Below are 112504 nucleotides of genomic sequence, written 5' to 3' on the forward strand. Positions count from 1 at the left end.
AGCGGCATCGAGGTGGTGACGGCGATGAACGGGGCCACGACGACGGCGCAGACCACGCGCGATGCGTTCCGCCTGGCCGGCGGCCATGTGGATGCGGGGGCCTACGAGTACCGGCTGCATGCGGCCGATGCCTCGGGGGCGGGGGAGAATTGGTATTTGCGGTCCGGCATCATCATTGCGCCGCCGCCACCGCCACCGCCCCCTCCGCCTCCTCCTGCGCCTCCTGCGCCTCCTGCTCCCCCTGCGCCTCCGGGACCACCAGCGCCTGCGCCTGCGCCTGCACCTGCACCTGCACCTGCACCTGCACCTGCACCTGCACCTGCACCTGCACCTGCGCCGGCACCGGCACCAGCACCGGACGACGGCAACCCGCTGAGCGGCGACGGCGGCTCTCCCAACGCGCCGGCGGGCATCACGGTGCCCACCTACCGCGCCGAAGTGCCGCTCTACGCCGCGCTGCCCGAGCAGTTCCGCCAGTCCAACCTGGCCATGGTGGGCAACCTCCACCAGCGCGTCGGCGACGAGAACGCGGGCGGGGTCGGCATTGCCACGCCCAACCAGAGCCTGCGCCAGGGCTGGGCCCGCATCATCAGCATGGACCGCACCATCAGCCAAGGCGGCACCGTCAGCCCCACCAGCGAAGGGCGCCTCACGGGCTTCCAGGCCGGCAACGACCTGTGGGCCGATCCGAACTGGCGCGTCGGCATCTACATCGGCCAGCTCGAGGGCGACGTGCGCGTGAGGGGCTTTGCACGCGGCGTGCAGGGCTACGCGGCCGGCTCCAACGACCTGCGCAGCCAGTACCTGGGCGCCTATGCCACCTGGAAGAACGACAGCGGCCTGTACCTGGACGGCGTGCTGCAAGCGGGCCGCCACCGCTACACCGCGGCAACGGACCTGGGCGCCGCCAGTTCGGGCAAGGGCCGCAGCCTGCTGGCTTCGATCGAGGTGGGCCAGGCCTTCCGCATTTCACCGGAGTGGATCGTCGAGCCGCAGCTGCAACTGGTGCACCAGCGCGTGAGCCTGGACGACACCGGCATCGTCGGCGCCGTGGTGCAGCAGGACAGCCACAGCGGCTGGCTGGTGCGCGCCGGCGTGCGCATCAAGGGCGAGCTGACCACCGCCGCAGGGCCGCTGCAACCTTATGCGCGGCTCAACGTTTACCGCAGCAGCAGCGGCACCGACGTGACGCGCTTCACAGGGCCCGCGGCCTACACCGACATTGCCAGCCGCACGGGCGGCACGAGCACCGAACTCGCGGCCGGCGCCACGCTGCGGCTGACCCAGAACATGAGCCTGTACGGAGAGCTGGGCAAGTACTGGGCGTCAGGCGGCGGGGCGCGCACGAAGAGCGGCGTGAACGGCAGCGTGGGCGTGAAGATCCGCTGGTAGGGCTTGCCGACGCTCCTTGGGCCGTTATCGGGGAGAGACCACCACCGCAGCAGGCGCGTCGGGCATCGCCAACGGGTTGAGTCCCGGCTCCGCCACCCGCGTGAGCGTGTTGCGGTCGGTGTGATGGAAAGGCTCGGCCCGCCCCTGGATCTGCATCACGGTGTCCTGGTCGTAGGACCATGTGCCGTCGGGGTTGATGGTGACCGTGATGTTCCACGCCAGCGTGGTGAAGGCTTCTTCGATGAACGGGTTGGACACGATGCCGTTCACCAGGCTGCCGCGCTCGGCGCTGAGCGTGAAGCGCGTGTCGCCGGCCTTGGCATGGCCGCTTGCCATGGCCACCTGGCCGCGCGGAATGGCCAGCGTGTGCATCACCGTGCCGGTGGCCGGCTCCCAGAGCCAGTAGCCCACCTGGTCGTGGTACATCTTGGTGAGGCCGGGCTTGTGGATGTAGGTGTGGTAGCGCAGGCCGTACAGCAGCTGCGGGCCGTTGGTCTGCGGATCGATGGGCTGCAGCTCGTAGCGCTCGACATAGACCTGCGTCTTGGGGCCTTCGCGCTTGGGCTTCACGTCCACGCCGCGGCTGCCCTCCCAGATGCCTGCCATGGCGCGCAGCGGCCCCAGGTTGGCAAGGGTGTCGGGGTCGGCATTCGGCTCGGTGTAGATGTCTTCGGTCATGGTGGGGCTGGCGATCAATGCGATCGCTTGGTGGGTCTTCTTGAAATTCTGATGGAGCGGGCAGACGCTAGTCGCCGTGCGCCGCCGACTTGTCGGGCGCGGCCAGCACGCGGTCGATGCGGCGGCCCTCGAGCGCCGCGATTTCGAAATGCCAGCCCGCGCATTCGATCACTTCGCCCGCCTTGGGCAGATGGCCCGAAACGGCCATCAGCAAACCTGCCACGGTGTTGTAGCGCCCGCGCTCTTCGTCGGGCAGCTCGCGAATGCCGAGCCGCGCGCGCAGTTCCGAAACCGGCATCAGCCCGTCGAGCTCCCACACGCCATCGGGCCGCTCGCGGGCCCAGGCGTCGGTAAGGGTGCCGGGCTGCAGCTCGCCGGTGATGGCCTCGAGCATGTCGCGCGGCGTCATGAGGCCCTGCACCACGCCGTATTCGTCGACCACGAACACCAGCCGGCCGCCGCGTTCGCGGAACTGCTCGAGCAGTTCCATGCCGGTAAGGGTTTCGGGCACGAACACGGCCGGAGCGGCCTCTTGCCCCAGCACGCCGGCGTGCTCGGTGCCCAGCCGCAGCAGATGCGCCACGCTGATCACGCCGACCACGTCGTCGAGCGAATTGCGGCACACCGGGTACCACGAATGCACGATGTTGAGCGCGCCCGCATCGGCCACCTTCTTCAGCGCCTGCGCCACGGTGTCCGAGGCGTCGAGCCATTCGATGTCGGCGCGCGGGATCATCAGCGACGACAGGCGCCGGTCGTCCAGGTGGAATACGTTGCGCACCATCTGGTGCTCGTGCTGCTCGATCACGCCGGCATCCACGCCCTCTTCCAGGCTGGCCGAAATTTCTTCCTCGGTCATGGAGCGGGCGGCGTTGGCGTCGATGCGCAGCAGCTTCAGCACGGTGGCCGTGGCGCCCGCCAGCAGCCACACGAACGGCTTGGCGCCCTTGGCCAGCCCGCGCATGGGGCGCGACACCCAGCGCGCCACGGGCTCGGGGTAGAGCTGGCCGATGCGCTTGGGCACCAGCTCGCCGAAGATGATGGTGAAGAAAGTGATGCCGGTCACCACCACGGCGGTCGAAACCACGCTGGCCGTGCCGCGGCCCATGCCCAGGTTTTCCATCCAGAGCGCGAGCGGCGCGGCAAAGGCCGCCTCGCCCACGATACCGCTGAGCATGCCGATCGACGTGATGCCGATCTGCACGGTCGAGAGGAAGTGGGTGGGTTCCTCCATCAACCGGAGCGCGGCTTCCGCGCCGGTATCTCCCGTCTCGGCCAGCGCGGCAAGGCGCGCGCGCCGGCTGGTTGAAAGGGCCATTTCGGACATTGCGAACAACGCATTCAGCGAAGTCAGCAAGGCCAGCAGGAGAACATCCATGAACAGGGGGTGAAAATAAGGAAATGGCACTTTACTTGATCGGCGACATCCAGGGCTGCGACGCCGCCCTCCAGAAACTGCTCGACAAGATCGGTTTTTCTCCCAGCCGCGACACCGTCGTGCTGCTCGGCGACCTGGTCAACCGCGGCCCGGATTCAGCGGCGGTGCTGCGCCGCGTGCAGGGCTACGGCGCGTCCGCGCTCAGCCTTCTCGGCAACCACGACCTGCACCTGCTGGGCGTGGCGCACGGTGCACGCAAACCCAGCCGCAAGGACACCCTGGCCGGCCTGCTCGAGGCGCCCGACAGCGAAGCCCTGCTCGAATGGGTGCGCCAGCAGCACATGGCGCTGCACATGCAGATCGACGGCGGCGACCTGCTCATGGTGCACGCGGGCGTGCTGCCGCAGTGGACGGTGGGCGACACGCTGGTGCTGGCGGCCGAGGTCGAATCGGTGCTGCGCGGCCCGGCGCTGGGCGAGTTCCTGCTCACCATGTACGGCAACGAGCCCGCGCAGTGGAGCGATTCGCTCACCGGCAGCGCGCGGCTGCGCGTCATCGTGAACGCGCTCACGCGCATGCGCTTCTGCTCGGCCGATGGGGTGATGGAGTTCGAGAGCAAGGACGGCGCCGCCACCGCACCCGAGGGCTTCATGCCCTGGTTCGACGTGCCCGGCCGCAAGACCGCGAACGCCACGGTCGCGTTCGGCCACTGGTCCACGCTGGGCTGGCTTTCGCGGCCCGACCTGCTTTCGACGGACACCGGCTGCGTCTGGGGCGGCTGCCTGAGCGCGGTGCGCATCGGCGCCACGCTGGAGGAGCGCGAGCTGATCCAGGTGAAGTGCGAGCAGGCGCAAAAGCCGGGCTGATCGATCCGCGCGGCTAGGCGCCCGCGGCGGTCGCCACGCCAAAGCCCGTATCGAACGTGCCCTTCACATCGAGCGGCTGCTTGATGAGCCCCACCTGCCGGTAGAAATCCGCCGTGCCCTGCTGGTCGGCAATCACCTGCGCATCGATCGGTATCCACTTCTGCCGGCGGCGCTCGAACTGCAGCTTGGCCGCCTCGGGCGGAATGCCGATGATGCGTGCGAGCGCGGCCGAGTAGGCATCGACGTTGCGGTATGACCAGAGCTGCGCCTTCACCACGCGCTGCAAGAAGTCTTGCAGCACCGGGCGCTTGGCGGCAATGGCCGCATCGGTGGCCGCCAGGTAGCTCAGGCCCGGCAGCAGCCCGCGCCCGCTGACCAGCACGCGCGCATGCTGGCTCACCTCCGCCATGGCCGTGTAAGGCTCCCAGGTGGCCCATGCATCGACCGAGCCCTGCGTGAGCGCGAGCTTGGCATCGGCAGGCGCAAGAAAGCGGATGTTCACCTCTTCGGGCTTGAGCCCTGCCGCGGTGATTGCCTTGAGAGTGACGTAGTGGCCAATGGAGCCGCGGTTGGTTGCGATGCTCTTGCCCTTGAGATCGGCCGCGGTCTTGAGCGGCGAGTCGGGCCGCACCAGCACTGCGGTGCCGTATGAGTCCGAACGGTTGGCGCCGATGGCCTTGACGCGCGTGCCCGCGGCCAGCGCAAAGATGAGCGGCGCATCGCCGATGGGTCCCGAATCGACCGCGGCCGCGTTGAGCGCTTCAGCCAGCGGTGCGGCCGCGGGAAACTCGGACCACTGGATGTCGTAGCCGAGGCCTTCGAGGCCGTTGGCCGCTTCGAGCAATGCACGCAGGCCGCCCTTCTGGTCGCCGGCCTTGAGCACTTGGCGGCCCTGTGCACGGGCCTGCAAAGTGAAGGCGGGCAAGGCGATGGCGGAGGCTGTTGCGAGGCCTTGCGCAAGGAGCCGCCGGCGCGATCGGTCGAGGTGTGGTGAGTTCATGGGTTCTCCGTGTGTATTGCGGGTAAAAAACGGTCAGTGGATGAAGCCGCCCTTGATGAAGCGCACCGGCTCCGCGTCCATGCGGGCGATCAGCGCACCCAGTCCATCGGCGGGTGATGCGGCGCCCTGCCCTGGCGCCGCCGGTGTGCGTTCGCTGCGGCAGACCAGGTCGTCGTCGGACCAGCCCGCGTTGCCGGGCTCGCCGCGCACGCGCAGCCAACCGTCGCGGTCGGCGATGAGCTGCGTGCCCGCGAGGCGGTCGGTCCCGGTGATCAAGGCTAGCGCCTCCCATGCGGCGGCGGACTGCACGACGCAATCGGCGCTGGCGCCCGATGCCATTGGCGACGGCGGCACCAGCAGCACCGTCACGAGCCGCGGGTCTTCAGCCGGCGCTGCATTGCCGGCGACGATGCGCACGCGCTGCCCGCGCCAGCTTGCGAGCGACCGCGCAGGCTGCGAGCCGCAACGCACCGCCATGTCGGGCAGGCCGATGGGCTGCGGCCAGTTGCCGAGCGCGCGCAGGCTCTGGCCCGCGCCCAGCGCCTTCATGTAGTCGATGAGCGCCCAGGCATCGGACTCGTCGATGTTCGCGCCGAAGCCCGGCATCGTGGCCCTGCCATGCTGCGCATCGCGCGTGCCGTGAAGAATGCGCCAGAGCAGGTCGCCGTCGGCACGCCGCCACAGCAAGGGGCCGCTCAGGTTCGGCGGCCACACCGCCAGCGAGGCCGCGAGCGGGCCTTCGCCCCTGCCATCCACGCCGTGGCACGCGACGCAGTTCTGTTCGTAGAGTACGCGGCCCTTGGCGATGGAGGCGGCCGTGAAACCGGTCGGCGATGCCTGGAAACTTGTGGGCGTTGCCGGCACCAGCACCACATGCGCCGCCGGCCATGGCGCGGCGATCAGCAGCATCGGCACCACGGCCAGAAGGTAGAAGCGCGGGCGCCGCCACAGCAGCGCGAGGAGTAGCGCAAGCAGCGCTGCGGCAACAAAGACCAGCGTCCACGCGAGGCTGCGCGCCTGGCCCAGGTCGATCAGCAGGTTCTCGCCAGAGAGGCGCTGCGACCAAGGCCAGGCCGGCTGGCCGTGCACCTGCCGTGCGAGCCCGAGCGCATCGAGCACGCGCAGCAGCTGCAGCTGGGCGCCTTGCAGCAGGCCGATCAGCAGGTTGAGCCAATCGGCCTCGGGCGTGCTGTTCATGTCACCAGGTGGCGTCGAGCCCCAGGTGCCTGAGCGCCTCGTGCCGAAGTTCGGCCAGCCGGGCATGGCCTCGATGCCGCGGATACGGCAGGTCGACCACGATCTCGGCCGCAACGCGCGCCGGCCGGTCGCTGAGCACGATCACGCGGTTGGCAAGAAACAGCGCCTCTTCCACGTCGTGCGTCACCAGCAGTGCCGAAAAGCCCGCGCGCTGCCACAGGTTGACGAGCTCGCTCTGCATTGCGATGCGCGTGAGCGAATCGAGCTTGCCGAGCGGCTCGTCGAGCACCAGCAATTGCGGGTCGTTCACCAGCGCGCGTGCCAATGCCACGCGCTGCGCCATGCCGCCCGAAAGCTGGTGCGGAAAGACCTTTGCAAAGTCGCTGAGGCCCACGAGCTTGAGCGCCTCGTCGACGCGCCCGCGCTGCGCCTTGAGCACGCCGCGCGCCTGCAGACCGAGCGCGACGTTGTCCCACACACTGCGCCACGGATAGAGCGTCGGGTCCTGGAACACGACGATGCGCGACGGGTCGGGCCGGGTGATCGGCGCATCGTCCTGCGTGATGCGGCCGGCTGTGGCGGGTTCGAGCCCGGCCACCAGCCGCAGCAAGGTCGACTTGCCGCAACCGCTCGGACCCAGCAGCGCGACAAATTCGCCGGGCTTCACGGTAAGGTCTATGTCGTCGAGCACCTGCAGCGGCCCCGCCGGCACATCGAACCAGTGGCTTACGCCGCGAATGTCGATGTGCGCGCCGGCCTGGCGCACACCGGGTTCTGCAACAACGGTGGCTACCATTTGACGGTTCCCTTCTGCCAAGACAGCACGCGGTCGCGCACCTTGAACAGCAGCGTGATCAGGCCCGAGCACAGCACGGCCATCACGATCAGCGCGGCATACATGTTTGAGTACGAAGCCCAGCCTTGAGCCCACGAGAGGTAGAAGCCCAGGCCGGCCTTCACACCCATCATCTCGGCCGTGACGAGCACCGAGAACGCGGCACCCAGCCCCATGAAAAGGCCCACGAACACCTGCGGGAGCGCAGCGGGTATCGCCACGCGCAGCACCAGGAAGCGCTCACTCGCGCCCATGGTGCGCGCCACGTCGTAGTAGTTGCGGTTGACGCCCGCCACGCCGGACCAGGTGAGCACCGCCACCGGAAAACCCGTCGCCAGCGCAATCAGGAAGACCGCCGCCGCATAGCTCGACGGAAAAAAGAAGAACGCGAGCGGCAGCAGCGCGGAGGCCGGCACCGGCCCCAGGAAGCGCAGCACCGGATGCACCCAGTAGCCCGCAATGCGCGACCAGCCGATGGTCACGCCCGTGAGAAAGCCCGCGAGCGCACCCAGCACAAAGCCGTGCGCCAGCAGCCGCGCCGAGTGCAGCAGGCTTTCGCCGAGGCGGCGCCAGTCGTCGATGTAGGTTTCGACCAGGCTTTGCGGCGGTGCGAAGAACGGCGTGGGGAGCAGCGCGAGCTTGGCCGTGGCGATCTCCCAGATGGCGAAGAGCACGGGCAGCGCGACTAGCCACGGGCCGGCGGGCCGGAGCGAGCGGGCGACGCGGCCGGCGCGCGGGCCGAGCAATGCGACGATCGACAGCAGCGCGCCCACCACGATGGCAGCGATGCCAAACTCGTCCGTGTAGGCCCAGTCGCTGAAGCCCACGGCTTGGTTCGGCCAGTAGATGGTGAGCAGGCCGAGCGCGAGCCATGTCGCAGCGGCGGCTAAGCCGATGCGCCATGTGGGCAGGGCCGCTTGGATACGGGGCGATGTCTTTGCGGGAGCAGGTGTGCGTTCGAGCGCCGCGCCCCCCACCCTGGCCCTCCCCCGGAAGGGGAGGGAATCGAAGCCCAATGCGGGGTCTGGGGTGCTCATGCGAGTGGATCGAAAGAGACGTGCTCGGCAAAGCGCACCGGGTCGGTGGTCTTCTTGAGTACGCCGACGCCGCGGAAATCGCGTGCATAGAACTCCACCTCGTCGCGCAGGTTCTTGCCCAGCGGATGATGGTTGTGCGTGAGCGTGCCCAGCAGCGCGCGCAGGTCTTCCACCGGCACCTTGGGCGAATACTTGGCGAAGAGCTTGGCCGATTCGTTCGGGTTCTCGGCCACGTAGTCCGACGCCTGCGCAATGGCGCGCACGAGCGCCGCGACGGTCGGCTTGTCCTTGCGCACCAGCTCGCCGCGGGCGCCCACGATGCAGCAGACCTTGTCCTTGTATTCACCGGAGAGATTGCTTGCAATCTCCACGAAGGCGCCCTTGTTGCGCTTCTCGATCAGGTAGACGTTCGGGTCGCCGTCGGCAATGGCGTGGATCTCGCCTTTCTGAACGGCAATATCGAGCAGGTCGGCCGGGTACTGGCGCCAGGTCACGTCCTTCTCGGCATCGATGCCGTTCTTCGCAAGCAATATGGAGAAGAAGTTCTTGCCCGGGCTCGCAATGTCCGAGACGCCGATGATCTTGCCCTTGAGGCTTGCAAGGCTGGTGGCGCCCGCGCTCTTTGCACCCACCAGCCGCACGCAGCCGCCGTGCGAGCTGCCGACGATCTTCACGTCGAAGCCCGACTCCAGCGGCTTGAGCCAGCGGTGGATCATGCCCACCGCCGCATCGGCCTTGGCCGTTGCCAGTGATTCCAGCAACTGGTCGGTGGAGCCGGTGTAGTTAATCAGGTCCACCTGCAGGCCGTTGCGCTCGAAGTAGCCGCGCTCCTGCGCCACCACCACGGGCGAAAGGCAGAACGCGGCGGCGTTCCAGGCAAAGGTGAGCTTGCGCGCCTGCTGCGAGAAAGCCTGCGAGGCGATCAGCCCGCCCGAGGCGACCACGGCGGCGGCACCGCCGGCGCGCAAGACGCTGCGGCGTGAAAGGGATGCGGTCATCGAGAACTCCGTTGGTTTTTTATCTTCAGTCCAGCAGTTCGGGTTCCGCTTCGACGAGGCCTTGGTAAAGGCTGTCGAAGGAATGGATGGCCCCCTCCGGGCCGCCGATCTGGCTGTGGGTGTGGCGTGCCGTCGCCTCGTCGATGGGCTGCGGCTTGCCGGCGGCTTCGGCCAGCAGTTGCGTGTGGCAGGCGTTGTCGAGCGCGATGTACCACCACGCGGCAGCCTCCACCGTGGGCCCCGCGGTAAGGATGCCGTGGTTCTTGAGAATGGCGCCCTTCTTGTCGCCCAGCGCCTGTGCAATGCGATCACCCTCGCTGGTGTCGACCACCATGCCGGTGAAGTCGTCGAACAGCGCCACGTCTTCATGGAACACGCAGCTGTCCTGCGTGATGGTGTCGAGCTTGCGGCCCAGCGTGGACCAGGCCTTGCCGTAGGTCGAATGCGTGTGGGCCGCGGCAACGATCTTCGGGTTGTGCTCGTGGATGGCGGCGTGAATGGCAAAGGCGGCCTTGTTGAGCGGCTTGTCGCCGATCACGGTCTCGCCTTTCGAATTGACCAGCAGCAGGTCGGACACCTTGATGCGCGAGAAGTGGATGCCTAGCGGGTTGACCCAGAAGTGATCCGTAAGCTCCGGGTCGCGCGCGGTGATGTGGCCGGCCAGCCCCTGCGCAAAGCCGAAGCGTGCGAACAGGCGGAAGGCGCCGGCCAGGCGCTCCTGCCGGTGGCGGCGCTCGGCCTGCACGCTGGTGCGCGGTGGGATGGGGTCGAACCAGTATTTTTGCTGCGGGTTCGGGTTGCGCCGAAGCGCGAAGCCGGCATCCCAGTCGATCGACAGAACTGCACTCATGAAGATTTCCTCGTGTTGGGTATTGCTCCTTCCCCCTCTGGGGGAAGGCTGGGATGGGGGCGGGCGGCGCTTGAAGCGCCGCGGCGTGTTGAACGCCGCTTGCCCCCACCCCTGCCCTCCCCCAGAGGGGGAGGGAGAAAAGCGGGGTCAGGCGGCTTTGCGAACCGAGGCTGCGCGCTGGGCCACCAACTCACGCGTACGCGGAATCAACTCGCGCCCATAGTCCGTCGCGTCCTCCAGCGGATCGAAGCCGCGGATCAAGAAGGTGGTCACGCCCAGGTCGTAGTAGTCGAGCAGCGCATCGGCCACCTGCTCGGGCGTGCCAACCAGCGCCGTGCTGTTGGAGCGGCCGCCAATTTCTTGCGCCACCGCGGTCCACAGCCGCTTGTCGAGTCGCGTGCCCTTCTCGGCCGCGGCCAGCAGGCGCTTGGCGCCTTCGCTCTGCTGCGGGCCGCCGCGGTTGTAGCCCTGCACCACGCGAAGCCGCTTGGTCTCGGCCAGGATGTTGTCCGCACGCGCCCACGCAGCCTCTTCGGTCTCCGCGAGAATCGGCCGGAACGACACCGAGAAGCGCACGCTGCGCCCGTGCTTCGCCGCCTCGGCGCGCACGCGGGTGGTGAGCTCGCGCGCCTGGTCGAGCGATTCACCCCACAGCGCGTACACGTCGGCGTACTTGCCTGCGACGGGAATCGCAGCCTCCGATGCACCGCCGAAGTACACCGGCACATGCGGCTTGCCGTTGCGCGTCTGCACCGGCTTCACTTCCGAGAACGCATTCTGGAAGCGGTAGTGCGCACCCTCGTGGTCGAAGGGCTTCTCGCTGGTCCACACCTTGTGCAGCACTTCCAGGTACTCATCGGTGCGGGCATAACGCTGGTCGTGATCGAGCCAGTCGCCGTCGCGGCGCTGTTCCTCGTCGGAGCCGCCCGAGATGTAGTGCACGCCGAGCCGGCCGCCGCTGAACTGGTCGAGCGAGGCGAACTGTCGCGCAGCCAGCGTGGGCGCTACGAAGCCCGGGCGGTGCGCCAGCATGAAGTGGATGCGCTCGGTGACCGACGCGGCGTAGGCCACCGTCAGCGTTGCGTCGGGGCTGGTGGAATGGTGCGGCACCAGCACGCGGTCGAAGCCCGCGTTCTCGTGCGCCTGCGCAAAGGCGCGCACATAGTCGCGGTCGATGGCGGGGCCCTTGGCTGCATGGATCTCCGAGACCTTCTGGCCCTGGATCATGCCGATGAATTCAACGTCGTTCTGGCTCATGGTGTCCTCGTGTTTTCAGGTGGATGCGTGGTTGTTCAGGCGGCGGGCAGGCGCAGCACGCTTTCGAAGCTGCGATCCCACAGGGGCTTCACGTCGGCCGGGCCATCGAGCACGCCAATCTTCAGGAAGGTGTCGGCCACCTGCTGGTGGCTGCGCACCACGGCATCGGTGACGGGGCCCAGGCTGTAGTCGCCGCTGCGGCCGTTGAAGAGCTCGACCAGGTCGCCGATGGGCACGCGCGTCTCGGCCGACTGCGCACGCGCATAGGCCAGGAAGTTGCCGTTGATCCATGCGAACGAGCGCTGCAGGCGCTGCAGCAGGTCGCTCAATGCCGCGCGGCGCAGCGCATCGTCCAGCGCGCGCGGGTTGGCATAGATGGGAAAGTTTCCCGACAGATAACCCACGCCGGTCTTGATGGTGCGCGCGCCGTACTGCGTGCGCGCCAGCTGGCCGTTGTAGCCGTAGATGGCCCATGCATCGAGATCGCCGCGCGCAAAGGCTGAAAGGCCGTCCGACGGCGTGAGGCTCACGGCCTGGATGTCGCTGAACGAGAGCCCCGCCTCGGCCAGTTGCCTGGCCAGGTAGTAGTGCGAAGTGGTGGCGCGCACATAGCCCACGCGCTTGCCCTTGAAGTCCGCAATGCTGCGGATCGGTGAATCCTTGCGTGCGAGCGTCGCCTGGTTGTTCAGGTCTTCATGCGTCACAGCCACCAGCTTCACGCTGGACTTCTGGCGCGCGGCGAACACCGGCGGAATCTCGCTGCCCGAGCCCAGGTCCAGCGCGTCGCCGTTGATGGCCTCGATATGCAGCACGCCGTTGTTGAGCTCCCGCCAATCGATCTTGTACGGCGTGTCGGCCTGGCCCGAGGCCGTGAGCAGCGGTCGCCAAAGCCCCTTGTAGGTGCCCACGCGCAGGGTCACGCCGGACAAGTCGCGCGCCGGCGCCGCGGCCCGCGCTGCGCCGGTTGCAGCCATGGCGCTCCAGGCTGCGCCGGCCTGCAGTAGGCGGCGCCGATCGAGTGGGAATTCAGGTTTCATGCACCGGACCGTACCGGCGCACACGGCAAAAGCGAACGCAGAAAAACGAGTTTGCATATGCAGGATGCGTCGTTTCCGGCGCGGCACGGGGCCGGTACTGTGCGCAACCATGAGTGCACTCCCCTTGCGCCGCCTGCCGGCCACCAATGAATTCCCCACAGCAAGCGCCGCTCCGCCCGCAGTCGACGGCGCCCTTCTCGCGCGCCTGTCGGCCCAGTTCGCGGCGACAGCGGCCGACCACGACCGGAGCGGCGCCTTTCCGCGCCAGAACTTCGAAGCACTGCAATCGCACGGCCTCATCGGCCTGGTGGCGCCCACAGCGTATGGCGGCGGCGGTGCCACACTGGCGACGGCGCGGCGCGTGATTGCGGCGGTGGCGCGCGGCGAGCCCGCCACCGCGTTGATCCTGACGATGACCTACCTGCAGCACCATGGCCTTGCGCGCAGCGACAGCCGCTGGCCGCTGCACCTGCGCGAACGCGTGCTGCGCGACGCAGTGGAGCACGGCGCGCTCATCAATGCGCTGCGCGTGGAGCCCGCGCTCGGCTCCCCGGCGCGCGGCGGCCTGCCCGCAACCGTGGCTCGCCGCGAAGGCAGCGGCTGGAAGATCGACGGCCACAAGCTCTACACGACCGGCATCGAAGGGCTCTCCTGGCTTGCCGTATGGGCGCGCACCGACGAAGCCGCGCCGCGCACTGGCATCTTCCTGGTGCCGCGCCATGCGCCCGGCGTGCGCGTGATCGCAAGCTGGGACCACCTGGGCCTCCGGGCCTCGGGCAGCCATGAAGTGGTGTTCGAGAACGTCGCGATCGACCTCGACCATGCGGTGGACCTGCGCGCCCCGGCCGACTGGGCACCCGATGCGGGCAGCCAGACGGACATCGACGCACACGCCACGCAGCAGGCCTGGATGACCGTGCTGCTCGGCAGCCTGTACGACGCGGTGGCGCAGGCCGCGATCGGTTGGTTGACCGGCTTCCTGAACCACCGCGCACCCGGCAGCCTGGGCGCGCCGCTTGCAAGCCTGCCGCGCGTGCAGGAGCACGTGGGAGAAATCGCCGCGCTGCTGCGCACCAACCGCGTGCTGCTCGACGATGCGGCCCGCGCGGTCGACGAAGGGCGCGCGCAGCCGGCCACCGAGAGTGGATTGCTGAAGTACACCGTGACGGGCAACGCAGTGCGCGCCGTCGAAATCGCGCTGCAACTGAGCGGCAACCACGGCCTCGCACGGCAGAACCCGCTGGAGCGGCACCACCGTGACGTGCTGTGCAGCCGCATCCACACGCCGCAGAACGACGCCATCCTGGTTGCGGCGGGCGCTCGCGCATTGCAGTCTTCGGGAGCCGCCGCATGACCGACCTTCTCTTCTCCAGGGCTTCGCGCCGCAGCTGGCTCAAGAAGGGCACCGCACTCGCCCTCGCGGCTGCCGGCCCCATGCGTGCATGGGCGCAGCAACCGCAGACCACGCTGGTGCTCGGCGACCAGGCCGGAGGCTTGCGCGCCCTCTTCGAGGCATCGAAGGCGCTCGACGATGCGCCCTTCGCTTACCGCTGGGCCAACTTCCAGGGTGCCGCGCCGCTGTTCGAAGCGCAGCGCAGCGCGGCGGTCGACACCGCGGTGGCTGGCGACCTGCCGGTGCTGGCCGCGGCCGTCGGCCGCACGCCGCTGAAGATCGTCGCCACGCGTGTGGGCAAGGCCGATGCGCTGGGCATCGTGGTGCAGCCCGATTCACCCCTGCGCACTGTGGCCGACCTGCGCGGCAAGACGGTCATCGTTTCGTCGGCGCGCGGCAGCATTTCGCAGTACCAGCTGTATGGCGCGCTCGAAGAAGCCGGCGTACCGCGCAGCGAGGTCACGGTGAAGTTCGTGCTGCCGACGGATGCAGCCGCGGCCTTTGCTTCGAAGCAGATCGATGCGTGGGCCGTGTTCGACCCCTACTACACCATTGCGCTGCAGCAGGGCGGGCGCATCTTGCGCGACGGGCGCGGCATCAACACGGCCCTGGGCTTCATCACCGCCAGCGAGCCTTCGCTGGCCGATCCGGCCAAGCGCATTGCCATCGTGCAGTTTCTCGACCGGCTGGCGCGCGCGGGCGAATGGGCGCTGGCCAACCCCGAGGCGTATGCGCAGGCCTACAGCAAGCTCACGCGGTTGCCGATCGAATCGGCGCGCATCATCACCGCGCGTGCCTCGGTCACGGGCCGGCCGGTGGCCGAAGCCGACATCGTTGCACTGCAGGCGGTGGCCGATCGCTCGGCGCGCGACGGCATCCTGCCGGTGCGCGTGGACGTGCGCGCCATCACCGATGCGCAACTCTGGAAACGGCCCGCATGACGGCACCCGAAGTTGCCGCCATCGCACCGCTGCGTGAATTCGTCGGCGCATTCGGCCGGCTGCTCGACAGCGCACCCGACGAGCCGCGCATTCTTCTTGAAGGCCGCGCGCTGCTTCGCACGCTGGTCGCGCGAGACGACTGGCTGCCCGACGCGTTCGCGCAGCCCGACCCGGTGCACTACCGCCAGTTCCTGCTGCATGCCGACAGCACCGAGCGCTTTTCGGTCGTGAGCTTTGTGTGGGGGCCGGGGCAAGCCACGCCGGTACACGACCACACGGTGTGGGGCCTGATCGGCATGCTGCGCGGTGCCGAATACAGCCAGGGCTATGCGGTCGGCAGCGACGGCCGGGCACGGGCGCAAGGCGATGCCGTGCGGCTCGACGCCGGCGACGTGGAGGCCGTGTCGCCCACCGTGGGCGACCTGCACCGCGTGCACAACGCGCATGCGGACCGCGTCTCCATCAGCATCCACGTGTATGGCGCCAACATCGGCGCCGTGCGGCGGCATACTTACCCGGCCGAGGGCGGACGCAAGCCCTTCGTTTCGGGTTACTCCAACACGCTTCTTCCCAACCTCTGGGACCGCTCCGCCGAACTCCGATCGACATCCGCATGACGACCACCGCCTTTCCCCTGCTGCCCTTTGCCGCCGTGCGTGCGCGCCTGCTCGCACGCGAAGAAACCGCGCTGCTCGACGTGCGCGAAGAAGATCCCTTCGCGCAGGAGCATCCGCTGTGGGCCGCCAATCTGCCGCTCTCGCGCATCGAGATCGAGGCCTGGCGGCGCATCCCGCGGCGCAGCACCTTCATCGTGCTCTACGGCACGCACGACGGCATCGACCTGGCGCCGCTCGCCGCGCAAACACTGGCCGCGCTCGGCTACACCAACGTGTATCTGCTCGAAGGCGGACTCGAAGGCTGGCGCGCGGCCGGCGGCGAGCTGTTCCGCGACGTGAACGTGCCCAGCAAGTCGTTCGGCGAACTGGTCGAGCATGAGCGTCACACGCCCTCGCTCTCGGCTCCCGAAGTGAAGGCACTGGTCGAGGGCAAGGCGAACGTGATGGTGCTCGATGCGCGCCGCTTCGACGAATACCAGACCATGAGCATTCCCTCGGCCACCAGCGTGCCCGGCGCGGAGCTCGTGCTGCGCGTGCGGGAGCTCGCGCCCGACCCGGCCACGCAAGTGATCGTCAACTGCGCGGGCCGCACGCGCAGCATCATCGGCACGCAATCGCTGGTGAACGCGGGCATTCCGAATCCGGTGGCTGCCCTGCGCAACGGCACCATCGGCTGGAAGCTCGCGGGGCAGGTACTCGACCATGGCGCGAGCCGCCGCGCGCCCGGGGCCGTGTCCGATGCGACCCGCGCACAGGCACAGGCCGATGCGCGCCGCGTGGCCGACGAGGCCGGCGTGCAGCGCATCGCGCTCGATGCGCTGCATACGCTCGAAGCACCGGAGCGCACGCTCTACCGCTTCGATGTGCGCACACCCGAGGAGTACGAGGCCGGCCACCTGCCCGGCTTTGCAAGCGCGCCCGGCGGGCAGCTGGTGCAGGAAACCGACCATCAGGTGCCGGTGCGCGGCGCACGCATCGTGCTGGCGGACGACGACGGCGTGCGCGCATCGATGAGCGCGTCATGGCTCGCGCAGATGGGCTGGGAGGTGTATGTGCCCGATGCGGTGCCCGCGGCCTCGGCGTTCACCGAGACAGGGTCGCCTGCGCCTGTCTATCCGCTCATCGCCGCCGCCGTCGCGGAGGTCGAGCCCAAGGCGCTGGCAGCGCTGCTGGCACAGCCCGGCACGGCGGTGATCGACGTGACCACCAGCGCCAACTACGTGAAGCGGCACATTCCCGGCGCCTGGTACGCCATTCGCGCGCAACTGGCACAGGCCATCGGCACTGCAATTCCGCCATCGCAGCGCTATGTGCTCACCTGCGGCAGCAGCCTGCTCGCGCGCTATGCCGCGGCCGACTTGCGCACCTTGCTCGATGCGCGCGGCCAAGGCGATGCGGAAGTGCTGGTGCTGGCGGGCGGCAACGCGGCGTGGTTTGCCGCGGGCCTGGAGGCCGAATCGGGCGAGACGCGGCTGGCGACGCCGCGCACCGACCGCTACCGCCGCCCTTACGAAGGCACCGATGCGCCCGCCGAAGCGATGCAGGCGTACCTGGATTGGGAATTCGGGCTGGTGGCACAACTGGCGCGCGACGGAACGCATCACTTTCACGTGATCTGAGCGTTTGCGCTCGGGCCGATGGGCCCAAAGAAAAAGCCGGCATTGCCGGCTTTTTTGTGGACGGGAGGCCTTGCCGAAGCAAGCCCCTGTGCTTTGTCAGCTCGTCTCGGCGCTCTTGAACAGCGCCGCAACCTTGCGCTTGGTCTTGATGTTGCTCGAGATGCCGCGCGCGGGCGCAGCCTTGGCGGCGGCTTCCCAGTCTGGAGCGGCTTCGCGCTCGCCCGGCTCATAGGGCTTGTCGAAGAACGGATCGCGCGGGGCGGAGGGTGCCCGATGCGGGCGTCCGCCGCCGCGGCGCGCATCGGCGCCGATGCTGCTGCGTTCGCGCGGCTGGTCGAGCACATCGCGTGCGTCGCCGGCCTCGCCCTCTTCGCGCCAGTGGCGGCGTCCGTCGTTGATGCGGCCGCGCGGCTTGTCTTCTTCGAACTCGACCGGTTCGAGCTCGATCTTCTTCTTGATCAGCTTCTCGATGTCGGCCACCAGGCGCGCATCGTTGCCGCCGCTGGCAAAGCTCACGGCCAGGCCCGAGGCGCCGGCACGGCCCGTGCGGCCGATGCGGTGAACGTAGTCTTCGGCGTTGAACGGAATGTCGAAATTGAAGACCGCCGGCACGTCCTTGATGTCGAGGCCGCGGGCCGCGACGTCGGTGCACACCAGGAGGTCGACCTCGCCCGCCTTGAACGAGGCAAGCGCCTTCAGGCGTTCGTCCTGGCTCTTGTCGCCATGCAGCGCCGTGGTGCGAAGACCGTCGCGCTCCAGCGAGCGCGCGAGGCGTGCGCAGCCGAGCTTGCTGTTGACGAAGACAAAGGCCTGCGTGATGCCGCGCTGCTTGACGATCTGCTTGAGCGCGCGGCGCTTGTCGTCGTCGCTCACGCTGTAGAAGTGCTGCTCGACGGTCGACGCCGTTTCGTTCGGCCGCGCCACCTCGATGGTGACGGGGTTCTGCAGGTAGCTGCTGGCCAGCCGCTTGATTTCAGGCGAGAAGGTGGCCGAGAAGAGGAGCGTGGTGCGCTGCTTGGGCAAGTAGCTCAGGATGCGCTGCAGGTCGGGCAGAAAGCCGATGTCCAGCATGCGGTCGGCCTCGTCGAGCACCACGTACTCCACCTGGTTGAGCACCGCGTTCTTGGCTTCGATGTGGTCGAGCAACCGGCCCGGCGTAGCCACCAGCACTTCGACGCCCTTCTTGAGCTCGAGCGTCTGCGGCTTCATGTCGATGCCGCCGAACACCACCGTGCTGCGCAGGTTGGTGTACTTGGCGTACAGCTTGACCTGCTGGGCCACCTGGTCGGCCAGTTCGCGCGTGGGCAGCAGCACCAGCGCACGCACCGGGTGCCGCGCGGGCGAGGTGGACGCGTTCTCGTGCTTGAGCATGCGCTGCAGCAGCGGCAGCGAAAACGCCGCGGTCTTGCCGGTGCCGGTCTGCGCGGCCCCCATCACGTCCTGCCCCGAAAGCACGACCGGAATGGCCTGCTCCTGGATGGGAGTCATGGTCTCGTAGCCCATTTCGGCTACGGCGCGCGCCAGCGGTTCCGCCAGCGATAGATTGGAGAAGGAGCTTGTCATTAAGCCTTCTATTGTCGCATTGCCGCAAAAAATGGCAGTGACGGCGCCGTGACAACGTCCGCGCCGGCCGTATTGCTATTTATTTCATAGCGCCGAATGCAACAACCATGCACCCTGCGGCGCGACAAGGCTCAAAGAGTGCGCGCATTGAAGGTGTCGCAAGACTTGATATCGCCGCTCTGATAGCCCGCGCCGAACCAGCGTTGGCGCTGTGCGCTGGAGCCGTGGGTGAAGCTGTCGGGCACCACCGCACGGCCTGCGGAACGCTGCAAGGCGTCGTCGCCGATCTTCTGCGCAGCGTTCATGGCGGCCTCGATGTCGCCCGGCTCGAGCCACTTCTTCGACTCTTGCGAATGGTGCGCCCAGATGCCGGCAAAACAGTCGGCCTGCAGTTCGACGCGAACGCTCAGCGCGTTGTTCTGCGACTGGCTCAGCCGTCCGCGCATGCCGTCTACCTTGGCGGTCACGCCGAGTTCGTCCTGCACATGGTGGCCTACCTCGTGCGCAATGACATAGGCCTGCGCAAACTCGCCCGGCGCGCCGAGCTGGTTCTTGAGCGTGTCGTAGAAGCTCAGGTCGATGTACACCTTCTTGTCGCCCGGGCAGTAGAACGGCCCCATGGCCGATTGCCCGGTGCCGCAGGCCGTAGGCGTGGCGCCGCGAAACAGCACGAGCCGGGGCGGCTGGTAGGTACCGCCGTTCTGCCGGAAGATGTTGGTCCAGACCACTTCGGTGTTCTTGAGCACCGTCGAGACGAAGGCCGCCTCGCGGTCGCCCGATGGCGGCTTGGGTGCCGGCCCTTGTTGCTGCTGCACCTGGACGGGATCGCCACCGCCGCTCAGGAGGCTGAGCACCGTGAGCGGGTTGATGCCGAAGATCCAGCCGGCAATCAGCGCGACCGCGATGGTGCCGATGCCGATGCTGCGGCCGCCGATGAAGCCGCCGCCTCCGCCGCCCCCACTGCGCCTGTCTTCGACGTTGTCCGATTGTTCGTTGCCTTCCCATCTCATCGCAGTCTCCTTGCCGGGCAGTTGTGCCGGAGCGTCGCTGGATGGTACTTTGTCCGCGCCGGTGCCTTGTAAGCAAAACAGGCATTTGCATGCCTGTGGTGACGCCGTCGGAAGCGGAGGAACGCGAGGGGTACCCCCCGCGAGACCTCTCAGGTCTTGGGAAGCGTAACGCCGCGCTGGCCCTGGTATTTGCCGCCGCGATCCTTGTAGCTGGTTTCGCAGACTTCGTCGCTCTCGAAGAACAGCACCTGCGCGCAGCCCTCGCCCGCGTAGATCTTGGCGGGCAGCGGGGTGGTGTTGCTGAACTCGAGCGTCACGTAGCCTTCCCATTCGGGCTCGAAGGGGGTCACGTTGACGATGATGCCGCAGCGCGCATAGGTGCTCTTGCCCAGGCAGATGGTGAGCACGTTGCGCGGGATGCGAAAGTATTCGACCGTGCGCGCCAGCGCAAAGCTGTTGGGCGGAATGATGCAGTAGTCGCCGTGCATGTCGACGAAGCTCTTCTCGTCGAAGTTCTTCGGGTCGACCACGGTGCTGTGGATGTTGGTGAAAACCTTGAATTCAGGCGCGCAACGGATGTCGTAGCCGTAACTCGAAGTGCCGTAGCTGATGATCTTGTGGCCGGCGGCCTCGCGCACCTGGCCGGGCTCGAAGGGGTCGATCATGCCGGTCTGCTCGGCCATGCGCCGGATCCATTTGTCGCTCTTGATGCTCATATGCGGTCGCTGATGCTGCTGCGGGGGGAGGAATGGCACGAATTGTGGCATGTGCCACCCAGCCATCCCTATCCCGCATCTATCCCGCCTGCGAGATCACCGTCCGCTCGATCAGCCGGTCATCGCCCAGCACGATCATCGAGAACAGCAGCTCCTCCAGGTTGTTCGCGCGGGCGGCCTTGCGCGCCATCAGAGGCGTGGCCTGGGGGTTGAGCACCAGAAAGTCGGCTTCGCAACCGGGCTGCAGGTTGCCGATCACGCCATCGAGCCCCAGCGCGCGCGCCGCGCCGCCGGTGTGGCGCCACCACAGCTGCGAAGGCGCAATGCTCAGGCCGGTCTTGGTTTGCCCCTCGCGACCCACGTAGTAGGCTGCCATCATGGTGTGGAAGGGGCTGAAGCTGGTGCCGCCGCCCACGTCGCTGGCCAGGCCGTAGGGGTAGCCGACACGGTCGGCCGCGCCGAAGTCGAAGAAGCCGCTGCCCAGGAACAGGTTGCTGGTCGGGCTTACCGCGGCAGCCGTTTTGGTGTCGCGCAGCAGCTCGCGGTCGGTGTCGTCCAGGTAGATGCAGTGCGCGTATACGGCGCGTTCGCGCATCAGCCCGAAGCCGGCATACACATCGAGGTAAGAGCGCGCCTGCGGGTACAGCTCGCGCACCCACGCCACCTCGTCGCGATTTTCGGCCACGTGCGACTGGATCCATGTGTCGGCGTACTTCGCGGCCAGCTCGCCGGCGCCGCGCATCTGCGCGTCGGTGCTCGCGGGCGCAAAGCGCGGTGTGATGGCGTAGCCCAGGCGGCCGGTGTTGTGCCACTTGCGGATCAGCGCTTCCGAGTCGATGAGGCTCTGCTCGGTCTCGTCGCGCACGCCGTCGGGCGAATGCCGGTCCTGCAGCACCTTGCCGCTGATCATGCGCAAGCCCCGGCGCTGGGCGCCTTCAAAAAAGGCATCGACCGACGCCACGTGCGACGTGGCAAAGGTCAGCGCCGTGGTGACGCCGTTGCGCAGCAGCTCGTCGAAGAACACGTCGGCCACTTCGTTCGAATGCGACGGGTCGATGAACTTGGCTTCCGCCGGGAATGTGTAGTTCTCCAGCCAGGGCAGGAGCCCTGGCGAGGGCGAACCGATGATGTCCGTTTGCGGAAAGTGGATGTGCATGTCCACGAAGCCCGGCGCGAGGATGCGGCCCGGCAGGTGGGTCAGCTCGGCATCGGGGTGGCGCGGCGACACGGCGGCGTGGCTGCCGGCGTCGAGCACGCGCTGGCAGCCGGTGCTGTCGGGGGCGACGACCAGAAGGCCGTCTTCATCGAAAACGGGCAGTCCGGCATCGTCGAATCGCAGGAGGGAGGCGCGGTAGGCTTTTTTCATCGTTGCTGCGGAGGGTAAACCAGCCCGGCAGCGCCGCAATTTCCATGCGCGTATGAGTGCTATATGGCGAACGTACTCCCCTCCGACGCGTTGACGAGCGCGAGCAGCGCGCCGGCCCATCGCGTGCGCGTGCTCATTGCCACACCCGAAACACGCGCCCCGTCAGCGGACCTTCAATGCTGCGCACATAAGCCAGAGCCACACGTGCGGCCGGTACGGTTTCGACGCCCGGAAAGAGCGCGCCATATGCCGCCAACGATTCGGTCAGCAGCGTCGGACTGACCGCATTGATGCGCAGGCCGCGGCCCAGCTCGATGGCTGCGCCTTTCACGAAACCCTCGACCGCGGCATTCACGGCAGCCGCATTGGCTCCGCCGAGAACCGGATCGTCGGCCGCCACGCCCGTGGTCAGTGTGATCGAGCCGCCATCTCTCAGCATGTGCTGGCCCAGCAACGCGAGGCGCACCTGGCCGAGCAGCTTGTCCTGCAGGCCGAGGTTGAAATCGGCCGGCCGCATTTCAGCGAGCGGCCCGAAAAACAGCCCGCCAGCCGCCGAGACGATCGCATCGACGCGCCCTACTGCGGCATATAGCGCCTCGACGCTCGCGTCGCTCGTGATGTCGACCTGCCGGTCGCCGCGCGTGCGGCTCGCACGCACCACTTCATGCCCGCGCCCGGCCAGCGCCTGCGCCACCGCGCTGCCCACGGCGCCCGTCGCGCCCACAACTAGAACCTTCATGAAAACCTCGCCAAATGAATCAGGAAGGTTCCATTGTTTTGCGAATCGATAGTTTGATAAATTGCCATCCGGTTAGGCAATTCGAAACTCTGAGTTCTCAATATGGACAAGCTGCGCGCGATGGAAGTCTTCGTCGCCACGGTGGATGCGGGCAGCTTTGCCGCGGCCGCCGAGGCGCTCGATCTCTCGGCTGTGATGGTCGGCAAGCACATCCGCGCACTTGAGGATCAGCTCGGCGCTCGCCTGCTCGAGCGCACCACGCGGCGCCACGCACTCACGGAAATCGGCGCGGCCTACCTGGAGCGTTGCCGCGACGTGCTCGCGAGCGTGCACACGGCCGACGGCGTGGCCGAGTCGCTGCGCGCCATGCCGCAGGGCGTGCTGCGCGTGACAGCGCCCGTCGCCTATGGCGCTCACCGGCTCACACCTGTCATTGCCGAGTACATCGCGGCCTATCCGCAGGTGAAGGTGGACCTGAACCTGAACGACCGCGTGGTCGATCTGGCCGAAGAGGGCTTCGACTGCGGCATCCGCTCGGGTGCCGCGGTCGATGAACGCCTCATTGCGCGGCCGCTCGCATTGGCACGCATGTTCGCGGTTGCGAGCCCCGCCTGGGTTGCGCGCCACGGGCTTCCGAAGCACCCGTCCGAGCTGGAAGCTTTTCCGCTGCTGGGCTTCGCGGCGTGGGGGCCGAACCATTCATGGCGCTTCACGCGCAACGGGCAGACGGTGCAAGTGCCCGTGCGCGGCCCGCTCAGCACCAACAACGGCCAGGCGCTGCTGGCCGCGGCGATTGCGGGCGTCGGGGTGATCGTGCAGGCCGACGCGCTGCTCGGCCCCGCCCTGGCCTCGGGTCAGGTGGTCCGGTTGCTGCCCAAGTGGGAGTTGCCGACGCGGCAGGTTCACATCATGCGGCTGCCCGAAGCCCGGCCCAGCGCCAAGCTTCGGACCTTCGTCGACTTTGTGGTCGAGCGGCTGGGCTAACGCGACCGGGCTAACGCGTGACGCGCCCCTGCACGCCTTCGGCCAGCCAGTTCATCCTCAGGATCTGCTCGTCGTTCAGCTGCGCACCTTTCGCGATGACGACACGGCCCTCGTTGTCGCGCACATCAGCGGCCACCGCGCGAAACGGCTGCAGCTTGCCCGCGGCAATGTCCTGCTGGCGCGCCAGCACCTCCTGCTGCACGGCCTTGGGCACCTTGGTGCCGAAGTCGCCGACGCGGATCATTCCTTCCTTTACGCCGCCCCAGACGTTGCCGCTCTTCCAGCTGCCATCGAGCACCGCCTGCGCGCGCTGCGTGTAGTAGCCGCCCCACTGATGGGTAACGGCGACGATCTGCGCATCGGGCGCAATCTTGCGCATGTCGGAGTGGTAGGCCACGGCCATCTTGCCGCGCTCCTGCGCCGCTGCCATCACCGCGGTGGAGCCGGTGTGAAAGGCGACGACGTCGGCGTTCTGGTTGAACAGCGCCATGGCCGCGTCGCGCTCCTTCGGCGGGTCGAACCATTCGTTGAGCCACACCACGACCACCTTGGCATTCGGGTTGATCGAACGCATGCCGAGCGTGAAGGCGTTGATGCCTTGCAGCACTTCAGGAATCGGAAAGCCCGCCACGTAGCCGGCCACGTTCGTCCTGGTCATGCGGCCGGCCGCAATGCCTGCGAGGTAGCGGCCTTCGTAGTAGCGCGCATTGGCCGTTGCCACGTTGGGCGCGGCCTTGTAGCCGGTGATCGATTCGAACTTCACATCCGGAAAGTCGCGCGCCACCTTCAACGTCGGTTCCATGTAGCCGAAGCTGGGCGTGAAGATCAGCCGGTTGCCCTGCTGCGCAAGATCGCGGATCACGCGCTCGGCGTCGGCCCCCTCGGGCACGTTCTCGACGAAGGTTGTCTTGACCTTGCCGCCGAGTGCCGCATCGACGGCCTTGCGGCCCTCTTCATGCTGGCGCACCCAGCCGGCGTCGGTGACCGGCGTCACGTAGACGAAGCCGATCTTCAGCGGCTCCTTGGGAGCCTGCGGTTGCGAAAAGGCGGGAGATAAAAAACAGGCGGCTGCCCACGCCAGAACGGCGCGGCCCGCGAGGTTTTTGTACATGGTGGTCCTCTACATGGCCCCGGAAAAGCAAAAACCCGCAGCCGGCCGGGACGCCCTGCTGCGGGGTGCGGATTCTAGCGGGGGCCGTTCAGTGAAGCTGCGCAGGCTCCAGCTGCACATGCTGGCGCACGGCCTCCAGCAACAGCGTGGCAAGCCGCTCCACCGGCGTCTCGGCCGCAGCCTGCGCGCGGTAGAGCATGAGCGACATCTGCGGCAGCGCCGGAAGGCCCACAGCCGTGCGGTCGATGGGGCGCACATGCGCAGGCAGGCCGAAGGGCGTGCGCACCGAGAGGCCAAGGCCCGCCGAGGTGGCCGCCCACAAGGCCGCAAGGCTGGCGCTGGTGAACGCATGGCGCCACGGCGTGCCCGCGCGGTCGAGCGCGGCGGTGACGATCTCGCGCAGCGGGCACGGTGCATCGAGCAGCACCAGCGGCAGCGGCTCCCTGGTCTTGCGGGCGCCGCTGCGGCGCTCGCGCTCTTTCCACCAGGGCGTGTCGAGCGCATCGGGCGCCCTGGGGCCGATCCATTGCAGCGGCAGCCGTGCCACGCGCTCGCCGTGCGGCGTCATCTGATCGCCGGTGTCCCACACCAGCGCCAGGTCGAGCTGCCGAAGCTCGAGCCGCTCGCGCAGTTCGGCACTGCGCGCCACGCAGGCTTCGATGCGCACCTTGGGATGCGCGCGCGAAAAGCGCCCGAGCACGGCGGGCAGCAGCGTCTCGCCGAAGTCTTCCTGCAGGCCGAGCCGCACCCAGCCCTGCAAGTCGGCCCCCCGCATGGCGGCGCCGGCCTCCTCGTTGAGCTCGAGCATGCGGTGGGCGTAGGCAAGCAGCGTTTCGCCCGCATCGGTGAGCTCCAGGCCGCGGCCGGCCTTGCGGAAAAGCGCCGTGCCGGCCTGCGCCTCGAGCTTCTTGAGCTGCGCGCTCACTGCCGATGTGGAGCGGCCCAGCCGATCCGCCGCGCGCGCATAGCTGCCGAGCGCGATGCCGGTGGAAAAACTGCGCAGCACATCGAGATCGAACATCACCTGAGACATGGATTCACGCTTCAACAATCGTCCTGTTTTTTTGAACGGTTGCACCATTATTTTCTGATTTTCAAAACCTTTGCAACGGCGGAAACTCCGCCGCAAATGAACCCATCGACCTCCTCCTCTTCATTCCCACCCAGCCATCGCTGGAAGGTGCTGGCCGCGGGCGTGGCCGCCAACGCAGCTTTCTCCGTGGCCTTCAGCGGCATTCCAATGACCGCGGTGCTGATGCGCACCGGCTACCAGCTCGACAACGCCACGCTTGGCCTCGTGCTGGGCCTCATGGGCCTGGGCATTGCGGTGAGCGAGCTGCCCTGGGGCCTGTTGACCGACCGCTGGGGCGACAGGCCGGTGCTGCTGACGGGTTTGGGCAGCACCGCCGTTGCACTCACGGCAATGGCGCTCTGGGCCGCGCCCAGCGCGCAGCACATTCCCGGCCTGGGCTGGCTGGGGGCAGGGCTGCTGCTGGTGGGCCTGCTCGGCGGCAGCGTCAACGGCGCGAGCGGCCGGGCGGTGATGACGTGGTTCGATGCCGGCGAACGCGGGCTTGCCATGAGCATCCGCCAGACCGCCGTGCCGCTGGGCGGCGGCATCGGCGCGCTGGTGTTGCCCTTTGTGGCGCTGCACTTCGGTTTTGCCGCGCTCTACGGCCTGCTGGCGGTGCTGTGCCTGCTGAGCGCGGTGATGAGCTGGGCCTGGGTGCATGAGCCGCCGATTGCGCCGCGCAGCCAGGCTGGGGCTGCACAAGCCTCGGCTTCACCGCAGAGCGGCCCGCTGCGCGATGCGCGCGTCTGGCGCATCGTGGCCGGCATCGGCATTCTGTGCGCGCCGCAGTTCGCGGTGCTGTCTTTCGGCACGGTGTTCCTGCACGACTTCGGCCATGCCGGGCTTGCAACCATCACCGCCACGATGGTGTTCGTGCAGATCGGCGCGATGGTCATGCGCGTATGGAGCGGCCGCTGGACCGACCGCCGCCGCAACCGCCCCGCCTATCTGCGCGCCTGCAGCGCACTGAGCGTGCTGCTGTTTGCAGGGCTCGCGGGCCTGGTGGTGGCGGCAGGCACGCACGCGGCCGACTCAGCGGCCCTGCGCGTGGCGCTGGTGGTGGTGCTGGCGGCGAGCGGTGTCTGCGTATCCGCCTGGCACGGCGTGGCCTACACAGAGCTGGCCACACTGGCCGGTGCGGCCCGCGCCGGCACTGCACTCGGCATGGCGAACACCAGCGTGTTCCTGGTGTGCTTTGTCACGCCCTTTTCCATTCCGCACCTGCTCGCGCTGCAGGGCTGGGCGCTGGTGTGGCTTGCGGCCAGCGCCTGTGCGCTGATGGCAATGCCGCTGCTGGTTCCGCGGCAACATGCCGCCGCGGATGCCGGTCAGAAGGTTGCGAAGACCGCGTTGAGCCGGTCGACGTAGGCGCGCTTGGCACTGGCGTCGATGAAGCTGCCTTCGAAGCTGTTGGCCGCGAGCTGCCAGGCCTGCTGCACATTCAGCTCGGTAGCCGCAAAGGTCTGCGTGAAGTTCTGGTTCATGTAGCCGCCAAAGTACGCCGGGTCGTCCGAGTTGACGGTAGCGACCAGGCCCGCATCGAGCAGCGCGCCGAGGTTGTGCTGCGCCAGGTCCGGGAACACGCAGAGTTTGAGATTCGACAGCGGGCACACGGTGAGCGGAATGCGCTCTTGCGCAAGCCGCTTCATCAGCGCCGGGTCTTTCGCGCTCTGCACGCCGTGGTCGACGCGCTCTACCTTCAGCACGTCGAGCGCGCTCCACACGTACTCTGGCGGGCCCTCCTCGCCCGCATGTGCGACAAGGTGCAAGCCCAGCTCGCGGCAGCGCGCGAACACGCGCGCAAACTTTTCGGGCGGATGTCCCACTTCGCTCGAATCGAGCCCCACGCCGATGAACTTGTCGCGGTACGGCAGGGCCTGCTCCAGCGTCTTGAAGGCTTCTTCTTCGCTCAGGTGGCGCAGAAAGCACAGGATGAGCGCCGCGCTCACGCCCAGCTTGGGCAGTGCATCGGTGCACGCACGGTGCAGGCCATTGACCACCACCTCCATCGGCACGCCGCGCGCCGTGTGCGTCTGCGGGTCGAAGAACATCTCGGTGTGCACCACGTTGTCGGCCGCGGCGCGCTCCAGGTAGGCCCAGGCCATGTCGTAGAAGTCTTGCTCCTTCAGCAGCACGCTGGCGCCGGCGTAGTAGATGTCGAGAAAGCTCTGCAGGTTGGTGAAGGCGTAGGCGCGGCGCAGGTCTTCCACGCTTGCGTAGGGAATGCTCACGCCGTTGCGCTGCGCGAGCGCGAAGATGAGCTCGGGCTCGAGCGAACCTTCGATGTGCATGTGCAGCTCGGCCTTGGGCATGGCGCGCAGCAGCTCGGGCAGGCGGTCGGCGGCAATGTTGCCGAAGCTCTTGTCGAAGACGGGTCGGTAATCGGTCATGGTGGGGCAAATCAGGCGTTGTGATTGCACACAGCATAAGCGCTGCCGCGCCCGTGCGCGAGGCAGCCGCGGCCCGGATAATCGCGCTTCCACCCGCATGAGGATTCCATGAGAGCCATTGCGCCTATTGCAGCCCTGCTTCTGGCCGCCTGCTCGGCGGTTGCCGTGCCTTCCGCCCTTGCGCAGACCCCATACGCCGGCCCGCTGTTCGACATGCACCTGCACTACAACCAGGAAGCCTGGGACGGCAATACCGGGCCGTATCCGCCGGCCGAGGCGCTCGCGCGCATGCAGCGCAACAACGTGAAGGCGATCATCGCCAATTCGCGGCCCAACGCCGGCACGCAAACACTGGCGGCGGCGCGCGAAACCCGCGAGGCGGGCGTTACCGTGGTGCCCTTCGTGCGCCTGTACCGCAACCGCGACGACTACAGCAACTGGTTCCGCGACGAAACCATCCACGAGATGGTGCAGACCGAACTGGCGCGCGGCACCGCAAGCGGGCCTTACCGCGGCATCGGCGAATTCCACCTGTACGAGAGCGCCAATGCCAACGGCCCCGTCGCCAAGAAGCTCATTGCACTGGCGGAACGGCAAAAGCTCGCGGTGCTTGCGCACGTCGACGACGTGGCGATCGACCTGCTGATGGCCAACGCACCATCGAAGGGCCAATCGCTGCGCCTCATCTGGGCGCACACGGGCATCGGCGGCGCGCCGATCGAACGCGTGCAGGCGCTGCTGGAACGCTACCCGCTGCTGATGGGCGAGCTCTCTTATCGGCCGGGGCTCACCTGCGAGGGCGGCAAGCTGTGCCCCGAATGGCGCGCGCTGCTGCTCAAGTACCCCGACCGCTTCGTCGTCGGCTCCGACACCTGGGTCAACCAGCGCTGGAGCGCCTACGACGAGATCATGCGCGGCTACCGCACCTGGCTTGGCGACCTGCCGCCCGACGTGGCGCAGCGCATTGCCTGGGGCAACGCGGCCGCGCTGTTCAGCCTGCGCTGAGCGGCGCCGCTGCCTTGGCCTCGACCGGCAGCTCGAGCGTGAACGCCGCACCGGTGCCGGGCCCGTCGCTGTGCGCCGTGAGGGTGCCGCCCATTTCATGCGCGGCAATCACCGCGCTGTGCAGACCGAACCCATGGCCCGTCTTCTTGGTGGTGAAGCCGTGCACGAACACCTGGGTCAGCGCCTGCGTCTCTATGCCCACCCCGTTGTCCGCCACGCAGATACGAAGCCGCTGGCCCGGCAGCAGCTCCACCCGCAGCGTGAGCCTGGGCTCGCGGTCGGCCACGCCGTCCATGGCCTGCTCGGCGTTGCTGATGAGGTTCACCAGGATCTGAAGTATTCGCCCGTGATCGAGCATCAACTCGGGAACGTCGGCAATCTCTTTTTCGATCACCATCTGGCGCCGCTTCAAAGCCTCTTGGTTGATGCGCAGCGCATCCTCGACCAGATCGCGGATCTGCACCTTCTCCAGCAGCCTCGAAGCCCCGGCGTGGGCCTGCTGCGCGGCAATGATCTCCTTGATGTGTTCCACGTTCTTGCTCAGCGCCGCAAGCTCCTTGATGGCGTCGTTCTGCTCCGTCACCAGCGCCGAGGCCAGCTGGCGCAAATAGCCGGGAAGCATCTTGCCCTTGGGGTCCGACTCCAGGAACGCGCCCAGGTCATCCGCATGCTCGTCCAGCAACTGCACCGCCCGCGCGAGCCCGGCCACCTTGGAGGCACGAACGCGCGAAAGAATGAGCGCTGCGGAGACGTTCACGCTGTTGAGCACGTTGCCCACGTTGTGCAGCACATTGGTGGCTATGCGGGCCATGCCCGCCAGGTGCGAGGCCTCGACCAGTTGCTTGTGCACCTCGGCAATCTGGCGCTCGGCCTCCTTCAGGTCCGAGATGTTCTTGGTGATGCCGAAGGTTCCGACGATCTCGCCCGCGCGGTTGCGCAGCGGCATCTTCGTGGTCAAGGCCCAGGTGTCAGGCCGCCCGTCGATCCAGGTTTCTCTTTCCACCTTGCCGATCATCGGCAGGCCCGTGCGGATGATCTCCTGCTCGTCCTCGAAGGCCGGCCGTGCATGGTCTTCGGAGAAGACGTCGAAATCGGACTTTCCCACCAGCCCCTCGGGCGTGGACATTCCGAATTCAAGGGCCTGGGCCGTGCTGGTCTTGATGAAGCGGGATTGCGCGTCCTTGAAGTAGATGTGGTCCGGGGAGTTGTCCAGGAGCGCGCGAAGAAGCTCGCGCTCGTTCGCCAGCATCTCGTCTTCCCGGTGGCGCCGGGTCACCTCGAGCATGACCCCCTGGCTGCCGATGACCGCCCCGCCCGGCCCCAGCACCGCGGATTCGACCACCTGCCAGGTCTGCGGCTGCCCGCCCGCGCCAGAAAGAACTTCTTCGCGCTCGAGCTGCTGCCCCGTCTGCACGATCTGCGCGTGCTGCCTGTCTTCCCGCTCTGCGAGTTCCAGCCGCCAAGGCGAGTCCGGCTGTTGCGCCGCTTCGGAAGACGCGATCTCGGCGGCCGTGCGGCCCAGGATCCGGTCCGCCGGCGTGCGCTTGAGCTGGCTAAACCGCTCGTTCACGAAGACGAACCGCCCCGCGGCGTCCTTGCGAAAAATACCGGCGGGCAACTGCTCGATGATCGGCGCCGTGTCCTGCAAAGGGGTTGCGCTTGCGACAGAGTCGGTTTGGCTTGGCATGGCGGTGCGGCTCCCGAGAAAAAATGTCTTATATCCCGGGCCGCGGGCGGACACCAGCCTTTGCTCTCCCGCCCGCCCGTCTCGCTCCGCGCCAATTGTGAACATCGTATAAACTTGAACGACGTTCATATTTCAATGGCTGACCTTTGGCAGACGCAGAACCTTCAGGCAGGCGCGAGCGGCGCCGCGCCCAAACGCTCGACAGCGTGGCAACCATTGCCATGCGGCTCTTCGAAGCCAATGGCTACAACGCCACCACCATGGAGCAGATCGCGCTGCAGGCCGATGTGGCCAAGGGCACGCTGTACAACCACTTTCCGACCAAGGAGGCGATCCTTGCGCACTGGGTGCACAAGGAGCTGGCCGAGGACACGCAACGGCTGAGCCGCCTGGCCGAGAAGCCCGGCAGCTTCGAGTCGCGGCTGATGCAGCTGCTCGACGCGTCGGCCGAATGGTCTGAGCGCTACCGGGCCTACCTGCTCGACTACTTCCGGTTTCGCTTTCTCAACATCGAGGACGAACTCGACGCCGGCGATGCCCAGGGACGCCCGCGCGACCTCGCAGGGCTCTTTGCGCTGCTGATCGCGCAGGCGCAGCAAGACGGCACGCTGCGCGCCGACCTGCCCGCCGAGCACCTGGCTTCGCTGCTGCACCACCTGTACTTCGGCGCGCTCATGCGATGGCTCACGCAGCCGGGCCTGGTGCTCGGCGACGAGTTTGCGGTCATTGTCGAAATCTTTGTCAGTGGCGCCCGTGCCGCCGGCAAGCCACTGCGGAGAAAGCGCGCATGAAGATCGCCGTCGTTACCTATGGCACGGAGGGCGATACCCGCCCGCTCGCGGCGCTGTGCCATGCGCTCGACAAAGCAGGCCACGCGTCGGTGCTGCTGGCGGACGCGTCGACGCTGGGCACCGCGCAGCGGCTCGGCGTGCACTCGCATGCATCGGCAGGCGACATTCGCGGCGCGCTGGGCTCCGGCGGAGCCATTGCCAACGTCGTGGCGCAGAGCGACCGGCCCGGCGCGGCCGCCAAGGCGCTTGCGGACATTGCCAACGTGCAAGCCGCGGCCTGGCTGCGGCAAACGGTCGAAACCGCGCGCGGCTGCGACGCCATCGTGTGTGCGGGGCTCGCCGCTTTCGTGGGGCTGTCGGCGGCGGAAGCACTCGATGTGCCCGCGATTGGCGCCGGCATGTTCCCGCTCACCCCGACGCGTGAGTTCGCATCACCCTTCCTTCCGCCTTCGCGCGTGCCGCGCTTTCTGAACCGCGCCAGCCATCACCTCGTCACTGCGATGCTGTGGCGTGCATTCCGGCCGGCGCTGAATGCGGCACGCGCCGAAGTGTGCGGCCTGCCGCCGCGCCGCCGCATGTGGACCGCGCACCCGGCGCTCTACGGCTTTTCGCCCAGCCTTGTGCCGCGGCCGGCCGATTGGCCCGCGAACGCCGCCGTGTGCGGCCAGTGGATTCCGCCGGCACCTGATTGGCAACCGCCGCAGCCGCTGAGCACCTTCCTCGCCGCGGGCGAGCCACCGGTCTACATCGGCTTCGGCAGCATGACCGGCTTCGACGCGAGCCGCCTGCGTCAGGTGGTGGTCGATGCCGTCGCGGGCCGGCGCGCCGTGCTTAACCCCGGCTGGAGCGGCATCGACGTGCAGCAGCTCCCCGCCAACTTCCATGTGGTGGGCGACACGCCGCACGACTGGCTGTTTCCGCGAATGTCGGTGGTGGTGCATCACGGCGGCTCGGGCACCACGCATTCGGCCGCGCGCGCGGGAGTGCCGTCGGTGGTGGTGCCCTTTGCGGGCGATCAGTTCTTCTGGGCGCACCGAATGGCGCTGGCAGGTGTTGCGCCCGAGGCGGTCGCGGGCAGCCGCCTGGGCGCGGACCAACTGGCGCGGGCCATTGCATTTGCAGATCGCCCGGAAGTGCGTGCCAAGGCGCATGCCTTGGGCGAGCAGATGCGTGCGGAAAACGGATTGGCGCGTGCGGTGGAGGCCATCGAGAAAATCGTGACGGCTACGGGCCGACCCGATGGTTGCCGCTAGTCCGCGGCCCTGCCCTGTACCTGGGCCTTGAAGCCGCGGTTGTTTTCGAAAGCCACGTTCAGCCTGGCGCCATCAAAGCGCAGCAGGTACATCGACACGTCGCCATCGCTCAGCGAACGCGAGAAGATGCGAAAGCTCTGCGGGTCCGTCCAGTCGCCCCTGACCGCGACCGGTGCTTCGGCAACCTTCTCGTTGATGCGGTAGTAGCCGTCGAGCCCCAGCGGTCCGGTCACCGGCTCGGCAGGCGCGTCGGCGCGTGCGTTGTCGAAAAGTATTTCGTAGCTTGGGTTGGCCGCCGTGAGATCGAGCATCAGGCGTCTCACACCCAGCAGATTGCGGTCGAATTGCCAGACCTTGCGCGAGACCGTTGCAGCAAGCTCGGGCGCAGGCGCCACGGGGCTTTGCTTTTCCACAGACGCGGCGCGAATGCGATCGGCCAGCAAGGCCTGCGCAGGGCCGTCTTCAGGCAGCGGCCGGGCCGAACGCGCAGAGGCCGCGATCATGTCGATGAACGGAGGCAGCAGGTAGTTGCGCCTTCCCGTGACGACCGCAACCACGTCGATGTCCGGCAGCACGATGATGAGCTGCCGGTTCATGCCCGCCGCAATGTAGGCGCGCTTTTCCGGAATGGTCCACCAGCCGTTCGCATAGCGGAAGACGGGCCCATTCTTGAAGCCCATGTCCACCGATGCTTGAAAGACCTGCTCCACCGACGCGGCGGGCAGCAGCTGGCGCCCTTCCCATTGGCCCTTGCGCAAGTAGAGGTAGCCGATCTTCGCCATGTCGCGCGGATGCAGGTAAAGACCGAAGCCGCCGGTCTCGATGCCCTGCGGGTCCTTGCGCCAGCGAACGTCGCCGATGCCCAGCGGCTGGAACAGCCTGCCCTGCGCATAGGCCAGCGTGCTGCCGCCTGTCTTCTTCGCAAGAATGGCCGACAGCAGATGCGTGTTGCCGCTGTTGTAGTTGAAGCCGCCGCCGGGCGGCTGCGCCATCGGGCGGTCGAGCACAAAGCCTTGCCAGTCGCGACTGCGCCCGAACTGCAGTGCTGTCTCGGGCACCGAATCGTCAAGCTTCTCCTTCCAATCGATGCCCGAGGTCATGTCGAGCAGGTGCCCGATGGTCATCGCCTTCTTCGACGCATCGAGATTCGCAATGCTGCGCTCGGGAAAGAGGTCGATCACCGGCTGGTCGCGCGAAGCCAGCAGCCCGTCCTGGATCGCCATGCCGGTGAGCGTTCCCACAACGGCCTTGGTGGTGGAGTTCACCGCATGCTTGAGATCGGCGCGGTAGGGTGCGTAGTAGGCCTCGGCAACCAGCCTTCCATGGCGCGTGACGAGCAGGCTGTCCATCGCGTTGGCGGCGCCAAAGTCGACCAGCCTGGCGACCGCGGCGGAATCCATGCCTTGCGCCTCGGGTGTGCTTGCCAACCACCCGGCGGTCGGCCAGACGGCCGGCTCGTCCGCCGGTGCGGCCCTGAGCGGCAAGGCTGCAAAGAACAGCGAGGCCGCCATGGTGGCCAGGAGGCTTGTCTTGCCGTGCACTCGCATACCGGTCTCCCAGTGAGTTTCGCGCCGATCATATCGGCGCTGCTTCAATCGCCAAAGGCGCGCAGCATCGCCTTGCGCAGCCACGCCTCCGCCGGGTCCTTGTCGGTTACGGCGCGCCATGCCAGCTTGATCTGGTAGCTCGGGCTTTCGAACGGCAAGGCCTCGTAGCGAAGCCCGCCTTGCGCCGACAGCGCCTGTGCCACGTGCTCGGGCACCGTCGCCAGCAACTCGGTGCCGGCCAGCACCGCGGGCAGGCTGCCGAACTGCGGCACCGAGAAGGCCACGTCGCGCTGCCGGCCGAGTTCGCTCAACGTCTCGTCGACGGTGCCGCAGAGGTCACCCGCGTAGGTCACGAGCACATGCCGGCGGCGGCAGTAATCGTCGAGCGAAATTTTTCCGGCGGCGGTGTCGGCGCGCAGCAGCGCGAAACGCGCCGTGCGAACCTTGCGGACCTTCGCGCCCGCGGGCAGGTCTTTCAGGAAGCTCATCACCGCACTGACCTGCCCGTCGTCAAGGTGCTGCGCAGCGTTGCGGTAGCAGACGGTGAGCGTGACCAGCCTGGCGCGCGGCGCCTCGGCACCGAGCGCGCGAAGCAGCCGCGGCAGCATGGCGATCTGCAGGTCGTCCGTCAGGCCGATGCGAAACACCGGCGCGGCGCGACCGGGCTCGAACTCCGCCTGCGCGCGCAGCGTCGCCTCGATCTGCTCGAGTGCCGGCCCAAGCCCCTGCATCAGCGCCAGCGCGCGCTCGGTCGGCTCCATCACGCGTCCCTGGCGCACCAGCAGCGGATCGCCCGTGAGCTCGCGCAGCCGCGCCAGCGCATGGCTCACCGCGGGCTGCCCCAGGTTCAGCCGCTCGGCGGCGCGGCTGACGTGCCGCTCGCGCATGAGCGCCGCCAGCACAGTGAGCAGGTTCAGGTCGATACGGCTGAGTTCGATCGGTTTCATCCGGGCGCTATGGAGTTATCGATTAAGTGCATACCGAATATCGTCTCAATCGATTTCCTTGATTGCCGCAAGGCCGCTAGATTGGCTTGGTCGGTTGCTTCAGTCGTGCAGCCTTCGTTCTATCAAGGAGTGTTTTCGTATGAGCAAGATGGTTCGCTTTCACGAGTTCGGCGGTGCCGAGGTGCTGAAGATCGAACAGGTGGCAACGCCCTTGCCCGGCGCCGGCGAGGTGCGCATTGCGGTGCAGGCCATCGGCCTGAACTGGGCCGATGCGCTGTGGCGGCAGAATTTGTACATCGAAGACGCGACCCTGCCGGCCGGGCTGGGCAACGAGGCGGCCGGCACCATCGAGGCGGTCGGCGCGGGTGTCAGCGGCGCCTCCATCGGCGACCGGGTTGCGGTTCTGCCGGGAGCCAATCAGGGCCGCTACCCTACGTATGGCGACAGCATCCTGTTTCCCGCAACCCACGTGGTCCGCTACCCGGAGCAGCTCTCCCCCGCGCAAGCCGCCGGCGCCTACATGGCCTACCTGACGGGCTACTTTCCGATGTTCGAGATGGCGCGGCTGCAGCGCGGGCAAACGATGCTCGTCACAGGCGCTTCATCGGGCACGGGCATCGCGGCGCTGCAGATGGCGCGTGCGGCCGGCATCGTCGCCATTGCAACCACCCGCACGGCGGCCAAGCGCCAGGCACTCTTCGACGCAGGCGCGGCGCATGTGGTGGTCACGCAAGACGAAGACGTGGTCGAACGCGTGCTGGCGCTCACCGAGGGCCGCGGCGTCGACCTGGTGTACGACGGCGTGGGCGGTGCGCAGCTGGAGCGGCTCGGCGGCGTGGTCGCGCAGCGCGGCTGGTACGTGCTGTACGGGCTCTCCGGCGGCGCGGAGCTCAGGTACCCGGCGCTTGCGCAGTTTCGCAAGAGCTGGCGCTTCCATGTCTACACGGTTCTGGAGTTCATCGGTTCACCCACCATGGGCCTTCCGCGCGACGAAGGCGCGTTCAGCCGCGGGCTGGGCTTCGTCAACGAGGGCCTGGCCAGCGGCGCCTTGCAGATGCGCATCGACCGCAGCTTTGCGCTCGACGATGTGGTGCAGGCCCACCATTACCTCGAACGCGCGGGCCACATCGGCAAGATCGTTCTCACGGTCTGAGCTACCAGGCCGCCTCGCCGCCTTGCAGGGCCCGCTGCGCAAGCAGGAAGGTGGCGGCGTTCCAGCTCTGGCCCGCCATGCCCATCGGCACCAGCGTGCGGCCATGGAACCACTCGGTAAAGCGCCAGCCGCCGAGTTCGTTCACGTGCGCCAGGCGTGCAAGCTCGGGCCAGGCCAGATCGTGCAGGCCCATGCGCGCGAGCGCCATCACCCAGAAGCCGCCGACGAAGGGCCATATGCCGCCGTTGTGATACTGGTGCACCACGTTCTGCTGATGGCGCGCCATGTACGGCCGCCACAGCGCATGCTCGCGCGTGAGCGGATGCAGCACCACGCGCACGGGGTAAGGTTCTGCAGCGCGTGCGGCCACGATGGTCTTGACAATGCGGCGCGCCATGGAAGCGTCGGCCAGCCCGCTCTGTATGGCCAGCACGTTGCCGAACACGTCGCCCTCGTTGCCCACGAATGAAAGATTGACGAAGCTGAGATACAGGCCCGGGTCGTCGCGGCCGCGTCGCGCGTAGTGCCGCAACAGCCGGGCGCGATGGTATTCGGGCAGGTCTTGCTGGAACGGATTGAACAGGTGGTTGAAATGGTGCTCGGTGGCCTCGGCGTGCTCCAGCGCGAAGCGACGCTTCACGTCGTACCAGAGCGCGTTGGTGTACAGCACGTAGCCCGAGCGGGGCATGATGTCGGCCCAGTCGCTGGCCTCGTTCTGCTGCAGCAGCCTGAAGTGCTGGTGCTCCTGCGCGAGCAGCCAGCCGATGGCGCGCTCCACCTCGCCGCTCCATTGCGAGGCACCCACCTGGCCGTGGCGGCGCACATGGTCCACCGCAATCAGCCACCACAGCGTGGCATCGATACAGCCCAGGTACCAGAAGTCGGCGTCCAGGCCTTCGGGGTCGACGTATTTGGGAATCTGCCCGTTGGCGGCCTGCTGCGCCGCGAGCGCATCGAGGCTGGCGACGGCGCCCGCCTCCAGCGCGGGCACGCCGCTGCCGCACATCGCCATCACGCAAATGGCGGCATCGCGCCCGAAGATGCGCGTGTAGCGCCGCGCCACCGCCGCCTCCGTGGGGCTGGCGGCCAGGATGCCGTGCGGCGTCAGGTTGCGCTCCAGGAGCTGGATGGAAGCTTGGGCGCAGTTGTCGATCAGTGCAAGGGTGCTGGCGTCAAGTTTGGTCATGGGTTCGATAGGCTTGCGGCGTCAGGCCGTGCTGCCGCGCGAAGGCGCGCTGCAGTGCATCCACCGATCCGAAGCCGCTGAGGCTCGCGATCCGGTCTTGCGGCCACTGCGTCTGGCGCAGCAGTTGCGCGGCGGCTGCCACGCGAATCTGTTCAACAAAGCGCGCCGGCGTGCGGCCGGTCTCGGCCGCAAAGGCGCGCGCGAAATTTCTCGGGCTCATCTGCACACGCCCGGCCAGCGCCTCCACCGAGAGATCGTCCTGCGGATGCGTGCCGATCCACGCCACCAGTTCGCGCAGCCGATGGCTGGCCGAAGCCTGCGCCTGCAGCGCCTGGCTCAGCTGCGGCTGCTCGGCGCCGCGCAGCATGGGCAGCGCCAGTGTGCGGGCAATCTCCATCGACACGGCATGGCCGAGGTCGTCCTCCACCAATGCGAGCGCCAACTCGATTCCGGTGGTGACGCCGGCCGATGTCCACACCGGCCCGTCATGCACGTAGATGCGTTCGCGCTGCACCCGCACCTGCGGCCACAGCGCCTGCAGCTGGTCGCAGGCGCGCCAGTGCGTGGTGGCCTCGCGGCCGTCGAGCAGGCCGGCCGCGGCAAGCGCGAATGCCCCGCTGCACACGCTGGCAATACGGCGTACGCCGGGCGCAACCTCCGCAAGCCAGGCACCGATCCGCTGCTCCACGATGGCGGCGCGCACGCCCGGCTCGTCGCCACCCGCGACGACCAGCGTGTCGATCGCGGCGGGCAGTTGCCGCAGGTTGCAGGTTCCGGCAAAGCTCAGGCCGCCGTTCGTCAGCACGTTGCCGCCCGAAGGCGACGCGATGTGCAAGCGATAGCTGCCGGGCCGCAGCAGCTCGGCCTTGCTGAACACGCTCGCCGGCCCGGCGATGTCGATGGCCTCGACACCGTCGAACGCGACAAGCACCACATCGCTGGCAGAAACCGCGGCTTCTTCGTCCTTGTGGGTCAGGGTCTGCATTCGTAGTCTCAGGGCATCGTCACGTCGACAAGGGTATGGCCATGTGGAGATGGGTTGGGGCGCTGATCGGAGCAAGTATTGCAGCCTTTGCGCTGGCAGGCTGCAGCGGGAGCGCGACACCGCTGCCACCCCCTCATACCGATGCGGCCCGCAGCGAGCGCGAGAAGCAGGCCTTCGTCGAGGCCCTGAAGCCCCGCCGTGCCGGCAGGCCCGTGGTGGCCGTGCTCGCACTGAACGAAGGCACCGAGATGACCGACCTGCTGCTGCCGCATGCGGTGCTCAAGCGTGCCGATGTGGCCGAGGTGCGCATCGTGGCCCCGCGCGCCGGACGGGTGAGCCTGTATCCCGCTCTGGAGATCGACGGCGCGCAGGACTTTGCCGGCTTCGACCGGCAGAACCCGTCGGGCGCCGACTACGTGATCGTGCCCGCGATGATCACCGAGGGCGACCCCGCCGTTGCCACCTGGCTCAAGCGACAGGCGGCGCAGGGCGCGCGCGTGATCGGCGTCTGTTCCGGCGCGCTGGTGGTCGGCCGCGCCGGCCTGCTCGACGGGCGTCGCTTTGCGGGCCATTGGTACGACCGCGGCACGCTGCAAAAGCGTCACCCCGGCGCCACCTACGTGCCGCACCAGCGCTACGTGGTGGACCGCGGCGTTGCCACGACCACCGGCATCACAGCCTCGGTGCCGACCATGCTCGCACTGGTCGAAGCCATCGGCGGGCCCGAGAAGGCAAAGGCAGTCGCCACCGAGCTGGGCGTGGCCTCCTGGAGCCCCGAGCACGACAGCACGCCGTTCTATCTCGACGCAGGCCGCAGAGCCGACTTTCTGCTGAACAAGGCTGCTTTCTGGCGGCAGCAGCGGCGCAGCATCGAGGTGCGCAACGGCAGCGACGACATCGCCCTGGCGCTCGTGGCCGATGCCTGGTCGCGCAGCGGGCGCGCCAGCGTGGAGGCGGTGTCGGATTCAGGGCCGGTGACGCTGCGCAGCGGGCTGGTGCTCATGGCGCAGCCCTCCAGCAGCGGGAAAGCGCCGCCCCTGCCCGTCTCGGCAACGCTCAAGCCCGTGCAGCAACTGAACCGCACGCTGTGCGAGATCGGCGAGCGCCACGGCATGGCGCGGCGCAACTGGGTCATGCTCGAGATGGAATACCCCGGGCCGGTGAGCGGCTGCCCAAGCTGAACTTCAGCCGCGCAAAAACAAAAAGGGCCGCCCGCAGGCGACCCTTTTCTGGATACAACGCTCGAAGCGATTACTTCTTGTCGCCGCCCGGCACCTTGCCTTCCACGCCCTTGACGTAGAAGTTCACGCCAGAAAGAAACTTGTCGTCGGCCACGGCGTCCTTGGCAACCACTTCCTTGCCGTCCTGGCCGAGGATCGGGCCCTTCCAGATCACGAAGCTGCCGTCCTTCAGGCCCTTCTTCACTTCTTCGACCTTGGTCTTGATGTCGGCCGGCACGTCTTCGGCGATGGAGACGATGTCGATGGCGCCTTCCTTCACGCCCCACCAGCTTTGGCCGGTGGCCCACTTGCCGTCGAGCGCGTCTTGCGTGGCCTTGATGTAGTACGGAGCCCAGTTGATGGTGGCCGAGGCCAGGTGGGCCTTGGGGCCGTAGGCGGTCATATCCGAATCCCAGCCGAAGGCGCGCTTGCCTTTTTCCTGTGCGGTCTTGAGCACGGCCGGCGAGTCGGTGTTCTGGAAGAGCACGTCGGCGCCGCCGTTGATGAGCGCGGTGGCCGCCTCGGTTTCCTTCGGCGGGCTGAACCATTCGTTCACCCACACCACCTTGGTGGTGATCTTCGGGTTGACCGACTGCGCGCCCAGCGTAAAGCTGTTGATGTTGCGCAGCACCTCGGGAATCGGCACCGAGCCCACCACGCCGAGCGTGTTGCTCTTGGTCATGGCACCGGCAATCACGCCGGCCATGTAGGCGCCTTCGTAGGTGCGGCTGTCGTAAGTGCGCATGTTCTCGGCGGTCTTGTAGCCGGTGGCATGCTCGAACTTCACGTCCTTGCTGTCGGTGGCCACCTTGAGCATCGGCTCCATGTAGCCGAAGGTGGTGCCGAAGATCAGCTTGTTGCCCTGCCCGACCATGTCGCGGAACACGCGCTCGGCGTCGGCGCCTTCGGGCACGCTCTCGACGAAAGTGGTCTTGATCTTGTCGCCGAATTCTTTTTCGAGCGCCTTGCGGCCGTTGTCGTGCGCGAAGGTCCAGCCGCCGTCTCCCACCGGGCCGATGTATGCGAATGCGATGTTGAGCGGCGCGGCCGGTGCCGGTGCGGCGGCAGCAGGCGCCGGGGCGGGCGCGGGGGCCGCGGCCGGTGGCGCTGCCTCTTCTTTCTTGCCGCAGCCGATCAGGGCTGCCGAAGCCACCGCGGTCAGGGCGGCGAGCTTGAGCAGGGAAGAGCGCTTGTTCAGATCATTCATTGTCGGAAATCCTCAAAAAAGGACAGGTTGGCGGAAAACGAAAAACGAGATTATGAGCCGGGGTAGAACGGCTTTCCGATGGATGCCGGCATGTTGATGCGAATGAACGCCGGGTTGCGCGAAATCAGGGCCAGCACCACGATGGGCGCGATGTACTGCAGCATGCTGAGAAACTGCGGCGGCACGTCGACGCCGCTGCTCTGCAGGTGAAAGCCCAGCATCGAGACGCCGCCGAAGAGATAGGCGCCCAGCAGCACGCGAATCGGCCGCCAGGTGGCAAAGGTGGTGAGCGCCAGCGCGATCCAGCCGCGGCCCGCGACCATTCCTTCGACCCACAGCGGCGTGTAGACGGTCGAGAGGTATGCGCCCGCCAGCCCGCACAGCGCGCCGCCCGCAATCACCGCCATGAAGCGGATGCGCCGCACCGGGTAGCCGAGCGCATGCGCCGATTCGGGCGACTCGCCCACCGAGCGCAACACCAGGCCGGCGCGGGTGCGGTACAAGAACCAGATCAGGCCGACCGTCAGCACCACGGCAAAGTACACCATGGGGTGATGCCGGAACAGCGCGGGCCCGACGAGCGGAATGTCGCTGAGCACCGGCACGGCGTACGACACGCTTTCGGGCAGCTTGGCCTGCACGAAGTTGATGCCCACAAAGGCGGAGAAGCCGACACCGAACAGGCTGAGGGCGAGCCCGGTGGCGTACTGGTTGGTGTTGAGCCAGATCACCAGCACGCCGAAGAAGGCCGCGAGCAATGCGCCGGCGGCCATGCCGGCCAGGAAACCGAGCCAGGGGTTGTGCGTGATGACGACGGTCGCAAAGCCGGCGATGGCGGCGCAGAGCATCATGCCTTCGGCGCCGAGGTTGACGATGCCGGCTTTCTCGTTGATGAGGAGACCCAGTGCGGCGATGGCGAGCACGGTGCCGGCGCTGAGGGTGGAACCTAGCAGGAGTGCGTAGCTGTCCATTTTTCAGTTGCTCCGGCGGCGGTTGCTGTTGTTCGAGAAGATGCATTCAGGGCTTGTGCAAAGGCCACCGGGTACTCCCCTCCGCGAATGTCCCCCGCCTGCGGCTCCTCCTTTATTTCGCTGCGGGGAGCACCCGATGCCCTGTGCACCGGGGCACGCTGCTGGTGTGCGGTAGTTCATTCAGAGCGCTCCTTCGGTCGACCGGGCGGCCGGGGCGGTTAACGGCGTGCTGGCTTGCAGCGAGCTGGACGTGTGGGTGGCGGCCCTGATCGCCGCCTTGCGGCGGATGCGGTAGGCGATGAGCGTGTCGCAGGCCAGGAGTGTGAAGAGCAAGAGGCCCTGGAACACGCCGGTGAGCGACTTGGGCAGGCCGAGGCGCGATTGCGCGAGCTCGCCGCCGATGTAGAACATGCTCATGAGGATGGCCGAGAACACCATGCCGACGGGGTGCAGCCGGCCGACAAAGGCCACGATGATGGCCGCGAAGCCGTAGCCCGCCGGTACGTACGGCGTGAGCTGACCGAGAGGGCCGGCCACTTCAAGCGCGCCGGCCAGGCCTGCGGCACCGCCCGAGGTGAGCAGCGCGATCCAGATGGCGCGCCGTGCCGAGAAGCCCGCATAGCGTGCGGCCGCAGGAGCAAGCCCGCCGACCTGCTGCGCGAAACCGGCCCGGGTGCGGAACAGGAACACCCACAGCGCGCCCACGCCCAGCAGCGCGATGATCAGGCCGATGCTCACGCGCGAACCCTTGAAGAGCCGCGGAATCTGCGTCACGGCCTCGAAAGTTTTCGACTGCGGAAAGTTGTAGCCCTGCGGATCTTTCCAGGGGCCGAACACCATGTAGCCGAGCAGCAGCGTGGCCACGTACACCAGCATCAGGCTCACGAGGATCTCGTTGGCATTGAACTTGTCGCGCAAGAACGCCACGATGCCGGCCCACACCATGCCGCCGACGGTGCCCGCAACCAGAATGGCCACGACGATCCATGAGCCGGTGGTCTTGTCGGCCATGAGCGCAACGCCGCCTGCGGCAATGGCGCCGAACACGAACTGGCCCTCTGCGCCGATGTTCCACACGTTCGAGCGAAAGCACACCGCCAGGCCGAGCGCGATGATGAGCAGCGGCGTGGCCTTGATCGTGAGCTCGCCGATGGCGTAGCCGCTCTTGATGGGTTCGTAGAAGAACACCAGCAGGCCCTTGACGGGGTCTTTGCCCAGTGCGGCGAACAGCGCCACGCCGATGAGCACGGTGATCAGCAGCGCCAGGATCGGCGAGGCAAAGGTCCAGAAGCGCGAAAGCTCCGGGCGGGGTTCGAGCTTAAGCATGGGCCGCCTCCTTGTTGTTGTTCTTCTTATCCCAAAGGCCGCTCATCCACTCGCCGATCTGCGGCAGCGTGGCGGCTGCGCGGTCGATGGATGGCGAGAGGCGGCCCTTGGCAATCACATGCAGCCGGTCGCTGATGTCGAACAGCTCGTCAAGCTCTTCACTCACCACCAGCACGGCGCAGCCCGCATCGCGCAGGGCGAGAATTTCGCTGCGAATGAGCGCGGCGGCGCCCACGTCCACGCCCCAGGTCGGCTGCGCGACGATGAAGAGCTTGGGGTTGGCGTCGATCTCGCGGCCGACGATGAACTTCTGCAGGTTGCCGCCCGAGAGCGAACGCGCCGCGGCATTCGGTCCGCCGGCCTTGACGTTGAAGCGCTCGATGATGCCGCGGGCATGTTTTTCGAGCGCCGAAGTGCGGATCCAGCCGCCCTTGCCCACCGCATTGCCGCGCGTGAGCAAGAGGTTGTGCGCAAGGCCGAGCGTCGGCACCGCGCCGCGGCCCAGCCGTTCTTCCGGCACAAAGTGCAGGCCAAGTGCGCGCCGCGCGCGGGGCCTGAGCCGGCCAGCCGGCTTGTCGAACACCCGCACCATCGCGGGCTCGGCACGCACGTCTTCGCCGGAGAGCGCGTAGAGCAGTTCCTTCTGGCCGTTGCCGGACACGCCCGCAATGCCGACCACCTCGCCGGCGCGCACCTCGAACGAAATGCCGTCGAGGTCGACGCCGAACTGGTCTTCACGCGCAAGAGAAAGCCTGTCGACATGCAGCGCCACCGCACCCGCATGCACCGGCCGGTGCTTGAGCGGCGGCGGCTCGGCGCCGATCATCAGCCGCGAGAGCGACTCGTTGCTTTCGTTCTGCGGATTGCACACGCCCGTGACCTTGCCGCCGCGCAGCACCGTGCACGCCGTGCACAGCTCGCGAATTTCGTGCAGCTTGTGGCTGATATAGAGAATGCTGCAGCCTTCCGAAGCCAGCTTGTTCAGCACGCCGAACAGCTTGACCACCGCCTGCGGCGTGAGCACCGAGGTCGGCTCGTCCAGGATCAGCAGCTTGGGGTTGGTGAGCAGCGCGCGGATGATTTCCACCCGCTGCATCTCGCCCACCGAGAGCGTGTGCACCGGCCGCGAAGGATCGATGTCGAGCCCGTATTCGCTCGCCTTGGCCGTGATGCTGCGCGCCACTTCGGCCAGCTGCAGCGATTTGTCCAGGCCCAGCCACACGTTTTCGGCCACGGTGAGCGTGTCGAACAGGCTGAAGTGCTGGAACACCATGCTGATGCCCAGCGCCCTCGCCTGCTGCGGGTTGCGCAGGTTGACGGCCTGGCCGTCGAAGACGACCGTGCCTTCGTCGGGCTTGACCGAGCCGTAGATGATCTTCATCAACGTCGATTTGCCGGCGCCGTTCTCGCCGAGCACGGCATGGATCTCGCCGGGCGCCACGGCCAGCGAGATGTCGCTGTTCGCCACCACCGCGGGGTAGCGCTTGGTGATGTTCGCGAGCTGGAGTCTGGGGGTTGTCATGCCGGGTTTCGTGGGGTTTGTCTCGTTCAACAGCAACAAAGCGGAAGCAGCTATAAGTTTAATAGCGGCTTCCGCATCCATCGGCGCCCGACGGCGCTTCGATCAGTGTCCGCCGATGTAGGCGAACTTGAACAGGAAAATCGCTGCGATCACCCAGACCATTGCATGCACTTCCCGTGCCCGCCCGGTAAAGAGCTTGAGCACGGCGTAGGTAATGAAGCCGAAGGCCAGGCCGTTGGCGATCGAGTAGGTGAACGGCATGGCCAGCGCGGTCACTGCCGCGGGAATCACTTCGGTGGTGTCTTCCCAGTCGAGCTCGACCAGGTCGCGCAGCATCAGACAGCCCACGAACAGCAGCGCCGGCGCGGTGGCATAGGCCGGCACCGAGCCCGCGAGCGGCGAGATCATCAGGCAAGCGAGGAACAGCCCCGCCACCACCACGGCCGTGAGGCCGGTGCGGCCACCCGCCTGCACGCCGGCCGCGCTTTCCACGTAGGCCGTGGTGCTCGAGGTGCCGAGCAGCGAGCCCGCGAAGATGGCGCCGCTGTCGGCCAGCAGCGCCTTGTTCATGCGCTCCATCTTGCCGGGCACCAGCAGGCCGGCGCGCTTGGCCACGCCCATCAGCGTGCCGGTGGCGTCGAACATTTCGACCAGGAAGAACACCAGCACCACGTTCAGGATGCCGCCCTTCAGCGCGCCCAAGATGTCGAGCTGCATGAAGGTGGGCGCAATGGACGGCGGCGCATCGAACACGCCGTGGAACTTGTTGCCGCCGAAGAAGAACGACAGCACCGTCACCAGCAAGATGCCGATCAAGATGGCGCCGCGCACCTTCAGCCGGTCGAGCGCCACGATCACCAGGAAGCCCAGCGTGGCCAGCACCACCGGCGCCGAATGCAGGTCGCCCAGCGTGACGAAGGTGGCCGGCGAGGCAGCCACCACGCCCGCGCTCTTGAGCGCGATGAGCGCCAAAAACATGCCGATGCCTACGGTGATCGCCGTTCGAAGCGACTGCGGTATGCCTTGTATGAACAGCTCCCGCAATCCGGTGACCGTGACGATGAGGAACAGGCAGCCCGAGATGAACACCGCACCCAGCGCCACCTGCCATGTGTAGCCCATGCCCAGAACCACCACGTAGGCGAAGTAGGCGTTCAGGCCCATGCCCGGCGCCATGGCGATCGGGTAGTTGGCATACAGCCCTATGATCAGCGTGCCCAGCGCCGCGATCAGGCAGGTGGCCACGAACACCGCGCCCTTCGGCATGCCTGCATCGCCGAGGATCGATGGGTTCACGAAGATGATGTAGGCCATCGTCAGGAAGGTGGTGAGCCCTGCGATGACCTCGGTGCGCACGGTGGTGTTGTGCTCGGTGAGCTTGAACATGCGTTCAAGCAAGCCCGCATTCCGCGGCGCGGTGCGCGCGGCTGTCCCCGAGGCGTGGGGATCGGTGACCTTGGGCACCTCTTCAAACCTGTTCATGTCGCTTGTCTCCAGCTGTTGTGTTTGGCGGTTCGTTCATCGTCGCCCCGGCCGCGACGCCGGCGCGGCCGAAGGATTCGTCAGGGCGGGTCGGGAGCCTCCGCTGCGACAGCCCGCTGGGCCGATGTGGTGAAGGCGGGCCGCAGCGAGGCCGCCACGTCCTTGATGCATTCGCGCAGCCAGCGCGCGGAACTCGACGAATGGGTGCGCTCGTGCCAGAGCTGGTAGTACATGAGGCGCGGCAGCGCCACCGGGCAATCGAGAATCTTCACCGGGAGGCGTGCGGCAAAGCGCTCGCAATACTGGCGGCCGGTGGTGAGCACCAAGAGGCTCGAGGCCACCATGTCCGGAATGAGGCTGAAGTGCGCGCAGCGCGCCGTGATGTTGCGCTGCCTGCCCAGCTCGTCGAGCATCTGGTCGATGATGCCGCGCCCGCCCGGGTGCATGGGCGTGGGCGCAATGTGCTCGGCCGCGAGCCAGGTTTCCAGGTCCCAGCCGCGGCGCACGGCCGGATGGTCCTGGTTGACCAGCGACACCACCTCGTCGCCGAAAAGCCGCGCCATGTGCAGGTCTTCGGGCGGCTTGAGCCAGTTGCCGATCACGAGGTCGACCTGGCCGAGCGCGAGATGGCCGTGATAGTCCGAGTCCGGCGTGAGCGCGTGGATCTCGATCTGGCATAGCGGCGCCTCGCGCTTCACGTGCGCCACCAGCATCGGCAGGAAGAGCGGGTCCATGTAGTCGCTCGCCGCGATGCGGAAGGTGGTGGCCGCCGACTGCGGCTCGAAGCCGCGCGCATCGGAGAACAGCATTTCGGCCGCGCGCAGGATGCTGGCCGCGGGCTCGATCATGCGCAGCCCCGCATCGGTCGGCACCATGCCCGAACCCGAGCGCACCAGCAGCGGGTCGCCCGAGAGTTCGCGCAGCCGCTTCAGCGCGGCCGACACGGCCGGCTGGTACATGCCCAGGCGAATGGCGGCGCGCGAAACGCTGCGGTCGGTCAGCACGGTGTGCAGCACCCGGATGAGGTGCAAATCGATCTTGTCGAACAGCGCTTGGTCACGCATGGCGTTCTCCCACGGCGGCGGCGAAGCCGGTTCCGCGGTGTTTCGCGATGGAGATCAGGGAGTTGGGCATTGGAAGGACTTTGGACATGCGCCAAAGTCTACGAGTGGCTATGCGGACTGGACGGCCGTGATGGCGCGAAGAATCGACTCGCTCGTGGCCGGCGCCTTCAGCGGCGGATCGACCTTGTGGCCGCCCGCGGCCGACACCGCGTCGCGAATGGCGAAGAACACCGAGAACGGCAGCAGCAGCGGCGGCTCGCCCACGGCCTTGCTGCGGTGGATGGAGTCCTCGAAATTCTGGCCTTCGAACAGGCGCACGTTGAAGACGGGCGGGCAGTCGTTGGCGGTCGGAATCTTGTAGGTGCTGGGCGCGTGCGTGGTGAGCTTGCCCGCGTTCCTGGAGCCGTCGGCAGGATGCCACACCAACTCTTCGGTCGTGAGCCATCCCATGCCCTGGATGAAGGCGCCTTCGACCTGGCCGATGTCCACGGCGGGGTTCAGCGACTTGCCTGCGTCGTGCAGGATGTCGGCGCGCAGCAACTTCCATTCGCCGGTGAGCGTGTCGACGACCACCTCGCTCACCGCTGCGCCATAGGCGTAGTAGTAGAACGGGCGGCCCTGCATCTTTTCCTTGTCCCAGCTGAGGCCCGGGGTGGCGTAGAAGCCGTCCGACCAGAGCTGCTTGCGGTCGAGATACGCCTCGCCCACCACGGTGCTGAAGGCCAGCGTGCGGCCGTTGACCTCGACCTTGTCGTTCGCAAAGCGCACTTCGCTCGCCTTGCCGCCATGGCGTTCCGCGGCGCTTTGCGCAAGCCGCTCGCGGATCTGCCGCGCCGCATCTTGCGCGGCCTTGCCGTTCAAGTCGGCGCCGGTCGATGCGGCGGTGGCCGAGGTGTTGGCCACCTTGGTGGTGTCGGTCGCGGTCACGCGCACGCGCTCGAAGCTCACGCCCAGCTCGTGCGCCACCACCTGCGCCACCTTGGTGTTGAGGCCCTGCCCCATCTCGGTTCCGCCGTGGTTCACGAGAATGGAGCCATCGGTGTACACATGCACCAGCGCGCCGGCCTGGTTGAAGTGCTTCACGTTGAACGAAATGCCGAACTTGAGCGGTGCCAGCGCAAGGCCGCGCTTGAGCACCACGCTCTTCCGGTTGAACGCGGCGATCTCCTCGCGCCTGGCGCGGTAGTCGCTGCTCGTTTCGAGCTCGGCCACCAGTTCGTGCACGATGTTGTCGGTCACGGTCTGCCGGTACGGCGTGACGTTGTTCTCCACCTTGCCGTAGAAGTTGACGCGCCGAACGTCGAGCGGGTCTTTCTTCAGCTCGCGCGCCACGGAGTCCAAGATGTTCTCGATGGCAATGGCGCCCTGCGGGCCGCCAAAGCCGCGGAAGGCCGTGTTGCTCTGCGTGTTGGTCTTGCCCGAATAGCCGTGCATCGCCACGTTGGGCAACCAGTAGGCGTTGTCGAAGTGGCACAGCGCACGCGTCATCACGGGGCCCGAAAGATCGGCCGAGTGGCCGGCGCGCGAGACCATGGTGATCTCTGCGCCGAGGATGCGTCCCTCGTCGTCATAGCCCACGTCGTACTCGTACCAGAAGCAGTGGCGGCGGCCGGTAATCATGAAGTCGTCGTCGCGGTCGAGCCTGAGCTTGACCGGACGGCGCAGCTTGCTGGCCGCCACCGCAGCCACGCAGGCGAACAGCGCCGACTGCGACTCCTTGCCGCCGAAGCCGCCGCCCATGCGCCGGCATTCGACATGCACCTCGTTCGACTGCAGGTGCAGCGCATGCGCCACCAGGTGCTGCATCTCGCTCGGGTGCTGCGTGGAGCAATGAATGTGCAGCGCGCCGCCCTCCTTCGGAATGGCGTAGCTGATCTGGCCTTCGAGGTAGAACTGCTCCTGCCCGCCCACGTCGAGCGTGGCCTTGTGGCGGTGCGGCGCGGTGGCAATGGCGGCGCGCACCGCCGCCTCGTCGCCTTCGTTGGCCGCGCCGCCGCTGCGCACGATGTGCATTGGCGGCACCACATACTGGCCGCGCGCGTGCGCATCCTGCGGCGTGAGCACGGGCGGCTCGGCTTCGACGGCGATGGCGTCCTTCGCCTTTGCGGCGGCGCGGCGCGCGGCATCGCGGCTTTCGGCAATCACCGCGAACACCGGCTGGCCCAGGTAGCGGATCTGGCCGCCGTCTTTCAGCGAAAGCAATATCGGGTCGTCGTGCACGATCGAGCCGCAGTCGTTGGTGCCGGGAATATCGTCCGCGGTGAGCACCGACACCACGCCCGGCATGGCGCGAATCGCATCGAGCGACAGCGCCGTCACCCGGCCGTTGGCTGCGGGCGAGAGGCCCAGCGCGCAATGCAGCGTGCCGGCAATTTCGGGAATGTCGTCGATGTAGGTGGCTTCGCCGGCCACGTGCAGGTGCGCCGATTCGTGCGGGCGGCTGATGCCGACTCGCGCGCCGAGTTCGTGCGCCACCGCCTCGGCCGCGGGGTCGATGCGCGCGGCGGTGTTCTTCAGGTAGTCGGCAAATGGCTCGGCGGGCTGCAGCAGGCGGGCGTCGATGGGCTTGTTCATGGTCAGACTCCTTCCGCCGCGGCCTTGGCCGAGGCATGGGGCATCACGCTCCAGACGCTGGTCTCTTCGAGCGAGAGTGCGTCGTCGGCGCGGGTTTCGAGCCAGAGGCGCTGGATGAGGTTCTGCGCCACCTGCAGCCGGTAGTCGGCCGAAGCGCGCATGTCCGACAGCGGCTTGAAGTCTTGCGCGAGCGCGAGCTTGGCGGCGTTCACGCTGGCTTGCGTCCAGGGCTTGCCCACCAGCGCGGCTTCGGCCTGGGCGGCGCGCTTCACGGTGGCGGCCATGCCGCCGAAGGCCAGGCGCACGGCCTTCACCGTGTCGCTGCCCTCTTCCAGCTCCACCGCAAAACCGGCGCACAGCGCGGAGATGTCGCAGTCGAAGCGCTTGCTGATCTTGTAGGCACGCACCTGGCGGCGCATGGCCGCGAGCGGAACCGCAAGCCCCTGCACAAACTCGCCCGGCTGCAGCTGGTTCTTCATGTAGTCGACATAAAAATCGGGCAGCGGCATGCGGCGCACCGCATCGCCACGGCGCAGCTCGATCTCCGCGTCGAGCGACATCAGCACCGGCGGCGAATCGCCGATGGGCGAACCATTGGCCACGTTGCCGCCCATGGTGCCGGCATGGCGGATGGGCGGCGACGCAAAGCGCAGCCACACGTCCTGCAGGCTGGGCACGCGCTGCACCAGGGCTTCGAATGCGGCTTCGAGCGAAGCGCCGGCGCCTATGTAGAGCTCGTCGGCACGCGCCTCGACGATCTTCATTTCAGCCACGTCACCCACGTAGATGATGTCGCCCAGGTCGCGAAACTGCTTGTTGACCCACAGGCCGACGTCGGTGGAGCCCGAGAGCAACTGTGCGCCGGGCTTCTGCACGCGCAGCGCCGCAAGCTGCGCGAGCGTTCTGGGCGCATGAAAGTGGTCGATGCGGGCGCCGAGCGGCGCGGCGTAGTCGAGGCCCTCTTGCTGCAAATTCCCTTGCAGGGCCGTGAGCGCGGCCACCACCGGCTGCGCATCGAGCCGCACCGGAGGCAGGTCGAACATGCGTTGGCCGGCGTCGAGAATCGGCCGGTAGCCGGTGCAGCGGCACAGGTTGCCTGAAAGATCGTCGGCCAGCTGTTGGCGCGTGGGCAGGGTGCCCTCGGCTTGGTGGTGCTCGTAGGCGGACCACAGCGACATCACGAACCCCGGGGTGCAAAAGCCGCACTGCGAGCCGTGGCAATCGACCATGGCCTGCTGCACCGGGTGCAGGCGGTGCACGGGATGGGGGCGCTTGTCCTGCGCCTGAACTTCGGTCTCGCCCGCCGCATGGGCCTGGCACTGGTCCTTGAGGTCTTCGACCGTGAAAAGCGCCTTGCCGTGCAAGGTGGGCAAGAACTGGATGCAGGCGTTCACGGTCTGCAGCTTCAGGCCGCCGGCCTCGGCCAGCTCGCCGACGACCACGGTGCAGGCGCCGCAGTCGCCTTCGTTGCAGCCTTCCTTGGTGCCTGTGCAGTGCGCGTCCTCGCGCAGCCAGTCGAGCACGGAGCGCGTGGGGTGGACGCCGCTGACGTCGACGGTTTTTCCGCGGTGGAAGAACCGGATGGGTTGGGTCTTGTTGCTGCTCTCGGTGCTCATGCTCTTCGTGCTCGTGGGCGGCTCGTTTCGGCCAAGCGTTGACGTTAGCGGCTTGCGCCGCCGGGTACATACCGCAGCGCCCATATTGCGTATGTGGGGGCTGGTATGCAAGCTACGGGGAAACCCTTGAGCCAGTGAGCAATTCCTGGGCCACATCGGGCGTCATCCGCCCCGGCGGGTGCCGCTTTTTTCATCAAGCGCCCTCCGCGAACAGTTCGGTGATCACCTGCCGCAGCCACCGGTTGGCCGGGTCGGCCTCGAAGCGCCTGCTCCAATGCAGCGACACGGTGAAGTCGCGCAGCGGAAAAGCGGGCTCCACGATGGCGTAGCCGCCCCCTTCTGCGAACCCGCGCGCGATGTTGCGCGGCATCACCACCGCAAGGTCGGTGGCGCGCACGATGGCGGGCAGCACCATGAAGTGCTCGGTGGTCAGCCGCACCCGCTCTTCCAGGTTGAGCAACTGCAATATGCGCAGCGTTTCCGCATGCGTGCGCACCGCCACGTATTCGAGCGTTTGCAGCGCCTCGATGAGGGCCTGGCTGTTGCGCCGGCCGCGCGCGAACGGATGGCCCTTGCGCAACAGCACGATGTAGCGGTCTTTCAGCAGGTGCTTGCGCTGCGTGTCGCGCACCTTGGGCAAAAAGCCGAAGGCAAAGTCGATGCGGCCGCTGTCGAGCGCGGGCGCTATGTCGGTCGGCAACAGCGGCAGGGTCTCGATGCGGACGCCGGGCGCCAGCTCGCCAAGCCGCGCCATCAGCGGAGGCAAGAAGCGGCCTTCGCCGATGTCGCTCATGTGAATGCGAAAGGTCTTGCGCGATGCCTGCGGCTCGAATCGACCGGGCTCCTGCAGCGCTTCTTCCAGCGTGTTGAGCGCGGCCTGCACCGCAACGGCCAGCCGGTCGGCGCGCGGCGTGGGCGCCACACCGCCGGGCGCACGCGTGAAGAGCGCGTCTTTCAGCAGCAGGCGCAGGCGGCCCAGGCCATGGCTGGCGGCGGGCTGCGTAAGGCCCAGCTCTTCGGCGGCGCGGCTCACGCTGCGTGCGCGATAGACCGCATCGAACAGTCGCAGCAGGTTGAGGTCTATCGTTTGTATATGCATGGTGTGCATATTACTTAGCTCGATCATTTTATTGAAGACCCGGCGCAGGGCTCGCACACTGGCCGCCGTTGCCGATCGACCCAAGGTCGGCGAACACGAAGAGCCCACCCACGAGAAGGAGACAAGACATGGCCAGACTGCGTCCGCATGCGGCAATTGCCGCCCTGCTTTGCGTTGCCACCACTGCCGCATGGGCCCAGCAGCCGCCGGCCGAGGAGCCGGGCTGGGCCAAGGGGCGCCCCAAGACAGAGGCGGCCACGCGCATGGCGCCGGTTCCTTCCTTCCCTATTCCCACCGCGGCCGACCAGTTGCCCACCATCAAGTTCAAGCTGCCGCCGGGCTTCAAGGTGGAGACCTGGGCCTCGGGCGTGCTCGACGCGCGGTCGCTCCGCCAGGGCGACAAGGGCACGGTGTTCGTGAGCACGCTCTTCGTGGGCAACAAGGTCTATGCCATTGCCGAGAAGGGCGACCGCAAGCCCAAGACCATCGTCGACAAGACCGAGTTCGCCACCGGCATCGAATACCACAAGGGCGCGCTGTACCTTGCCACGCATAAGCAGATCGTTCGCTACGACGGCATCGAAGACAAGCTCGACAACCCCGGCACGCCGGTGGTGCTCAACGACAAGCTGCCCGGCGGGCAGGACCACAGCTGGCGCTACCTGCGGGTTCACAACGACAAGCTCTACTACGCCGTGGGCGCGCCCTGCAACATCTGCGACCCCGACGAGAAGCATGCGCGCATCTTTCGCATGAACCTGGACGGCAGCGGCATCGAGACGGTGGCCCGCGGCGTGCGCAACACGGTGGGCTTCGACTTCGACCCGAAGACGGGCAACCTCTGGTTTACCGACAACGGGCGCGACTGGCTCAGCGAAGACCTGCCGAACGACGAACTGAACGTGGTAACCAAGCCCGACCAGCACTTCGGCTACCCGTACTGCCACCAGGGCAACATCGCCGACCCCGAGTTCGGTTGGGGCAAGAACTGCGGCGAGTTCACCAAGCCCGCCGCATTGCTCGGCCCGCACGCCGCCGGGTTGGGCCTGGCCTTCTACAAGGGGAAGATGTTCCCGACCAAGTACCGCGGCGCCATGTTCATTGCACGCCATGGCCCGTGGAACCGCACCGTCAGGTACGCCGACATTGCCGTGGCATGGCCGGATGGCAAGGGCGGCGCGAAGGTCGAGCCCTTCATGACGGGCTTCGTCGAGAACAACAACTATCTCGGCCGGCCGGTGGACTTCCTGGTGCTGAAGGACGGCTCCATGCTCGTGAGCGACGACCACGCGGGCGCGATCTACCGCATCAGCTACAGCGGCCGATGAGCAGGGGTTTCGCTTTCACGGTTCTCGCGCGGGCAATCACGGCCATGGCCATGACGCTCCTGGCTTCGGCGGCGCCGCTCGCCAGCGCCCAAGGCACGCAGGCTGCGCAGGGCGCCTATGCGCAGCGCTATGCGGCGGTGTGCGCCTCGTGCCACGGTGCCAACGGGCGCAGTGACATGGCGGGAACACCGGTGCTCGCGGGCCAGCATTCGTTCTATGCCATCACGCAGCTGTTTCTGTTTCGCGAGGGCCGGCGCGACAACCCCGCGATGACGGCGGTGGCCAAGACCATGAAGGACGAGGACCTGCGCGGCTTCTCGGAGTTCATTGCCACGCTGCCGGCCGTGCCCGCACCGCCCCCGACCACGCCGCCCGATGCCGCCCGCATGGCGCGTGGGCAGGCGCTGGCGCAAACGCACCGCTGCGTGATCTGCCACGGCGCCGACCTGAGCGGCGGACAGCAGGTGCCGCGCATCGCACAGCAGCGCGAGGACTACCTGCAGATGACGCTGCACGGCTTTCGCACCGGCAAGCGGCCTGGCTACACGCAGGCGATGACGGAGGCCGTGAGCGGCATTCCGCCGGAGGACCTGGACACCCTTGCGTACTACGCGGCGCGCTTTCCCGGCACCGCCGCCATGCCGACCGGCAAGTAGCCACCGATTCCGCAGCGCAACGCCGGCGAAAAGCGCGGCGCGGGGAACGCGCGCCTTTGCCGCCAGCCATTCAACCACCACATCAACCCATCGGAGCCGAATCTCTTGGAAGTTTCATTCAGCAAGGAAGTGCAATCGCTGCGCCTGGGCGCCGGCGACACGTTCCACGGCGAGGGCATTCTCGCGATCACCAAAGGCCTGCTGCAATCCGGCGTGGCCTACGTCGGGGGCTACCAGGGTGCGCCGGTCTCCCACCTGCTCGACGTGATGGTGCAGGCCAAGACATACATGGACGAACTGGGCGTGCACGTGGAGGCCTGCTCCAACGAGGCCTCCGCGGCCGCCATGCTCGGCGCTTCCATCCACTACCCGCTGCGTGGCGCCGTGACGTGGAAGTCCATCGTCGGCACCAACGTGGCGGCCGATGCGCTCTCCAATCTCTCGTCGCCCGGCGTGACGGGCGGCGTGCTGGTGGTGGTGGGCGAGGACTACGGCGAGGGCGCGAGCGTGATCCAGGAGCGCACGCATGCCTACGCACTCAAGTCGAGCATGTGCCTGCTCGATCCGCGGCCCGACCTCGGCCAGATGGTGCGCATGGTCGAGCACGGCTTCCGGCTCTCGGAGGCCTCGAACATGCCCTGCCTCATGGAGCTGCGCATCCGCACCTGCCATGTGCGCGGCAGCTTCGAGTGCAAGGACAACATTGCGCCGGCCGTCTCTACCCGGGCGCTGATGACGGAACCCGCGGGCTTCGACTACATGCGGCTCGCGCATCCGCCGGTCACCTTTCGCCACGAAAAGCTCAAGGGCGACGAGCGCATTCCGGCGGCGCGGCGCTACATCGTGGAGCACGGGCTCAACGAACTCATTCCGGGTAGTCGCCATGCCGACCTGGGCATCGTGGTGCAGGGCGGGCTCTACAACGCGCTGATTCGCAGCCTGCAGCAGCAGGGCCTGGCCGATGCCTTCGGCGGGACGGACATCCCGATCCTGGTGCTCAACGTGACCTACCCGCTGGTGCCCGAACAGGTGGCCGACTTTTGCGTGGGCAAACGCGCGGTGCTGGTGGTGGAAGAAGGCCAGCCCGAATACATCGAGCAGGACATCGCCACGCTGCTGCGCCGGCGCGACATCCAGACGCCGCTGCACGGCAAGGACATGCTGCCTTCGGCGGGTGAATACGGCGTGGAAGTGCTCGCGGGCGGCATCGGCACGTTCGCGGCCAAGTACATCGGGCCGGGCGAAGCCTCTTCGTCCGCCGCGGCTTGGCTGGCCGGCAACCGCGAGAGGCGCGAGGCCGTTGCGCGCCAGCTCTCCGCGCCGCTGCCCAACCGGCCGCCGAGCTTTTGCGTCGGCTGCCCGGAGCGCCCGGTGTTCTCGGCCCTGAAGCTTGCGCAGCAGCAGACGGGCCCCGTGCACATTGCGGCCGACATCGGTTGCCATGCCTTCGGCACTTTCGAACCGTTCTCGATGGGGCATTCGATCCTGGGCTACGGCATGAGCCTGGCCAGCCGCGCGGGCGTGGCGCCGATGATGAACCGACGCACGCTGTCGATCATGGGCGACGGTGGCTTCTGGCACAACGGCCTGCTCACGGGCGTGCAGAGCGCGCTCTTCAACGACGACGACGCGGTGCTGCTGATCTTCAAGAACGGCTACACCTCGGCCACGGGCACGCAGGACATCATCTCCACGCCCGACGACGAGATGAAGGAGCGCGCGGTCGACAAGCAGCAGAGCCTGGTCGACAAGAACCAGACCATCGAGGCCACGCTGACGGGCCTGGGCGTGAAGTGGATGCGCACCGTGACCACCTACGACGTGGAGCGCATGCGCAAGACGCTGACCGAAGCGCTCACCAGCGACTTCAACGGCCTGAAGGTGGTGATTGCCGAAGGCGAGTGCCAGCTGGAGCGCCAGCGCCGCATCAAGCCGTGGATTGCAAGCCTGCTCAAGAAAGGCGAGCGCGTGGTGCGCGTGAAATACGGCGTCGACGAAGACGTGTGCAACGGCGACCACGCCTGCATTCGCCTTTCGGGCTGCCCCACGCTCACGCTGAAGGACAACCCCGATCCGCTCAAGGTCGACCCGGTGGCCACCGTGATCGATGGCTGCGTGGGCTGCGGCCTGTGCGGCGAGAACGCGCACGCGGCCACGCTGTGCCCGAGCTTCTATCGCGCCGAGGTGGTGCAGAACCCGAAATGGCACGAACGCCTGCTGCACTCGCTGCGCGGGGCCGTGGTGCGCGCCCTTCAACCCGCATAAGTCACGCCATGGAACAGAACCGACCCATCACCCTTCTCGTCTGCGCCCTGGGCGGCGAAGGCGGCGGCGTGCTTACCGAGTGGCTGGTCGACATTGCCCGCCACGCCGGCTATGCCGCGCAGAGCACGTCGATTCCCGGCGTGGCGCAGCGCACCGGCGCCACCACCTACTACATCGAAGTGTTTCCCGTGCCGCTCGCGCAGCTCGCCGGCAGGCGGCCGGTGTTCAGCCTGAGCCCGGTGCCGGGTGCGCTCGACGCCATCGTCTCTTCGGAACTGCTCGAGACCGCGCGGCAGATCGGCAACGGCATGAGCGCACCACTGCGCACGCTGGTCATCAGCTCTTCGGCGCGCATCTTCACCACGGCCGAACGCATGCAGCCCGGCGACGGCCGCGCCGATGCGCAGCACCTGCTCGACGTGGTCAAGGCCTTCAGCCGCGAGCACCATGTGTTCGACATGAACGCGGTGGCGCGCGAGGCCGGCACGGTGGTCAGCGCCGTGATGCTCGGCGCCATTGCGGGCAGCGGCCTCTTTCCGTTCCCGCGCGAGGCCTACGAGCACGTGGTGCGCGGCGGCGACACCAGTGCGCCCGAAAAGCTGAACAAGATGGCCGCGGCCAGCCTGCGCGGCTTTGCCGCCGCCTTCGATGCGGTAAGCGCGCCGCGCGCGCAGGCCGCCTTCGTGAGCAGCATCATGGCGGGCGACACGGCCGACGCACCGCCACCGGCGCGCGCGCTGCCCGACGACGTGGCGCGGCGCTTTCCACCGGCGGTGCACGACATGCTCGCGCTCGGCCATGCGCGCGTGCTCGACTACCAGGACGCTGACTACGCCAAGCTCTATGCCGCGCGGCTGGCCAGGGTGCTCGACGCCGAGCGCGCCGCCGACCCCGCCGGCGCGCAGGGCTTTGCCGTTACCCGCGAAGCCGCGCGCTGGCTCGCGCTGTGGATGGCTTTCGACGACATCGTTCGCGTGGCCGCGCTCAAGGGCCGAGCAAGCCGTGCGCAGCGCGTGCGGCAGGAAGTGCGTGCCTCCGATGAAGACATCGTGAAGGTCTACGACCACTTCAAGCCCGGCGCGCCCGAGTTCGCCGCGCTGCTGCCGCCCGGCCTTTCGCGCCGCGTGACCACATGGGACCGCACCCGCCAGGCGCGCGGCCGGGAGCCCTGGGGCCTGCCGCTCAAGGTGGGCAGCCACTCGGTGCTCGGCATGGCGTCGCTGCGCCTTCTGTCTTCGCTCAAATGGCTGCGCCGGCGCGGCCAGCGCTTTGCCGAAGAACAAGCCTTGATCGAACGTTGGCTCGCGGCCGTGGAAAGCGGCACACGTGAAACCTGGTCACTCGGCCGCGAAGTCGCACTGTGCGGCCGGCTCATCAAGGGCTATGGCAGCACCAATGAACGCGGCAAGCACAACCTGCTGCACGTGATCGACGAGCTCGCGGGCCGTACGGCCTTGCCTGCAACGAAGCGCGCAGAGGCGGTTGCCGCGGCGCGCGAGGCGGCCCTGGCGGACGAAGGCGGCAAGGCGCTCGACGCCGCGCTGTTGCGCCACGGCGCGGCACCCAGGCCGTTGCAGGCGCAGCCAATCCGCTGGGTGAAGCGGCCGCCTTCCACCACTGCCTGATGCAGATTTCATAACAACCAAGGAGACACAACACCATGCCCCACCTCGCCCTTTCCTGGCGACGCCGCCTTGTTTTGACCGCCGCCTGCGCGCTCTTGGCCTGCACGCATGCGCAGACGCATGCCCAGGCCCAATCCGGCGCATGGCCCGCCAAGCCGATCAAGGTGGTCGTCAACTTTCCGCCGGGCGGCGCCGCGGACCAGATCGCGCGCGCGGTTTCGCAGCCGCTGCAGGAATCGCTCAAGCAACCCGTGGTCATCGAGAACCGCGCGGGCGCCAACGGCAACGTCGGCGGTGAGTCGGTGGCGCGCGCGCCCGCCGACGGCTACACGCTGCTCATGAGTTCAGGCGGCATGGTGTCGGTAAACCCGCACCTGTATTCGCGAATGAGCTTCGACCCGGCCAAGGACCTGGTGCCGGTGGCCGCGGCCGCGCGCGTGCTGGTGTTTCTGGTGGCCAAGCCTTCGCTGCCGCCCACCAACGTGCGCGAATTCATCTCGTACCTCAAGGCCAACCCCGGCAAGCTCTCGTACGGTTCGCCGGGCAACGGCAGCTCGCCGCACCTGGCGGGCGAAATGTTCAAGAGCCAGGCCGGCGTCTTCGCGCTGCATGTGCCCTACCGCGGCGCCGCCCCTGCGCTGCAGGACCTGCTCGCGGGCCAGATCGACTATGCGTTCGATCCTGGCATCGGCCTGCAGCAGGTGCGCGCCGGCAAGCTGCGGCTGCTGGCGGTGGGCAGCCCGCACCGTTCGCCGCAGTTTCCTGATGTGCCCACGCTCGACGAGGCCGGACTGCGTGGCTTCGATGCCGACACGGTGTTCGGCTTCTATGCGCCCGCGGGCACGCCGCCGGAAGTGGTGGCGCAGCTCAATACGCAGATCAACCGCGCGCTTGCGCTGCCGGCCGTGAAGGAGCGCATTGCCGCGCTGGGCGGCGAAGCGTTGCCGGGCTCGCCGGCCGATTTCCAGCAGCGCGCCGCGGCCGATTCGCAGCGCTTCGGGGCGCTGATCCGCGAACGGAAAATCGTTGCCGACTGAGCACCGCGACAATGAACAGATGAGCAGCAGCAAAGAAATCACCTACACCGCGCGCGTCGAGTTCGGCGACTGCGATCCGGCCGGCATCGTCTGGTTTCCCAACTTCTTCCGCTGGATCGATGCGGCTTCGCGCCACTTCTTTGCGGAATGCGGCGTACCGCGCTGGGAAGAAACCACCAAGACGCTCGGTGTGATCGGCACCCCGCTGGTCGACACGCACACGCGCTTCGTCAAGGCCGCGAGCTACGGCGACACGCTGCACATTGCGGTGCGCATTGCCGAGTGGCGCGACAAGAGCTTTGTGCAGACCTACCGCGTGACGCGTGGCGACGAGCTGATTCTCGAGTGCGAGGAAGTGCGCATCTTTGCGGCCCGGCGCGAAGGCGGCGGTATCCGCGCGGTGCCGATTCCGCCGGAAATTCGTGCGCTGTGCGAATAGGAAGCCCGCGCTCGCTTGCCCTTATCGTGCTTACTCGCTCTTACTTAGAATGGCCGGATGAACCGGCACCTTCTTTTTCCGCTCGCCTTGCTTGTTGTTACCGGCTGCTCCTCGCCTCCCAACGAGGTGACGCCGTTTCGCGACGGCGCGCTGCGTGCCCCTACCTACGTGCAGGCCTCCGACTACTGCAGCGCACGGAATGCAACGCCCAAGTGGCTCGGCAGGGCGCCGGCCGAGTCGGGCGTGCTGTTTCAGTGCATCGCCAACTGAAGCCAGAAGGCCGCTCCCGCACCTTCGGAGCCACCGCGCTGGCAGCGCGGAATATGCCGCCAAGGGTTGACGCACCTCATGACGCAGTGCAACAATCGCAAGATCTTCACTTCGGAGCCTCGTGCGTGGACAGTGCCAGTTGGATCAGTGACAAGACGCGTGCCTCGGCAGGCGTGACACATCCGGCCCTCTAGCGCAGGCTCTCTTGCGCTGCGGCCGCCGTGCACGCAGCGTGACCCGTTCGCCAATCAGGCCAGCGGTTCTCCCCTTCCGAATCCCGCCGTTCTGCGTCACTGACTTTTTTAGTCAGCTTGCGTGCGTCCGTGCGCGAGGCCCTTCACCGCGAAGGAGCCTTGCCATGCGTCAATTCCAATCTCGTCAGCAGCACCAGCAGCCGGTGCAGGACGCCGCTCGCCCGTCGGCGCACGCGCCTGCGCGCGAAGCCGCCAGCAGGCAGGACCTCGACAACGAGACGCTGGACCGCGCCGCCGCGCTCTGGACCACGCGGCGCATCCGCAGCTTCTTCCTGCTGCTGGAACAACCCTCCCGCACCACGCAACGCTGAAACGCAGCACCGCACAGCTCGGCACGCACGAATCAAGGAGGCCTTCCATGGACCCCGCTTCTCATTGGCGCCCCTGCGCGCCGCCCATGTTCCGACCCATCGATAACAACAGTTTGCAGCGCACCGCGCCGCAAGGGGATTCCCACGCCTGATTGACGCGGGAGGTTCTTCCCTTCGCGGCCCGCGCCGTGAAGGAAAAAAGAATGAAGAACGTCCTGAAGTCCGTTTTCGAGAGCTTCCTGCGCAGCCGCCGCATGCTGCATCACTTCGAGCGCTGGCAGACGATGCTGGGCTCGAAGCCCGTCGGCGTAGCCTCCGCCGCCATGCCGCCGGACATTGCGAAGGCGTTGGCCGCCGCATCGCATGCCGACGCAAGCGAGCTGCTCGCCACACTCGGCAGCTCGCCACAGGGCCTGGGCGAAGAGAAGGCACAGGCGCTGCGCAAGCGCCTTGGCAGCAACGAGGTTCGCCACGAGCAACCTTTGCCGTGGTGGACGCACCTCTGGCAGTGCTACCGCAATCCGTTCAACCTGCTGCTCACGGTGCTGGCGCTCGTGTCTTACGTGACCGAAGACATGAAGGCGGCACTCGTGATCGGCAGCATGGTGGGGCTGTCGACGGTGTTGCGCTTTTTGCAGGAGTCGCGCTCCAACAAGGCGGCCGAGCGGTTGAAGGCGATGGTGAGCAACACCGCCACCGTGCTGCGGCCGGAACGGGGCGCCGCGAGCGCTCCGCGCGTCGAAGTGCCGATGCGCGACCTTGTGCCGGGCGACGTGATCGCGCTTTCGGCCGGCGACATGATTCCGGCCGACTGCCGCCTGCTGGGCGCCAAGGACCTGTTCATCAGCCAGTCCGCACTGACGGGCGAAGCCATGCCGGTCGAAAAATTTCCGATCACCGACCGGGGCAGCCCCGAAGCCGGCGTGCTGGAGCGCGAGAACCTTCTGTTCATGGGCACCAGCGTGATCAGCGGCACCGCCACCGCGCTGATCGTGCACACCGGCAACCGCACCTTCTTCGGCGCGCTCGCGCAGCGCGTGGCCGCCGCCGACCAGGGCACGAGCGCGTTCCAGGCCGGCATCAACCGCGTGAGCTGGGTGCTGATCCGCTTCATGCTGGTGATGGCCCCGCTGGTGCTGGTGATCAACGGCGTGTCCAAGGGCGACTGGTGGGAGGCGGCGCTGTTCGCGCTGTCGATCGCCGTCGGGCTCACGCCCGAGATGCTGCCGATGATCGTGACCGCCACCCTGGCCAAGGGCGCGGTGGTGATGTCGCGGCAGAAGGTGATCGTGAAGCGGCTCGAAGCCATTCACAACTTTGGCGCAATGGACGTGCTGTGCACCGACAAGACCGGCACGCTGACGCAGGACCGCATCGTGCTGGAGCGCCATACCAACGCCTGGGGCGAGGCGTCGAACCGCGTGCTGCAGCTGGCCTACCTGAACAGCTTTCACCAGACGGGCCTGAAGAACCTGCTCGACAAGGCCGTGTTGAACCACGCCGAAATGCAGCCCGAGACGCGGCTGCAGACGGCCTGGCGCAAGATCGACGAAGTGCCGTTCGACTTTTCGCGCCGCCGCATGTCGGTGGTGGTGGAGAACGGCGGCAGCGAGCACCTGCTGATTTGCAAGGGTGCGCTCGAAGAAATTCTTTCTGTGTGTACCGCGGTGGAGCGCGGCGCGGAAGTGCTGGCGCTCGATGGCGACTTGCTGGCGAGCATCCACCGCGTGGCATCGGAGCTGAACGCGCAGGGGCTGCGCGTGGTGGCCGTCGCCAGCCGTGCACTGAGAGCCAACGCCCGCAAGCCTGCCTACGGCGTGGCCGATGAATCCGGGCTCACGCTGCTGGGGTACGTGGCGTTCCTGGATCCGCCGAAGGAATCGACCGCGCCCGCGCTGCGCGCCCTGGCGGAGCATGGCGTGGCGGTGAAGGTGCTCACGGGCGACAACGAACTGGTCGCACGCAAGGTTTGCGGCGACGTGGGCATCGAGGCGGGCCACGTGGTGCTCGGCCGCGAGATCGAGGCGCTGGACGATGCGGGGTTGCGCACGCTGGTCGAGCAGCACCAGGTGTTCGCCAAGCTCACGCCGGCGCACAAGGAGCGCATCGTGCACGCGCTGCATGCCAACGGGCACGTGGTCGGCTTCATGGGCGACGGCATCAACGATGCGCCCGCGCTGCGGGCGGCGGACATCGGCATCTCGGTGGACGGCGCGGTGGACGTGGCGAAGGAATCGGCCGACATCATCCTGCTGGAAAAAAGCCTGATGGTGCTGGAGCAAGGCGTGATCGAGGGCCGCCGCACGTTCGCTAACATGCTCAAGTACATCAAGCTCACGGCGAGCTCGAATTTCGGCAATGTGTTCTCGGTGCTGGTGGCAAGCGCGTTCTTGCCCTTCTTGCCGATGCTGCCGCTGCACTTGCTGGTGCAGAACCTGCTGTACGACGTGTCGCAGATTGCGATTCCGTTCGATAACGTCGACCCGGAATTCTTGCGCAAGCCGCAGAGCTGGAACCCGGCAGACCTGGGGCGGTTCATGGTGTTCTTCGGGCCACTGAGTTCGGTGTTCGACATCCTGACCTACGCAGTGATGTGGTTCGCGTTCTCGGCCAACACGGTTGCGCACCAGACCTTGTTCCAGTCCGGCTGGTTCGTCGAAGGCCTGCTGTCGCAAACACTCATCGTGCACCTGATCCGCACGCGGAAGATCCCCTTCCTGCAAAGCCGCGCCGCCTGGCCGCTGCTGGCCATGGGCGCCGCCATTGCCGCGGCGGGTATCTGGCTGCCGATGGGGCGACTCGCGCACTACTTCAGACTGCAGGCGCTTCCGCTGGCCTACTTTCCGTGGCTGGCCGCGATGCTGGCTGGCTATGCAACGCTCACGCAGACGGTCAAGGGGTGGTATGCGCGGCGGTATGGGTGGCAGTGATTTTTGGCCCTTTGTTCTTAGTGATGCTATTCAGGGCGCGTGCAAAGGCCATCGGGTACTCCCCTCCGCGAATGTCCCCCGGGGCTGCGCCCCTCCTCCTTTATTTCGCTGCGGGGAGCACCCGATGCCCTGTGCACACCGAGCGCTGCGCTTGTTCCGTTCGATCGGCGACCGCTCTGGATAACGCACCCGTCGATGGGGTGCCTTGCGCAGCGAAATAAAGGAGGAGGCCGCAGGCCGGGGGACATTCGCGGAGAAAGGTACCCCGTCGGCGGGTGCGCCGCCCTGAACAACGCCACCGCACTAAATAAAAAAGCGGCACCGCCGAAGCGATGCCGCCTTTTCGCAAGAACTCGAGCGATCTGAACGAACCGCTCAGATGCTCATGATCGAAACAGCCTTGGTGTTCAGGTAAGCCTCGAGAGCCTCCGGGCCGCCTTCCGAGCCGTAGCCCGAATCCTTCACACCGCCGAACGGCATTTCGGGCGAGGGTGCGGCGGGCTGGTTGATCCACAGCATGCCGAGTTCGAGCCTCTGGCTCAGCAGATGCGCGTTCTTGATCGACTTGGTGAACGCGTAGCCTGCCAGGCCGAACGGCAAACGGTTGGCTTCGGTGATGGCTTCTTCAAGCGTGTCGAAACCGCGAATCGCTGCGATCGGACCGAAGGGCTCGTTGTTGAACACGTCGGCATCGAGCGGCACGTCCGTCAGCACCGTGGGTGCGAAGAAGTTGCCCGTGTCGCCAACACGTTCGCCGCCGGCCGCAATGGTTGCGCCCTTCTTGCGCGCATCGTCCAGCACATGGGCCATGGCCGTCAGGCGGCGTGCGTTGGCGAGCGGGCCGATGGTCGTGCCTTCGGCCAGGCCGTCGCCGAGCTTCAGGCCTTCGGTGTACTTGACCAGCGTGCGGGCGAATTCTTCGCGCAGGCTGTTGTGCACCAGAAAGCGGGTGGGCGAAATGCAGACCTGGCCGGCATTGCGAAACTTGGCGGCACCCGCGGCCTTGACGGCCAGGGCGACGTCGGCGTCTTCAGCGACGATGACCGGTGCGTGGCCGCCCAGCTCCATGGTGACGCGCTTCATGTGCGCGCCGGCCAGTGCGGCCAGCTGCTTGCCGACCGGCGTGGAGCCCGTGAAGGTGACCTTGCGGATGATCGGGTGCGAGATCAGGTAGTTCGAAATCTCGGCCGGGTTGCCGAACACCAGGCCCACGGTGCCGGGCGGAATGCCGGCATCTACGAAAGCCTGTAGCAGCGCGGCGGGCGATGCCGGGGTTTCTTCGGGTGCCTTCACCAGGAACGAGCAGCCGGTGGCCAGTGCGGCGCCGAGCTTGCGCACGATCTGGTTGATGGGGAAGTTCCAGGGCGTAAAGGCAGCGACAGGGCCGAGCGGCTCCTTGATCACCAGTTGCTGCGCGGCCAGGTTGCGCGAGGGCACGATGCGGCCGTAGACGCGGCGGCCTTCGTCGGCAAACCATTCGATGATGTCGGCGGCGGCCAGCGTTTCGCCCTTGGCTTCGGCCAGCGGCTTGCCCTGTTCCTGCGTGAGCAGCTTGGCGATTTCGGGGGCGCGTTCGCGGATCAGGCCGGCGGCGCGGCGCATGACGGCGGCGCGCTCGTTGGCGGGCGTGTTGCGCCACTTTTCAAAGCCGCGCTGGGCGGCGGCCAGGGCGCGGTCGAGGTCGGCAATGCTGGCATGCGCCACCTTGCCGATGGCCTTGCCGGTGGCCGGGTTCACGACGTCCAGGGTCTTGCCGCCGGTGGCGTCGACCCATTCGTTGTCGATCAGCAGGCGGGTGTCGGTGTAGCTGGCGGTCATGGCGAACTTTTCCTTCGAGGACTGGATGGTGGGTGAAAAAGGGGAAATCTGGATGCGCGGTGCGGCACCCGGAAGGTGCGCTTGCGACAGCGGCGGCAATTTGCCGCCGGGTGCATAGATTAACCCGAGTTCGCGAAGCCCGCAGGAGCCGGGAAACCGGCCCTTCCGCCCTTCCTGCCGCTACAGGATCAGGAGCGCGCGAAAGTCGTTGACGTTGGTGTTCGTCGGCCCGGTCACGAACAGGTCGCCGATGGCGTCGAAGTAGCCGTACGCGTCGTTACGGTCCAAGTGGTCCGACAGCTTGCGGCCGGCCGCGGCGGCGCGCGCCAGCGTGTCGGGCGTCACGAAGGCGCCGGCGTTGTCTTCCACGCCGTCGATGCCGTCGGTGTCAGCGGCCAGCGCCCACACCTGCGGCTGGCCCATGAGTGCGCCGGCCAGCCCCATGCAAAGCTCGCCGGCCCGGCCTCCGCGGCCCTTGGCCTGGCCGGGCTGGCGCGGCCTTATCGTGACGGTGGTTTCGCCACCCGAAAGAATGACGCACGGCCGCGCAAAGGGCTGGCCGCGGTTCGCCACGGCGCGCGCCAGCGCCGCGTGCATCTTGCCGACCTCGCGCGATTCGCCTTCGATTTCGTCGCTGAGGATGTGCGCCTCGATGCCGGCTTCGCGTGCCGCCTTGGCCGCGGCTTCGAGCGACTGCTGCGGCGTGGCGATCATGTGGACTTCATGGCCGTTGAAGACCGCGTCGCCCGGCTTCGGCGTTTCGAGTTCGCCGCTTTCGAGCTGCGCGCGCACCGGCGCCGGCACTTCGATGCCGTAGCGGTCGAGAATGGCCAGCGCATCAGCGCAAGTGGTGGCGTCGGGGACGGTGGGGCCGCTCGCAATGACGGCCGCGTCGTCGCCCGGCACGTCGCTGATGGTGAGCGTGACCACCCGCGCCGGGGCGCAGGCCGCGGCCAGCCGGCCACCCTTGATGCGCGAGAGGTGCTTGCGCACGCAGTTCATCTCGCCGATGTGTGCGCCGCTGTCGAGCAGTTGCTTGTTGATGCGCTGCTTGTCGGCCAGCGTGAGGCCTTCGGCCGGCAGCACCAGCAGCGACGAGCCGCCGCCCGAGATCAGGCACAGCACGAGGTCATCGGCCGTGAGGCCCTGCGTCAGCGCAAGGATGCGCTCTGCGGCCTGCTGCCCCGCCGCATCGGGCACCGGGTGCGCGGCTTCGACGAGTTCGATGCGCTGGGGCACGCCCTCGGGCCGCGGCGGAATGTGGTCGTAGCGCGTGACGACCAAGCCCGAGAGCGGCGCATCGGCCGGCCACAGGGCTTCGAGCGCCTGCACCATCGAGCCGCCGGCCTTTCCGGCGCCGAGCACCAGCGTGCGGCCCTTGGGCGGTTTCGGCAGATGGGCACCCAGGGTGGAAAGCGGCAACGCGCGGTCCACCGCCACGCGGTAGAGATGTTCGAGGAAGGCGCGCGGTGCTTCGCGCGGGTCGGGAGTGGGGCCGAAAGAAGGGCTCGTTGCGGTCATGGCTTGCTTTGTCTCCATCCGGCAATTGTGCGGCGAACGGCGGTCCGCCCTCTTGACCGCGGTCTATCCCTGCGTCTAGTTCGTCTTGGCGCCGGCCTGGAACCAGCGGCCGATCAATGCGCGCTCTTCGTCGGTCATGCCCGTTGTGTTGTTCATCGGCATGATCTTCGTCACCACCACCTGCTGGTAGATGGCCTGGGCATGCGCCGCCACCTGGTCGGGCGTGTCGACGCGCACGTTCTTCATTTGCACGGCGGCGCCGTGGCACATGAAGCAGCGCTGCTCGAGCACCTTCTGCACGTCCTTGAACGCCACGGCGGGCGTTGCTGCTGATGCAGCCGCGGGCGCCGCAGCAGGCTCGGGCTTCATCCACACGATGGTGAGGCCCAGCACCACGATGCCGACCAGCGCATAGGGCAGCGGGTTGCCCGCGTTGCCGAGCTTGAAGCGATGCCGCACCACGAAGAACTGGCGAATGGCCGCGCCGCCCAGCATGATGAGCAGCAGCACGATCCAGTTGTACTTGTGCGTGTAGGTAAAGCTGTAGTGGTTGCTCAGCATGGCAAACAGCACGGGCAGCGTGAAGTAGGTGTTGTGCACGCTGCGCTGCTTGCCGCGCTGGCCGTGCACCGGATCGACCGGCCGGCCTTCGCGCAGCGCCTGCACGTTCTTGCGCTGGCCCGGAATGATCCAGAAGAAGACGTTGCCGCTCATCGTGGTGGCCATCATGGCGCCCACCAGCAAGAAGGCCGCGCGGCCCGCGAACCACTGGCAGGCGAGCCAGGTGGCAAAGGCAATGAACACCGCGATCAGCACGCCGACGATGGTGTCGCCGTGCTTGCGGCGCCCGAAGATCTGGCAGATGCCGTCGTACACCATCCAGAACACGACGAAGAAGGCCAGCGCCACGCTGATGGCCGCGCCGGGCTGCCAATCCATCTTGCTCTTGTCGATCAGGTAGGTGCTGGCGTTCCACAGGTACGACATGGTGAAGAGCGCAAAGCCCGTGATCCACGTGCTGTAGCTCTCCCAGTACGACCAGTGCAGGTGGTCCGGCAGCTTCTTGGGCGCCAGCGCGTACTTCTGCATGTTGTAGAAGCCGCCGCCGTGCACGGCCCACTGCTCGCCGCCCACGCCCTTGTCGAGCGACTCCTGGTCCTGCGGCTTCTCGAGGCTGTTGTCCAGCATCACGAAGTAGAAGGAGGCGCCGATCCAGGCGATGGCGGTGATGACGTGGACCCAGCGCAGCAGCAGGTTGGCCCAGTCGAGGTAGTAACTTTCCATGTGAGGTGCTCTCTCTCAACCCCTTGGGCGCGTGGGGGCGTCGCCAAGGAGTTTCTTCAGCCTGCTCACCACTGCGGGCGCTGTAAGCAGAGAAAGTGCCGCGAACGCAGGCTCCATGACATGGGCCTCGCTCCGCTGCGGCTTGTTGTGGACTGAAAGTGTATACAGTTTTGGCAAGTGGCGGTTTGCTTTTTTGAAGGCGTCGCCGCCGGAAAAACCCTGTTCAACCCAGCGATTGCAACAACTGTGCCGCCACCGCCACGGCAATCACTTCCGGCTCCTTGCCAGTGATGCCGGGCACGCCGATCGGGCAGGTGATGCGGGCCAGCTCGTCGGGCGTGAAGCCGCGCGCCTCGAGCCGGCGGCTGAAGGTGGCCCACTTGGTCTTGCTGCCGATCAAGCCGATGTAGGGCAGGTCGTTATGCGTGCGCAGCCGCTTGAGGCAGGCGATGACGATGTCCAGGTCTTCGGCATGGCTGAAGCTCATGATCAGCACGCGGCTGCCCGGCGCGAGCGCGGCCACGGCGTCCTGCACGGGCTCGGAATGCTCGGTGTCGATCTGCGTCGGCAGCGCCTCGGGGAACACGCCATCACGGCTGTCGATCCAGCGCACGGTAAAGGGCAGGCTGGCCAGCAGCCGCGCGAGCGCAGCGCCCACGTGGCCGCCGCCGAACAGCGCCACGGGCTTGAGCTGGGCGACCAAGTCGCGTTGCAGCGCCGGGGCATCGGCGGCCGTGATGCGCCGGTACGAGAGAAACACCACGCCGCCGCAGCACTGCCCCAGGCTCGGGCCGAGCGGGTAGCGCTCGACGCCGTCGATGGCGCGCCGCCCCGCGAGCAGTTCGCGCGCTTCCTGCGTGGCCTGGAACTCGAGCTGGCCGCCACCGATGGTGCCCGTGAGCCCTTCGGCCCACACCGCCATCCATGTGCCGGCTTCGCGCGGCGCCGATCCTTGGGTCGATTCGACGCGCACCAGCACCGCGTCTTCGCGCGCAAGGCGCGCCAGCAATTGATCGACCATGCCGTTCATTTCCGATACCTTCGGTTGCGGGGTTGCACGAGACTCACGGTATAAACCCGGCGATGAATCGTCAGCTTACGCCCCGTCGCCTTGCCTTGGCGGCATCCGTCCTTTCTTGCGCTCTCTGGCTTGCCGGCTGCGGGAGCACCGGCACTGTTCCGGGACAGCTGAGCGACGTCAAGACCGATCGCGGCGGGGCCGGCGCTGCGCCCCGCGCATCGAATGCGGCCACCGCGCGCGAGTACCGCCGCGATGCCGCGCGCCACATCTACGAAGCCAACAGGTCGCGCATCTACAGCGGCCAGTTGCCGCCCCTGCTGTACGCCGTCGGCACGCTGCAGGTCAACCTCGATGCCGGCGGCAAGGTGGTGTCTCTGCACTGGATGCGCGCGCCCAAGCACGCGCCCGAGGTCATCGCCGAAATCGAACGCTTCGTGCTGCAGGCCGCGCCCTTCCCTGCGGCCACGCGCCTGGGTGCCGTCACGTGGACCGATACGTGGCTGTGGGACAAGAGCGGGCGCTTCCAGCTGGACACGCTCACCGAAGGGCAGCTCCAAGGCGACTGACCCTCAGGAGCCGCGGTACGTGGAATAGCTCCACGGGCTCACGAGCAGCGGCACGTGGTAGTGCTGGTCGGTGTGCGCCACGCCGAAGTCCAGCGGCACCTTGTTCAGGAAGTTTGGCTCGGGCAGCTTCACGCCGCGCGCCTTGAAGTAACCCGCCACGTCGAACACCAGCCGGTAGGTGCCGGCCTTGAGCGAGTTGTTGTCGTAGAGCGGCCCGTCGCTGCGGCCGTCTGAATTGAGCGTGAAACGCTTCACCAGCGTCGCATCGTCGCCTTGGGTGGTGTACAGCGCCACCTCCATGCCGGCGGCGGGGCCGCCGTGCATTGTGTCCAGTACGTGGGTGCTCAGGCCCATGGGGCGCTCCTTCAATGATGGAACCGAGGTTCGGATGGGGCGGGAAATTCCGGTGGACAAAAGTGTATACAGTTACCGGCTTTGGGTCTATCATGAAAAACATGGAGTCCTCCACCACCCGTTCGATCGTCGACGCGCTCACCAAGGCAATCGTCGAGCACCGGCTGCAGCCCGGCACCAAGCTGGCCGAGCAGAAGCTGGCCGACCACTTCGGTGTGTCGCGCACGCTGGTGCGCCAGGCGCTGTTCCAGCTGTCGCAGAACAAGCTCATTCGCCTCGAGCCCGCGCGCGGCGCCTTCGTGGCGGCACCGGCTGTCGACGAGGCCCGGCAGGTGTTCGCGGTGCGCCGAATGCTCGAGGCCGAGATGACGCGCGAGTTCGTGCGCACCGTCACGCCGGCGAAGATCAAGGCGCTCAAGGAACACGTGGCGCTCGAAAAATCCGCCGTGTCGGGCGAAGACATTTCGGGCCGCACCGAGCTGCTGGGCGACTTCCACGTGCGCATGGCCGAACTCATGGGCAACCAGGTGCTGGCGCAAATTCTCGGCGAGCTGATCTCGCGCTGCGCCCTCATCACGCTCATGTACCAGAGCACGAGCGCAGCCGAGCACTCCAACGACGAGCACGCCGACATCGTGAAGGCGCTGGCCGCCCGCGACGAAGAGCGCGCCGTGCGCCTCATGACCGAACACCTGGAACACGTCGAGGCCAACCTCACGTTCGACCGCAAGGTTCCGACCAACGACATCTCGCTTGCACTGTCCTGAACATTCCATGACCCCATGACTGTCTACGACACCACCCTGCCCTACCCGCGCGACCTCGTCGGCTACGGCCGCAACCCGCCGCATGCCCAATGGCCCGGCGGCGCGCGCATTGCGGTGCAGTTCGTCCTCAACTACGAAGAGGGCGGCGAAAACGCCACGCTGCACGGCGACGCGGGCTCCGAGCAGTTCCTTTCCGAAATGTTCAACCCGGCGAGCTTTCCGGACCGGCACATCAGCATGGAAGGCATCTACGAGTACGGCTCGCGTGCCGGCGTGTGGCGCATCCTGCGCGAATTCGAAAAGCGCGGCCTGCCGCTCACGGTGTTCGGCGTGGGCATGGCGCTCGAGCGCTACCCCGAGCTCACCGCCGCCTTCAAGGAACTCGGCCATGAAATCGCCTGCCACGGCTGGCGCTGGATTCATTACCAGAACCTCGACGAAGCCACCGAGCGCGAGCACATGCGCCTGGGTATGGAAGCCATCGAAAAGCTCACGGGTGAACGCGCGCTCGGCTGGTACACCGGCCGCGACAGCCCGCGCACCCGCCGCCTCGTGGCCGACTACGGCGGCTTCGAATACGACAGCGACTACTACGGCGACGACCTGCCCTTCTGGATGAAGGTGCAGAAGACCGACGGCACCGTGGTCCCGCAGCTCATCGTGCCCTACACGCTCGACTGCAACGACATGCGCTTTGCGCTGCCGCAGGGCTACTCGCATGCCGATCCGTTCTTCCAGTACATGAAGGACACCTTCGACGCGCTCTATGCCGAAGGCGATCCCGCCGGCGACAACAGCCCCAAGATGATGAGCATCGGCATGCATTGCCGGCTGCTCGGGCGGCCCGGCCGCATTACCGCGCTGCAGCGCTTTCTCGACCACATCGGCCAGCACGACCGCGTGTGGGTCTGCCGGCGCGTCGACATCGCGCGGCACTGGAAGCAGGCGCATCCCTTCGAATCTGCCGCCTCAGGAAGCTGACCATGAGCCTCACCATTGCCCAACTCAACGCGGCCGTACCGGCCGAAGCCGTGGCCCTCCTCGACGGCATCTACGAGCATTCGCCGTGGATTGCGCAACGCGCACTCGCCGCGCGCCCCTTCCGCTCGCTCGCGCACCTGAAGCATGCGCTGGTACAGGCATTGGCCGCTTCGTCGGCCGAAGAAAAGATCGGCCTCATTCGCGCCCACCCCGAGCTCGCGGGCAAGGCCATGGTCAGCAAGACGCTCACGGCCGAATCGACCAACGAGCAGAGCAAGGCCGGCCTGACCGACTGCACGCCCGAAGAGTTCGCAAAGATCCAGAAGCTAAATGCCGACTACAACGCGAAATTCGGCTTTCCTTTCATTCTTGCGGTGCGCGGGCCCCGCGGCACGGGCCTTTCGAAGCGCGAGATCATCGACACCTTCGAGCGCCGGTTGTTCAACCACCCTGAATTCGAGCTCGGCGAAGCGCTGCGCAACATCCACCGCATTGCCGAGATTCGCCTGGACGACAAGTTCGGCGCCGACATCTCGCTTGGCAACGACGTGTGGGACTGGCACGAAGCACTCTCGGCGCACACCGATCCGGGCTACGCCGAAAAAGGCCAGCTCACCGTGACCTACCTGACCGACGCGCACCGTGCCTGCGCGCAGCAGATTTCGAGTTGGATGCGCGACTGCGGATTCGACTCCGTGCACATCGATGCGGTCGGCAACGTGGTCGGCCGCTACGAAGGCGCAACGCCCGATGCCAAGACCCTGCTCACCGGCTCGCACTACGACACCGTGCGCAACGGCGGCAAGTACGACGGTCGGCTGGGCATCTTCGTGCCGATGGCCTGCGTGCGCGAACTCAAGCGCCAGGGCAGGCGCTTGCCCTTCGCCTTCGAGGTGGTGGGCTTTGCGGAGGAAGAAGGCCAGCGGTACAAGGCCACCTTCCTGGGATCGGGCGCGCTCATCGGCCACTTCGATCCGCGCTGGCTCGACCAGAAGGACGCCAACGGGATCACCATGCGCGAAGCCATGAAGCACGCGGGTCTGGACGAAGCCGATATTCCGAAGATCCAGCGCGACCCGGCGCGGTACCTGGGCTTTGTCGAGGTGCACATCGAGCAGGGCCCGGTACTCACCGAGCTCGACCTGCCGCTGGGCATTGTCACGGCCATCAACGGCGGCGTGCGCTACGTGGGCGAAATCATCGGCACGGCCAGCCACGCGGGCACCACGCCCATGGACCGCCGCCGCGACGCGGCCGCCGCTGTGGCCGAACTCATTCTCTACACCGAGCAGCGCGCCGCGAAAGACGGCGACTCCGTCGGCACCGTGGGCATGCTCGAAGTGCCGAGCGGGTCGATCAACGTGGTGCCGGGGCGCTGCAAGTTCAGCCTCGATATGCGCGCGCCGAACAATGCGCAGCGCGATGCACTGACCGCCGACGTGCTTGCCGAACTCAAGGCTATCTGCGCACGCCGCGGCGTGCGCTATGAAATCGAGGAAAGCATGCGGGCCTCCGCCGCACCGAGCGCACCCGCTTGGCAACAGCGCTGGGAGAGGGCGGTCGATGCCCTCGGCATTCCGCTCTTCCGCATGCCCAGCGGCGCGGGCCACGACGCAATGAAGCTGCACGAGGTGATGCCGCAGGCCATGCTCTTCGTGCGCGGCATCAACTCGGGCATCAGCCACAACCCGCTCGAATCGAGTACTAACGACGACATTCAGCTAGCGGTCGAAGCCTTCCAGCATCTGCTGAACGACCTCGCCACCGAACAAGCTCACTGAAAAGAAAAGACATGACCGACTACGCCAAGCTCGACGCCTGGATCGACGCGCACTTCGACGAGGAAGTGCAGTTTCTGCAGCAACTGGTGCGCGTGCCCACCGACACCCCGCCCGGCAACAACGCGCCGCACGCCGAGCGCACGGCCGAGCTGCTGAAGGACTTCGGCCTGGACGCCGAGAAGCACGCCGTGCCGGAGCAAGAGGTGAAGGACTATGGCCTCGAGTCGATCACCAACCTGATCGTTCGCCGCCCCTACGGCGCCGGCGGCCGCACCGTGGCCCTCAATGCACATGGCGACGTGGTGCCGCCCGGCGAAGGCTGGACGCACGACCCGTACGGCGGCGAAATTGCCGACGGCAGCCTTTACGGCCGCGCGGCCGCCGTGAGCAAGAGCGACTTCGCGAGCTTTACCTTCGCGCTGCGCGCGCTCGAAGCCGTGGCCAAGCCGACCAAGGGCAGCGTCGAGCTGCACTTCACCTACGACGAAGAGTTCGGCGGCATCCTCGGCCCGGGCTGGCTGCTCAAGCAGGGGCTCACCAAGCCCGACCTGATGATTGCGGCCGGCTTCAGCTACGAAGTGGTTACCGCCCACAACGGCTGCCTGCAGATGGAAGTGACGGTGCACGGCAAGATGGCGCATGCGGCCATTCCGACCACCGGCGTCGATGCGCTGCAGGGCGCGGTGAAGATCCTCAATGCGCTCTACGCGCAGAACACGCTCTACCAGCAGGTAACGTCGAAGGTCGAGGGCATCACGCACCCGTACCTCAACGTGGGGCGCATCGAAGGCGGCACCAACACCAACGTGGTGCCAGGCAAGGTGGTATTCAAGCTCGACCGCCGCATGATCCCCGAAGAGAACCCGGTCGAGGTCGAAGCCACGATCCGCAAGGTGATTGCGGATGCCGCGGCGGAGAGCAACGGCATCACGGTCGAGATCAAGCGGCTTCTGCTCGCCAATTCGATGAAGCCGCTCGCGGGCAACAAGCCGCTGGTCGATGCGATCCAGAAGCACGGCCAAGACGTGTTCGGCGAACCGATCAAGGCCATGGGCACGCCCCTTTACACCGACGTGCGCCTTTATGGCGAGGCAGGCATTCCGGGCGTGATCTACGGCGCCGGCCCGCGCACGGTGCTCGAATCGCATGCCAAGCGCAGCGATGAACGCGTGGTGCTCGAAGACCTGCGCCGCGCCACCAAGGTGATTGCGCGCACGCTGAGCGACCTGCTGGCCTGAGCCCCCCGGGGCGGGGTCACCTGCCGACCGGCCTGCGTTGCGGCCGTCCGACGCAGCGCATCAGCGGCCACCTACACCCGCCGGCAGGCGCCGGCGCGCAGCATGGGGCGCATGACCGAACGCAGTTCCTCCATGTCCGCCCTGCCCGCCGATGCGCATGCGGTCTCGCATCGCTTCATCGATGTCGACGGGACGCAGATCTTCTACCGCGAAGCCGGACCGCGCGATGCGCCGGTGCTGCTGCTGCCGCACGGCTATCCGTGCTCGTCTTTCCAGTACCGCCGGCTCATGCCGGCGCTGGCCGACAAGTGGCGGCTGGTGGCGCCGGACTATCCCGGCTTTGGCCTGAGCGGCACACCGCCGGCCGATGCCTTCGGCTTCGACTTCGACGCCTATGCGGGCTTTCTCGAGGCCTTCTGCAACAAGCTGGAGATCGGCAGGTACGGCCTGTACCTGCACGACTACGGTTCGCAGATTGGCCTGCGGCTGGCAATTCGGCGCCCCGAGCGCGTGGCTGCGCTCATCATCCAGAACGGCGATATCTACGAAGACACGCTCGGCCCCAAGTACAAGGCCATCCAGGAATTCTGGCGCGACCCGTCGCCCAAGAACCGCGCGGTGCTCGAAGAAGCGGTGAGCGAAGACGGCTTTCGCGCGGAGTTCGTCGGCGAGGTGTCCGAAGCGCAGGCCGCGCAGATTCCGCCCGACCTGTGGAAGCTGCATTGGCCGCTGATGAACACGCCGCCGCGGCGCGAGCTCTCGCTCAAGCTGATGGAAGGCCTGAAGCAGAACCTCGAATGGTTTCCGCGCTACCAGGCTTATCTGCGCGAACACCAGCCGCCCGCCCTCATCGTCTGGGGGCCGAACGACGGCTACATGCCCGAGGCCTCCGCGCGCGCCTACCTGCGCGACATTCCGAAAGCCGAACTGGTGCTGAAGGACGGCGGGCACTGGCTGCTCGAGACGCACCTCGAGCAGGTGGTTCCGGTCATCCGGCGGTTCCTGTCCGCAGCCCTTTCGCGCTGAGGGCAATCTCCTGCGTCACATGGAGAAACTTTTCCATGTCGGCCAGAGAGTTGCAATGCAGCGGTGAGACGCGCACCGTGCCTTCGAGCCCGAACGAGTCGAGCATGCGCTTGGAGTAGATGCTGCTTGCCACGCGCTCGTACACCGTGACGCCGCGCTTGCCGTATTCGACCACGGCCTGCGTGCAGTCCAGGTGATCGAAGCCGATGCCGATGATGAGGTCGCGCTTCGTCAGGTCCGGATGGTCGAGGAAGACCGTCACGCCTTCGATATTGCGCAGGCCCGTAGCCTCGCCGCTTCCATCGAGCAAGGCCGCGAGCAAAGCCCGCTCGTGCAACTCGATGTGCGCAATACCTGCTTCGAACAGCGCGCGCCGCTCGGCAGCATCCGAAAAATGGCCGCCAAGCCAGCACACGTAGTCGACGATTTCGGAGACCACCGCAAACTGCCATGGGGCCGAGCTTCCCAGGTCCCAGAAGTCGGGCTTCTTGCCCGCGAGCTTGTGGTGCGGCAGCAGCGCCGCGCGGTCCGACACCCACGACAGGCCCGAGCCCCGGCAACCGAAGAACTTGTACGGCGCCATGTTGATGCCGTCCACCGGCGTCTTCTGCAGGTCGATCAGCCCGTGCGGCGCATGCTGCACGGCGTCCACCACGATGTAGAGATCGGGCTTGATCTCCCTCGCGCGCCGCACGATCTGCTCCAGGTCGAGCTTGGCGCCCGAGATGTTCGATGCGTAGATGACGTTGAGCAGGCAGGTTTCCTTGTCCACCAGCCGCACGATCTCGTCGGCATCGACGCCGCCGGTCTCGGGGTTGCTCCTGGCTACCCGCAGCTCGCGGCCAGCCCGTTGGGCATAGAGGCTCATCGCGTCGAACGACGAGGGATGCTCGAGCACGGTGGTGACCATGTTCGTTCCGGGCACGTTCTCGGCCACCGCGCGCACCATGTCGAACATGGCGCCCGATGCGGTGAGCGATGCATAGACGCTGCCGCCCTGCGCATTGAAGATGGTGCGTACATCGGCCGTGCCCCGGGCCTGGATCTCTTGCAGTTCGACAGCGGCGGCGTGAATGCGCTCCGCGTTGTCGGGAATGGCATCGACCCGCGCAAACCGCTCGACGGCCGCCTTCAGCCGGAATGAGCCGCCCGCGTTGTCGAAGTAGAGGCGCTCGCGCCCGTGGTGGTCGTGGTCGACGTTGAGAAAGCGCTGCTTCACCGCGCGCATGAGCGCATCGGGAAACGCCAGCCCGTTGGCGTGGTGTGTGGTTGCCGGCATCCTCAAACGCCCTTGTTGTTCGGGTTCTTGTAGGCCTCGCGCACAGCGTCGGACATCGGGAAATTCAGGTTCACGTTGCGCGGCGGAATGGGCGACATGAACCACTTGACGTAGAGCTTGTCGATGGCGCCGGACTTCATCATCTCGGTCACGGCCTGGTCGACGATGGCCTTGAACTCGGGGTCTTCCTTGCGCATCATGATGCCGTAGGGCTCTTGCCGCAGCACGTCCTTCAGCAGCTTGTAGTCGGAGGCATTGGGCTGGTTGGCAATGAGGCCGGCCAGTTGCACGTCGTCGAGCACATAGGCCACGGCGCGGTCGCTCGCCAGCAGCAGGAAGGCATCGGCCGTGTCCTTGCCCGCGATCTCCTGCACCTCGATGTTCTCGGTCTTGCGGAAGCCGCGCAGCAGCTGCATCGAGGTGCTGCCGGCCACGGTGGCCACGGTCTTGCCCTGCAGGTCGGCAATCGAGTTGATGCCCGAGTTCTTCTTGACCGCGGCGGTGATGTTGGTGACGAAGTGGCTCGGCGCAAAGTCGACCTGCTGCTGGCGCTGCACGGTGTTGGTGGTGGTCGCGCAGTCGAGGTCCACAGTACCGTTCTGCACCAGCGGAATGCGGTTGGTCGAATTGAGCAGCGTGTAGCGCACGTCGATCTTCTGCATGCCCAGCTTGGCCTTGATGGCGTCGACCACCTTCAGGCAGATCTCGTTGGTGAAGCCGATGGGCGCGCTTTCTGCACCGGTCTTGTAGGAGAACGGAATCTGCGTGTCGCGGCTGCCGATCTGCACGGTGCCGCTTTCCTTGATCTTGCGCAGCGTGGGGCTTTCTTGCGCCGCCGCGGCACCGCAGGCCAGCGCGACGCCGGCGCCAAGCACGAGGGACAGTTTGAAGTTCATGGAATGGTCCTTTGAAGATGAAGCAGGAAGTACACGGGGCAGCACGGTGCGAATCTTCAGTGCGGCTTCAAATTTCCAAAAGCGATTTTTTGTGATTGAATTACATGAATAAAAGTATTCAGTTCAGGAGCCCGCACGCACCGTGATGACCTTCAAGCAGCTCGAGGCCCTGTACTGGATCGCCAAGCTCGGCGGCTTTGCGCAGGCGGCCAACCAGCTTCACACCTCGCAGTCGGCCGTGTCCAAGCGGGTGCATGAACTCGAGCTGCTGTTCGACACCGAGCTCTTCGACCGCACGCAGCGCACCGCCCGGCTGACCGAAAAAGGCGAAGAGATGTTCGTGCTTGCGGCCCGGCTGCTCGAGCAGCGCGATGCCGCCGTCGAGCAGTTCAGCAAACCGGGCGTGGTGGAGCGGCGGCTGCGCATCGGCGTGACGGAACTCACCGCAATGACCTGGTTGCCCCGGCTGGTGGGGCTGATCCAGCGGCACTACCCCAAGGTCATTCTCGAGCCCGACGTGGACGACAGCCTGCAGCTGCGCGACAAGCTGCTGGCGGACGAACTCGACCTGGTGATCGTGCCCGACACCTTTGCCGATTCGCGCATGCAGAGCAAGTCCATCGGCAAGGTGCAAAGCGCCTGGATGTGCAAGCCGGGCGTGGTGGCCGCCGCCGGCACCGTGCGGCTGCACGAACTCGCCCGGCACCGCATGCTGGTGCAAGGCAGCAACTCGGGCACGGGCCGCGCCTACGACGCGTGGATGAAGGACCAGGGCGTGCAGCCTTCCGACACCATCGTGGTGAGCAACCTCGTGGCGCTGACGGGCCTCACGGTATCGGGCCTGGGGGTGAGCTACCTGCCGCGCCAGTGCCTCGACCCGCTCGTTTCAGCCGGCATGCTCGCCGTGATCGACGTGATGCCCGCCCTGCCCGCGGTGCATTACGTGGCCATGCACAAGGGCGAGCACCGCAGCGCGCTCACTTCGTCGATCGTGATGCTGGCGCAGGAGTGCTGCGACTTCACGCGCATGTTCCAGGCCCAAGCCGATGAAGAACACGACAAAAAACGCGAGGAAGAACGCAAGCAATGAGCAAGGTGGCTGGTGCACACTTGGGCCCATGAAACGCCGCAAGCAAACCTCGTCCACGCCGTTCATCCGCGTCGGGCCCAGCGGAGTGCACGGGCTCGGCGCCTTTGCAACGCGCGACTTGCCCGCCTACGCATTCCTCGGGCTCTACGAAGGCCGCCGCTACACGCAGCAGGAAATCGCCGCCGGCGCGTGGAACGACCAGCTCACCTACCTCTTCACCCTCTCCAACCACGAGACCATCGACGGCGGCAAGGGCGGCAACGGCACGCGCCACCTCAACCATGCCTGCGACCCCAACTGCGAGGCGGTCGAAGAGTACGACGATGCGGGCGAGCTGGTGCTGAAGTTCCAGACCATCGTGCCGGTGGATGCGGGCGACGAGCTGTTCATCGACTATTCCCTGACCGCCGACGATGGGTCGCCAGCCTCCAAATACCCGTGCCATTGCGGTTCGCCCAACTGCCGCGGCACCATGCTGGCCCCGGTCGAGGCGGAGTGACCGCGCGCTGATCCGTTCACCTGGCGGCGGGGCGTGCTACGCTTGAACGGCCCCCAACAATGCCATGGCACTCGCGCCGCAAAAGCGAGCTTCCCCGAATGAAATCCGCCTTTCACATCGCGGTCCTCGACGACGAAGTCGACATCACCCAGCTGCTGGCCAACTACCTTCAAAGCCACGGCTTTCGAGTGACGCAGCTGCACGACGGCGCCTCGCTCATGAAGCTGATGGGCAGCGATCCGGCCGACCTCGTCCTGCTCGACCTGGGGCTGCCCGGCGAAGACGGCTTTTCCATCGCCCGCCGCATGCGCGAAAACTGGCGCTGCGGGCTCGTCATCGTCACCGGCCGCGGCGACGCGGTGGACAAGGTCGTCGGCCTGGAAGTGGGCGCCGACGACTACGTGACCAAGCCGTTCGATTTGCGCGAACTGGTGGCACGGGTCAAGGCCGTGCTCAGGCGATTGGCGCCCGAGGGCGGCCCGGTTGTTTCAACCGCCGCTCCGGCATCGGCAGCTTCGCCTGCTGCACCCGACCGGCTGCGCTTTGCGGGCTGGCAGCTCGACCTTGCCGCGCGCAGCCTTGCCAACCCAGAGGGGCAAGCCGTGCCGCTCACCGGCGGCGAATTCGACCTGCTGCGCGCGTTTGCCCGGCACCCCGGGCGCGTGCTGTCGCGCGACTTCCTGCTCGAGCAGACGCGCGGACGCGAAGCCGCTCCCTTCGACCGCACCATCGACGTGCAGGTCGGCCGGCTGCGCAAGAAGATCGAAGCCGATCCGGACGATCCGCAGATCATCAAGTCGGTGCGGGGCGCGGGCTACATCCTGGTTCCGCCGGTCACCCAGGGCTGAGCCGAGCGTATGGCCAACCCCTCTTCGCCCAAGACTGCCGAGCCGGCGCTTGCCGCCTTGCAGGGGCTGCCTTCCGGCATCGAAGAGAGCAGCGTCTTCCGGTCGCTCTTCATCGCCTATCCCGATGCCCTGCTGCTCGTCGACCAGGCCGGCGGCATCGTGCTGGCCAACCCTTCCGCGGCCAGCCTGCTCGGCTTTGCGGTGGACGAACTGGTCGGGCTGAACGTCGACGCCCTGGTGCCCGACAGCATCCGTCCGCGCCATGCCGCCTACCGCGAAGCCTATGGCCGGGCACCCCGCGCGCGGCCCATGGGCACGCAGATGGAGCTCGTGGCCAAGCGCAAGGACGGCAGCGAGGTGATGGTGGAGATCGCGCTCAGTCCGCTGCAAAGCCACGGCCTGCCGTTTGTGGTGGCCGCCATCCGCGACATTGGCGCCTACCCGCGCGTGAAGCAGGCGCTGCAGCGGGCGCGCTACAGCGACTACCTTGCGCAGCTGGGCCGACTGGCGGTCGACACGCGCGACCCGCAGGTGATGCTCGACCACGTGCCCACCATTGCGGCGGAAGCGCTGGAGGTCGAGGTGGCCATGGTGCTGCTGCTGGAAAGCAGCCGCCTCGAATTCCGCGTGGCGAGCGGCGTGGGCCTGGTGCCCGGCGAAGAAATCGGCGCGCGCATTGCGAGCCATGCGAACACGCCGCCCGGTTTCGTGTTTGCCGAGGCTCAGCCCGTGGAAGTGCCCGACTACGGCAGTGAGCGCCGCTTCGCCGTGCCGCAGGCCTACCTCGACGCCGGCCTGGTGAGCGCACTGGCCGTGCCCTTCTACGACCGCGGGCGCTTCATCGGCGTGTTGACCGTGCACTCGCGCCAGGCCAAGCGCTTTGGCGACGAGGAACTGCGGTTTCTGGAATCGCTCTCGAACTTGCTGGCCACCAGCCTGCAGCGGGTGCAGACCGAAGAGGCGCTCAGCCACGCCCAGCGGCTCGAAAGCGTCGGCCAGCTCACGGGCGGCATTGCGCACGACTTCAACAACCTGCTCACGGTCATCCAGGGCAACCTGCAGGTGCTCGAAGAACTGCCCGCCATTGCCCAAGACGGCTATGCGCAGCAGCTGGTGGGGGCCGCGGCGCGGGCCTCGCGGCGCGGCGCCGAGCTCACGGGCAAGCTGCTGGCGTTTTCACGCCGACAGATGCTGCAGCCCAACGCCGTGGACCCGCATGCCATGCTGCATTCGCTGGCCGACATGCTGCGGCGTACGCTCGACCAGCGCATCGGCATTGCGATCGACGCCACGCCGGATTGCCCGCCCGTTCTTGCCGACCCGGGGCAGCTCGAATCGGCGCTGTTGAACATTGCCATCAACGCACGCGATGCGATGCCCGAAGGCGGCACGCTGCACTTTCGCGCCGAGGCCTGCGGCGCGCTGCCTCGCGAAGTGCTCAATGAACTGGGCGAGGCCGGCGAACACGGCAGCTTCGTTGCCATTTCGGTTGCAGACAGCGGCACCGGCATGACCGAGGAAGTGAAGGAGCGCGCGTTCGAGCCGTTCTTCACCACCAAGGAAGCCGGCCGCGGCACGGGCCTTGGCCTGAGCACGGTGTACGGCTTCGTGAAGCAGTCCAAGGGCGCCATTGCCATCGCAACCCAGCCGGGCGCGGGCACCACGGTCACGCTGTACCTGCCCCAGCTGTTCGACGCGGCACCTCCCGCCGCACCGGACGACGACGGCGAGCAGGCACTGCCCGCCGGGCTGCGCGTGATGCTCGTCGAAGACGACGCCGAAGTGCGCAAGGTGGTCCACACGTTCCTGGCCACGCTCGGCTGCGAAGTGGTGGCGGCGGAAAACGCCGAGCAGGCCCTTGTGCAGATGGAATCGGACACGGGCGCTTTCGACGTGCTGCTGAGCGACATTGCGCTCGGCCCCGGCATGCGCGGAACGCGGCTTGCCGCCGAGGCGCAGCAGCGCTTTCCGCGGCTCGCGATTCTTCTCATGTCGGGCTTCTCGTCGGAGCTGCTCGATGCCGACCGGGAGGCGCCGCCGAGCTGGGAGTTGCTGCGCAAGCCCTATTCGCGCGCAGAGCTTGCGCGCGCCCTGGCCCGGGTGCTCGCCGCGCGGCCTTGACGGCCCCGCGCCGAAGCTGTTCAGCGCACCAGATCCTGGAAGCGGTAGTAGGCACCGACGATCGGAAGAAACCACGGCTTGCCGAAATGCCCGGGAATTGCGGGCCAGTCGAAGTCGCGCCACGGGTTCAGGTCGGCGCGGCCATTCAGCACTTCGGCCATGATCGCGCCCATGTAGGTCGACATGTGGGTTCCGTGCCCGCTGTAGCCCATGGAATAGAAAAGCCCGTTGCGCTCTCCGGCGCGCGGCAGGCGGTCGCGTGTCATGTCGACCATGCCGCCCCAGCAGTAATCGATACGGGTGTCTCTCAACTCGGGAAAGACTTGCACGAGCGACCGCTGCAGGATGGCACCGCTCTTCACGTCCGACTTGGGGTTGGTCGCCGCAAAACGCGCGCGGCCACCGAACAGCAGACGGTTGTCCGGCGTCACGCGAAAGTAATTGACGAAGTTCTTCGTGTCCGTCGTCATGCGGCGCCGCGGCGTCAGCCGGTCGAGTACTTCGACCGGGAGCGGCTCGGTCACGATGATGAATGCCCCCACGGGCACGATGCGGCGGCGGAACCACGCGAGCGGCCCCACGGCCGATGTGCCGGTCGCAAGCAGCACCTGCCGGGCGCGGATGCTGCCGCCGGGCGTTTCGACCTGATGCACCGAACCGCCCTGCCGCTTGAGGCCCACAACGGGCGCGTTCTCGTAGATGCGCACGCCGCGCTTCGCGGCCGCCACGGCAAGGCCATGGCCGTAGCGCCCCACGTGCATGCCCGCGCTCTTGCCGAAGACCATGCCGCCGAAATATTGGTCCGACCCGATCTCGCTGCGCAGTTCGGCCCGCGTCACCATGTGGGTGTCCGGATCGCATTCCTTCGCCATCAGCGCTTGCGAGCGGGCCAGCTTGTCGTAGTGTTCCGGCTTGGCTGCGAGCTTGAGCTTGCCGACACGCTTGAAGTCGCAATCGATGCCCTCCTCCGCGATCAGCGACTCCACCTTGGAAACGCCCGCGTCGAAAGCGCGATAGAGCATGTTGGCCCGCTCGCGCCCGAGCTTGCCCGACAGCGCGCAATAGTCTTGCGCGAAGCCGTTGTTGCACATGCCGCCATTGCGGCCCGAGGCGGCACTGCCCACGTTCCCGGCGTCGAGCACCGCAACGCTTGCACCCTTCTTGGCCAGTGCGATGGCCGCGGACAAGCCGGTGAAGCCCGCACCGACCACCGCCACATCGACATCGCCGCCGGGCACCTCGGCCTGGCCGCCGGTAAACCGGGGCGCGGTATCTAGCCAGTAGGGCATCAGCTTCATAAGTGGATTTCCGTCATGTCAGGGGAACGCTTGGGTGTGCCGAGTCGGCGGCTCAGCCGAACGACTGGTTCGAAAGGGCGAACAGGCGCGGGTGGGCATCTGCCAGGGCATCTGCAACGGGAGCGGCATCGGCTGTGCGACGCTGTACATCGCGCACCATCGGTACCGCATGGCCGACGCAGGGCAGCCCGATTCGGGCGAGCCATGCCGACAGGCCGCTGTCCTCCGTCACGTCGATGCGAACAAACCGGCCGCGAAAGCGGTCCGCGAGCGCGGCGATGAGGTCCCTTGCATCGGCCGCGCTGCTGGCGCCCGATGCGACCACCGGGCCGATCACCACGCCATGCCCGAACTCCCTTGCCGAGGCGTAGGCCGACACACCGGCGCCGCGGTCGACGACCATCGTCATTCCGGCCGCGAGCAATGCATCGAGCAAAGCGGTGCGGTCCATTCCCGTGGCAGCCAGGTCCAGCCGGCGCAGGCTCTCGCCGTCTGCCGGCTGCATGGGCCGCAGATGCGGCGGCGCGGCAGGCAGAGCGGCTTCAGGCGGCAGTGCGGCCTGGTGCTGGAACACCTGCCCGCGGGCCACGAACCCGAGTTGCGTATAGAGCGGAAGCCCTTCCTGTGTGGAGTTGAGGAACACGGTGCGGTTCCCGGCCTCGTCGAGCAGCTTCTCCATCAGGGCACGCCCCAGGCCGCGCCCCTGCATGGCCGGGTCCACGATGATCATGCCCACCGAGGCGTGGGTCTCGCCATAGGGCCACCACATCGCCGTGGCCACCAGGCGGCCGTCGGCTTCCACCGCGAAGCCGCTGCCGAGCTCGAAGGCAAAGCGCCAGTCGGCCTCGCGATAGGGCCACCCCAGTGCGGCGGACTGCCGGACGGCGTCGGGCAAGTGCTCCGCGCGCAGCGCGGTGAGCCGCGGCGTCATGGCTGTCTTCAGAAGTCCGCGACCTTGCCCCACGCCGACGACAGGAACCTGTCCGGGTGGTAGGGGCGCGGATCGACGATGGGTTCGGCGCCGCTGACGATGTCGGCAATCAAATGGCCGGCCCCGGGGCCGATGCCGAAGCCATGGCCGCTGAACCCGGCCGCCAGCACGAAGCCGGGCAGGTTCGACATTTCGCCGATTCCGGGAACGCCGTCGGGTGTGCTGTCGACATAACCGGCCCAGGCAGCGCTGACCGAACTCTGCTTCAGCTCCGGCACCAGTTCCACCGCGCGCTTGTAGGTGAGGCTCACCACCGATGCGTCCACCTTCGGGTCGAGAACACGCATTCGCTCCATCGGCGTCGGCTTGTCGAGCCGCCAGCGGGACCAGCCCTCATGCCCCGAGCGGACGCCTTCGAGCCCGCCGGGCGCGAGATTGCGCCACCGCCGCTGGAACATGGGCAGAAACTGCGGCGCAAAACGCAGCAGCTGCGGCGTGGGGTCCACGCGTCCCCGGCCGCTGATGGCCAGGGTGTACCCGCCGTCCACGCGCCGCGTCATGGAAACGCCGGTCGTGTGGAGCGCAGCCGGTATGTCCTTGCCGCCCGTGGCAACCGACAGCACCGTCTGCCGGATGGCAGCCTGCGGAAACCGGATGCCGTATTGGCGGCAGAACGAGGACGCCCAGGCGCCGCCGGCGAGCACCGCGACCTTGGTGCGGATGGTCCCCTTCTCGGTGACCACGGCCGAAAGCCGGCCGCCCTCGGTTTCTACACCGCGCGCGGCGCAGCCCTGGTGTACCGTGCCGCCCAGTTTCATGAGCGCCCGCACCACGGCCGGCGCCGCACGCGATGGGTCGGCAGTGCCGTCGGTTGGCGCAAAGACGCCGCCCTTCCAGGCCTTGCCGGTTGCGCGGCCGCGCTGCGCCGCTTCGTCCGCGGTCAGCATCTGGGTCTTGACGTCGACGGTGCGCGCAAACTCGCCCCACCGCGCCCAGCCTTCCAGTTCCTTCTCGCTGTTGCTGAGGTAGAGCAAGCCGCATCTCTGGAAGCCCGTCACCTCGCCGGTTTCTGCGGTGAACTGCTCCCACAGGTCCAGGCTTTTGGTGGCCATCGGCAATTCGCGCGCATCGCGGTTCTGCTGGCGGCACCAGCCCCAGTTTCGGCTCGACTGCTCGGCGCCGACGCGGCCCTTTTCCACCAGCGCCACCTTCATGCCGCGCTTGGCCATGTAGTAGGCGGCAAAAGCGCCGATGATGCCGCCGCCGATCACGACGACGTCCGCATGCGTCGGCAGGTCCGGGCTCGACTCGACTGGAAATAGAGGTGCAGGCATTCTCGGGATGTCCGTTGAGGGATCGATGAAACTGGTCAGTAGCCGACGACCGCCTTGGTCTCGAGATACTCCTCGAGCCCATGCACGCCGTATTCGCGCCCGTTGCCGGACCGCTTGTACCCACCGAACGGCGCATGGCTGGTCCATGCCGGGTAGTTGATGTGCACCTGGCCAGCGCGAAGCTGCGCCGCCACGCGCCGCGCCCGCTCGCGGTCGCCGGACTGCACGCTGGCGCTGAGTCCGTAGACGGTGTCGTTCGCAATCGCGATGGCCTCGGCCTCGTCGGCGTAGGGAATGATGACCAGCACGGGGCCGAAGATCTCTTCCTGCGCCACCCTCATGCCGGGTGCCACATCCGAAAACACCGTGGGCCGTGCAAAGTAGCCGTGTGCCAGGCCGCCAGGCCTGCCCAGGCCACCGCAGACGAGCTTGGCGCCCTCTTCGATGCCGCTGGCGATCATCGCTTGCACCCTCGCGTATTGCGCGGCGTTGGCGATAGGGCCCATCGTCGTTTGTTCATCGCGCGGGTCGCCGAGCGTGATGTCGGCCACGGCTGCCGCGGCCAATGCTTCCACCTCGGCCAGGCGTGACGCGGGCACCAGCATGCGCGTCGGTGCGCTGCATGACTGGCCCGCGTTGCGCATGCCGGCCAGCACGCCCTTTGCCACCGCCTGCTCGAAATCGGCGTCGTCGAGAAGAAGGTTGGGCGACTTTCCGCCCAGCTCCTGCACCACGCGCTTGACCGTCACCGCAGCCGCCTGCGCCACGAGCACGCCCGCGCGGGTCGATCCGGTGATGGAGATCATGTCGACGCCGGGGTGCGCCGCCAGTGCCGCACCGACGACCTCGCCCGTGCCGCCGACCAGGTTGAACACACCGGGCGGCGTGCCGGCATCGTGCATCATCTGCGCGAAGAGCTGCGCGCTGTAGGGAGACAGCTCGCTGGGCTTCAGCACCACCGTGCAGCCCGCGGCAATTGCGGGCGCGACCTTGGCCGTGAGCTGATACAGCGGCCAGTTCCACGGCGTGATCAGCGCACACACGCCGATCGGCTCCTTCGAAATCGCCATGCCGCTTTCGACGGAAAGAAACTTGTAGCCCTGCAGCACCTCGATCTGCGCGCGGACATGCGCAACGGCAAAAGGCACATGGGCAGCCCGGGCGAAGGCGATGGGAGCCCCCATCTCTGCCGCGATGGCTTGTGCGAACAGTTCCGCGCGCTCTTCCAGCAACGCCAGGATACGGCCCAGCAGCGCAAGCCGCTCGCCGGCCGTGCTTTGCGAGAACGTTTCAAACGCACGTCGGGCCGCGGCAACGGCAAGGTCGACATCCGCCGGCGAGCCGGCCGCGATGTGCCCGACGATCTCTTCGGTAAACGGGTTGACGACGGCGATGCGCGCGGCATGGGCGCGGTCCTGCCAGGACCCGTCGATGTAGAAGCGGGCATCGTCCATGCGTGGCTCTGCGGTCATCGCGGCGCTTTCCGGTCAGGCGATGACCCACACCTTGCGCACTGTCTCGATGGTGCGCCATGTGCCGATGTAGCCCGGCTTCATGATGAAGCAGTCGCCGGCCCTGTAGGTCTGCGGCGGCTGGCCTTGCTCGGTGATCTCGACCACGCCCGAAAGAATGTGGCAGAACTCCCAGGTGTCGCCCTTGATGGAGTGATTGACGCCGACGGTCGACTCGAACACGCCGGCGCGCACCGCGCCGTCCTTCGCGCTGTCGACGTCCCAGTTGCGGCACACGACATCGCCCTCGATGACGCGCTCCGCCGGCGGCCGGTATTCACGCGGTTCGCCGAGCTGGTCGAGTTTGAAGGGGACGAGAAGATTGGACATTGGGTGCCTGTTCGCAGAGGTCTGATGGTGGGCCAATGCTAAAGAAAGCGCCGCCCGGGCCGATGCTGAACCGGGCCCCCGTAAAGGTGCGAAATGTGCGATTGCGGGCCTCCAACAGCGGATCGTGCGGCGGCGGGATCTCAGGGAATGTACGGATATATGATTTGCCGGATGGGGTTGATTGCACACTGTTTTTGTATACAAATAACGCACCCGATTCCACGGCGCCCGGCTTGCGCCGGAAAAGCGGTCCCTCAATCCACCATTCGCACGAGGAAAGACCATGAGCACAGTTGTCAGCCAGGCCCCCGCGGGGGCGAGCGAAGCCGGCCATGCGCCGCATGCCGAATCCAACGCGCTGATCAAGCCGGGCTACCACCCGCGGCTGACCAACGAAGACCTGGCCCCTCTCAAGAAACAGACCTGGGGCCAATACAACATCTTTGCGTTCTGGATGTCCGACGTGCACAGCGTGGGCGGCTACATCACGGCCGGCAGCCTGTTCGCGCTGGGCCTCTCCAGCTGGCAGGTGCTGGTGTCGCTGCTGGTGGGCATCGTGATCGTGCAGTTCTTCTGCAACCTGGTGGCCAAGCCCAGCCAGGTGACGGGCGTGCCCTACCCCGTGGTGTGCCGCGCCTCGTTCGGCGTGCTGGGCGCCAACATCCCGGCCATCATCCGCGGGCTGATTGCGGTGGCCTGGTACGGCGTGCAAACGTACCTTGCATCGGCGGCCTTCATGGTGCTGGCGCTACACATGTTTCCCAACCTGGCTCCCTATGCCGACGTGGCGCAGCACGGCTTTGCGGGCCTGTCGACACTGGGCTGGGTGGCGTTCATGATCATGTGGGTGCTGCAGGCCTTCGTGTTCTGGCACGGCATGGAAGCGATCCGCAAGTTCATCGACTGGGCCGGCCCGGCCGTGTACGTGGTGATGGCCATCCTCTGCGGCTGGCTGGTGTGGAAGGCGGGCTGGCGCAACATCGACCTGAACCTGGGCGGCATCAAGTTCCAGGGCTGGGACGCGCTGCCCGTGATGCTCTCGGCCATTGCGCTGGTGGTGAGCTACTTCAGCGGGCCGATGCTCAACTTTGGCGACTTCTCGCGCTACGGCAAGAGCTTCGACGCGGTGAAGAAGGGCAACTTCTGGGGCCTGCCGATCAACTTCGTGTTCTTCTCGCTGCTGACGGTGATCACCACCGCCGCCACGCTGCCGGTGTTCGGCGAGCTGATCACCGATCCGGTGCACACCGTGGGCAAGATCGACAGCACCACCGCCGTGGTGCTGGGCGCGCTGACCTTCATGATCGCGACCATCGGCATCAACATTGTTGCCAACTTCGTGTCGCCGGCCTTCGACTTCTCGAACGTGGCGCCGCAGCACATCAGCTGGCGCACGGGCGGCATGATCGCCGCGGTGGGCTCGGTGTTCCTCACGCCGTGGAACCTCTACAACAGCCCCGAGGTCATTCACTACACGCTGGACGTGCTGGGCTCGTTCATCGGCCCGCTGTTCGGCATCCTGATTGCCGACTACTACATCGTGCGCAAGCAGCGCATCGACGTGGACGCGCTCTACACCATGAGCCCCAAGGGAGAGTACTGGTACAGCGGCGGCTACAACCCCAAGGCCATCCAGGCCATGATCCCGTCCGCGCTGGTGCCGATTCTTTGCGTGATGGTGCCCGCGCTGCGGGGTGGCGCGAACTATGCATGGTTCATCGGCATGGGCCTGGGCTTTGTCATCTATGCCCTGCTGAACCGCAGCAAGACTTGAAATACTGAAAGAGAAGAAAGGGCCGCGCCGTGCGCATCAAGATCATCAATCCCAACACCACCTGGAGCATGACCGAGAAGATCGGCGCCTGCGCCCGCGCGGTGGCGCAGCCCGGCACGGAAATCGTCGCGGTCAGCCCGGCCATGGGGCCGGTCTCCATCGAGAGCCACTATGACGAGGCGCTGGCCGTGCCCGGCCTGCTGCAGGAGATTGCCGCCGGCGAGCGCGACGGCATCGACGGCTACGTGATCGCCTGCTTCGGCGACCCGGGACTGAAGGCCGCACGCGAACTGGCGCGCGGGCCGGTGGTGGGCATTGCCGAAGCCGCCATGCACCTGGCCAGCATGGTGGGCAGCCGCTTCAGCGTGGTGACCACGCTGGGCCGCACCATGGGGCAGGCCTGGCACCTGGCCGAGATCTACGGCATGGAGCGCTTTTGCGCCAACGTGCGAGCTTGCGAGCTGCCGGTGCTCGAGCTCGAGGTGCCCGGCTCCAACGCACGCGAGCGCATCGTGGACGAATGCCGCCGCGCGCTGGAGGAAGACGGCTCCGACTGCATCGTGCTCGGTTGCGCCGGCATGACCGACCTGTGCGAGCACATCGGCGGGCTGCTCGGCGTGCCGGTAATCGATGGCGTCGCGGCGGGCACCAAGCTCATCGAATCGCTGGTCGCGCTGAAGCTGCAAACCAGCAAGCGCGGCGAACTGGCGCACCCGCTGCCCAAGACCATGAAGGGCGCGCTCGAGGGTTTTACCCTGCCCAGGTAGCGGGGCGTTCGGGGCGCGGCAACGGCCTTGCTGGGCCACAATCTCCGCATGCCTCGCGCCAGCTCCAAATCATCCGCCCCTGCCATCTCTCCCACTCCTGACGCTGCTGCCACCGCCGCGGCAGAAAACGGCACACCTGCCGCGGACAAGGGAAGTTCCATCGAAAGCATCGCGCAGGACATCGCCACCGCCATCGTCGAGAAGCGCCTGCCTCCCGGCACCTGGCTGCGCGAAGAAGCGCTGGGCCGCGTCTATTCGGTGAGCCGCACCAAGATCAGGGCTGCCCTGCTCATGCTGTCGAAAGACAAGCTCATCGAGATCATTCCCGACAAGGGTGCATTCGTGTGCCAGCCCACGGTGCAAGAGGCACGCGAGGTGTTCGCGGTGCGCCGCATTCTCGAAAGCGAAGTGGTGCGCCTGTTCATTGCCAACGCCCGCACGCGCGACTACCAGGTGCTGGAGCAGCACATCCGCTTCGAGCGCACGGCGCTGCGCCAGACCACCACCACGGGCACCGTGCGCGAGAAGGTGCTGGGCGACTTCCACGTGGCGCTGGCCGAGGCCACGGGAAACAAGACCCTGGCCGAACTGGTGCGCGAACTGGTGGCGCGCAGTTCGCTGATTGCCATGCTCTACCACTCGTCGAACGACCCGCATTGCTCGTCGGACGAGCATTCGGAGTTTCTGCGCATCTGCCGCAAGGGCGACGTGGAAGGTGCGGTGCTTTGCATGATCGACCATCTGCAGCGCATCGAGGCCAGCCTGGAGCTGGGCACCGAAAAGCCGGACCGGCAGCTCGACCTGGTGAAGGCGCTGCTCGCCTAGAAAGCAAGCCGCCGCGGTGCGGGTTTTCCTGCATCCAGTTTGCCGCATAAATTGTATACAGTTTGGCGTACACACATTGTGGACGCCACGCCAAGCCGCGCCGCCCACGCATGTTCCCCTTGCTTCGCCAGGAGATGCACGATGACGGCCGAGACCTCTTCCCCTGTTCACACAGTTCATCCGGTGGACCAGCGGCTGCCCTCGGGCAAGCTCGCGGCGCTCGGCCTTCAGCATGTGCTGGTGATGTATGCAGGCGCCGTCGCGGTGCCGCTCATCGTGGGGCGCGCGCTCAAGCTGTCGCCCGACGAGGTCGCGCTGCTGATCTCGGCCGACCTGTTCTGCTGCGGCATTGCCACGCTGATCCAGGCGCTGGGCGCCACTCAATGGTTCGGCATCAAGCTGCCGGTGATGATGGGCGTGACCTTCGCATCGGTGGCGCCCATGGTGGCCATTGCCAACGCCAACCCCGGGCAGAACGGCGCGCAGTTGCTGTTCGGCGCCATCATCGGCGCGGGCGTGGTGTCGATACTCATCGCGCCGCTGGTGAGCCGCATGCTGCGCTTCTTTCCGCCGGTGGTCACGGGCACCATCATCGCGGTGATCGGCATCAGCCTGATGCGCGTGGGCATCAACTGGATCTTCGGCAACCCGGTGGGGCCGACGGCGCCCGCGCTGGTGGACCCGGTGTACGCCAAGTGGCTCGCGGAGGTCACGTCGCCGGGCAGTTCGATCCCGGCGGTGCCCAAGGGCTTTGCCATCATGCCCACGGTGCCCAACCCCAAGTACGCGGACCTGCCGGGCTTTGGCGTGGCGGCGCTGGTGCTGGTGTCGATCCTGCTGATCGTGAAGTACGCCAAGGGCTTCGTCGCGAACATCTCGGTGCTGCTGGGCATCGTGATCGGCGCGGTGGTGGCCTCCATCACGGGCCTCATGACCTACGAGAAGGTGGGCAAGGCGGCCTGGGTGGACGTGGTGCTGCCCTTTCACTTCGGCATGCCGCAGTTCGACCCGGTCCTGATCCTCACGATGACGCTCATCATGATCGTGGTGATGATCGAGTCGACCGGCATGTTCCTCGCGCTCGGCGAAATGACCGAGCGCAAGATCACGCAGAAGGAACTCGCCAAGGGCCTGCGCACCGACGGCCTGGGCACGCTCATCGGCGGCATCTTCAACACCTTTCCGTACACCAGCTTTTCGCAGAACGTGGGGCTGGTGGCCGTCACGGGCGTCAAGAGCCGCTATGTCTGCGTGGCGGGCGGCGTGATCCTCGTCGTGCTCGGCCTGCTGCCCAAGATGGCGGCGCTGATCGAATCGCTGCCCACGGTGGTGCTTGGCGGCGCGGGGCTGGTGATGTTCGGCATGGTGGCCGCCACCGGCATCCGCATTCTTTCGGGCGTCGACTTCAAGGGCAACCGGCACAACGCAATGATCGTCGCGGTGTCGATCGGCATCGGCATGATTCCGCTCATTGCACCCAACTTCAAGCAGTGGATGCCGCATGGGATCCACTCGCTGGTCGAATCGGGCATTCTGCTGGCGTCGATCAGCGCGGTGCTGCTGAACCTGTTCCTGAACGGTGCCAAGCACGACGAGCAGGCGGTGATTGCCGCGGCCAAGCAGGCCGAAGCGCACTGACCGCCGCCCGTCAGTTCAGATCATCGCGAGCGGCGCCTTGCGCCGGGGAGGCGGATGGAGGCGGTCGAGCTCGGCGAGCGTGGCCGCGTCGAGCTCGAGGTCGGCGGCAGCAAGGTTCTCCTGCAGATGGGCGCTGCGCACCGCCTTCGGTATCGCAACCACGCCGGGCCTGGCGATCACGGCCGCAAGGGCGAGCTGCGCGGCGGTCACGCCGAGTCGCGCAGCCAACACTCCCAGCGCCTTGTCCGAAGCCAGCGCGCCCTGGTCGATCGGGCTGTAGGCCATCAGCGGCATGCCGCGTTCGCGCAGCCAGGGCAACAGGCTGAACTCAGGGCCGCGTTCACCCAGCGAAAGGTAGACCTCGTTGGCCGCGCAGCCAGGGCCTGGGCCCACCGCCTGCGCGAGTTCTTCCATGTCGTCCGTGTCGAAGTTGCTTACGCCCCAATGGCCGATGCGCCCCTTGGCGACCAGTGCCTGCATCGCATCGGCCGTTTCGCGCAGCGGATGGCTGCCGCGCCAGTGCAGCAGGTAGAGGTCGATCATGTCGAGGCCCAGGCGCTTCAGGCTGCGCTCGCAGGCTTCGGGCGTGCCGCGGCGGCTTGCGTTGTGCGGGTAGACCTTGCTGACGATGAAGAGCTCGTCGCGCCGCACGTCGCCGGCGCGCAGCGCCTCGGCCAGGGCTTGGCCAAGCACCGTTTCGGCGCCGCCCTCGCCGTACATCTCGGCGGTGTCGATCAACCGGTAGCCCATGGCGATGGCGTCGCGCACCGCGGCCACTTCCGACGCGCGGCGGTTCGCCGCCTCGCCCATGCGCCAGGTGCCGAGGCCGAGCACCGGAATGTCGCGGGCATTGGAGAGAGGGAGTGTTCGCATGGCCAAATCGTAGCGGGTCGCATGCCCGAGGCAAGACTGTCGGTTGTCGGGCCAATTCCTACACGGCTTCAGCATCCCGCTGACAGAAGCCAAGGCTGCAACGGCGCAGTCTGGTTTCGGACGTGGTGAGCTCCTCTGGGTCCGGACAGTGCTTTTAGTGAGATTTGAGCAAGCACGATGTACCCGCAGCCAGACATGCCGGCGGACAAGCCAATGAGCCGCGCTCGTGGGCCAAAGCGCATGACATGAAAAGCACACCACGCCCCTCGCCCGTTCCGCCATCACAAGGAGAACACCATGGGCCACCAAGACCCTGCCTCCCGGCACGGGGGCACGCACCACTACATGATGTTTGCGCTGAACATGCTGCTCAGCCTCGTCGTCATGTACTTCGTCATGTTTTCGATGATCGACGGCTGGGGCGACTTCCGCAACAACCTCAACATGTTCTACATGGCGCTCACCATGGTCGCGCCCATGGGCATCATCATGCTTGCGACGATGCGCGGGATGTACCCCAACAAGGCGGTCAACGGCGTGCTGTATGCCGCGCTTGCGATCCTCTTCGTCGCCGCGCTTGCCGGCACGCGGCAGCAGAGCGTGATCGGCGACAAGCAGTTCGTCGCCTCGATGGTGCCCCACCACTCCGGCGCCATTCTCATGTGCCGCGAGGCCAGCCTGAAAGACCCCGAGCTGGTCAAGCTGTGCGGCCAGATCTCCAATTCCCAGCGCAGCGAGATCGAACAGATGAACGCGATACGGGCCCGGTTGAACACCATGTAGGGCCCGGCGACTCAAGCGATCTCAGTGGCCTCCGCCCACATCCTGTTGAAAAAAGACTCCCGGGCCTTGTCGAACACGGCGCTTGAGTGAAGACCCACAGTGGACTCTATCCGCGTGGTCTTGCCGAAGTCAGCGCTGGAGACCCAGACCGTGTCCGGCGCCACGAGCACGACTTTGGCGTTGTTGCTGTGATGCAGCGCCACGCGTACATCGGGGAAGCGGAGCTTGAGCGCCCTCGCCTCCTTTTGCGCATCGGCATTCGCAATGATGAAGATGTCTCGCGGGCGCTTGCCCAAGGTCTGGGCGATGTATTCCGGGTCGGGAAGGGCCCCGGTCATGATCAGGACGGGGCCGACCACGCGCGCGATCTGCGACAGGCGCTTGTTCCACGTGCTTGTGCAAACGGAGATCTTCGCGTCTTCGCAGGAGAACGCAAAGCCGCCACTGTCGTCTCTGAAAATCATGTGGTGCTTGGAAAAGGTGAACTGATGCGGTGGCGGCGGTGCGCCTTCAAGGACGGAGGCCGGCGCGCGCAGGGCCCACAGCGGCAATCAGTGCGATCGCGAGGATGCTCAACGCCATCGCACCTCGCCAGGCCGCGCTCTCCGGACGTATTGCCACAGGCTCGAACATGGGCAGCTTGTCGTAGTGCTCCGCGGTCAACCCGCGGTAGCTCATGACCCGGGGCACGAAATAGGCACGCCAGGCGTCCTCGTATGAATTGACGGCTTTCACATGCCGCGCGTAGCGCGGAGCATCGATGCCGGCAAGCCGGTCGGCCGTCATCGCGAGCGCCATGCCCGGCGAAAGCCAGGACCATCGCTCGAGCAGAACAAAACGGCGCGCGCGGGTTTCGTCGAACGCCGCCATCAGCGGGCGGATCTCGCGGTCCTGGGCCAGATACCTCGGCAGGAAACTCACTGGCCAGGTGTGGGTGCTGCGCCCGGCCGGCCGGTCAGCCGGGTGAGCGGCGTACCAGGCGGCCAGGTGCTCCTCCATATGCACTTCGGCGTCCTGCTGGGCCGCGCGCAGTTCGGCAACGGCCGTCAACCGCGATGGCATCGGCGCTTCACTGTCGGCAATGTCCGCCAAGGCCGCGGGTACCACGAACGTGGCCAGCAGCCACGCACCGAGCATGCCGAGCGCCGCAGCACCGGACGACACCGGCAGCAAGCAGAACAGCCCGGCCAAAGCAGTCCAGCAGATGGTGAACGCGCCCAGTGTTGCCAGCCAGACCACCGCGGCGTGCCAGGTCGAGCCCGGGTCCAGCGCAAACGCCAGCAGCGACGCACCGGCGGCCAATGACCAGGCCACCGCCGCGCGAATGCAAAGCGCGATCGCGAACACCCTCCAGGGTTGCGCGCATTGCGCAACCACGAGCCGCCACCGGCCTTGCTCCCGGTCCTCCTGCACCAGCCCATAGCAAAGCCCGAGGATGGCGAGCGGCAGCAGCAGCGCGACCAGCGTCGCAAAATCAGGCGGGCCCAGGTCTTCGAGCAGCGGGTTCGAGATCCGGTCGCTCTTGCGGGCGTCGGTATGCCGGCTCTCGACCGTCACGCGCATCGTCGGGCTCAGCAGTTCGAATGTTCCGGTTCCAAGGGCAAGGCCGCCGAGCGCAGGCAGATGCGCGGGAGGCGCGTTGAGCCGGGCGAACTGGAACGCGGCCATCATTGCCTTGGTGTCGCCCCCCGGCGCGGCGGCGCCCATTTTGGCGGCCGCCTCGCGCGCCTGTGTTCGCGCCTGTTCCCACGTGGCCATCTCCTGCGCATTCAGGAGCCGCAATTCCCTGGCGGCAAGTCCTGACCAGAGCGCACTCACGCACAGCAGCGCGGCGAAAACACCCGACACCCAGAGATGCGTGTGCTGGCGAACGAAGCGCCGCCATTCCGCACGCAAGATGAGGTTCATCATGGCCGCAGCCTCCGCGCGGCAAGCACCAGCAAGCCGCAGGCCGCCATCGCCCAGGCGAGCAGCAAGCCGAGGTCGGGCAACGCTGCGCGCAATGCGAAAGCGATGTTGGGCGGCGTGTAGTGAAACGCATCGACCGACCGCCACAGCGCGTCGCCGGCGTACTTGTCGTCGAACGAAGTCAGCCCGCGGGTGTTGTCCATGTCCCACTGGTCGATCTTGATGTTCGCGCGGCGGCGGTACTGCTCGGCCGCTTCCTCGAAGTGGCGCTGATGCGCGAGGTCGGTGCCCGAGAGCTTCATCGAGATCGCACGCATGGCCGTCGTCGGGCTGAGTGCCGAGGCAATGCGCGCAACGCTCTCCTGCATTGCGTAGCGATCCCAGAGGCGGCCGAAGTGGATCGCATGCACGCGGTCGGCGTAGGCGTCGCGCTCCATCCGGCGCAGCGCATAGGCGCCGAAGGGCAGGTCTTCCAGCCGACGCACGTTGTGCCGGCGCAGAAGCTCCGCATCGAAACGCTCGTTGCGCACGGCCAGCGCACCATCGCCCGGCAAGCCTTCCGCGTAGTCGCGCTGGATGTCGCCCCAGAAGCGCTCGGCCGTCGGCAGCGGTGCAGCGGCCTGCGCGCTCGCGGCACCCAGGCGCGGCACGACGAAGACGAAGGCGATCCACAGGCCCAGCAAGACGAACAGCGCGCGCCGGCTGCTCGCCACCATGGCCGACACCGCCAGTGCCAAGGCTGCAAAGACACCGCAGTAGATCAAGAAGGTGCCCGCCAGAACGGCCGCGCGCCATGCGGTGTCCGCGCCAGGCGATGCGCCTGCCGTCACCAACGCAAGACCCGCCCCCACTGCGGCCAGCGGAACCAGCGAGACCACCGCGAGCAGCGCCAGGAACTTTCCTGCCAGCAGCGCGCGGCCCGGCAAGCCGGCGCTGTGCAGCATGCGCAAGGTTCCGCTTTCCCGTTCCAGGCTGACGGCGTTGAAAGCCAGGGCGACGATCAGCAGCGGCAGCAGCGCCTGCAGCACGAAGGACGGAGTGAAAGACCCGAAGCGCACCGACGGCGGCTCGTCGGCCGCCGGACGAAAGCGCGTCATGTTGCGCCGGTGCGGTTCGAGCCAGAGCGCCTGGCCCAGGTAAGGGCCGAGACCGGGATCGAGCACGGCAAGCGGCGAGTCGGGGCGGAAGGCGTAGAGGCCGAAATGCGCGCCACGATGCGGGTGCTTGTCGCCCTGCGAATCCCACTGCTGGCGCACCAGTTCACTGACTTGCGCCTTCTCGTGCGCAAGCCGCCGCTGCTGCTGCGCCGAAGCGAACAGCAGGCTGGCCAGCAGCAGCGACAGCGAGACGGCAAGCACAACAAAACGCCCGTCGCGAACGAGCGCGCGCAGTTCCTTTCGCAGCACGGTGGCGGCCATCACGCGACCGACTCCAAGGGCGCCGCGCGCGTGTGAGCCAGATAGGCGCGCTCCAGCTCGTCGTGGCTGACGGTGTGCGTATCGAACTGCGCGACGAGACGCCCTTCCTTCATGATTCCGATGCAGTCCGCAACCTGCTTGGCGTTGAACAGGTCGTGCGTGGCCATTAGCACGGCCATGCCGGCGTCGGCAGCGGCGCGCACGCGCTGTGCAAAGTCGTTGGCGGCGCCTGGGTCGAGGCCCGAGGTGGGCTCGTCGAGCAGCATCGCCTTTGCATGTTTGGCATGCGCAATGGCAAGGCCGACCTTTTGCCGCATGCCTTTTGAATAAGTCGCGACACGCGCTGTGTGCGACGCCGCTTGCAGGCCGGCCTGGGCCAGCAGGGCACGTGCGGCCGCATCGGCCAGCGGCACGCCACCCAGCGCACAGAAGTACTGAAGGTTTTCGATGCCGCTCAGGTACGGATACAGCGCCACGTTCTCGGGCAGGTAGGCCAGATGGCGCCGCGCCGCAGCAGCGTTGCGGCGCGGATCGATCCCGGCGACCTGGACGCTTCCGGCCGACGGCGCTACGAAACCCAGCAGTGCGTTCAGCGTAGTTGTCTTGCCCGCCCCGTTGCCGCCGAGCAGCGCGTAGACGCTGCCGGCCGGCACGCTCAAGTCGAGTCCGTCGATCGCGCGGCGCCCGCCCAAGGTGACGACCAGCCCTCGCGCCGAGAGCACTTCGTGATCCATGCGGCGCCTCAGAAGAAGTAGCGCATGGACGCGCCGACCTGTGTGCGCGGCTGCGGCGACACCAGCAAGCCGGCCGCGGTGCCGTAGGCGATGTCGCTCGCAAACCGCCGCGGCTGAAAGATCGCGAACACCGAGAACTGGAACTGCTGCCAGTCATAGGTTGCCTTGAGGTCGTAGCGCGTATAGGTCGGCATGGTTCGCAGCTGGGTCTGCGGCGTGCCTTCGTAGTACGGATTGCCGGACGTCAGATAGGCGTCGGCATTCACGGTGAGCCGGCCTTCGCCCAGGCGTTGGCGGTACTCCGCCCCCAGCTTGACCTGGTGCCGCGGCACCGACAGCCGCTCGCCGGTGTTGGGCAGCGGGTTGTTGACGCGCGCCTCGAGCACGCGGCCGTAGCTGCCGTAGACCGACCATGCACTGTCGATCCGCAGCCGCGATTCGAGCTCGAAGCCCTTGCGCGTGGTCTCACCCACAGACTTGAACGAGCCATCCGCCTGCGCGACGATTTCATCCTGGTTGAGCGTGTGATAGACCACGCCCGATGCGCTCCACGAGGCGGTGGGCGACACCGTGAAACCCAGGTCGTGGGACTTGACCTTCGAAGGCGCCACGTCGAACACCGTGCCGCCGCGCGCGCCCAACGGCCCGGTCGCGCCGCTGCCGCTGATCTGCTCTGCGGCGGGCGATCGAAAGCCCTCGGCAATGTTGGCGAAGATGTCGAGCGTCGGCGTCACGCTCCACACCGCGCCGATCTTCGGCGTTGTCACGGCACTGGTGTAGCTCGTGGAGGCGGCGGGCAGTTTGCGATTTCCGATGTCGTAGTCGAACCAGTCGCGCCGCACGCCGCCGAGCAGCTTGAAGTTCTGTGCGAGCTTGTACTGCCCTTGGGCAAACAAACCATAGGTCAGCAGATCCAGCTCCTGGTTGTTGATGTAGCTGGCCGTCGGCACGCCATTGCGCCAGACGCGGCGCAGCGCATCGCCCTTGTCGCGCCGCAGTTCGCCTCCCACGAAAAGCGAGGCCGCATCGCCGAAGACGAAGTTCTGCGCCAGCCGCCCGCCGTAGAAGTGGCGGTCGTCCTCGCCCACTGTTTGCAGAACGCTGCTTGTCGAGGTGCCGCGCACCCGTTCGAAAGTCTCGCCATAGGCCGTGGCGTACCAGCCTGCCTCGCCGCTGGCTGGTGCGCGATTGAAGACCAGTGCCGTGCGTTCGCCGCTGCCGAAGCCCGGCAGGTTGAATTGGGTCGATCGGGGGTCCACAGTGCCGCGGCGCAGATCGGGCAGCAGCAGGTAACCGGGCGCTCTCGACTCCGAGCGGTAATGGTTCACGCGCAGGCTGTACAGGCCATCGCCCAATTGGGTCGAGAGCTTCCAGAACAGGTTGTCCCGCTCGATGCGGCCATCGCGCCGGTAGCTGTCGGTGCGGTAGGCATCGGCGATGAAGAGCGACTGCACGTCGTTGAAACGGTTGGACAGCACCAGCGACCCGCGGCGCCCGCCATAGCTTTCGAGCGAGACCCCGACGCTCGACGAGGCGGGAACCGTTTGCGTCGTGATGCCCACCGCGCCGGCGCGGTTCTGGTCTCCGTACAACGCCGAGACGGGCCCCTTGATCACGTCGATGCGCCCGATCATGTCCGGCGTCAGCCATTCCAGGAAAGCCGGTCCGTGGCCCGCGCCGGCCTGGCTCGACGGCATGTTCTGGGGAACGCCGTCCACGTACACCGCGGTGTCCGCGCCGTGCGTTCCCTGCGTGGCGAAACCGCGCATGCGAAAGCCGTTGCCCGTGTCGCCTTGGTCGATGTTGTTGGCGACCACGCCGGGTACGCGGCGAAAGATGTTCGAGATGTCCCGCCCGACGTTGAGCGTGCCGAGCTCTTCGGGCGTGATGACCGTCACGCCCGCGGGCAGGCCGGTGCTGTCGGCGGTGACTTGCGTGCGCTTGCCTTGAAGGTCGACGCGGTCGCCTTCGGCGGTCACGCGCACTTCGTTCAGCGTGCCGGCCTGCGCTTGCGTCTGCGCTGAAGCGAGCAGGGGCGTCGCAAGGGCGAATGCGAAGGCCATGGGTGCACGGCACCCCAGAGATGGTGAGTTCATGAAAGGAGGAAAGAAGACGTCAGGCAGCAGCCACGCTGGCGCGCGGCCAGCGTCTGCAACGAACTCAGGTGGGCCGCGCTGCTTGCGCGGCGGCCTCAGACGCTCTGTGGCGGGCCCCGAGGCGAGGCGCCCCGATACACGGGGGCTGCAATGACGTGCGCCGGCGCCTGGCGCTGGCGCTGGAGACGTGCAGGCGGTGGGCTGGCCGGCAGCTCAGGCCTGGAAGCCAGCAGCACCTGGTGGGCGTGCGCCATGCATCCGCTGCAATGGCAGGGCGCCTCGCCACCTTCGTTGCCGTCGTCTTCGCTTCCGCCATCCGCGCTGTGGAGATGCTGGAAATGCCCGGACGCCGAAGCCTGATGTCCGCCCCCCGTTTCCGCACCATGCGGCGTGCCCGCGCCCGCGTTGATGAACGCGACCGCAAGAACCAGCCAGAGAAGAAAACGAGAAATGCGCATGGCGGAAAAGCGTGGATCATAGCGACGAACCCGCTAATTGCAAATCCATTCTCATTTGCGATTACCATCGGCGCGTGGAACGTCATACACGCCAACGCGATGCGGTATTGACCGCGCTGTCCGTCAGCCGGCGGTCTCTTACCCCGCAGGAGATCTGCGAGCTTGCGCAGCGCTCGGTCCCACGCCTGAGCCTTTCAACGGTCTATCGGCAACTGAAGAGCCTGCTGGAGGACGGTGAAATCGTGGGCGTCGATCTGCCGGGCCAGGCCACGCGCTACGAGGCGCTGTGCGAGTCCGATCATGGCGAGCCCGGCCACCATCACCATCACTTCCACTGTGGCGACTGCGGGCGCGTGTTTCCGATTCACGGCTGCCCCGGACGCATGGAAGACCTGGCGCCCAAGGGTTTTCTGGTGCAGCGCCACGATCTGACGCTGCACGGGCGATGCGCGGATTGCGCGAGCGCTCGCTCTCGCAGGTAACGCTGAGCATGCCCTCGAGCGGAACTCTGCGCGGCATCACCGCAATGTTGTTGGCCTGCGCCTTCTTCGCCTGCATGGACGCGCTGCTCAAGAACCTGGCCGGGCACTACCCGCCCGTGCAAGTGATGGCACTGCGCGGCCTCACGGCGCTACCGCTGGTGTGCCTGTACATCGCGTGGCGGCGCGAGGCAGCAGGCGTTTTCAACCGTCGGCTGCGTTGGCGCCTGCACCTGCTGCGCACCGGGCTGAACATGACGATGCTTGTGCTCTTCGTCCATGGCCTGAAGTCCTTGGGCCTGGCAGAGGCCTACACCCTTACTTTCATCGCTCCGCTGCTGATGGTGCTCATCGCCGTACCGATGCTGGGCGAGCCAGTCCTGCCGCGGCACTGGGTCGCCATCGGGCTGGGCTTCGTCGGTGTCGTGATCGCGCTGCGGCCCGAGCAGGGGGCCTTCCTCTCGGTGGGCGCTCTGGCGATCCTGGCGGCCGCAGTGTGCTACGCGCTGTCGAACATGCTGGGCCGACTCATCAGCCGCACCGAATCGAGCGCCGCGCTGGTCTTCTGGACCACCGCCGGCATGGCTGTGGGTGGTTGCCTGCTATCGGCGCCGCAGTGGGTGCCGATCCAGGCCCAGCACACGTGGGTGCTGGCGGGTTTGGCCATCAGCGGCTTTCTGGGCCAGATGGCCATCGCCGAAGCCTTCCGCCACGGCCAAGCCGCCGCCATCGCTCCCTTCGAATACAGCGCCCTCGCCTGGGCGCTTGTGCTGGACTGGGCATTCTGGCAAGCCACGCCCGATGCATGGACGCTAGGTGGCGGCGCGTTGATCGTTGCGAGCGGACTGTGGCTGGCGCGAATCGAGGTACCAAGGCCCGCGCGGCAATCCGAATAGGCTGGAATGCGCGCTGCAACGCGAGCTGCAACGGCTCGACCTCGCGCCGTGTGCCGCGCCAATTGAATTCGTAGCCACCCGTGCCCACGGGGAATAATCTGATGGATCAGAAGCTACGTAAGCTGCTGATCCGCAAGGTCGCAGAGGACGATTGAAAAAACAGAGTTGTGGACTGACCAACCTAAACCCAGCTGAGAGTGGCAACTGATGAGGTAATAATGTTCAGGACTATCAGGTACGCCAGCGTCGACACCTCGCGCAAGTCGGACTTCATTGATGGACACGTGCCGTAACAGCACCCTGCAGCTTTGAGTAGCCAAGGCCGAGCTTTCGGGTTGGACGTGTGGCAGCGGCAAGAGGCGGGCCCGACCACTACAAGCCCCAATATTTGCCGCTGCAGCCCCATTCTTCAGCACCCCCATAATGACCCCTTGGTCATTAAAAATAATTTTGCGCGCGACGGAAAATGCGCGCAGACTGGAGTGATTTCGTGAGCCTTCAAGCGTCATAGTGGTTGGCTTGCATTGCCGATTCCGAAATTGCACAGGAACGCCCATGTTGAATCGACCAACACGCGCTGCGCCTCGAACGACACTCAGCGCGCTCGCCGCTCGAGCACAGATCGAGCTGGCCGCTCGACAGTTGGCGCCACTCGACTCGAACCGCACTCAAAGGAACGAACGAAAGGCGAGCGGCAGAACGGAGCAAAGGCCAGCTCCCCTGCTCCGCCGTGAGCGCACTTAGGTCACTTCTGCAAAATACTTCTTCAGGGCACTCACAGCCACCGCTGCACTCAGTGCACTGCAATAAGCTTGATAGTCGTTCGCCTTCTCAGCGCCGGCCATGTCCGAAACCGCCTTCAGGCAAACATAACGAGGCTTAGGTTCGGCCGCATAGTGGCTGGCATAGTAAACACCGTAGCACTCCATGTCGATTGCCACAGCCTTGCGATGCTGTGCTACAAACATTTCGTGCATGGCGTCGCTTGCGACGACGGCGCTCCCAGACAGCATCGGACCCTCAACAATCCTGAACTGGCGGCTCGGCGAGGTCAGATGAACCAAGCCTTTGGCGATCTCTGGCGCTTCGGACTCGACCGCCTTGATGCTGACTACCAATTCACGAGACGCATCCTTCTGATCAGGCGCATGGGAAAACTTGCCCGCGCCGGTCCATTTTCCTGATTGCCAGTCCCAACTCTTGTCAGCCACCACGAGGTCACCAAGAGAGACCTCGGCAGAAAGGCCACCGCAAATTCCCGTCATCATGATCACACGCGGACGGAACTCACTGATGAGTAATTGCGTCAGATGGCACGCCGACACCATGCCCATTTGCTTTGTGTTGGCCAGAACTACTGTCCGAAGTTTTCCATCGAGTTCGATCGTTCCTTTGCGGTACAGCGCATAGTTGGCAAGAATCTTTTCCGCCTCCCAAGCCACGGGCAAATTCACAACGGCTGGATACTCCGTGTCTTTCAACGCTGTGATGAAACATACGTCTACATCGTGACCTAAAGGGCGCTCGGACGCAGCGGCCACTTGCTGCAAGAGCGCGTGAAGGGAATCCCTCCACGCGGAGGAGTCCGGAGACACCAGTAGCAGCTGCTCGGTTCTGTCACGGAATCCCTGTTCGTAGACAGCGATTGTTTCCACGTGCGCCGTAGCTCCTACGATGCGCGTCGCAGCGCCGGATTCGGAGAGCTCTTGAAGAAGCTCGTAGCCGACGTCGGGCCTCGCATCTTTGCTCTTGTCGTTTGCCGGCAGGACAAGGTCGAGGATCAAGATGTCGTAGTTTTGCTGCTCCACCTGGGCTCGCGCGCCCTGCGCCGAACGAGCATGATCAATCCTAGTAATCGATACACCTGCGCTCTCGACGAAGGTCAGCGCTAGAACCCGGAAGTGCCCTGGCACCTTGGTGAGCAGCCGGCGAATTCGCTCGGTGAGCACCCGTGTTTTGCCGGAGCCCGGGCCAGCGATCACCGCGATCGGTCCCTCTTCGAACTCGACGACTTTGCGCTGATTGCTGGATAACCGTACTTCCGTCATGTGCCATCTCCTGCGGCTGCTCCTGTCTTGTCAGGAGTCTGGGGTGTCAGTTGAAAGTGCCCGCCGATCACCTCAAACAGGTCGACAACACGCTTCGGGAAACGGCGCGCGGGGTCTTTCAAGCAAAGAACCGCCGCAGCCAGCGGGGCAGCGTGATCCGTTTTGTAGTCTCGCACGAGGTCGAGGGCGGCTCGTTTGCGCCCCTCCGGGCCGTCATAGTCGCCCACGCTTGAGCAGGTGCCGCAGATTCCAGCGCACGATTAGGTGTTGCGAAGACTCCGCGGCAGATCTTTCGGGTCGAGCAGCGCTTTCACCAGAAGCCTGAGCTTTCACCAATGTGTCTTCGCCGAGTTGAAGATGGTGGATCTTGCCGCTCCCCATTTTCAGGTGAAGCGCGACCGGCGTCCTGAAAGACTTCCCGTGGCGTTCGGGGACCAGATCGCCTGCCTCACCCTGCGGCCGCGGACTCAGCGCCGACCAGCCACCAGCTTCATTCCCGGCATCAGTTCGGCAGCCAGTTCCGGCCGCTCCAGCGCGTAATCGAGGTTCATGCGGGCAATTTCCACGTGCTCCTCGCCCAGCGCCTGGGCGCGGTAGCCCTGGCCGCGCTCGATGGCCTGCACCATGGCGTGGTGAGTTCGGTGCGCCTGCTGCATCCACTGCTGACCCTCATGCATGGACGACTGCATGGGCAGCATGGCGCTCGGCGATGCGAAGGGCTGGCTGTCCAGCATGTCCATGATCCGCTTGACGGCCGCATTGCCACAGCCCTCCACCACGAGGCGGTGGAAGCGGTCGTTCATCTCCACGTAGGCCGCGTAGTCGTCCAGTTCCATGGTGGGCTTGTTGACGGCCTTGTCCCCCTCGTCCAGGCATTCGTGCAGCTCGCGCAGCAGCTGGCGCGGTGCGCCGTCCTCGGCCAGCAGGCGCAACGCCATGCCCTCGATCACGCCGCGCACTCGGATGGAGTCGGCGATCTCCCGCGAGGTGAAGCGCCGCATCTGGTAGCCGCCGGCGGGCGAGGGTTCGATCAGCCCCTCGTGCTCCAGGCTCGCCAGCGCGAGGCGCACCGGCGTGCGCGAGGCGCCAAGCTTCTCGGCCAGCGGAATCTCGGCCAGACGTTCACCCGGGCCGAATTCGCCCTTCAGGATCATGTCGCGCAATTGCACGAGGACGCGGGATTGTTGTGAGTCCAAGGCGGGCTTCGTTGCATACAGGAATCGACAGCCGATTGTAAGCCACCTCTCTTGCACGCAGGACTGCGGCACCTGGCCCAGATTCTGCATGCATCAACGCCAAGGCCTTAGCCACGAACACCTAGGCACTGCTTTGATGCGCCACAAATCCTCTCCAAATTGGACAAATCCGACCAGTCCAGTGTGACAAGGCTTTGACATGGATCAAATCGTACGGACAATGCACGCAATTGCATGCAATGGTGTGCATGCCCGAACTTACCCTGGAGCTTCCACGATGATCAGCGCCGAACAGAACGACTTCATCACCCGCGTCGGCCGCGGCACCCCGGCCGGCACGCTGCTGCGCAAGTACTGGCAGCCGGTGGCCTTGTCCGAGGAGCTGCGGGGCCCGCGGCCGCTCAAGGCTGTGCAGTTGATGGGCCAGCACTTCGTGGTGTTCCGCGACGAGACCGGCCGCCCCGGCCTGCTCGACCGCGACTGCCCGCACCGCGGTGCCGACCTCGCCTACGGCCGGCTGGAGAACGGCGGCCTGCGCTGCGCCTTCCACGGCTGGCTGTTCGACGCCAGCGGCAAGTGCCTGGAAACGCCGGCCGAGCCCGCCGGCAGCAAGCTGTGCACGCGCATCCAGCAGGGCGCCTACCCGGTGGTGGAGAAGAGCGGCGTCGTGTTCGCCTACATCGGCGAGGGCGAGCCGCCCGCCTTCCCGGAATTCGACTGCTTCGTCGCGCCCGACAGCCACACCTTCGCGTTCAAGGGCCTGTGGGAATGCAACTGGCTGCAGGCGCTGGAGGTGGGCATGGACCCGGCCCATGCCTCCTTCCTGCACCGCTTCTACAAGGACGAGGACACGTCGGATAGCTACGGCAAGCAGTTCCGCGGCGCCTCGGCCGATTCCGACCTGGCCATCACCCAGGTGCTGCGCGAGTACGACCGGCCTGAGATCCGCGCCGAGGCCGCGCCCTACGGCATGCGCCTGACCACGCTGCGCACGCTGTCGCCCGAGCAGACCCATGTGCGCGTGACCAACGTGGTGTTCCCGCAGGCCTTCGTGATCCCGATGAGCACCGAGATGACGATCTCGCAGTGGCATGTGCCCGTGGACGACCACCACTGCTACTGGTACGCGATCTTCACCAGCTTCACCGGCCCGGTGGACAAGCAGCAGATGCGCGAGCAACGCCTCAAAACCATCGACCTGCCCGACTACACCTCGCGCAAGAACAAGCGCAACTCGTACGGCTACAGCGCCGAGGAACAGCGCAACAAGACCTACACCGGCATGGGCGAGGACATCAACGTGCACGACCAGTGGGCCTGCGAATCCATGGGCAGCATCCAGGACCGCACGCGCGAGCACCTGGGCACGACCGACAAGGGCATCATGCTGTACCGCCGCCAGCTGGTGAAGGCGATCGAGGCGGCCCAGGCCGGCGAGCCCGTGCCCATGCAGCCGACCCTCGAAGAAGCCAGCACGCTGACCGGGCCACCGTCCATCGACGGCGTGGCCGCAACGGACAAGACCGACAGCTACTGCATCGAAGCCGACCTGGCGCGCCGCCAGGGCTCCGACTGGGCCTCCGCCCGCTTGACGGCAGCCTGACATGAGCAGCAGCTTCGCCGAACGCTTCTGCCTGTGGAGCGCCGACCAGCAGGCCCAGGCCAAGGACATCATCGCCCGCATCGACGCGGGCGAACTCGACGTGCTGCGCTTCGCCTGGCCCGACCAGCATGGCGTGTTGCGCGGCAAGACCTTGGTGGCCGATGCCGCACGCAGCGCACTCGCACGCGGCGTCAACCTCACGAGCACGCTGCTGGCCAAGGACACCTCGCACCGCTCGGTGTTCCCCGTCTTCTCGGCCGGCGGCGGCTTCGCGCTCGAAGGCCTACAAGGCGGCGCCGACTTCGTGGTGCTGGCCGACCCATCCACCTTTCGCATGCTGCCCTGGGCGCCGCGCACCGGCTGGGTGCTGTGCGATGCCTACATGAAAGACGGCCAGCCTTGCCCGTTCGCCACGCGCAGCATCCTGCAGCGCGCGCTGGACCAACTGGGCGCACACGGTTTGGAGTTCGTGGCCGGCCTGGAAGTCGAGTTCCACGTGTTCAAGCTCGACGAGGCCCACTTGGCGCTCAGCGATGCGGGCCAGCCCGGCACGCCGCCCGCGGTCTCGCTGCTCACGCAAGGCCACCAGTACCTGACCGAGCTGCGCTACGACCGCGTGGACGGTCTCATGGACCTGCTGCGCACGCAGTTGCAGGCGCTGGGCATGCCGCTGCACTCGCTGGAGATCGAGTTCGGCCCCAGCCAGTTCGAACTCGTGTTCGGCCCCACGGTCGGCATGGCGCCGGCCGACACCATGGTGCTGCTGCGCAGCGCGATCAAGCAGATCTGCCAGCGCAATGGGTACCACGCCACCTTCATGTGCCGGCCCAAGATCCCCAACGTGATGTCCAGCGGGTGGCATCTGCACCAATCGCTGCAGCACGTGAAGGGCGGCGCCAACGCCTTCATGCCCGAAGCTGGCGGTGATGTGCTGAGCCCGCTCGGCATGCACTACTTGGCGGGTCTCAAGGCGCATGCCTGCGGCGGCGCCGCGCTGGCCAGCCCCACGCTCAACGGCTACCGCCGCTACCGGCCCTTCTCGCTCGCGCCCGACCGCGCGATCTGGGCCCAGGACAACCGCGGCGCCATGCTGCGTGTGCTGGGCGCACCGGGCGACAGCGCCTCGCGCATCGAGAACCGTGTCGGCGAGCCCACGGCCAACCCCTACCTGTACCTGGCCTCGCAGCTGTTCTCGGGCCTGCACGGCATCGCCGAGCGGCTGGACCCGGGGCCCTCGGCCGACGCGCCCTACGAGACACCGGCCGAGCAGCTGCCGCGCTCGCTCGACGCGGCGCTGGCCGCGCTGCAGGCCGATGCCGTGCTGGTGGAAGGGTTGGGCAAGCCCTTCGTCGACTACTACTGCCACATCAAGCAGGCCGAGATCGCACGCTTCAACCTCGAGGTGACCGAATGGGAACACCGCGAGTACTTCGACATGTTCTGAGCCCCACGAGAACGCCATGCCCACGATCCATTACATCCTCAAGGACGGCAGCACGCGCAGCGTCGATGCCAAGCCCGGCGCCAGCGTGATGGAGACCGCCATCCGGCACAACATCCGCGGCATCGACGCCGAGTGCGGCGGCAGCTGCTCGTGCGCGACCTGCCATGTCTATGTCGACGATGCCTTTCTCGGCAAGCTCACGCCGCCCGACGAGATGGAAGACGAACTGCTGGACGGCACCGCCAGCGAACGCGCGCCGAACAGCCGTTTGAGTTGCCAGATCACCGTGACGGCGGAACTCGACGGCCTGACCGTGCGCGTGCCGGAGACGCAGGTCTGATGGCCTCCGCGCTCGTCATCGTCGGCGCTTCCTACGCAGGCGTGCAGCTTGCGGCGGCCGCGCGCGAACAAGGCTTCGACGCGCCCATCGTGCTGCTCGGCGACGAGGTCCACGCGCCCTACCAGCGCCCGCCGCTCTCCAAAGGCCTGTTGAGCGGCAAGACGTCCGTCGACCAGCTCGCGTTGCGCGGGCCCGACTTCTACACCGAGCAGCGCATCGACCTGCGCCTGGGCGTGCGCGCCACCGCGCTCGACCTCGCCGCCCAGCGCGTGCAACTGGCCGACGGCAGCCACCTGGACTACGGCTGGCTGGCGCTGGCCACGGGCGCGCGCTGCCGGCCGCTCGACGTGCCGGGCGCGGCGCTGCAAGGCGTGCACCAGCTGCGCACGCTGGACGATGCGCTGGCCGTGCAGCAGGCCGTCTCCGGCTCCAGCCGCGCCACGCGCGCCTGCATCGTCGGCGGCGGCTTCATCGGCCTGGAGGTCGCGGCTGCACTCACCGCGGCCGGCGCCCAGGTCACCGTGCTCGAAGGCCAGACGCGGCTGCTCGCACGGGGTTTTCCCGAGGCCATGTCCGACTACGTGGCAGAGGCCCACCGCCAGCGCGGCGTGGCGCTGGAACTCGGCCGCGGCGTCGACGCGCTGCTGGGCAATGCCGCGGGCCACGTCGAATCCGTGCTGCTCGACGACGGCCGCCTGCTCGCCTGCGACCTGGTCGTGCTGGGCATCGGCGTGCTGCCCAACGTGGAACTGGCCGAGGCCGCCGGCATCGCCTGCGCAGGCGGCATCCTCGTCGACGGCTACGGCCGCACCAGCGCGCCCCAGGTGCTGGCGGCCGGCGACGTCGCCAACATGGAACTGCCTCACACGCCCGGCGGCCCCGCGCGGCTGCGCCTCGAATCCATCCAGGCCGCCAACGACGGCGCGCGCGCCGCGGCCTCGGTGCTGGCCGGCCAGCCGCAGCCGCTCACCGCCGTGCCCTGGTTCTGGAGCGAGCAGCACGATCTCAAGTTCCAGATGGCCGGCCTGCCCGCCCATGGCGACGAGACCGTGCTGCGCGGCGACATGGCCGACGACCGCTTCACGCTGTTCTACCTGCGCGGCGGCGTGGTGGTGGCGGCGCATTCGGTCAACCGGCCGGCCGAGCACATGCTGGCCCGCAAGCTGGTCGCCGTCGGGGCGCAGATCCCGGCCGACCTGTTGGCAGACCCCGCCAGCGACCTCAAACCGTTTTCCATCCCCCGGCCTCGCGGCTGATCCTTCCCCTCGGAGTTCCCCACGATGAAGATGACCAAACGCACTCTGTTCGCCCTGGCCGCACTGGCCTGCATCGGCGGCGCCGCGCAGGCCCAGGACGCGCTCAAGATCGGACTGATCGGCACCTACTCCGGCCCCTACGCCGACTACGGCCGCCAGTTCGACGCTGGCGTGGCGCTCTACCTCAAGGAGCACGGCGGCAAGCTCGCCGGCCGCACGGTGGAAGTGGTGAAGAAGGACACCGGCGGCGCCAACCCTGACGCCTCCAAGCGCATCGCGCAGGAACTGATCGTGCGCGACAAGGTGCAGATCCTCACGGGCCTGGACTTCAGCCCGAACGCCTACGCCGTGGCGGCCGTTGCCACGCAGGCCAAGATTCCGACCGTGGTGATGAACGCATCGTCCTCGGGCATCACCGCCGCCTCGCCCTACGTGGCGCGGCTGTCGTTCACGGTGCAGCAGGTCTCCGACCCAATGGCGCGCTGGATGCTCAAGAACGGCACCAAGGAAGCCTATGTGGTGGTGGCCGACTACGCGCCGGGCACCGATTCGCTGACCGCGTTCAAGAAAGCCTTCGTGCAGGGCGGCGGCAAGGTCGTGGGCGAGCTGCGCACGCCCATGAACAACCCCGACTTCTCGGCCTACGTGCAGCGCATCAAGGATGCCAAGCCGCAGTCGGTGTTCTTCTTCTTTCCATCGGGCGTGATGCCCCCGGCCTTCCTCAAGGTCTGGAAGGAACGCGGCATGGACGAGGCCGGCATCAAGCTCTATGCCACGGGCGAAGCCACCGACGACAGCTACCTGGACGCCACCGGCGACGTGGCCCTGGGCCTGGTCACCAGCCACCACTACTCCTATGGCCACCCCTCGGCCAAGAACCAGAAGTTCGTGAAGGATTTCGAGGCCCAGTTCGGCACCACGATGCGGCCGAGCTACTTCGCCGTGACAGCCTACGACGCCATGGCAGCCATCGACTTGGCGCTCAAGAAGACCGGCGGCGACGCGGCCGGCGACAAGGTCATGGAAGCCTTGAAGGGCCTGCAGTTCGAGAGCCCGCGCGGCCCCGTCGAGATTGATGCGGCCACACGCGACATCGTGCAGACCGTCTACATCCGCAAGACCGAGAGGGTGAACGGCAAGCTCGTGAACGTGGAGTTCGACAAGTTCGACCGCATAAAGGACCCGGCCAAGGAAGCGAATTAAGCCAAGCCAGCCTGCGCCGCAACGGCGCCCCTCTGCACGCGGCGTCGGTTGCCGATCCGCGTGCGCGCAGCCTTGGAGATTCCATGGAAGTCGTGATTTTTGATGGAGTGGCCTACGGCATGCTCCTGTTCCTCATGGCGGTGGGCCTGTCCATCACCATGGGCTTGATGAACTTCGTCAACCTCGCGCACGGCAGCTTTGCCGTGGTGGGCGGGTACACGGCGGCGGTGCTGATGAACCGGACCGGTCTGTCCTACGCGGCGGCGCTGGCGGCGGCCTTCGTGGCGGCGGCGCTGATGGGCGCCGTGCTGGAGTTTGTGTTCTACCGCCGACTTTACCGGGCGCATCCGTTGGACCAGGTGCTGCTGTCGATCGGCGTGGTGTTCGTGTCGATCGCATCGCTCACGTACTTCTTCGGCCCCACCATGCTGGCGTTCAACCTGCCGGCCGGCCTACAGGGCCAGTTCGCGTTCGC

At 66.9% G+C, this 112504-nt stretch carries 98 protein-coding genes (1 of these 98 cut by a window edge); 45 read left to right on the forward strand and 53 right to left on the reverse strand.

All coding sequences use genetic code 11. From position 1 onward, the window contains the following. On the forward strand, nucleotides 1–1392 hold a 1392-nt coding region (locus V9L20_RS19445), incomplete at its 5' end, for an autotransporter family protein (protein WP_337297811.1). A gap of 24 nt (nucleotides 1393–1416) precedes the next feature. Here the strand turns inward: V9L20_RS19445 and V9L20_RS19450 are convergent. After that, nucleotides 1417–2070 (reverse strand): FABP family protein, encoded by a 654-nt coding sequence (locus V9L20_RS19450; protein WP_337297812.1) that lies wholly within the window; start codon nucleotides 2068–2070, stop codon nucleotides 1417–1419. Nucleotides 2071–2137: 67 nt separating this feature from the next. Beyond that, nucleotides 2138–3448 carry a hemolysin family protein gene (locus V9L20_RS19455; RefSeq protein WP_337297813.1) on the reverse strand — a complete coding sequence of 437 codons (1311 nt, stop codon included), beginning with the start codon at nucleotides 3446–3448 and terminating at the stop codon, nucleotides 2138–2140. Nucleotides 3449–3471: 23 nt separating this feature from the next. Between V9L20_RS19455 and V9L20_RS19460 the strand changes: the two genes are divergently transcribed. After that, on the forward strand, nucleotides 3472–4314 hold the full coding sequence (locus tag V9L20_RS19460) for a symmetrical bis(5'-nucleosyl)-tetraphosphatase (protein ID WP_337297814.1): 843 nt from the start codon (nucleotides 3472–3474) through the stop codon (nucleotides 4312–4314). Between the two features lie 13 nt (nucleotides 4315–4327). On the opposite strand, the gene V9L20_RS19465 is transcribed toward V9L20_RS19460, so the two are convergent. The 8 genes from V9L20_RS19465 to V9L20_RS19500 all read right to left on the reverse strand — a co-directional run bounded on the left by V9L20_RS19465 (nucleotide 4328) and on the right by V9L20_RS19500 (nucleotide 12525). Then, nucleotides 4328–5314, reverse strand: coding sequence for an ABC transporter substrate-binding protein (locus tag V9L20_RS19465; protein ID WP_337297815.1), 987 nt, complete (start codon nucleotides 5312–5314; stop codon nucleotides 4328–4330). Between the two features lie 33 nt (nucleotides 5315–5347). Continuing rightward, nucleotides 5348–6511: a c-type cytochrome gene (locus tag V9L20_RS19470; RefSeq protein WP_337297816.1), complete on the reverse strand. Its 1164-nt coding sequence runs from the start codon at nucleotides 6509–6511 to the stop codon at nucleotides 5348–5350. Between the two features lies 1 nt (nucleotide 6512). Next, nucleotides 6513–7307, reverse strand: coding sequence for an ABC transporter ATP-binding protein (locus V9L20_RS19475; protein WP_337297817.1), 795 nt, complete (start codon nucleotides 7305–7307; stop codon nucleotides 6513–6515). After that, nucleotides 7301–8383, reverse strand: a complete 1083-nt coding sequence (locus tag V9L20_RS19480; RefSeq protein WP_337297818.1) for an ABC transporter permease — start codon at nucleotides 8381–8383, stop codon at nucleotides 7301–7303. Before V9L20_RS19480 ends, V9L20_RS19475 begins: the two co-directional genes overlap by 7 nt. Then, nucleotides 8380–9381: an ABC transporter substrate-binding protein gene (locus tag V9L20_RS19485; protein ID WP_337297819.1), complete on the reverse strand. Its 1002-nt coding sequence runs from the start codon at nucleotides 9379–9381 to the stop codon at nucleotides 8380–8382. Before V9L20_RS19485 ends, V9L20_RS19480 begins: the two co-directional genes overlap by 4 nt. A gap of 25 nt (nucleotides 9382–9406) precedes the next feature. Continuing rightward, nucleotides 9407–10231: a class II aldolase/adducin family protein gene (locus tag V9L20_RS19490; protein ID WP_337297820.1), complete on the reverse strand. Its 825-nt coding sequence runs from the start codon at nucleotides 10229–10231 to the stop codon at nucleotides 9407–9409. A 147-nt stretch (nucleotides 10232–10378) separates the two neighbouring features. Further along, on the reverse strand, nucleotides 10379–11488 hold the full coding sequence (locus tag V9L20_RS19495; protein ID WP_337297821.1) for an LLM class flavin-dependent oxidoreductase: 1110 nt from the start codon (nucleotides 11486–11488) through the stop codon (nucleotides 10379–10381). Nucleotides 11489–11523: 35 nt separating this feature from the next. After that, nucleotides 11524–12525 (reverse strand): ABC transporter substrate-binding protein, encoded by a 1002-nt coding sequence (locus V9L20_RS19500; RefSeq protein ID WP_337297822.1) that lies wholly within the window; start codon nucleotides 12523–12525, stop codon nucleotides 11524–11526. A gap of 109 nt (nucleotides 12526–12634) precedes the next feature. On the opposite strand from V9L20_RS19500, the gene V9L20_RS19505 reads away from it, so the two are divergent. Genes V9L20_RS19505 through V9L20_RS19520 form a run of 4 tightly spaced genes read left to right on the forward strand, consistent with a single transcriptional unit; the run spans nucleotide 12635 to nucleotide 17095 of the window. Then, complete coding sequence (locus V9L20_RS19505; RefSeq protein ID WP_337297823.1) at nucleotides 12635–13879, forward strand: acyl-CoA dehydrogenase family protein; 1245 nt, start codon at nucleotides 12635–12637, stop codon at nucleotides 13877–13879. Beyond that, on the forward strand, nucleotides 13876–14859 hold the full coding sequence (locus V9L20_RS19510) for an ABC transporter substrate-binding protein (protein ID WP_337297824.1): 984 nt from the start codon (nucleotides 13876–13878) through the stop codon (nucleotides 14857–14859). The genes V9L20_RS19505 and V9L20_RS19510 overlap by 4 nt, the downstream gene beginning before the upstream one ends. Further along, complete coding sequence (locus V9L20_RS19515) at nucleotides 14856–15476, forward strand: cysteine dioxygenase (protein WP_337297825.1); 621 nt, start codon at nucleotides 14856–14858, stop codon at nucleotides 15474–15476. The genes V9L20_RS19510 and V9L20_RS19515 overlap by 4 nt, the downstream gene beginning before the upstream one ends. Then, nucleotides 15473–17095 carry a rhodanese-related sulfurtransferase gene (locus V9L20_RS19520; RefSeq protein WP_337297826.1) on the forward strand — a complete coding sequence of 541 codons (1623 nt, stop codon included), beginning with the start codon at nucleotides 15473–15475 and terminating at the stop codon, nucleotides 17093–17095. Before V9L20_RS19515 ends, V9L20_RS19520 begins: the two co-directional genes overlap by 4 nt. 96 nt (nucleotides 17096–17191) lie before the next feature. Here the strand turns inward: V9L20_RS19520 and V9L20_RS19525 are convergent, their stop codons facing one another. The 5 genes from V9L20_RS19525 to V9L20_RS19545 form a co-directional block, all read right to left on the reverse strand. Next, nucleotides 17192–18658: a DEAD/DEAH box helicase gene (locus tag V9L20_RS19525; protein ID WP_337297827.1), complete on the reverse strand. Its 1467-nt coding sequence runs from the start codon at nucleotides 18656–18658 to the stop codon at nucleotides 17192–17194. A gap of 131 nt (nucleotides 18659–18789) precedes the next feature. After that, a complete protein-coding gene (ypfJ, locus tag V9L20_RS19530; RefSeq protein ID WP_258501732.1) occupies nucleotides 18790–19668 on the reverse strand; it encodes a KPN_02809 family neutral zinc metallopeptidase in 879 nt (292 codons plus the stop codon). Between the two features lie 149 nt (nucleotides 19669–19817). Further along, a complete protein-coding gene (gene dcd, locus V9L20_RS19535) occupies nucleotides 19818–20384 on the reverse strand; it encodes a dCTP deaminase (protein WP_258501734.1) in 567 nt (188 codons plus the stop codon). A 79-nt stretch (nucleotides 20385–20463) separates the two neighbouring features. After that, nucleotides 20464–21750 (reverse strand): guanine deaminase, encoded by a 1287-nt coding sequence (gene guaD, locus V9L20_RS19540; protein WP_337297828.1) that lies wholly within the window; start codon nucleotides 21748–21750, stop codon nucleotides 20464–20466. Between the two features lie 133 nt (nucleotides 21751–21883). Continuing rightward, a complete protein-coding gene (locus V9L20_RS19545; protein WP_337297829.1) occupies nucleotides 21884–22489 on the reverse strand; it encodes a short chain dehydrogenase in 606 nt (201 codons plus the stop codon). A 102-nt stretch (nucleotides 22490–22591) separates the two neighbouring features. On the opposite strand from V9L20_RS19545, the gene V9L20_RS19550 reads away from it, so the two are divergent. Next, on the forward strand, nucleotides 22592–23473 hold the full coding sequence (locus V9L20_RS19550; RefSeq protein WP_337297830.1) for a LysR family transcriptional regulator: 882 nt from the start codon (nucleotides 22592–22594) through the stop codon (nucleotides 23471–23473). Nucleotides 23474–23483: 10 nt separating this feature from the next. On the opposite strand, the gene V9L20_RS19555 is transcribed toward V9L20_RS19550, so the two are convergent. Together V9L20_RS19555 and V9L20_RS19560 are read right to left on the reverse strand one after the other, a co-directional pair. After that, nucleotides 23484–24584, reverse strand: coding sequence for a BMP family ABC transporter substrate-binding protein (locus tag V9L20_RS19555; protein WP_337297831.1), 1101 nt, complete (start codon nucleotides 24582–24584; stop codon nucleotides 23484–23486). Between the two features lie 88 nt (nucleotides 24585–24672). Then, nucleotides 24673–25617 carry a LysR substrate-binding domain-containing protein gene (locus V9L20_RS19560; RefSeq protein WP_337297832.1) on the reverse strand — a complete coding sequence of 315 codons (945 nt, stop codon included), beginning with the start codon at nucleotides 25615–25617 and terminating at the stop codon, nucleotides 24673–24675. 96 nt (nucleotides 25618–25713) lie between these two features. Between V9L20_RS19560 and V9L20_RS19565 the strand changes: the two genes are divergently transcribed. Next, nucleotides 25714–27024: an MFS transporter gene (locus V9L20_RS19565; protein ID WP_337297833.1), complete on the forward strand. Its 1311-nt coding sequence runs from the start codon at nucleotides 25714–25716 to the stop codon at nucleotides 27022–27024. Here V9L20_RS19565 and V9L20_RS19570 read toward each other — a convergent pair. Then, on the reverse strand, nucleotides 26985–28046 hold the full coding sequence (locus V9L20_RS19570; protein WP_337297834.1) for an adenosine deaminase: 1062 nt from the start codon (nucleotides 28044–28046) through the stop codon (nucleotides 26985–26987). The two genes, V9L20_RS19565 and V9L20_RS19570, sit on opposite strands and share 40 nt — an antisense overlap. A gap of 108 nt (nucleotides 28047–28154) precedes the next feature. On the opposite strand from V9L20_RS19570, the gene V9L20_RS19575 reads away from it, so the two are divergent. Beyond that, nucleotides 28155–29051: an amidohydrolase family protein gene (locus tag V9L20_RS19575; protein ID WP_337297835.1), complete on the forward strand. Its 897-nt coding sequence runs from the start codon at nucleotides 28155–28157 to the stop codon at nucleotides 29049–29051. Here the strand turns inward: V9L20_RS19575 and V9L20_RS19580 are convergent. After that, entirely contained in the window at nucleotides 29038–30738 is a 1701-nt protein-coding gene (locus tag V9L20_RS19580; RefSeq protein ID WP_337297836.1) for a PAS domain-containing sensor histidine kinase, read from the reverse strand. The two genes, V9L20_RS19575 and V9L20_RS19580, sit on opposite strands and share 14 nt — an antisense overlap. 146 nt (nucleotides 30739–30884) lie before the next feature. On the opposite strand from V9L20_RS19580, the gene V9L20_RS19585 reads away from it, so the two are divergent. Beyond that, complete coding sequence (locus V9L20_RS19585; RefSeq protein WP_337297837.1) at nucleotides 30885–31529, forward strand: TetR/AcrR family transcriptional regulator; 645 nt, start codon at nucleotides 30885–30887, stop codon at nucleotides 31527–31529. Beyond that, nucleotides 31526–32782, forward strand: coding sequence for a glycosyltransferase (locus tag V9L20_RS19590; RefSeq protein WP_337297838.1), 1257 nt, complete (start codon nucleotides 31526–31528; stop codon nucleotides 32780–32782). Before V9L20_RS19585 ends, V9L20_RS19590 begins: the two co-directional genes overlap by 4 nt. On the opposite strand, the gene V9L20_RS19595 is transcribed toward V9L20_RS19590, so the two are convergent. Both V9L20_RS19595 and V9L20_RS19600 read right to left on the reverse strand, forming a co-directional pair. Next, entirely contained in the window at nucleotides 32779–34329 is a 1551-nt protein-coding gene (locus V9L20_RS19595) for a serine hydrolase domain-containing protein (RefSeq protein WP_337297839.1), read from the reverse strand. The genes V9L20_RS19590 and V9L20_RS19595 overlap by 4 nt on opposite strands. A 44-nt stretch (nucleotides 34330–34373) precedes the next feature. Beyond that, the gene (locus V9L20_RS19600; protein ID WP_337297840.1) at nucleotides 34374–35276 is read right to left on the reverse strand and encodes a LysR family transcriptional regulator; all 903 of its coding nucleotides are present in this window, start codon (nucleotides 35274–35276) and stop codon (nucleotides 34374–34376) included. A gap of 139 nt (nucleotides 35277–35415) precedes the next feature. On the opposite strand from V9L20_RS19600, the gene V9L20_RS19605 reads away from it, so the two are divergent. Further along, nucleotides 35416–36429 (forward strand): zinc-dependent alcohol dehydrogenase family protein, encoded by a 1014-nt coding sequence (locus tag V9L20_RS19605; protein ID WP_337297841.1) that lies wholly within the window; start codon nucleotides 35416–35418, stop codon nucleotides 36427–36429. Between the two features lies 1 nt (nucleotide 36430). Here V9L20_RS19605 and V9L20_RS19610 read toward each other — a convergent pair whose 3' ends face one another. Then, a complete protein-coding gene (locus V9L20_RS19610; protein WP_337297842.1) occupies nucleotides 36431–37615 on the reverse strand; it encodes an amylo-alpha-1,6-glucosidase in 1185 nt (394 codons plus the stop codon). Next, entirely contained in the window at nucleotides 37602–38600 is a 999-nt protein-coding gene (locus V9L20_RS19615; protein WP_337297843.1) for a GlxA family transcriptional regulator, read from the reverse strand. The genes V9L20_RS19610 and V9L20_RS19615 overlap by 14 nt, the downstream gene beginning before the upstream one ends. Before the next feature lie 41 nt (nucleotides 38601–38641). Between V9L20_RS19615 and V9L20_RS19620 the strand changes: the two genes are divergently transcribed. After that, nucleotides 38642–39781, forward strand: coding sequence for a DJ-1/PfpI family protein (locus V9L20_RS19620; protein WP_337297844.1), 1140 nt, complete (start codon nucleotides 38642–38644; stop codon nucleotides 39779–39781). Nucleotides 39782–39851: 70 nt separating this feature from the next. Here the strand turns inward: V9L20_RS19620 and V9L20_RS19625 are convergent, their stop codons facing one another. From V9L20_RS19625 to V9L20_RS19665, 9 genes are all read right to left on the reverse strand, one after another. Then, a complete protein-coding gene (locus tag V9L20_RS19625) occupies nucleotides 39852–41027 on the reverse strand; it encodes a BMP family ABC transporter substrate-binding protein (protein WP_258501760.1) in 1176 nt (391 codons plus the stop codon). 50 nt (nucleotides 41028–41077) lie between these two features. Then, nucleotides 41078–41998, reverse strand: coding sequence for an ABC transporter permease (locus tag V9L20_RS19630; RefSeq protein ID WP_337297845.1), 921 nt, complete (start codon nucleotides 41996–41998; stop codon nucleotides 41078–41080). 180 nt (nucleotides 41999–42178) lie between these two features. Beyond that, nucleotides 42179–43324 carry an ABC transporter permease gene (locus V9L20_RS19635; RefSeq protein ID WP_337297846.1) on the reverse strand — a complete coding sequence of 382 codons (1146 nt, stop codon included), beginning with the start codon at nucleotides 43322–43324 and terminating at the stop codon, nucleotides 42179–42181. Further along, nucleotides 43317–44846: an ABC transporter ATP-binding protein gene (locus V9L20_RS19640; RefSeq protein WP_337297847.1), complete on the reverse strand. Its 1530-nt coding sequence runs from the start codon at nucleotides 44844–44846 to the stop codon at nucleotides 43317–43319. Before V9L20_RS19640 ends, V9L20_RS19635 begins: the two co-directional genes overlap by 8 nt. Before the next feature lie 102 nt (nucleotides 44847–44948). Beyond that, on the reverse strand, nucleotides 44949–46232 hold the full coding sequence (locus tag V9L20_RS19645; RefSeq protein WP_443098610.1) for an NCS2 family permease: 1284 nt from the start codon (nucleotides 46230–46232) through the stop codon (nucleotides 44949–44951). A gap of 176 nt (nucleotides 46233–46408) precedes the next feature. Further along, entirely contained in the window at nucleotides 46409–47392 is a 984-nt protein-coding gene (locus V9L20_RS19650; RefSeq protein WP_337297849.1) for a LysR family transcriptional regulator, read from the reverse strand. A 108-nt stretch (nucleotides 47393–47500) separates the two neighbouring features. Further along, a complete protein-coding gene (gene xdhB / locus V9L20_RS19655; protein ID WP_337297850.1) occupies nucleotides 47501–49966 on the reverse strand; it encodes a xanthine dehydrogenase molybdopterin binding subunit in 2466 nt (821 codons plus the stop codon). A 2-nt stretch (nucleotides 49967–49968) separates the two neighbouring features. Beyond that, on the reverse strand, nucleotides 49969–51582 hold the full coding sequence (gene xdhA / locus V9L20_RS19660) for a xanthine dehydrogenase small subunit (RefSeq protein ID WP_337297851.1): 1614 nt from the start codon (nucleotides 51580–51582) through the stop codon (nucleotides 49969–49971). A 193-nt stretch (nucleotides 51583–51775) separates the two neighbouring features. Next, complete coding sequence (locus tag V9L20_RS19665; protein WP_443098606.1) at nucleotides 51776–52681, reverse strand: LysR family transcriptional regulator; 906 nt, start codon at nucleotides 52679–52681, stop codon at nucleotides 51776–51778. 128 nt (nucleotides 52682–52809) lie between these two features. Here V9L20_RS19665 and V9L20_RS19670 point away from each other — a divergent pair, with 128 nt between their 5' ends. The 9 genes from V9L20_RS19670 (at nucleotide 52810) to mgtA (ending at nucleotide 63796) form a co-directional block, all read left to right on the forward strand. Further along, a complete protein-coding gene (locus V9L20_RS19670; protein WP_337297853.1) occupies nucleotides 52810–54009 on the forward strand; it encodes a PQQ-dependent sugar dehydrogenase in 1200 nt (399 codons plus the stop codon). Then, nucleotides 54006–54665: a c-type cytochrome gene (locus tag V9L20_RS19675; protein ID WP_337297854.1), complete on the forward strand. Its 660-nt coding sequence runs from the start codon at nucleotides 54006–54008 to the stop codon at nucleotides 54663–54665. The genes V9L20_RS19670 and V9L20_RS19675 overlap by 4 nt, the downstream gene beginning before the upstream one ends. Nucleotides 54666–54770: 105 nt before the next feature. Then, complete coding sequence (locus tag V9L20_RS19680) at nucleotides 54771–56930, forward strand: indolepyruvate ferredoxin oxidoreductase subunit alpha (protein WP_337297855.1); 2160 nt, start codon at nucleotides 54771–54773, stop codon at nucleotides 56928–56930. An 8-nt stretch (nucleotides 56931–56938) separates the two neighbouring features. After that, the gene (locus V9L20_RS19685; protein WP_337297856.1) at nucleotides 56939–58555 is read left to right on the forward strand and encodes an indolepyruvate oxidoreductase subunit beta family protein; all 1617 of its coding nucleotides are present in this window, start codon (nucleotides 56939–56941) and stop codon (nucleotides 58553–58555) included. A gap of 35 nt (nucleotides 58556–58590) precedes the next feature. Beyond that, nucleotides 58591–59592: a Bug family tripartite tricarboxylate transporter substrate binding protein gene (locus V9L20_RS19690; protein ID WP_337297857.1), complete on the forward strand. Its 1002-nt coding sequence runs from the start codon at nucleotides 58591–58593 to the stop codon at nucleotides 59590–59592. Nucleotides 59593–59611: 19 nt separating this feature from the next. Beyond that, complete coding sequence (locus V9L20_RS19695; RefSeq protein WP_337297858.1) at nucleotides 59612–60031, forward strand: acyl-CoA thioesterase; 420 nt, start codon at nucleotides 59612–59614, stop codon at nucleotides 60029–60031. Between the two features lie 57 nt (nucleotides 60032–60088). Then, on the forward strand, nucleotides 60089–60301 hold the full coding sequence (locus tag V9L20_RS19700) for a hypothetical protein (protein WP_258501777.1): 213 nt from the start codon (nucleotides 60089–60091) through the stop codon (nucleotides 60299–60301). Between the two features lie 358 nt (nucleotides 60302–60659). Further along, nucleotides 60660–60866, forward strand: a complete 207-nt coding sequence (locus V9L20_RS19705) for a hypothetical protein (RefSeq protein ID WP_337297859.1) — start codon at nucleotides 60660–60662, stop codon at nucleotides 60864–60866. Between the two features lie 203 nt (nucleotides 60867–61069). Further along, a complete protein-coding gene (mgtA, locus tag V9L20_RS19710) occupies nucleotides 61070–63796 on the forward strand; it encodes a magnesium-translocating P-type ATPase (protein WP_337297860.1) in 2727 nt (908 codons plus the stop codon). A 375-nt stretch (nucleotides 63797–64171) separates the two neighbouring features. Here mgtA and V9L20_RS19715 read toward each other — a convergent pair whose 3' ends face one another. From V9L20_RS19715 to xdhC, 4 genes are all read right to left on the reverse strand, one after another. Next, nucleotides 64172–65614: an NAD-dependent succinate-semialdehyde dehydrogenase gene (locus V9L20_RS19715; RefSeq protein ID WP_258501780.1), complete on the reverse strand. Its 1443-nt coding sequence runs from the start codon at nucleotides 65612–65614 to the stop codon at nucleotides 64172–64174. A 180-nt stretch (nucleotides 65615–65794) separates the two neighbouring features. Next, entirely contained in the window at nucleotides 65795–67135 is a 1341-nt protein-coding gene (locus V9L20_RS19720; RefSeq protein ID WP_337297861.1) for a glycerate kinase type-2 family protein, read from the reverse strand. A gap of 75 nt (nucleotides 67136–67210) precedes the next feature. After that, entirely contained in the window at nucleotides 67211–68419 is a 1209-nt protein-coding gene (locus tag V9L20_RS19725; RefSeq protein WP_337297862.1) for a urate hydroxylase PuuD, read from the reverse strand. A 223-nt stretch (nucleotides 68420–68642) separates the two neighbouring features. Further along, on the reverse strand, nucleotides 68643–69449 hold the full coding sequence (gene xdhC, locus V9L20_RS19730; protein WP_337297863.1) for a xanthine dehydrogenase accessory protein XdhC: 807 nt from the start codon (nucleotides 69447–69449) through the stop codon (nucleotides 68643–68645). Between the two features lie 53 nt (nucleotides 69450–69502). On the opposite strand from xdhC, the gene V9L20_RS19735 reads away from it, so the two are divergent. Continuing rightward, nucleotides 69503–70006: a hypothetical protein gene (locus V9L20_RS19735; protein WP_258501785.1), complete on the forward strand. Its 504-nt coding sequence runs from the start codon at nucleotides 69503–69505 to the stop codon at nucleotides 70004–70006. Between the two features lie 3 nt (nucleotides 70007–70009). Here the strand turns inward: V9L20_RS19735 and uraH are convergent, their stop codons facing one another. Beyond that, entirely contained in the window at nucleotides 70010–70360 is a 351-nt protein-coding gene (gene uraH / locus V9L20_RS19740) for a hydroxyisourate hydrolase (protein WP_337297864.1), read from the reverse strand. A gap of 101 nt (nucleotides 70361–70461) precedes the next feature. On the opposite strand from uraH, the gene V9L20_RS19745 reads away from it, so the two are divergent. From V9L20_RS19745 to V9L20_RS19765, 5 genes are all read left to right on the forward strand, one after another. Beyond that, nucleotides 70462–71127: a GntR family transcriptional regulator gene (locus V9L20_RS19745; RefSeq protein WP_225612662.1), complete on the forward strand. Its 666-nt coding sequence runs from the start codon at nucleotides 70462–70464 to the stop codon at nucleotides 71125–71127. A 15-nt stretch (nucleotides 71128–71142) separates the two neighbouring features. Next, nucleotides 71143–72108 carry an allantoinase PuuE gene (gene puuE, locus V9L20_RS19750; protein ID WP_281146400.1) on the forward strand — a complete coding sequence of 322 codons (966 nt, stop codon included), beginning with the start codon at nucleotides 71143–71145 and terminating at the stop codon, nucleotides 72106–72108. A 2-nt stretch (nucleotides 72109–72110) separates the two neighbouring features. Then, nucleotides 72111–73889 carry a 2-oxo-4-hydroxy-4-carboxy-5-ureidoimidazoline decarboxylase gene (gene uraD / locus V9L20_RS19755; protein WP_337297865.1) on the forward strand — a complete coding sequence of 593 codons (1779 nt, stop codon included), beginning with the start codon at nucleotides 72111–72113 and terminating at the stop codon, nucleotides 73887–73889. Nucleotides 73890–73900: 11 nt separating this feature from the next. Continuing rightward, nucleotides 73901–75127: a M20 family metallopeptidase gene (locus V9L20_RS19760; RefSeq protein WP_337297866.1), complete on the forward strand. Its 1227-nt coding sequence runs from the start codon at nucleotides 73901–73903 to the stop codon at nucleotides 75125–75127. Nucleotides 75128–75259: 132 nt separating this feature from the next. Beyond that, on the forward strand, nucleotides 75260–76153 hold the full coding sequence (locus V9L20_RS19765; RefSeq protein ID WP_443098607.1) for an alpha/beta fold hydrolase: 894 nt from the start codon (nucleotides 75260–75262) through the stop codon (nucleotides 76151–76153). Here V9L20_RS19765 and V9L20_RS19770 read toward each other — a convergent pair. Further along, the gene (locus tag V9L20_RS19770) at nucleotides 76116–77432 is read right to left on the reverse strand and encodes an aminotransferase class V-fold PLP-dependent enzyme (protein ID WP_337297868.1); all 1317 of its coding nucleotides are present in this window, start codon (nucleotides 77430–77432) and stop codon (nucleotides 76116–76118) included. The genes V9L20_RS19765 and V9L20_RS19770 overlap by 38 nt on opposite strands. A gap of 2 nt (nucleotides 77433–77434) precedes the next feature. Further along, the gene (locus V9L20_RS19775) at nucleotides 77435–78328 is read right to left on the reverse strand and encodes an amino acid ABC transporter substrate-binding protein (protein ID WP_337297869.1); all 894 of its coding nucleotides are present in this window, start codon (nucleotides 78326–78328) and stop codon (nucleotides 77435–77437) included. 145 nt (nucleotides 78329–78473) lie between these two features. On the opposite strand from V9L20_RS19775, the gene V9L20_RS19780 reads away from it, so the two are divergent. From V9L20_RS19780 to V9L20_RS19795, 4 genes are all read left to right on the forward strand, one after another. Next, nucleotides 78474–79418 (forward strand): LysR family transcriptional regulator, encoded by a 945-nt coding sequence (locus V9L20_RS19780; protein ID WP_337297937.1) that lies wholly within the window; start codon nucleotides 78474–78476, stop codon nucleotides 79416–79418. Between the two features lie 28 nt (nucleotides 79419–79446). Beyond that, nucleotides 79447–79917 (forward strand): SET domain-containing protein, encoded by a 471-nt coding sequence (locus V9L20_RS19785; protein ID WP_185868136.1) that lies wholly within the window; start codon nucleotides 79447–79449, stop codon nucleotides 79915–79917. A 98-nt stretch (nucleotides 79918–80015) separates the two neighbouring features. Further along, nucleotides 80016–80765 (forward strand): response regulator transcription factor, encoded by a 750-nt coding sequence (locus V9L20_RS19790; RefSeq protein ID WP_337297870.1) that lies wholly within the window; start codon nucleotides 80016–80018, stop codon nucleotides 80763–80765. A gap of 9 nt (nucleotides 80766–80774) precedes the next feature. Then, on the forward strand, nucleotides 80775–82886 hold the full coding sequence (locus V9L20_RS19795) for a PAS domain S-box protein (RefSeq protein WP_337297871.1): 2112 nt from the start codon (nucleotides 80775–80777) through the stop codon (nucleotides 82884–82886). Between the two features lie 20 nt (nucleotides 82887–82906). On the opposite strand, the gene V9L20_RS19800 is transcribed toward V9L20_RS19795, so the two are convergent. The 5 genes from V9L20_RS19800 to V9L20_RS19820 are packed head-to-tail and all read right to left on the reverse strand — an operon-like array spanning nucleotide 82907 to nucleotide 88290. Next, on the reverse strand, nucleotides 82907–84184 hold the full coding sequence (locus V9L20_RS19800; RefSeq protein WP_337297872.1) for an NAD(P)/FAD-dependent oxidoreductase: 1278 nt from the start codon (nucleotides 84182–84184) through the stop codon (nucleotides 82907–82909). A gap of 52 nt (nucleotides 84185–84236) precedes the next feature. Continuing rightward, the gene (locus V9L20_RS19805) at nucleotides 84237–85115 is read right to left on the reverse strand and encodes a GNAT family N-acetyltransferase (RefSeq protein WP_337297873.1); all 879 of its coding nucleotides are present in this window, start codon (nucleotides 85113–85115) and stop codon (nucleotides 84237–84239) included. An 8-nt stretch (nucleotides 85116–85123) separates the two neighbouring features. After that, nucleotides 85124–86449 (reverse strand): NAD(P)/FAD-dependent oxidoreductase, encoded by a 1326-nt coding sequence (locus tag V9L20_RS19810; RefSeq protein ID WP_258501806.1) that lies wholly within the window; start codon nucleotides 86447–86449, stop codon nucleotides 85124–85126. Nucleotides 86450–86484: 35 nt separating this feature from the next. After that, nucleotides 86485–87921 carry an aldehyde dehydrogenase family protein gene (locus V9L20_RS19815; RefSeq protein ID WP_337297874.1) on the reverse strand — a complete coding sequence of 479 codons (1437 nt, stop codon included), beginning with the start codon at nucleotides 87919–87921 and terminating at the stop codon, nucleotides 86485–86487. 15 nt (nucleotides 87922–87936) lie between these two features. Next, a complete protein-coding gene (locus V9L20_RS19820; protein ID WP_258501808.1) occupies nucleotides 87937–88290 on the reverse strand; it encodes a cupin domain-containing protein in 354 nt (117 codons plus the stop codon). Between the two features lie 283 nt (nucleotides 88291–88573). On the opposite strand from V9L20_RS19820, the gene V9L20_RS19825 reads away from it, so the two are divergent. From V9L20_RS19825 to V9L20_RS19840, 4 genes are all read left to right on the forward strand, one after another. Next, nucleotides 88574–90064 (forward strand): NCS1 family nucleobase:cation symporter-1, encoded by a 1491-nt coding sequence (locus V9L20_RS19825; RefSeq protein WP_337297875.1) that lies wholly within the window; start codon nucleotides 88574–88576, stop codon nucleotides 90062–90064. 29 nt (nucleotides 90065–90093) lie between these two features. After that, nucleotides 90094–90831 carry an aspartate/glutamate racemase family protein gene (locus V9L20_RS19830; protein WP_337297876.1) on the forward strand — a complete coding sequence of 246 codons (738 nt, stop codon included), beginning with the start codon at nucleotides 90094–90096 and terminating at the stop codon, nucleotides 90829–90831. 48 nt (nucleotides 90832–90879) lie between these two features. Next, nucleotides 90880–91656 (forward strand): GntR family transcriptional regulator, encoded by a 777-nt coding sequence (locus V9L20_RS19835; RefSeq protein WP_337297877.1) that lies wholly within the window; start codon nucleotides 90880–90882, stop codon nucleotides 91654–91656. 141 nt (nucleotides 91657–91797) lie between these two features. Continuing rightward, nucleotides 91798–93294: a nucleobase:cation symporter-2 family protein gene (locus V9L20_RS19840; RefSeq protein ID WP_337297878.1), complete on the forward strand. Its 1497-nt coding sequence runs from the start codon at nucleotides 91798–91800 to the stop codon at nucleotides 93292–93294. A 15-nt stretch (nucleotides 93295–93309) separates the two neighbouring features. Here V9L20_RS19840 and V9L20_RS19845 read toward each other — a convergent pair whose 3' ends face one another. Continuing rightward, on the reverse strand, nucleotides 93310–94167 hold the full coding sequence (locus V9L20_RS19845) for an aldo/keto reductase (protein WP_337297879.1): 858 nt from the start codon (nucleotides 94165–94167) through the stop codon (nucleotides 93310–93312). A 297-nt stretch (nucleotides 94168–94464) separates the two neighbouring features. Between V9L20_RS19845 and V9L20_RS19850 the strand changes: the two genes are divergently transcribed. Next, complete coding sequence (locus tag V9L20_RS19850) at nucleotides 94465–94950, forward strand: DUF305 domain-containing protein (protein ID WP_258501814.1); 486 nt, start codon at nucleotides 94465–94467, stop codon at nucleotides 94948–94950. A gap of 11 nt (nucleotides 94951–94961) precedes the next feature. On the opposite strand, the gene V9L20_RS19855 is transcribed toward V9L20_RS19850, so the two are convergent. The 6 genes from V9L20_RS19855 to V9L20_RS27335 all read right to left on the reverse strand — a co-directional run bounded on the left by V9L20_RS19855 (nucleotide 94962) and on the right by V9L20_RS27335 (nucleotide 101564). After that, entirely contained in the window at nucleotides 94962–95414 is a 453-nt protein-coding gene (locus V9L20_RS19855; RefSeq protein WP_337297880.1) for a hypothetical protein, read from the reverse strand. Nucleotides 95415–95460: 46 nt separating this feature from the next. Next, nucleotides 95461–96861, reverse strand: a complete 1401-nt coding sequence (locus tag V9L20_RS19860) for a DUF3526 domain-containing protein (protein ID WP_337297881.1) — start codon at nucleotides 96859–96861, stop codon at nucleotides 95461–95463. Next, complete coding sequence (locus V9L20_RS19865) at nucleotides 96858–98276, reverse strand: DUF3526 domain-containing protein (protein ID WP_337297938.1); 1419 nt, start codon at nucleotides 98274–98276, stop codon at nucleotides 96858–96860. The genes V9L20_RS19860 and V9L20_RS19865 overlap by 4 nt, the downstream gene beginning before the upstream one ends. Then, nucleotides 98276–99010 (reverse strand): ABC transporter ATP-binding protein, encoded by a 735-nt coding sequence (locus tag V9L20_RS19870; protein ID WP_337297882.1) that lies wholly within the window; start codon nucleotides 99008–99010, stop codon nucleotides 98276–98278. The genes V9L20_RS19865 and V9L20_RS19870 overlap by 1 nt, the downstream gene beginning before the upstream one ends. 8 nt (nucleotides 99011–99018) lie before the next feature. Continuing rightward, on the reverse strand, nucleotides 99019–101073 hold the full coding sequence (locus V9L20_RS19875; protein WP_337297883.1) for a TonB-dependent receptor: 2055 nt from the start codon (nucleotides 101071–101073) through the stop codon (nucleotides 99019–99021). Nucleotides 101074–101201: 128 nt separating this feature from the next. Next, nucleotides 101202–101564: a DUF2946 family protein gene (locus V9L20_RS27335; RefSeq protein ID WP_443098608.1), complete on the reverse strand. Its 363-nt coding sequence runs from the start codon at nucleotides 101562–101564 to the stop codon at nucleotides 101202–101204. A gap of 74 nt (nucleotides 101565–101638) precedes the next feature. Between V9L20_RS27335 and V9L20_RS19885 the strand changes: the two genes are divergently transcribed. Both V9L20_RS19885 and V9L20_RS19890 read left to right on the forward strand, forming a co-directional pair. Beyond that, nucleotides 101639–102046 carry a Fur family transcriptional regulator gene (locus V9L20_RS19885; protein ID WP_337297885.1) on the forward strand — a complete coding sequence of 136 codons (408 nt, stop codon included), beginning with the start codon at nucleotides 101639–101641 and terminating at the stop codon, nucleotides 102044–102046. Nucleotides 102047–102054: 8 nt separating this feature from the next. Further along, entirely contained in the window at nucleotides 102055–102939 is an 885-nt protein-coding gene (locus V9L20_RS19890; protein ID WP_258508089.1) for a DMT family transporter, read from the forward strand. A 740-nt stretch (nucleotides 102940–103679) separates the two neighbouring features. Here V9L20_RS19890 and V9L20_RS19895 read toward each other — a convergent pair. Together V9L20_RS19895 and V9L20_RS19900 are read right to left on the reverse strand one after the other, a co-directional pair. Beyond that, nucleotides 103680–104987 (reverse strand): phosphorylase family protein, encoded by a 1308-nt coding sequence (locus V9L20_RS19895; RefSeq protein ID WP_337297886.1) that lies wholly within the window; start codon nucleotides 104985–104987, stop codon nucleotides 103680–103682. Nucleotides 104988–105454: 467 nt separating this feature from the next. Further along, nucleotides 105455–106183 (reverse strand): GntR family transcriptional regulator, encoded by a 729-nt coding sequence (locus V9L20_RS19900; RefSeq protein WP_337297887.1) that lies wholly within the window; start codon nucleotides 106181–106183, stop codon nucleotides 105455–105457. Nucleotides 106184–106460: 277 nt separating this feature from the next. Between V9L20_RS19900 and V9L20_RS19905 the strand changes: the two genes are divergently transcribed. The 6 genes from V9L20_RS19905 to V9L20_RS19930 form a co-directional block, all read left to right on the forward strand. Next, nucleotides 106461–107786 carry an aromatic ring-hydroxylating dioxygenase subunit alpha gene (locus V9L20_RS19905; protein WP_337297888.1) on the forward strand — a complete coding sequence of 442 codons (1326 nt, stop codon included), beginning with the start codon at nucleotides 106461–106463 and terminating at the stop codon, nucleotides 107784–107786. Nucleotide 107787: 1 nt separating this feature from the next. Beyond that, entirely contained in the window at nucleotides 107788–109230 is a 1443-nt protein-coding gene (locus tag V9L20_RS19910; protein WP_337297889.1) for a glutamine synthetase family protein, read from the forward strand. Between the two features lie 16 nt (nucleotides 109231–109246). Next, nucleotides 109247–109570: a 2Fe-2S iron-sulfur cluster-binding protein gene (locus V9L20_RS19915; protein WP_337297890.1), complete on the forward strand. Its 324-nt coding sequence runs from the start codon at nucleotides 109247–109249 to the stop codon at nucleotides 109568–109570. Next, complete coding sequence (locus V9L20_RS19920) at nucleotides 109570–110826, forward strand: NAD(P)/FAD-dependent oxidoreductase (RefSeq protein ID WP_337297891.1); 1257 nt, start codon at nucleotides 109570–109572, stop codon at nucleotides 110824–110826. Before V9L20_RS19915 ends, V9L20_RS19920 begins: the two co-directional genes overlap by 1 nt. Before the next feature lie 24 nt (nucleotides 110827–110850). Further along, nucleotides 110851–112029 carry an ABC transporter substrate-binding protein gene (locus V9L20_RS19925; protein WP_337297892.1) on the forward strand — a complete coding sequence of 393 codons (1179 nt, stop codon included), beginning with the start codon at nucleotides 110851–110853 and terminating at the stop codon, nucleotides 112027–112029. 83 nt (nucleotides 112030–112112) lie between these two features. Beyond that, nucleotides 112113–112504: the beginning of a branched-chain amino acid ABC transporter permease gene (locus tag V9L20_RS19930; protein ID WP_337297893.1), read on the forward strand. Its footprint extends 469 nt past the window's final position; 392 of the gene's 861 nt are visible here — the first part of the coding sequence; its start codon is at nucleotides 112113–112115; the stop codon falls past the right edge of the window.

The organism is Variovorax sp. CCNWLW225 (genome assembly GCF_037204045.1).
Classification (GTDB): Bacteria; Pseudomonadota; Gammaproteobacteria; order Burkholderiales; family Burkholderiaceae_C; genus Variovorax.

What these genes read in the sequence shown, in the direction of transcription:
- V9L20_RS27335 (WP_443098608.1), bottom strand. Translation starts at nt 101,564, where the DNA reads ATGCGCATTTCTCGTTTTCTTCTCTGGCTGGTTCTTGCGGTCGCGTTC.
- V9L20_RS19925 (WP_337297892.1), top strand. Translation starts at nt 110,851, where the DNA reads ATGAAGATGACCAAACGCACTCTGTTCGCCCTGGCCGCACTGGCCTGC.
- V9L20_RS19915 (WP_337297890.1), top strand. Translation starts at nt 109,247, where the DNA reads ATGCCCACGATCCATTACATCCTCAAGGACGGCAGCACGCGCAGCGTC.
- V9L20_RS19645 (WP_443098610.1), bottom strand. Translation starts at nt 46,232, where the DNA reads ATGTTCAAGCTCACCGAGCACAACACCACCGTGCGCACCGAGGTCATC.
- V9L20_RS19670 (WP_337297853.1), top strand. Translation starts at nt 52,810, where the DNA reads ATGGCCAGACTGCGTCCGCATGCGGCAATTGCCGCCCTGCTTTGCGTT.
- V9L20_RS19825 (WP_337297875.1), top strand. Translation starts at nt 88,574, where the DNA reads ATGAGCACAGTTGTCAGCCAGGCCCCCGCGGGGGCGAGCGAAGCCGGC.
- V9L20_RS19905 (WP_337297888.1), top strand. Translation starts at nt 106,461, where the DNA reads ATGATCAGCGCCGAACAGAACGACTTCATCACCCGCGTCGGCCGCGGC.
- V9L20_RS19600 (WP_337297840.1), bottom strand. Translation starts at nt 35,276, where the DNA reads ATGAAACCGATCGAACTCAGCCGTATCGACCTGAACCTGCTCACTGTG.
- V9L20_RS19525 (WP_337297827.1), bottom strand. Translation starts at nt 18,658, where the DNA reads ATGACAAGCTCCTTCTCCAATCTATCGCTGGCGGAACCGCTGGCGCGC.
- V9L20_RS19630 (WP_337297845.1), bottom strand. Translation starts at nt 41,998, where the DNA reads ATGGACAGCTACGCACTCCTGCTAGGTTCCACCCTCAGCGCCGGCACC.
- V9L20_RS19760 (WP_337297866.1), top strand. Translation starts at nt 73,901, where the DNA reads ATGACCGACTACGCCAAGCTCGACGCCTGGATCGACGCGCACTTCGAC.
- V9L20_RS19665 (WP_443098606.1), bottom strand. Translation starts at nt 52,681, where the DNA reads ATGCATATACAAACGATAGACCTCAACCTGCTGCGACTGTTCGATGCG.
- V9L20_RS19850 (WP_258501814.1), top strand. Translation starts at nt 94,465, where the DNA reads ATGGGCCACCAAGACCCTGCCTCCCGGCACGGGGGCACGCACCACTAC.
- V9L20_RS19790 (WP_337297870.1), top strand. Translation starts at nt 80,016, where the DNA reads ATGAAATCCGCCTTTCACATCGCGGTCCTCGACGACGAAGTCGACATC.
- V9L20_RS19480 (WP_337297818.1), bottom strand. Translation starts at nt 8,383, where the DNA reads ATGAGCACCCCAGACCCCGCATTGGGCTTCGATTCCCTCCCCTTCCGG.
- V9L20_RS19875 (WP_337297883.1), bottom strand. Translation starts at nt 101,073, where the DNA reads ATGGCCTTCGCATTCGCCCTTGCGACGCCCCTGCTCGCTTCAGCGCAG.
- V9L20_RS19465 (WP_337297815.1), bottom strand. Translation starts at nt 5,314, where the DNA reads ATGAACTCACCACACCTCGACCGATCGCGCCGGCGGCTCCTTGCGCAA.
- V9L20_RS19550 (WP_337297830.1), top strand. Translation starts at nt 22,592, where the DNA reads ATGGACAAGCTGCGCGCGATGGAAGTCTTCGTCGCCACGGTGGATGCG.
- V9L20_RS19590 (WP_337297838.1), top strand. Translation starts at nt 31,526, where the DNA reads ATGAAGATCGCCGTCGTTACCTATGGCACGGAGGGCGATACCCGCCCG.
- V9L20_RS19800 (WP_337297872.1), bottom strand. Translation starts at nt 84,184, where the DNA reads ATGAAGCTGATGCCCTACTGGCTAGATACCGCGCCCCGGTTTACCGGC.
- mgtA (WP_337297860.1), top strand. Translation starts at nt 61,070, where the DNA reads ATGAAGAACGTCCTGAAGTCCGTTTTCGAGAGCTTCCTGCGCAGCCGC.
- V9L20_RS19650 (WP_337297849.1), bottom strand. Translation starts at nt 47,392, where the DNA reads ATGCGTGACCAAGCGCTGTTCGACAAGATCGATTTGCACCTCATCCGG.
- V9L20_RS19500 (WP_337297822.1), bottom strand. Translation starts at nt 12,525, where the DNA reads ATGAAACCTGAATTCCCACTCGATCGGCGCCGCCTACTGCAGGCCGGC.
- V9L20_RS19745 (WP_225612662.1), top strand. Translation starts at nt 70,462, where the DNA reads ATGGAGTCCTCCACCACCCGTTCGATCGTCGACGCGCTCACCAAGGCA.
- uraH (WP_337297864.1), bottom strand. Translation starts at nt 70,360, where the DNA reads ATGGGCCTGAGCACCCACGTACTGGACACAATGCACGGCGGCCCCGCC.
- V9L20_RS19835 (WP_337297877.1), top strand. Translation starts at nt 90,880, where the DNA reads ATGCCTCGCGCCAGCTCCAAATCATCCGCCCCTGCCATCTCTCCCACT.
- V9L20_RS19700 (WP_258501777.1), top strand. Translation starts at nt 60,089, where the DNA reads ATGAACCGGCACCTTCTTTTTCCGCTCGCCTTGCTTGTTGTTACCGGC.
- V9L20_RS19455 (WP_337297813.1), bottom strand. Translation starts at nt 3,448, where the DNA reads ATGGATGTTCTCCTGCTGGCCTTGCTGACTTCGCTGAATGCGTTGTTC.
- dcd (WP_258501734.1), bottom strand. Translation starts at nt 20,384, where the DNA reads ATGAGCATCAAGAGCGACAAATGGATCCGGCGCATGGCCGAGCAGACC.
- V9L20_RS19860 (WP_337297881.1), bottom strand. Translation starts at nt 96,861, where the DNA reads ATGATGAACCTCATCTTGCGTGCGGAATGGCGGCGCTTCGTTCGCCAG.
- V9L20_RS19610 (WP_337297842.1), bottom strand. Translation starts at nt 37,615, where the DNA reads ATGACCAAACTTGACGCCAGCACCCTTGCACTGATCGACAACTGCGCC.
- V9L20_RS19795 (WP_337297871.1), top strand. Translation starts at nt 80,775, where the DNA reads ATGGCCAACCCCTCTTCGCCCAAGACTGCCGAGCCGGCGCTTGCCGCC.
- V9L20_RS19545 (WP_337297829.1), bottom strand. Translation starts at nt 22,489, where the DNA reads ATGAAGGTTCTAGTTGTGGGCGCGACGGGCGCCGTGGGCAGCGCGGTG.
- V9L20_RS19810 (WP_258501806.1), bottom strand. Translation starts at nt 86,449, where the DNA reads ATGCCTGCACCTCTATTTCCAGTCGAGTCGAGCCCGGACCTGCCGACG.
- V9L20_RS19765 (WP_443098607.1), top strand. Translation starts at nt 75,260, where the DNA reads ATGTCCGCCCTGCCCGCCGATGCGCATGCGGTCTCGCATCGCTTCATC.
- xdhC (WP_337297863.1), bottom strand. Translation starts at nt 69,449, where the DNA reads ATGAACGGCATGGTCGATCAATTGCTGGCGCGCCTTGCGCGCGAAGAC.
- V9L20_RS19780 (WP_337297937.1), top strand. Translation starts at nt 78,474, where the DNA reads ATGACCTTCAAGCAGCTCGAGGCCCTGTACTGGATCGCCAAGCTCGGC.
- V9L20_RS19560 (WP_337297832.1), bottom strand. Translation starts at nt 25,617, where the DNA reads ATGTCTCAGGTGATGTTCGATCTCGATGTGCTGCGCAGTTTTTCCACC.
- V9L20_RS19495 (WP_337297821.1), bottom strand. Translation starts at nt 11,488, where the DNA reads ATGAGCCAGAACGACGTTGAATTCATCGGCATGATCCAGGGCCAGAAG.
- xdhA (WP_337297851.1), bottom strand. Translation starts at nt 51,582, where the DNA reads ATGAGCACCGAGAGCAGCAACAAGACCCAACCCATCCGGTTCTTCCAC.
- V9L20_RS19510 (WP_337297824.1), top strand. Translation starts at nt 13,876, where the DNA reads ATGACCGACCTTCTCTTCTCCAGGGCTTCGCGCCGCAGCTGGCTCAAG.
- V9L20_RS19770 (WP_337297868.1), bottom strand. Translation starts at nt 77,432, where the DNA reads ATGCCGGCAACCACACACCACGCCAACGGGCTGGCGTTTCCCGATGCG.
- V9L20_RS19870 (WP_337297882.1), bottom strand. Translation starts at nt 99,010, where the DNA reads ATGGATCACGAAGTGCTCTCGGCGCGAGGGCTGGTCGTCACCTTGGGC.
- V9L20_RS19555 (WP_337297831.1), bottom strand. Translation starts at nt 24,584, where the DNA reads ATGTACAAAAACCTCGCGGGCCGCGCCGTTCTGGCGTGGGCAGCCGCC.
- V9L20_RS19475 (WP_337297817.1), bottom strand. Translation starts at nt 7,307, where the DNA reads ATGGTAGCCACCGTTGTTGCAGAACCCGGTGTGCGCCAGGCCGGCGCG.
- V9L20_RS19635 (WP_337297846.1), bottom strand. Translation starts at nt 43,324, where the DNA reads ATGCTTAAGCTCGAACCCCGCCCGGAGCTTTCGCGCTTCTGGACCTTT.
- V9L20_RS19695 (WP_337297858.1), top strand. Translation starts at nt 59,612, where the DNA reads ATGAGCAGCAGCAAAGAAATCACCTACACCGCGCGCGTCGAGTTCGGC.
- ypfJ (WP_258501732.1), bottom strand. Translation starts at nt 19,668, where the DNA reads ATGAGATGGGAAGGCAACGAACAATCGGACAACGTCGAAGACAGGCGC.
- V9L20_RS19595 (WP_337297839.1), bottom strand. Translation starts at nt 34,329, where the DNA reads ATGCGAGTGCACGGCAAGACAAGCCTCCTGGCCACCATGGCGGCCTCG.
- V9L20_RS19805 (WP_337297873.1), bottom strand. Translation starts at nt 85,115, where the DNA reads ATGACGCCGCGGCTCACCGCGCTGCGCGCGGAGCACTTGCCCGACGCC.
- V9L20_RS19460 (WP_337297814.1), top strand. Translation starts at nt 3,472, where the DNA reads ATGGCACTTTACTTGATCGGCGACATCCAGGGCTGCGACGCCGCCCTC.
- V9L20_RS19685 (WP_337297856.1), top strand. Translation starts at nt 56,939, where the DNA reads ATGGAACAGAACCGACCCATCACCCTTCTCGTCTGCGCCCTGGGCGGC.
- xdhB (WP_337297850.1), bottom strand. Translation starts at nt 49,966, where the DNA reads ATGAACAAGCCCATCGACGCCCGCCTGCTGCAGCCCGCCGAGCCATTT.
- V9L20_RS19705 (WP_337297859.1), top strand. Translation starts at nt 60,660, where the DNA reads ATGCGTCAATTCCAATCTCGTCAGCAGCACCAGCAGCCGGTGCAGGAC.
- V9L20_RS19690 (WP_337297857.1), top strand. Translation starts at nt 58,591, where the DNA reads ATGCCCCACCTCGCCCTTTCCTGGCGACGCCGCCTTGTTTTGACCGCC.
- V9L20_RS19450 (WP_337297812.1), bottom strand. Translation starts at nt 2,070, where the DNA reads ATGACCGAAGACATCTACACCGAGCCGAATGCCGACCCCGACACCCTT.
- V9L20_RS19675 (WP_337297854.1), top strand. Translation starts at nt 54,006, where the DNA reads ATGAGCAGGGGTTTCGCTTTCACGGTTCTCGCGCGGGCAATCACGGCC.
- V9L20_RS19785 (WP_185868136.1), top strand. Translation starts at nt 79,447, where the DNA reads ATGAAACGCCGCAAGCAAACCTCGTCCACGCCGTTCATCCGCGTCGGG.
- V9L20_RS19615 (WP_337297843.1), bottom strand. Translation starts at nt 38,600, where the DNA reads ATGCAGACCCTGACCCACAAGGACGAAGAAGCCGCGGTTTCTGCCAGC.
- puuE (WP_281146400.1), top strand. Translation starts at nt 71,143, where the DNA reads ATGACTGTCTACGACACCACCCTGCCCTACCCGCGCGACCTCGTCGGC.
- V9L20_RS19565 (WP_337297833.1), top strand. Translation starts at nt 25,714, where the DNA reads ATGAACCCATCGACCTCCTCCTCTTCATTCCCACCCAGCCATCGCTGG.
- V9L20_RS19720 (WP_337297861.1), bottom strand. Translation starts at nt 67,135, where the DNA reads ATGACCGCAACGAGCCCTTCTTTCGGCCCCACTCCCGACCCGCGCGAA.
- V9L20_RS19865 (WP_337297938.1), bottom strand. Translation starts at nt 98,276, where the DNA reads ATGGCCGCCACCGTGCTGCGAAAGGAACTGCGCGCGCTCGTTCGCGAC.
- V9L20_RS19775 (WP_337297869.1), bottom strand. Translation starts at nt 78,328, where the DNA reads ATGAACTTCAAACTGTCCCTCGTGCTTGGCGCCGGCGTCGCGCTGGCC.
- V9L20_RS19575 (WP_337297835.1), top strand. Translation starts at nt 28,155, where the DNA reads ATGAGAGCCATTGCGCCTATTGCAGCCCTGCTTCTGGCCGCCTGCTCG.
- V9L20_RS19820 (WP_258501808.1), bottom strand. Translation starts at nt 88,290, where the DNA reads ATGTCCAATCTTCTCGTCCCCTTCAAACTCGACCAGCTCGGCGAACCG.
- V9L20_RS19840 (WP_337297878.1), top strand. Translation starts at nt 91,798, where the DNA reads ATGACGGCCGAGACCTCTTCCCCTGTTCACACAGTTCATCCGGTGGAC.
- V9L20_RS19515 (WP_337297825.1), top strand. Translation starts at nt 14,856, where the DNA reads ATGACGGCACCCGAAGTTGCCGCCATCGCACCGCTGCGTGAATTCGTC.
- V9L20_RS19570 (WP_337297834.1), bottom strand. Translation starts at nt 28,046, where the DNA reads ATGACCGATTACCGACCCGTCTTCGACAAGAGCTTCGGCAACATTGCC.
- guaD (WP_337297828.1), bottom strand. Translation starts at nt 21,750, where the DNA reads ATGAAAAAAGCCTACCGCGCCTCCCTCCTGCGATTCGACGATGCCGGA.
- V9L20_RS19520 (WP_337297826.1), top strand. Translation starts at nt 15,473, where the DNA reads ATGACGACCACCGCCTTTCCCCTGCTGCCCTTTGCCGCCGTGCGTGCG.
- V9L20_RS19640 (WP_337297847.1), bottom strand. Translation starts at nt 44,846, where the DNA reads ATGACAACCCCCAGACTCCAGCTCGCGAACATCACCAAGCGCTACCCC.
- V9L20_RS19725 (WP_337297862.1), bottom strand. Translation starts at nt 68,419, where the DNA reads ATGGAAAGTTACTACCTCGACTGGGCCAACCTGCTGCTGCGCTGGGTC.
- V9L20_RS19735 (WP_258501785.1), top strand. Translation starts at nt 69,503, where the DNA reads ATGAATCGTCAGCTTACGCCCCGTCGCCTTGCCTTGGCGGCATCCGTC.
- V9L20_RS19895 (WP_337297886.1), bottom strand. Translation starts at nt 104,987, where the DNA reads ATGACGGAAGTACGGTTATCCAGCAATCAGCGCAAAGTCGTCGAGTTC.
- V9L20_RS19485 (WP_337297819.1), bottom strand. Translation starts at nt 9,381, where the DNA reads ATGACCGCATCCCTTTCACGCCGCAGCGTCTTGCGCGCCGGCGGTGCC.
- V9L20_RS19470 (WP_337297816.1), bottom strand. Translation starts at nt 6,511, where the DNA reads ATGAACAGCACGCCCGAGGCCGATTGGCTCAACCTGCTGATCGGCCTG.
- V9L20_RS19890 (WP_258508089.1), top strand. Translation starts at nt 102,055, where the DNA reads ATGCCCTCGAGCGGAACTCTGCGCGGCATCACCGCAATGTTGTTGGCC.
- V9L20_RS19815 (WP_337297874.1), bottom strand. Translation starts at nt 87,921, where the DNA reads ATGACCGCAGAGCCACGCATGGACGATGCCCGCTTCTACATCGACGGG.
- V9L20_RS19910 (WP_337297889.1), top strand. Translation starts at nt 107,788, where the DNA reads ATGAGCAGCAGCTTCGCCGAACGCTTCTGCCTGTGGAGCGCCGACCAG.
- V9L20_RS19845 (WP_337297879.1), bottom strand. Translation starts at nt 94,167, where the DNA reads ATGCGAACACTCCCTCTCTCCAATGCCCGCGACATTCCGGTGCTCGGC.
- V9L20_RS19620 (WP_337297844.1), top strand. Translation starts at nt 38,642, where the DNA reads ATGTGGAGATGGGTTGGGGCGCTGATCGGAGCAAGTATTGCAGCCTTT.
- V9L20_RS19920 (WP_337297891.1), top strand. Translation starts at nt 109,570, where the DNA reads ATGGCCTCCGCGCTCGTCATCGTCGGCGCTTCCTACGCAGGCGTGCAG.
- V9L20_RS19855 (WP_337297880.1), bottom strand. Translation starts at nt 95,414, where the DNA reads ATGATTTTCAGAGACGACAGTGGCGGCTTTGCGTTCTCCTGCGAAGAC.
- V9L20_RS19625 (WP_258501760.1), bottom strand. Translation starts at nt 41,027, where the DNA reads ATGAATGATCTGAACAAGCGCTCTTCCCTGCTCAAGCTCGCCGCCCTG.
- V9L20_RS19605 (WP_337297841.1), top strand. Translation starts at nt 35,416, where the DNA reads ATGAGCAAGATGGTTCGCTTTCACGAGTTCGGCGGTGCCGAGGTGCTG.
- V9L20_RS19505 (WP_337297823.1), top strand. Translation starts at nt 12,635, where the DNA reads ATGAGTGCACTCCCCTTGCGCCGCCTGCCGGCCACCAATGAATTCCCC.
- uraD (WP_337297865.1), top strand. Translation starts at nt 72,111, where the DNA reads ATGAGCCTCACCATTGCCCAACTCAACGCGGCCGTACCGGCCGAAGCC.
- V9L20_RS19580 (WP_337297836.1), bottom strand. Translation starts at nt 30,738, where the DNA reads ATGCCAAGCCAAACCGACTCTGTCGCAAGCGCAACCCCTTTGCAGGAC.
- V9L20_RS19715 (WP_258501780.1), bottom strand. Translation starts at nt 65,614, where the DNA reads ATGACCGCCAGCTACACCGACACCCGCCTGCTGATCGACAACGAATGG.
- V9L20_RS19490 (WP_337297820.1), bottom strand. Translation starts at nt 10,231, where the DNA reads ATGAGTGCAGTTCTGTCGATCGACTGGGATGCCGGCTTCGCGCTTCGG.